The 115343-nt window shown below is 34.0% G+C and carries 91 protein-coding genes, 1 pseudogene and 1 other annotated feature (1 of these 93 running past the window's edge); of the genes and pseudogenes, 10 read left to right on the plus strand and 82 right to left on the minus strand.

Translation table 11 applies throughout. From position 1 onward, the window contains the following. Positions 1-283 precede the first annotated feature (283 nt). The 10 genes from BMY18_RS12835 to gpr form a co-directional block, all read right to left on the minus strand. Complete coding sequence (locus tag BMY18_RS12835; RefSeq protein WP_092454659.1) at positions 284-2050, minus strand: bifunctional homocysteine S-methyltransferase/methylenetetrahydrofolate reductase; 1767 nt, start codon at positions 2048-2050, stop codon at positions 284-286. 192 nt (positions 2051-2242) lie between these two features. Next, positions 2243-3403, minus strand: coding sequence for a pyridoxal phosphate-dependent aminotransferase (locus BMY18_RS12840; protein WP_092454661.1), 1161 nt, complete (start codon positions 3401-3403; stop codon positions 2243-2245). 19 nt (positions 3404-3422) lie between these two features. Beyond that, positions 3423-4799 carry an FAD-binding oxidoreductase gene (locus tag BMY18_RS12845; RefSeq protein ID WP_092454663.1) on the minus strand — a complete coding sequence of 459 codons (1377 nt, stop codon included), beginning with the start codon at positions 4797-4799 and terminating at the stop codon, positions 3423-3425. Between the two features lie 37 nt (positions 4800-4836). Continuing rightward, a complete protein-coding gene (locus BMY18_RS12850; RefSeq protein ID WP_092454665.1) occupies positions 4837-5697 on the minus strand; it encodes a MetQ/NlpA family ABC transporter substrate-binding protein in 861 nt (286 codons plus the stop codon). 281 nt (positions 5698-5978) lie between these two features. Next, positions 5979-6938 (minus strand): L-lactate dehydrogenase, encoded by a 960-nt coding sequence (locus BMY18_RS12855; protein ID WP_092454667.1) that lies wholly within the window; start codon positions 6936-6938, stop codon positions 5979-5981. Positions 6939-6950: 12 nt separating this feature from the next. Continuing rightward, the gene (locus BMY18_RS12860) at positions 6951-7631 is read right to left on the minus strand and encodes a methionine ABC transporter permease (protein WP_092454669.1); all 681 of its coding nucleotides are present in this window, start codon (positions 7629-7631) and stop codon (positions 6951-6953) included. Next, positions 7615-8658: a methionine ABC transporter ATP-binding protein gene (locus BMY18_RS12865; protein ID WP_092454671.1), complete on the minus strand. Its 1044-nt coding sequence runs from the start codon at positions 8656-8658 to the stop codon at positions 7615-7617. The genes BMY18_RS12860 and BMY18_RS12865 overlap by 17 nt, the downstream gene beginning before the upstream one ends. A gap of 124 nt (positions 8659-8782) precedes the next feature. Next, positions 8783-9691 carry a LysR family transcriptional regulator gene (locus BMY18_RS12870; protein WP_092454673.1) on the minus strand — a complete coding sequence of 303 codons (909 nt, stop codon included), beginning with the start codon at positions 9689-9691 and terminating at the stop codon, positions 8783-8785. Positions 9692-9826: 135 nt separating this feature from the next. Then, positions 9827-11146 (minus strand): stage II sporulation protein P, encoded by a 1320-nt coding sequence (locus tag BMY18_RS12875; RefSeq protein ID WP_242941032.1) that lies wholly within the window; start codon positions 11144-11146, stop codon positions 9827-9829. A 61-nt stretch (positions 11147-11207) separates the two neighbouring features. After that, on the minus strand, positions 11208-12152 hold the full coding sequence (gene gpr, locus BMY18_RS12880) for a GPR endopeptidase (protein WP_092454675.1): 945 nt from the start codon (positions 12150-12152) through the stop codon (positions 11208-11210). Between the two features lie 287 nt (positions 12153-12439). On the opposite strand from gpr, the gene rpsT reads away from it, so the two are divergent. Continuing rightward, complete coding sequence (gene rpsT, locus BMY18_RS12885) at positions 12440-12703, plus strand: 30S ribosomal protein S20 (protein ID WP_092454677.1); 264 nt, start codon at positions 12440-12442, stop codon at positions 12701-12703. Positions 12704-12858: 155 nt separating this feature from the next. Here rpsT and holA read toward each other — a convergent pair whose 3' ends face one another. The 18 genes and pseudogenes from holA to BMY18_RS12970 form a co-directional block, all read right to left on the minus strand. Beyond that, positions 12859-13851 (minus strand): DNA polymerase III subunit delta, encoded by a 993-nt coding sequence (holA, locus tag BMY18_RS12890; protein WP_092454679.1) that lies wholly within the window; start codon positions 13849-13851, stop codon positions 12859-12861. A gap of 168 nt (positions 13852-14019) precedes the next feature. Beyond that, on the minus strand, positions 14020-14775 hold the full coding sequence (locus BMY18_RS12895; protein WP_092454681.1) for a hypothetical protein: 756 nt from the start codon (positions 14773-14775) through the stop codon (positions 14020-14022). Between the two features lie 226 nt (positions 14776-15001). Then, positions 15002-15646, minus strand: a complete 645-nt coding sequence (locus tag BMY18_RS21085; RefSeq protein WP_092454683.1) for a hypothetical protein — start codon at positions 15644-15646, stop codon at positions 15002-15004. 199 nt (positions 15647-15845) lie between these two features. Then, positions 15846-16712, minus strand: coding sequence for a hypothetical protein (locus BMY18_RS12905; protein ID WP_092454685.1), 867 nt, complete (start codon positions 16710-16712; stop codon positions 15846-15848). A gap of 99 nt (positions 16713-16811) precedes the next feature. After that, positions 16812-17075 carry a hypothetical protein gene (locus BMY18_RS12910; protein WP_092454687.1) on the minus strand — a complete coding sequence of 88 codons (264 nt, stop codon included), beginning with the start codon at positions 17073-17075 and terminating at the stop codon, positions 16812-16814. 97 nt (positions 17076-17172) lie between these two features. Beyond that, positions 17173-18207 (minus strand): hypothetical protein, encoded by a 1035-nt coding sequence (locus tag BMY18_RS12915; protein ID WP_092454689.1) that lies wholly within the window; start codon positions 18205-18207, stop codon positions 17173-17175. Positions 18208-18380: 173 nt separating this feature from the next. Next, positions 18381-19280, minus strand: coding sequence for a hypothetical protein (locus BMY18_RS12920; RefSeq protein WP_092454691.1), 900 nt, complete (start codon positions 19278-19280; stop codon positions 18381-18383). Positions 19281-19647: 367 nt separating this feature from the next. Continuing rightward, the gene (locus BMY18_RS12925; protein ID WP_092454693.1) at positions 19648-20163 is read right to left on the minus strand and encodes a hypothetical protein; all 516 of its coding nucleotides are present in this window, start codon (positions 20161-20163) and stop codon (positions 19648-19650) included. Positions 20164-20387: 224 nt separating this feature from the next. After that, on the minus strand, positions 20388-20849 hold the full coding sequence (locus BMY18_RS12930; RefSeq protein ID WP_092454695.1) for a DUF2691 family protein: 462 nt from the start codon (positions 20847-20849) through the stop codon (positions 20388-20390). Positions 20850-20908: 59 nt separating this feature from the next. Then, entirely contained in the window at positions 20909-21622 is a 714-nt protein-coding gene (locus BMY18_RS12935; RefSeq protein WP_092454697.1) for a hypothetical protein, read from the minus strand. Between the two features lie 748 nt (positions 21623-22370). After that, a complete protein-coding gene (locus BMY18_RS12940; protein ID WP_092454699.1) occupies positions 22371-23105 on the minus strand; it encodes a hypothetical protein in 735 nt (244 codons plus the stop codon). A 15-nt stretch (positions 23106-23120) separates the two neighbouring features. Next, positions 23121-23567 carry a phage tail tip lysozyme gene (locus BMY18_RS21405; RefSeq protein WP_278281032.1) on the minus strand — a complete coding sequence of 149 codons (447 nt, stop codon included), beginning with the start codon at positions 23565-23567 and terminating at the stop codon, positions 23121-23123. Positions 23568-23735: 168 nt separating this feature from the next. Continuing rightward, positions 23736-23906 (minus strand): annotated as a pseudogene (locus BMY18_RS21530) (RHS repeat-associated core domain-containing protein); the annotation flags it as partial. Positions 23907-24214: 308 nt separating this feature from the next. Then, entirely contained in the window at positions 24215-26779 is a 2565-nt protein-coding gene (locus BMY18_RS12950; RefSeq protein ID WP_139197282.1) for a ComEC/Rec2 family competence protein, read from the minus strand. 7 nt (positions 26780-26786) lie between these two features. Beyond that, positions 26787-27716, minus strand: coding sequence for a GerMN domain-containing protein (locus BMY18_RS12955; protein WP_092454705.1), 930 nt, complete (start codon positions 27714-27716; stop codon positions 26787-26789). A gap of 25 nt (positions 27717-27741) precedes the next feature. Beyond that, positions 27742-29064, minus strand: a complete 1323-nt coding sequence (locus tag BMY18_RS12960; RefSeq protein WP_242941034.1) for a sensor histidine kinase — start codon at positions 29062-29064, stop codon at positions 27742-27744. 103 nt (positions 29065-29167) lie between these two features. Beyond that, positions 29168-29857: a response regulator transcription factor gene (locus BMY18_RS12965; protein WP_092454952.1), complete on the minus strand. Its 690-nt coding sequence runs from the start codon at positions 29855-29857 to the stop codon at positions 29168-29170. A gap of 38 nt (positions 29858-29895) precedes the next feature. Continuing rightward, on the minus strand, positions 29896-30546 hold the full coding sequence (locus BMY18_RS12970) for a helix-hairpin-helix domain-containing protein (RefSeq protein WP_092454709.1): 651 nt from the start codon (positions 30544-30546) through the stop codon (positions 29896-29898). A 273-nt stretch (positions 30547-30819) separates the two neighbouring features. Here BMY18_RS12970 and BMY18_RS12975 point away from each other — a divergent pair, with 273 nt between their 5' ends. From BMY18_RS12975 to argH, 3 genes are read left to right on the plus strand one after another with little or no spacing between them, the layout of a single operon-like run. After that, positions 30820-31251, plus strand: a complete 432-nt coding sequence (locus BMY18_RS12975; protein WP_092454711.1) for a GtrA family protein — start codon at positions 30820-30822, stop codon at positions 31249-31251. Between the two features lie 31 nt (positions 31252-31282). Next, positions 31283-34093: a YfhO family protein gene (locus tag BMY18_RS12980; protein ID WP_092454713.1), complete on the plus strand. Its 2811-nt coding sequence runs from the start codon at positions 31283-31285 to the stop codon at positions 34091-34093. Between the two features lie 17 nt (positions 34094-34110). Further along, entirely contained in the window at positions 34111-35481 is a 1371-nt protein-coding gene (gene argH, locus BMY18_RS12985; RefSeq protein WP_092454715.1) for an argininosuccinate lyase, read from the plus strand. Positions 35482-35639: 158 nt separating this feature from the next. Here argH and BMY18_RS21280 read toward each other — a convergent pair whose 3' ends face one another. After that, positions 35640-35816 carry a hypothetical protein gene (locus BMY18_RS21280; protein WP_207647447.1) on the minus strand — a complete coding sequence of 59 codons (177 nt, stop codon included), beginning with the start codon at positions 35814-35816 and terminating at the stop codon, positions 35640-35642. 306 nt (positions 35817-36122) lie between these two features. Between BMY18_RS21280 and BMY18_RS12995 the strand changes: the two genes are divergently transcribed. After that, entirely contained in the window at positions 36123-36704 is a 582-nt protein-coding gene (locus BMY18_RS12995) for an RNA polymerase sigma factor (protein ID WP_092454720.1), read from the plus strand. After that, a complete protein-coding gene (locus BMY18_RS13000; RefSeq protein WP_092454722.1) occupies positions 36649-38106 on the plus strand; it encodes a hypothetical protein in 1458 nt (485 codons plus the stop codon). Before BMY18_RS12995 ends, BMY18_RS13000 begins: the two co-directional genes overlap by 56 nt. Before the next feature lie 86 nt (positions 38107-38192). On the opposite strand, the gene BMY18_RS13005 is transcribed toward BMY18_RS13000, so the two are convergent. The 3 genes from BMY18_RS13005 to BMY18_RS13015 are packed head-to-tail and all read right to left on the minus strand — an operon-like array spanning position 38193 to position 42379. Beyond that, positions 38193-39077 (minus strand): mechanosensitive ion channel family protein, encoded by an 885-nt coding sequence (locus tag BMY18_RS13005; RefSeq protein ID WP_092454724.1) that lies wholly within the window; start codon positions 39075-39077, stop codon positions 38193-38195. Positions 39078-39123: 46 nt separating this feature from the next. Then, positions 39124-41490, minus strand: a complete 2367-nt coding sequence (gene glgB / locus BMY18_RS13010) for a 1,4-alpha-glucan branching protein GlgB (RefSeq protein ID WP_092454726.1) — start codon at positions 41488-41490, stop codon at positions 39124-39126. Positions 41491-41530: 40 nt separating this feature from the next. Beyond that, positions 41531-42379: an alpha/beta hydrolase gene (locus BMY18_RS13015; protein ID WP_092454728.1), complete on the minus strand. Its 849-nt coding sequence runs from the start codon at positions 42377-42379 to the stop codon at positions 41531-41533. A 183-nt stretch (positions 42380-42562) separates the two neighbouring features. Between BMY18_RS13015 and BMY18_RS13020 the strand changes: the two genes are divergently transcribed. Then, the gene (locus BMY18_RS13020; RefSeq protein WP_092454730.1) at positions 42563-43930 is read left to right on the plus strand and encodes a putative bifunctional diguanylate cyclase/phosphodiesterase; all 1368 of its coding nucleotides are present in this window, start codon (positions 42563-42565) and stop codon (positions 43928-43930) included. 264 nt (positions 43931-44194) lie between these two features. Here BMY18_RS13020 and BMY18_RS13025 read toward each other — a convergent pair whose 3' ends face one another. From BMY18_RS13025 to BMY18_RS13235, 42 genes are all read right to left on the minus strand, one after another. After that, a complete protein-coding gene (locus BMY18_RS13025; RefSeq protein WP_092454732.1) occupies positions 44195-45427 on the minus strand; it encodes a DUF1015 domain-containing protein in 1233 nt (410 codons plus the stop codon). A 157-nt stretch (positions 45428-45584) separates the two neighbouring features. After that, positions 45585-46385 carry a hypothetical protein gene (locus BMY18_RS13030; RefSeq protein WP_092454734.1) on the minus strand — a complete coding sequence of 267 codons (801 nt, stop codon included), beginning with the start codon at positions 46383-46385 and terminating at the stop codon, positions 45585-45587. Positions 46386-46453: 68 nt separating this feature from the next. Next, positions 46454-46621 (minus strand): hypothetical protein, encoded by a 168-nt coding sequence (locus BMY18_RS21095; RefSeq protein WP_170841400.1) that lies wholly within the window; start codon positions 46619-46621, stop codon positions 46454-46456. A gap of 287 nt (positions 46622-46908) precedes the next feature. Then, the gene (locus BMY18_RS13040; protein WP_092454738.1) at positions 46909-48072 is read right to left on the minus strand and encodes a phosphoglycerate dehydrogenase; all 1164 of its coding nucleotides are present in this window, start codon (positions 48070-48072) and stop codon (positions 46909-46911) included. Positions 48073-48074: 2 nt separating this feature from the next. Continuing rightward, on the minus strand, positions 48075-49157 hold the full coding sequence (gene serC, locus BMY18_RS13045) for a 3-phosphoserine/phosphohydroxythreonine transaminase (RefSeq protein WP_092454740.1): 1083 nt from the start codon (positions 49155-49157) through the stop codon (positions 48075-48077). Positions 49158-49248: 91 nt separating this feature from the next. After that, on the minus strand, positions 49249-50940 hold the full coding sequence (gene ilvB, locus BMY18_RS13050) for a biosynthetic-type acetolactate synthase large subunit (RefSeq protein WP_092454742.1): 1692 nt from the start codon (positions 50938-50940) through the stop codon (positions 49249-49251). 470 nt (positions 50941-51410) lie between these two features. Continuing rightward, positions 51411-53084 carry a dihydroxy-acid dehydratase gene (ilvD, locus tag BMY18_RS13055; RefSeq protein WP_092454744.1) on the minus strand — a complete coding sequence of 558 codons (1674 nt, stop codon included), beginning with the start codon at positions 53082-53084 and terminating at the stop codon, positions 51411-51413. 112 nt (positions 53085-53196) lie between these two features. Further along, a complete protein-coding gene (leuB, locus tag BMY18_RS13060) occupies positions 53197-54279 on the minus strand; it encodes a 3-isopropylmalate dehydrogenase (RefSeq protein WP_092454746.1) in 1083 nt (360 codons plus the stop codon). A 328-nt stretch (positions 54280-54607) separates the two neighbouring features. Continuing rightward, entirely contained in the window at positions 54608-54907 is a 300-nt protein-coding gene (gene yajC / locus BMY18_RS13065; protein WP_170841401.1) for a preprotein translocase subunit YajC, read from the minus strand. A 180-nt stretch (positions 54908-55087) separates the two neighbouring features. Then, a complete protein-coding gene (gene tgt, locus BMY18_RS13070) occupies positions 55088-56230 on the minus strand; it encodes a tRNA guanosine(34) transglycosylase Tgt (RefSeq protein WP_092454747.1) in 1143 nt (380 codons plus the stop codon). Between the two features lie 157 nt (positions 56231-56387). After that, positions 56388-57497: a chorismate synthase gene (gene aroC, locus BMY18_RS13075; protein ID WP_092454749.1), complete on the minus strand. Its 1110-nt coding sequence runs from the start codon at positions 57495-57497 to the stop codon at positions 56388-56390. Positions 57498-57643: 146 nt separating this feature from the next. Continuing rightward, the gene (locus tag BMY18_RS13080) at positions 57644-58606 is read right to left on the minus strand and encodes a D-isomer specific 2-hydroxyacid dehydrogenase family protein (protein WP_092454751.1); all 963 of its coding nucleotides are present in this window, start codon (positions 58604-58606) and stop codon (positions 57644-57646) included. A 28-nt stretch (positions 58607-58634) separates the two neighbouring features. Next, positions 58635-58892, minus strand: coding sequence for a hypothetical protein (locus BMY18_RS13085; RefSeq protein ID WP_092454753.1), 258 nt, complete (start codon positions 58890-58892; stop codon positions 58635-58637). Positions 58893-59159: 267 nt separating this feature from the next. Next, positions 59160-60410 carry a phosphopyruvate hydratase gene (eno, locus tag BMY18_RS13090; protein ID WP_092454754.1) on the minus strand — a complete coding sequence of 417 codons (1251 nt, stop codon included), beginning with the start codon at positions 60408-60410 and terminating at the stop codon, positions 59160-59162. Between the two features lie 350 nt (positions 60411-60760). Further along, positions 60761-64285 (minus strand): pyruvate:ferredoxin (flavodoxin) oxidoreductase, encoded by a 3525-nt coding sequence (gene nifJ / locus BMY18_RS13095; RefSeq protein ID WP_092454756.1) that lies wholly within the window; start codon positions 64283-64285, stop codon positions 60761-60763. A gap of 247 nt (positions 64286-64532) precedes the next feature. Further along, the gene (locus BMY18_RS13100) at positions 64533-67148 is read right to left on the minus strand and encodes an ABC transporter permease (RefSeq protein ID WP_092454758.1); all 2616 of its coding nucleotides are present in this window, start codon (positions 67146-67148) and stop codon (positions 64533-64535) included. After that, entirely contained in the window at positions 67148-67828 is a 681-nt protein-coding gene (locus tag BMY18_RS13105) for an ABC transporter ATP-binding protein (RefSeq protein ID WP_092454760.1), read from the minus strand. Before BMY18_RS13105 ends, BMY18_RS13100 begins: the two co-directional genes overlap by 1 nt. Before the next feature lie 92 nt (positions 67829-67920). Further along, positions 67921-68928 carry a sensor histidine kinase gene (locus BMY18_RS13110; protein WP_092454762.1) on the minus strand — a complete coding sequence of 336 codons (1008 nt, stop codon included), beginning with the start codon at positions 68926-68928 and terminating at the stop codon, positions 67921-67923. A gap of 21 nt (positions 68929-68949) precedes the next feature. Continuing rightward, a complete protein-coding gene (locus tag BMY18_RS13115; protein ID WP_092454764.1) occupies positions 68950-69621 on the minus strand; it encodes a response regulator transcription factor in 672 nt (223 codons plus the stop codon). A 132-nt stretch (positions 69622-69753) separates the two neighbouring features. Beyond that, a complete protein-coding gene (locus BMY18_RS13120; RefSeq protein WP_092454766.1) occupies positions 69754-70809 on the minus strand; it encodes a hypothetical protein in 1056 nt (351 codons plus the stop codon). A 111-nt stretch (positions 70810-70920) separates the two neighbouring features. Next, positions 70921-71445 carry a DNA-deoxyinosine glycosylase gene (locus tag BMY18_RS13125; protein ID WP_408645208.1) on the minus strand — a complete coding sequence of 175 codons (525 nt, stop codon included), beginning with the start codon at positions 71443-71445 and terminating at the stop codon, positions 70921-70923. 181 nt (positions 71446-71626) lie between these two features. Continuing rightward, the gene (gene hemW / locus BMY18_RS13130; RefSeq protein ID WP_242941035.1) at positions 71627-72778 is read right to left on the minus strand and encodes a radical SAM family heme chaperone HemW; all 1152 of its coding nucleotides are present in this window, start codon (positions 72776-72778) and stop codon (positions 71627-71629) included. Positions 72779-72821: 43 nt separating this feature from the next. Next, positions 72822-74636 carry a translation elongation factor 4 gene (gene lepA / locus BMY18_RS13135; protein ID WP_092454768.1) on the minus strand — a complete coding sequence of 605 codons (1815 nt, stop codon included), beginning with the start codon at positions 74634-74636 and terminating at the stop codon, positions 72822-72824. A gap of 2 nt (positions 74637-74638) precedes the next feature. Then, positions 74639-75544: an N-acetylmuramoyl-L-alanine amidase family protein gene (locus BMY18_RS13140; protein ID WP_092454770.1), complete on the minus strand. Its 906-nt coding sequence runs from the start codon at positions 75542-75544 to the stop codon at positions 74639-74641. 264 nt (positions 75545-75808) lie between these two features. Beyond that, positions 75809-76099, minus strand: a complete 291-nt coding sequence (locus tag BMY18_RS13145) for a DUF1538 family protein (RefSeq protein WP_330385986.1) — start codon at positions 76097-76099, stop codon at positions 75809-75811. Positions 76100-76144: 45 nt separating this feature from the next. Further along, a complete protein-coding gene (locus BMY18_RS13150) occupies positions 76145-77203 on the minus strand; it encodes an NAD(P)H-dependent flavin oxidoreductase (RefSeq protein WP_092454775.1) in 1059 nt (352 codons plus the stop codon). Continuing rightward, on the minus strand, positions 77203-78948 hold the full coding sequence (gene accA / locus BMY18_RS13155; protein WP_092454778.1) for an acetyl-CoA carboxylase carboxyl transferase subunit alpha: 1746 nt from the start codon (positions 78946-78948) through the stop codon (positions 77203-77205). Before accA ends, BMY18_RS13150 begins: the two co-directional genes overlap by 1 nt. A gap of 78 nt (positions 78949-79026) precedes the next feature. Further along, positions 79027-80370 carry an acetyl-CoA carboxylase biotin carboxylase subunit gene (locus BMY18_RS13160; protein WP_092454782.1) on the minus strand — a complete coding sequence of 448 codons (1344 nt, stop codon included), beginning with the start codon at positions 80368-80370 and terminating at the stop codon, positions 79027-79029. 185 nt (positions 80371-80555) lie between these two features. Further along, the gene (gene fabZ, locus BMY18_RS13165) at positions 80556-80978 is read right to left on the minus strand and encodes a 3-hydroxyacyl-ACP dehydratase FabZ (RefSeq protein WP_092454784.1); all 423 of its coding nucleotides are present in this window, start codon (positions 80976-80978) and stop codon (positions 80556-80558) included. A gap of 46 nt (positions 80979-81024) precedes the next feature. Next, positions 81025-81513: an acetyl-CoA carboxylase biotin carboxyl carrier protein gene (gene accB, locus BMY18_RS13170; RefSeq protein WP_092454786.1), complete on the minus strand. Its 489-nt coding sequence runs from the start codon at positions 81511-81513 to the stop codon at positions 81025-81027. Positions 81514-81602: 89 nt separating this feature from the next. Further along, complete coding sequence (gene fabF / locus BMY18_RS13175) at positions 81603-82841, minus strand: beta-ketoacyl-ACP synthase II (RefSeq protein ID WP_092454788.1); 1239 nt, start codon at positions 82839-82841, stop codon at positions 81603-81605. A gap of 455 nt (positions 82842-83296) precedes the next feature. Then, positions 83297-84037: a 3-oxoacyl-[acyl-carrier-protein] reductase gene (fabG, locus tag BMY18_RS13180; RefSeq protein ID WP_092454790.1), complete on the minus strand. Its 741-nt coding sequence runs from the start codon at positions 84035-84037 to the stop codon at positions 83297-83299. A 55-nt stretch (positions 84038-84092) separates the two neighbouring features. Further along, positions 84093-84221 (minus strand): hypothetical protein, encoded by a 129-nt coding sequence (locus BMY18_RS21535; RefSeq protein ID WP_278281023.1) that lies wholly within the window; start codon positions 84219-84221, stop codon positions 84093-84095. A 329-nt stretch (positions 84222-84550) separates the two neighbouring features. Then, positions 84551-85468 carry an ACP S-malonyltransferase gene (gene fabD / locus BMY18_RS13185; RefSeq protein ID WP_092454792.1) on the minus strand — a complete coding sequence of 306 codons (918 nt, stop codon included), beginning with the start codon at positions 85466-85468 and terminating at the stop codon, positions 84551-84553. After that, on the minus strand, positions 85469-86407 hold the full coding sequence (gene fabK / locus BMY18_RS13190) for an enoyl-[acyl-carrier-protein] reductase FabK (protein WP_092454794.1): 939 nt from the start codon (positions 86405-86407) through the stop codon (positions 85469-85471). Between the two features lie 2 nt (positions 86408-86409). Beyond that, positions 86410-86640, minus strand: coding sequence for an acyl carrier protein (gene acpP / locus BMY18_RS13195; protein WP_092454796.1), 231 nt, complete (start codon positions 86638-86640; stop codon positions 86410-86412). Between the two features lie 55 nt (positions 86641-86695). Further along, a complete protein-coding gene (locus tag BMY18_RS13200; protein WP_092454798.1) occupies positions 86696-87676 on the minus strand; it encodes a beta-ketoacyl-ACP synthase III in 981 nt (326 codons plus the stop codon). A gap of 546 nt (positions 87677-88222) precedes the next feature. Beyond that, on the minus strand, positions 88223-92326 hold the full coding sequence (locus BMY18_RS21100; protein WP_242941036.1) for a pectate lyase family protein: 4104 nt from the start codon (positions 92324-92326) through the stop codon (positions 88223-88225). A gap of 380 nt (positions 92327-92706) precedes the next feature. Continuing rightward, complete coding sequence (locus BMY18_RS21105) at positions 92707-97098, minus strand: pectate lyase family protein (RefSeq protein WP_170841402.1); 4392 nt, start codon at positions 97096-97098, stop codon at positions 92707-92709. Positions 97099-97366: 268 nt separating this feature from the next. After that, complete coding sequence (locus BMY18_RS13225) at positions 97367-100021, minus strand: valine--tRNA ligase (protein ID WP_092454801.1); 2655 nt, start codon at positions 100019-100021, stop codon at positions 97367-97369. Between the two features lie 91 nt (positions 100022-100112). Beyond that, positions 100113-100357 (minus strand) — a binding site (T-box leader). 54 nt (positions 100358-100411) lie between these two features. Further along, positions 100412-102154, minus strand: a complete 1743-nt coding sequence (locus tag BMY18_RS13230) for an ABC transporter ATP-binding protein (RefSeq protein ID WP_092454803.1) — start codon at positions 102152-102154, stop codon at positions 100412-100414. Continuing rightward, positions 102144-104117, minus strand: a complete 1974-nt coding sequence (locus BMY18_RS13235; protein ID WP_170841403.1) for an ABC transporter ATP-binding protein — start codon at positions 104115-104117, stop codon at positions 102144-102146. The genes BMY18_RS13230 and BMY18_RS13235 overlap by 11 nt, the downstream gene beginning before the upstream one ends. A 228-nt stretch (positions 104118-104345) precedes the next feature. Between BMY18_RS13235 and BMY18_RS13240 the strand changes: the two genes are divergently transcribed. Next, positions 104346-104573: a helix-turn-helix transcriptional regulator gene (locus BMY18_RS13240; RefSeq protein ID WP_092454808.1), complete on the plus strand. Its 228-nt coding sequence runs from the start codon at positions 104346-104348 to the stop codon at positions 104571-104573. Next, entirely contained in the window at positions 104563-104979 is a 417-nt protein-coding gene (locus BMY18_RS13245) for a DUF2178 domain-containing protein (RefSeq protein ID WP_092454810.1), read from the plus strand. The genes BMY18_RS13240 and BMY18_RS13245 overlap by 11 nt, the downstream gene beginning before the upstream one ends. Before the next feature lie 154 nt (positions 104980-105133). Here BMY18_RS13245 and BMY18_RS13250 read toward each other — a convergent pair whose 3' ends face one another. Further along, entirely contained in the window at positions 105134-106825 is a 1692-nt protein-coding gene (locus tag BMY18_RS13250; protein ID WP_092454812.1) for a methyl-accepting chemotaxis protein, read from the minus strand. Between the two features lie 2 nt (positions 106826-106827). After that, positions 106828-108177, minus strand: coding sequence for an HD-GYP domain-containing protein (locus tag BMY18_RS13255; protein ID WP_092454815.1), 1350 nt, complete (start codon positions 108175-108177; stop codon positions 106828-106830). Between the two features lie 219 nt (positions 108178-108396). Here BMY18_RS13255 and BMY18_RS13260 point away from each other — a divergent pair, with 219 nt between their 5' ends. Continuing rightward, positions 108397-108621 carry a helix-turn-helix domain-containing protein gene (locus BMY18_RS13260; protein WP_092454817.1) on the plus strand — a complete coding sequence of 75 codons (225 nt, stop codon included), beginning with the start codon at positions 108397-108399 and terminating at the stop codon, positions 108619-108621. A 360-nt stretch (positions 108622-108981) separates the two neighbouring features. Here the strand turns inward: BMY18_RS13260 and BMY18_RS13265 are convergent, their stop codons facing one another. The 6 genes from BMY18_RS13265 to iorA all read right to left on the minus strand — a co-directional run. Next, positions 108982-110505, minus strand: coding sequence for a sodium:solute symporter family transporter (locus BMY18_RS13265; RefSeq protein WP_092454819.1), 1524 nt, complete (start codon positions 110503-110505; stop codon positions 108982-108984). 183 nt (positions 110506-110688) lie between these two features. Continuing rightward, the gene (locus BMY18_RS13270) at positions 110689-111498 is read right to left on the minus strand and encodes an amidohydrolase family protein (RefSeq protein WP_092454821.1); all 810 of its coding nucleotides are present in this window, start codon (positions 111496-111498) and stop codon (positions 110689-110691) included. Positions 111499-111512: 14 nt separating this feature from the next. After that, positions 111513-111941, minus strand: a complete 429-nt coding sequence (locus BMY18_RS13275; protein WP_092454823.1) for an amino acid-binding protein — start codon at positions 111939-111941, stop codon at positions 111513-111515. A gap of 116 nt (positions 111942-112057) precedes the next feature. After that, a complete protein-coding gene (locus tag BMY18_RS13280; protein ID WP_092454825.1) occupies positions 112058-113356 on the minus strand; it encodes a phenylacetate--CoA ligase family protein in 1299 nt (432 codons plus the stop codon). Positions 113357-113485: 129 nt separating this feature from the next. After that, positions 113486-114058, minus strand: a complete 573-nt coding sequence (locus BMY18_RS13285; protein WP_092454827.1) for an indolepyruvate oxidoreductase subunit beta — start codon at positions 114056-114058, stop codon at positions 113486-113488. A 2-nt stretch (positions 114059-114060) separates the two neighbouring features. Beyond that, positions 114061-115343: the 3' portion of an indolepyruvate ferredoxin oxidoreductase subunit alpha gene (iorA, locus tag BMY18_RS13290; protein ID WP_092454829.1), read on the minus strand. The gene runs 466 nt beyond the window's last position; 1283 of the gene's 1749 nt are visible here — the last part of the coding sequence; the start codon falls outside the window, past its right edge; it ends in the stop codon at positions 114061-114063.

The raw sequence follows: 115343 nt of genomic DNA on the forward strand, positions 1-115343 counted from the left end.
TGGTACACAAAATCTCTTCTTTTTTTCCAAAACCACCAATATTCAATTGTCAATTTACATTTGCACCAGTAGATGCTAACTCCGAGAAGTTATTTATAATTTATTTTGTTTTAATAAGCATAAAGTTTAATGATTTTCAAATAATTCTATATACTATATGTAATTCAAAAAGCGCCAAACATTCATACTATTTTCTTTCGATATATTAACATGTTATCATAACTCAAATTTATACTCAATGGTTCATTTTCCCATTGAGATTAACATGATTCAATTTACTATACTACCCCAATATTTTCCCAATCAAACTCACCCTATTGAATGGAAGCATAAAATAGTACCCATCCACGATCGGATTCAGTTTTTCCATAAGTTCTCGCGCAATCTTGGCTCCTGTTTCTTCGCCTTCTTCTTTGCTCATCTCAGGCCGGTATCTTGCTACTATATTATCTGGAATATCAATCCCAATAAATTCATTTTTCATAAAGTTCGCATTTCTATAACTTACAAGTGGCATGATTCCACATAGTATCTTCGTGTCAACTCGTCTTTTAATTTCTGCCAACCGCTCAATCGCATCATCAGAATATACTGGTTGTGTCAAAAAATACTTGCATCCTGCATCGATTTTCTTTTGTATACGGTCGATAATATTATCGATTTTACCCATTGTAGGATTTAATGCGCCACCATAATAGAATGGCTCATCCGCAAAATGCTCCTGATTCATTTCTTTTACAAAATTCATCAGTTGTATTGAATTATAGTCAAATACGCCTGTTGTTAGCCTTCTGCTTTCACTAGGCACAGGATCGCCTGTAACTAATAATAAATCCCTTATATCATTGATATAAGCACCTAACAAAGTGGAGCGAATTGCAATCATATTCTTATCACGGCAACAAATATGTGGCATTACATTAATCCCAGTTTCGTTTGCAAGTTTTACACTCATTAAAATGGAATCCACCCGGCTTCTCCCCATTGGTGAATCTGCCATTGTTATAATATCAACGCCTTGTTTCTTAAGGGTATGTGCATACTCGACTAACTTCTCATAATCAGCATCAAAGGGGGGATCCAACTCAACTGCAATTACCTTTTTTCCAGTTTCAAACTTGCTATAAAATACATTTTTTCTAAGTTCTTTATGTACTTCAGCAATGTCACTACCTAAAAACGATACTTTTTTTACTGGTTTTAAATCTATCTTTTCAGCAAGCTTTTTTATATATGTTGGTCTAGTACCACAACAACCTCCGACTATATCGATTCCTAAATCAGCAATAGCTTTCATATTATTCGAAAAATAATCGACATTATCCATAAATATCATGCGGTTTTGCATCTGTTCCGGATAGCCTGCATTAGGAATACATGCAATATATTTGTTCGATGGATATTTTAATTTTTTCATAATATTGCTCATGTGACCCGAACCAATACCACAATTAAATCCACACGCGTCAATTTCATCAATTTGTGCCAATTCACTTAAAATCTTTGTTGCACTTAATCCATTCCTAGTAAAACCATTTTTATTCAGACAAAAATTTGTCATTATAAAAACATCTTTTTTGGAACGAATATATTTTACAAGTTGTTTAATATAGATCATATCAGAAAATGTTTCAAATAAAATAACATCCACATCAGCAGCTAAAAATATATCACACATTCTAATATATTCATCTAATATCTCACTCTCAGTGCTTTCTGCGTTCTCTTTAATCGGGCCGATGTCACCTGCTACATACGCTTTATCTTTTGCAGCTCTCTTCGCTATTTCGCAAGAGGCCTCAATGATTCTTTTCTGCTCAAAAACAGTGACACCAAGAGCTTCAATACTAGTTGCAAATGAATTCGTACGAATAAGCTTAGCGCCAGCATTAATATAATCACTATGGATTTTTTCGATTATTTCTGGTCTATTGATATTTCCAAACTCTGAAAATGCACTTTCATCACCCTCTAGGTCTGAATAATAGGTACCCATAGCACCGTCCATAATTAATCTGTTATTTTTTAAATATTCTCTTATATTTAACACTTTCAAGCTCCTTTATCACGTTTTAGGAATATGGTAATTATAACTGAACAGCTGATAATAAACAATACTGTAAAATCTGTTAACTTCAAAATAACAGTCAAACCAATAGTATCACAGGTCCTTCTCCCTATTCTTTTACATAAATAAAACAGCTGAACTAACATCCAGCTGCTCATATCCAATATGATTGACTCATTTTAATTTATTTCTAATTTCTGAAAGATTATCCAATGCTTTATATAAGGTTTCATCCTTTTTTGCAAAATGAAAACGAATCAAATGATTCACATCCTCATTGAAAAAGCTAGAGCCTGGAACTGCTCCAACCCCCACCTTACTCGCCAGATCCTCACAGAATTTCAAATCACTCTTATATCCAAATTCACTAATATCAACAAGCACATAATAAGCTCCCTGTGGCTCAGTAAATGTCAAGTTCAAATCCGTTAGTCCTGTAATAAATAGCTTCTTCATATGCGTATAGTGTTCTTGAAGCTGCTTATAATATTCATCTCCAAATTTCAATCCAACAATAGCAGTTTCCATTAATGGAGCTGCGGCTCCAACTGTCAGGAAATCATGCACTTTCTTTACCCTGTCAATCACTTCTGGTGGTGCAATTACATATCCCAATCTCCATCCGGTAATAGAATATGTCTTTGATAATGAACTACATTCAATCGTACGTTCGCGCATACCTGGCAATGTTGCCAAATATGTATGTTTATATGGTTCATATATAATATGCTCATACACCTCATCTGTAATTACATACGTATCATATTTAATTGCCAAATCTGCAATTATTTTTAATTCTTCTTTCGAGAAAACTTTTCCACATGGATTTGAAGGATTACATAAAATTAGTGCTTTTGCATTTTGTTTAAATGCATCTTCAAGCACATCCGCATCAAACGCAAAAGAAGGTGGATTTAAAGGTACATATATTGGTTGTGCTCCTGATAATATAGTATCAGCTACATAATTTTCATAGAAAGGAGAAAAAATTATAACCTTATCACCTGGGTTTGTCACTGACAACATCACTGCCATCATCGCCTCAGTACTTCCACATGTAATTACAATTTCTGAATTGGGATCTATTTGCATTCCAGAAAAATGCTCTTGCTTTTTTGCAAGTGCTTCTCTGAAATTCTGTGCTCCCCATGTAACTGCATACTGATGAGGTCCTTCTGCAGCTACCTGCACAAGTCTATCCGTAATCTCTTTTGGTGGTTCAAAATCCGGGAATCCCTGAGAAAGATTAATTGCTCCAAACTGATTTGAAATACGTGTCATTCGTCGAATTACAGAATCCGTAAATCCTGCTGTTCTTTTACTTAATTCTCTCATAGAAATATCTCCTTAATGCCTATAAATTATATGAAATATGGCTATTTAAAATATGCTTTTCGTCAAAGTCAGATTTTATCTTTCTCATAAGTTCCAGATTGATATTCTTAGTTTCATTTAAGAAATATTCTTTCTTCGTTAACCCAATTCCATGTTCCCCTGAAGTAATTCCTCCAAGTTCATAAGCTTTGCTATAAAGCTTTGCCATATTTTCATGTTTTTCTTTTATCCATTCACTCTCAACTCTATTTCCTCTGACTACGCACAAATGAACATTTCCATCACCCGCATGCCCAAAGCTTACCATCTGCATTTCTGTTTCTTTTTCCAATTTATTTACATATTTAATAAATTCTAATGTTTTGTTTATTGGAACTACAATGTCTACCGGTTCCTGCTCCGATACGGCTTCTACTGCCTTTACCAGTACACTTCTGATTTTCCACACATTTTCGCTCAGCTTTTTATCATCAAGTATAATAAAATTCAATGCGCTTTTATGTAATACAACTTCTTTAATTCTGGAAAGATTAGCTGAAACTTCATCTTTTTTTCCGTCAAACGTTAAGATAATATATGCTTGTGCATTGGGGTACGGAAAAGAAAGTTTTAAGAAGGCTTCTCCCAACTTAATTACCTTTCTTTCTACAAATTCAATTGCTGTCGGATTTGCATTTTCCTTTATGATTGTTAGTACGCTTTCAAGTCCGGATTCAAGACTGTCAAATGGTACTACTACACTGATTGAAATCTCAGGCTTAGGAATAAGTTTTAAGATACATTTTGTAATTATCGCTAAGGTTCCCTCTGAGCCTACTATAAGATTCTTAAGAGAAAGTCCGGAACTGTCTTTTATGTTCTTACTTCCTACATTCAATATCCTGCCATCCGCAAGGACAATCTCAAGTCCCATTACATAATCTCTTGTAACACCATACTTTACAGCTCTCATGCCACCTGCATTTGTACTGATATTCCCACCAATTGATGCGGTCTTTTCACCAGGATCTGGTGGGTAAAACAAACCTTTTTCCTCCACATATTGTTGGAAATCCTGTAATAACACTCCAGCTTCAATTGTAGCTGTAAGCGTTTCATAATCCAATTCCAAAATATGATTCATCAAAGATAGATCCAGTACAATTCCACCATGGTCAGGAACTGTGGAACCCACTAAGTTGGTTCCCGCTCCCCTTGGTGTAACAGGCACTTCTCTTTCATAAGCCCATTTCAATATTTTGCTTACTTCTTCCGTACTTGTAGGCTTAATTACTACATCGGCATATCCTCTTAACCTTTTTAATGTATCGGTTAAATATTCATCAGGAATATTATCTATCATTATCTGATTCTCATTCTTCACCAAATCTTTCAAATCATCATATTGAACACTCATATTCCCATTCACCTCGAACCTCTAAAATCATTTCTATTTACTTCAATAAATCTTGATCCCAACCTTCGCTGATAAAGTATCCGCCATATTTATCGTTAAATACTTTTTTTGTATCCTCTGTTTGAAATGCTTCAACAACCTTCTTATATACTTCAACTTTTGATTGATCTTTCAGATTTGATGATTTTGCAGCAATCAGATTCCAATACTTTTGTTGGTCAATACTTGTATCTTTAAAGATTGCTTCACTTGTTTTCAAACCAAAATCAAGTGCAAAGTTGCCATTTACAACTGCTGCAGTTACATCTTCCAATATCGATGGAATTGTGTTAGCTGCTAATCCTTTAATTGTAATTTTAACATTATAAGTCTCAATATCCTCTACTGTAGGATTAAATGCGGCAGTACTTTTGATTTTAATTAATCCCGCTGCTGCAAGAACTTTTAATGCGCGTCCACCGTTTGTAACATCATTTGGAATTGCAATGGTATCTCCGTCTTTAAGTTTACTAATTGATGTTACTTTTTTGGAATATACGTTTAATGGAATGATAAATGTATATCCAATTGGTTCTACTTCGTATCCATAATTTTTAACTTCCGTTTCCAGATATATCTGATGTTGAAATGCATTTAGATCTATTTCTCCACTATTCAATGCATTGTTAGGTGTTGTGTAATCTGAGAACTGAACAATCTGCAAATCAATTCCTTCTCCTGCAAGAAGTGCCTTTGCAGGGGTCCAAAGTTCTTCATATACAGACCCAACCACTCCAAGCTTAACTATAGTTGAACTGGATGTAGCTTTTGAAGTCTCACTTTTTCCACAAGCTGTAATACTTGCGGCTAACGTCGTTATAATAAGTAATCCTGTAATAATTTTTTTAATATTCTTCATATCATATTCCTCCATATTTTTTTACTAAGTGTCATTATGTATTCCTCATATTTTATATATTTAACAAATCAATATACTAGCAGCAACACATTCGTAATCCCTTTTTTATTTTTGTCTGATTGGCTTTCATTACTTTCATTACTATACTTCCTTTCTTTTTCCTATCTTTCATATCATTATACTATGAATTATATGTATTTTATATTACCACTTAAATCAATGTTTGTAAAATCAGAAAATTCAATTAATTGTTATAGGAAAAGTCTATAGCGTCACCATGTTTAGAAGGATAATGCCAACTTATAATTTTCAGCCATTGTCTTACAGGATTGATCAAACTGTTCTTTTTCGAGGTCTGTCATATTCAGTTCTATTATTTCCTCTACGCCATGAATACCTAATACAGTAGGCACACTGGCGTATACTTGCGTCTGTCCATATTCTCCATTTAATAATACAGATACAGGCAAGACTCTCTTTTCATCTCCAAGAATTGCTCTTGAAACTTCTGCTATTGCAGCACCAATTCCAAATTCAGTTGAACCTTTTCCTCTTAAAATTTGCCACCCGCCAGCCTTGGCTTTTGCTGCAATTCCTTCAAGGTCAAGTTTTCCGTATTTTTCCGGTTTTTCCAGGATTAATTCTAAGATAGGTTTTCCAGCAATAGTGGACGTAGACCAAGGAACCATCTGGCTTTCACCGTGCTCTCCTAACGCATATGCATATACCGATTTCTGATCCACTCCTGTTTCCTCAGCGATCGCTCTTCTAAGTCTTGCGGAATCTAAGGTAGTACTAGTAGATATTATTTTATTTGCTGGATAATCAAGCTTTTGCTGCACATAATGTGCAATTACATCTGCTGGATTAGAAATGCTCAGTATAATTCCGTTGAATCCTGAATTCTTAATGTTAACAATTATATCCTTCAAAATTTCAACTGTTTGTTTTAATGTATCCATTCTTGTCTGCCCTTTTGTCATATCTGGCAAGGGGCCTGCTGCAATAATAAGCAAGTCTGCATCTTTTGCATCAGCGTAGTTGCCTGCCTTTACAATCAAATGTCTTTGCAAATAAACTGTAGAATCAAAAATATCTAGTGCTTGCGCTTTTGCTTTTTTAACATCTATATCTATATACACAATTTCATCTACGATTCCCTGCGAAGCCAAAGCATATCCCGCATGAGAGCCTACATGCCCAGCACCTATAATAATCGCTTTTCTAATATTTAAACTCATGTCAATTCCTCCTTAATGAGTATTCTTTTTTGCTATAAAACTACCAATTATCTGTATTACACTAACCATAAGTACTAAAATAATAATCGTTGCATAAGTAACGTCGGTCTGATTTCTGTCATGTCCATATCTTATTGCAAAATCACCAAGTCCACCTGCACCTACAGCACCAGCCATTGCAGTTAATCCAATCAGACTAATTAACGTAATTGATATTGCTCTTGCAATCTGTGGAATACTTTCTCGCAAATAAACATTGAGAATTATTTGTATTTTGGTATTTCCCATGGACTCCGCCACTTCAATAAGTCCTGGTGAAATCTCTGCCAGTGCACTTTCTATCTGTCTTGAAAAGAATGGAACGGTTCCAAAAATCAACGGAATAATTGCTCCATCAACTCCGATTGCAGTACCCATAATTGATCTGGATAGTGGCATTACGAATGTAAGTAAAATAATGAATGGAATAGCCCGAAATAAATTCACTAATTTATCAACGATTTGAAAAATAACGATGTTATCAAAGACTCCATTTTTTTTCGTAACAACTAGTATAATACCAAAAAAAGTTCCAATAATTATTGCAATTAATCCTGAACGAATAACCATATCCAATGTTTGGTTAATACTTTCATGAAATTCAGGAAGTTTTTTTATGACATTGGGAAAATACTTACTAAATATTTCTTGCATCAAGAATCACCTCCACACCAACATTCTTATTTCTTAAATACTCTAATGCGCCTTCTATATCTTCTGATTTTCCACTGAGTATCGATACCAATCCACCCAGTGGCTCTGAACCAATCAATTCAACATTTCCAAAAATAATGTTTACGTCTATATGATATAGTTGGGATATAGTCGAAACCAAAGCTTCTGATGAACTACGGATAAGATATTTAAACTTAACGATGCACTCACCTGGCTGAATTTTGGTTATGGCGGCCTCTTCCTCTATCAACTGGTGTATCTTTGATAAATTGGATGTAGTATCTATAAATTCCTTTGTTATCGGTTGAATCGGGGATGCGAATATTGTAAATACATCTCCGCTTTCAACTACACTTCCATTTTCCATTACTGCAACGCGATCACAGATTTCTTTTATAACATTCATTTCATGCGTAATAAGAATAATCGTAATTCCAAGCTTTTTATTCAAGCTTTTAAGTAAATTCAAAATCGAATGTGTCGTCTGTGGATCAAGCGAGCTAGTAGCCTCATCGCAAAGTAGTATTTTAGGATTGCTTGCAAGCGCTCTTGCAATGGCTACTCTTTGCTTTTGTCCACCACTTAGCTGCGATGGATAAGCTTTCGTTTTATTATCAAGCTCTACCAACTTTAGCAAATCTTCTATCTTTGCTTTTTTATCCTTTTTACTTAATCCACTATGTTTCAGTGGATAAGCAACATTCTGATATACTGTTCTGGAAGGAAATAGATTAAACTGCTGAAAAATCATTCCTATATTTTCTCTTTCTTTTCTAAGTTGTGATGGCTTCAACGCCGTAAGTTCAATATCATCAAAGAAAACCTGACCAGAGGTTGGACGCTCAAGTAAATTTATGCAACGTACCAACGTACTTTTACCAGCCCCACTATAACCAATAATTCCAAATATTTCTCCATCTTCAATTTTTAAATTCACATCTTTTGCCGCTTCTATCAATTTGCTTCCTGAAGTAAATGACTTATTAATATTTCTTAATTCAATCATAAGCGTATCCTTTCTGAGTGATTTTATTGATTCTATTATTCCTATCTGTTTAATATGATTTAATATAACATTCTTTTCTGATTTTGTATAATAGGCAAAAAATATAGCTTGCTATAGTTATTATCTATAGCAAGCCATTTATATAATCTTTCAATTTTTCAATATATATTTCTCCAATGTTACTTATAATCATATGTTTTCGTTTAATATAACCAATATTCATAATTACATCTTCATCCAATGGAATAGCCCTGTAATCTCCGCCATTCAATTCTTCACATATAAAGCCTGAACATAATGTGTATCCATTCAATGCGACCATAAGATTCAATAACGTTGCCCTGTCACTTGCCTTTATTTTCTTCTTGTAATCATAAGTACTAAGGATTTCTTCAGCAAAATAGAATGAATTATTATCGCCTTGTTCAAAGGAAAGACATGGATATTCTACAAGCTCTGACATTAATATCTTTTTCTTTGTAGCCAGTGGATGTTCTTTCCATAAATATACATATCCTTTACATCGAAATAAATGTTCAAATTCCAACTGGTTCTCTCTGAATAATTTATTCAAGACTTTTTCATTAAAATCATTTGTATAAAGTATACCTAGTTCACTTTTTCCACTGCTGACATCCTTTATCACATCAAATGTTTTCGTCTCCCGTAAAGCAAATTCATATTCATTCATATCAAAGCCCTTGATCATTTCAGCAAATGCTTTAACTGCAAACGAATAATGCTGCGTAGATACACCAAACTTTTTCTTAAGATTATCACCATCTAAATATTTTTCTTCAAGTAGTTCTACTTGGTTAAGGATCTGACGGGCATATCCCAAAAATCCCTCTCCCTCATTGGTAAGACTAACACCTTTTGTATTTCGAGAAAATATTGTTATATTCACATCACTTTCCAATTCCTTTATTGCACCGGATAAACTAGGCTGTGAAATAAAAAGTTGTTTTGCAGCTTCATTCATAGAACCAGTTTCTGCTACTACCAGTGCATATCTTAATTGTTTCAAAGTCATCTGTCTGCCTCTTTTGTTTTTTTAATTTCAATAAGCTTCATCATATTACCATGTTTTTTATATGAAAAAACCATGTATTTTATATAATATTAGAATAATATCATTCATAAGTATTATTGTAAAGTAAGTAGTTTTTTATTGATAAGCCTTCTGACCACTGAGCAATTTATTTAAAACATCGGCCAACGGTTCCATTGCATTCATCTCTTCTTCAACGGAATTTGTCTGTGCACCTGCTTCTATCAGCATCGATTTCCCCCGCAAATGTAAACAATACCGATATGCATTTACATAAATACGCCTTAAATACCCTGGATAATATGCATTTCCAAGTAATTGCATCTGAAGGCTCATTGCCAAATTATCGTCTCTATAAGGATTATTAAGATATGAGATATTACCATTTATATTTGAGTAACTCAACCCGTTAAAGAACATTATTTTTGCTGTTTGCTTCCCATTTACATCTGTAACCAGATGTGTTGTATCTGGTACCCCATCCCTATGCAAATCGATTACGACTTCTATAGAAGGATTTTCCTCCAATATCTTCTTAATTCCCGCTTCCGAATAGTCATAGGCTTTGCTTCTATCTAGCACTCCATTTACATAATCATATACGGAAGAATCATGGATTACATTCAGTCCATATTTTTGTTTTAGTATCTGGGTCAGATATTCTCCAACCCCAACAATTGATGTACTAGGATCCCCTTCTACAGAATCTGTAAATGTTTCTTGAGAATGCGTGTGAAATATTAATATTTGTGGAGTGGAGGCATCATGCGTAACTGTCATATCCTTTGCCAAAAATTCTTTCGGACGAAGCATACTATCCTTTAGGGTTGTTATACTCGTAACTGTATAAAAATTGCTATAAAGAAAGTTGAAATTTTCCAGACTTAGTTTTGGATAAACACTTCCTGTAATAATATTGTTTGAAAATGCTTCAGCAACTTTAGCCGATATCTCGGTTGGACTTGCAGTTTGCGTAGTGGTTGTAGTAGTGGCAGCCTGTGTGCCACCATTTGTGTCAACATTGGCAGCAGTCGTATTTGTTTCATCCGCCGTTGTCTCATTATTAGCACTTGAAGCATTTTCTGGATTTGGATTTGAACTATTAGGACTAGTGGTTTCATTAAAATCACCCACATAAACTGCCGAATCTGATGTTCCAATATAATTATTGATTGGATAAATAAAACAAACAAATTTATTGATCCAATTTTCAGGCGTATACGAATCAAGTTCATCCATATATGAATTAATTGGCATTTCTGATGCATATATTTTTTCCCCAATCAATGAGATTACTTTATCGGAAATATCTTTATTATTACATCTATTTAATAAGAACATAATAAATAATATAGCGATTATCAATATAATTAGCGCTCTTACCATTTTATTTATGTTAATTCCCATTTGTCTCATTCGGTACTTGTACCTTTTCATGCTGCATCCCCCAACTTATATATCTACAAAAGTATATTCGAGGAATAGCTTGTCTTATTACCTATTTTTTACCCGCTGCAATATTAATTGCATCAGACAATGTATATCCTATTCTTTTAATTGTTGCATCAACATCCTTTGGTGTAACGTACATATCCGCCATTTCTGGGCTAATAATTTCTTTGATTAAATTATATTTTTCGGTAGGCGTAAAATCTGATAGGGTTTTTACAAGTCCTTGTAATTCTTTGGATGTTGAAAATGCTTTGATTAGATTTTCCATCGTATCATTCACAATCGTAGGGGCATCAATTACTGTGGGTACACCTATTGCAATTACTGGTACACCTATTGTTTCTTGTGTGATTCCCGTACGATGATTACCAACACCCGAGCCTGGATGAATCCCTTTATCAGATAATTGCACCGTTGTATTTAATCGACTACTATTTCTAGCCGCCAACGCATCAATTGCGATTACGATATCTGGTTTCGCTTCATTTACGATACCTTTTATTATCTCTGCAGTTTCCATACCGGTCTGCGCCATTACCCCTGGAACCATTCCGCTAAGAACAATATCTCCTTCCTCATTATAATGTCTATCAATAAATATATTGTCTACGACATCTGGTCCTAGTGAATCTGGTGTAACATCCCTATTTCCTAGTCCTACCACCAAGATCGATAATTTCTTTTTTGTTAAATGTTCCTTAATCAATTCTAAAATATTTTTTGCGATTATTTCTGATATTTGATTGTTATATTCTTCATCACCACTTGCTAATTTTTGAGACTCTATTGTGATATAATTGCCCATCGGCTTATTTATGGCTTTCTCTCCCATTTTATTTGTTACTGTTAAACGTGTAACCAGGACACCTAATTTTTTATTATGATCTTCTTTCACAATAATACCTTTCAGTTTTGTGTCAGACTTATTAACCTGTTCATTCGCCTCTAATGCTAAATCTGTTCTGATTTCAAATTTTTCTAATTTTTGCATATATCTCTCCATTCCTGTGCCTTGCTTTTGCAAAACACATCCTAAATTTGTACCATTGGCACGAATCTAACTTAAATCTACTTTTTAAAATTAATTCTATATCGCATAACTGTAATAAGTGTAGTTTTCACCTTTTAATCAAAATTATGTATTGACATCTTAAGTCCTATATAATATAATTCATTAGTATGTTTTCATTAATTCGTCCGTGTCCGGCAATAATGCAAAACAAATTACATTTTAGATTAATATTAATAATAATAATAAACATTTTGGAGGTGTACGGATTGGCTAACATAAAATCTGCTAAGAAAAGAGTTTTGATTGCTGAAGTTAGAGCAATTAGAAACAAAGCAATTAAATCAAAAGTAAAATCATTTGTTAAAAAAGTTGATGTTGCGGTAACTGCAGGCGATAAGGCTGTTGCTCAAACAATATTAATAGAAGCTATCAGCGAGATTTCAAAAGCAACATCAAAAGGGATTTTTCATAAAAATACTGCTGCTAGAAAAATGTCTCGTTTAACAAAAGCTGTTAATGAAATGGCATAATTCTCGTAGTAACGAGATAAACAATTGAAAAAGAAGATAGTACAAAATAAAGTAAGCTTTATTTTGTACTATCTTCTTTTTCTGTTGTTCAGCTAAATATATCTCAACACATTTATTTTGCACGTAATTCGCATTACACTTATTTCGCACTACACTTACTTCGCGGCACTTTTTTTCTCACTATATTTGATAATTACAAGTTCAACCCCAGTCTTATCATCAAGTCGTCCGGTTTTAACATCATGTTCTGTTGTAGCGAATTCTTCCAACGCACCTTTGATTTCTTTGAATGAAAAACTTTTTGATTGTGCAATATATTTTCCAACTAGGAAATTAGCAACACCAAGTTTTTTACTTATATTGGCATTATCATATCTTTCAATTATAAGCTCCTTTACTTGAAGCATCATATTAAACTGCCTTATAACAAGATACATAATTCTCATAGGCGGTTCTTTTAGTAAAAGTAAATCATAATATAGATCCAACGCTTGTTTTTGATTCTTCATTGCAATTGCTGTAATCATATCAAATATTTTGCTAGTTGTCTGTGTTGTACATACAGCATCGACATCCTCAATCGTTATCTGATCTCTACCCATCGTGTAACTAACCAATTTTTCCAGTTCGCACTTAATGTTGCCCATTTGAGTTCCTGCTTTTGTGATAAATAATTCTAGTGCAAATCGATCCATTGTCTTTTGTTCATCTCTTAGGAGCCCTGCAATCCATCTAGATAAAACAGAAACTTCTTGAAACTTCATTTCCGCAATATAACCATTTTCATTCACTGCCTTATATAACCGGTTTCGCTTGTCTACTTCTGATTCTATAAATATCACGTTTAGATAATCAGGTAGCTTCTTAATGAAATCCACGATATCATCAGACGCTGATTTGAAAAGCCCACTATTTTCTACAATTATCAATCTTCTCTCTGCAAAAAAAGGCATTGTATCCCCAGTGCTAATGAGGCCCTTGATATCAATCTTCTTACCTTCATAATAAGAATAATTCATTGTATCATCACCAATAATTGCCATCTTGAGTTTGTCTCTGCTCTGCTTTTTTAAATAGTCCTCTTCTCCATAAATAAGATAAACTGATTTGAATTCTTTGCTTTTAATATGTTCATTTATAAATTTCATATGATTATAATCCTTTATTTTTTCTTATTATATAGAAGCACTCAGTGTTTCAACAAGTGCTTTACTCTGTAATTGTATCACTATAATGGTAGTTTGTCTTTAAATCTTATAAGTAAATAAACTGCGTTACCTGTTTAATCTTTTTTATTTGAATTGTGCATATTGAAGTCAGTCAAACAACGAAACAAATCTAATCCCAGAATTTTCGGTTATTTCACTAGCATAAGTATCAGAGAGAATAGGATATTTTTTCTGAAATTCTTCTAATTCCAATTCACTTATATTATATTTTTCTCCATTAATTATCTTGTAAAGATCATCATCACTTCCATATTGCTCCACGGCAATAAGTTTACTACCATCTTGCGATATTTGATGTATTGCATACTCCCAATATGCTGAACCACCACTGCTTAGTGTATACAAAAGACCCGAATTATAAATAGCACATCTATGCTTTGGCCAATATGCATCCAACAGCTTTGGCTTTCCGTTTACCGTTGAAAAAACAGCAAGCACTGTGTAATCTTTCAAAAGTAAAACCAACTCGGGAGTACCATTTCCATTCAGATCTTCCAAAGCGTATCCAAAGGCTTCTCTGTTCTTTGGGAATTTCCGATATGACCAAATATTTGTTTCAGTCATCATACAGTTCCAATTGTAGCTAAGGTCAGTATCAGGTGTTGTAAATATTTCATTATCAAAGACACTTTCTATACCTTCATTAATTAATTGATCTACAAATTTTTGATATTCATCAATAATAGACGAATAATCTGGAAAACAATCTGTAATAATGAAAGATTCAGAAGTTGTTTCTGTATTTTTTTTAGGATTAATTTTGTTATCAAGTAAAAAGAAAATAATTACAATTAAGACTATACAAACCAACGTAAATATAATTGTTTTTTTAAAATACTTCATATAATTAACCCCTTATCATCTAAAACAATTTGACCAATATATAGAATTGTTCTGACGCCGGTCAGCATGTGACACGCCCGCTCTCTCATAACAAATAAATACCGAAGATAAATAACCAACATTTTTATTTGATGTAATAAAGTCAGAATACATCATGCCATGTCCTGCCGATACACTATAATACATATGGAAATAGAAACTGGAAAGATTTATTGACATTAGTTTTTTACAGAGATTCATAAATCTTATAATAGTAATAATGCATAATGATTTGTATAAAGCTAGCGCAAAACAAACCAAATATACATATGCATACTCCTAACACAAACAAAATACTATTTAATGACGTTTCATTATGAGATGAATATAGAATATTTGATAGACCAACTCCAAAACATGCTATTAAGGTAATATTAATAGCAGGATCCTTTTTATTAATATATTTACCTTTTTTAATATTATATTTTATACTAAAGTATGTATATATAATTATAACAATACTACCTACAAGTAAAAACAAAAATAAAATTAACGGATATTTAAATTTTATAATAAGTAAATGAAACGCCAAATAATTACAACTAATTGATAGCTCCCATAAATAAATCCCATAAACTAGTAGTATGTTTTTATAATCATGCTTGATTTTTTTAAAAAAATAAATATAAATATATACCATTCCTATATTAATTATAGAACACGTTATAATATTTATAATTTTATATTCACTAAAAAAACAACCAACATAAAAAAGAATAATATTTGTAATCATAGCATTAAAAATCCATTTTTCATCAATTGCTCTTTTATTATATTCCAAAAATGCTTTAATACTTTTCTTATTCGTAGCCTTAATATTTTCTTTATTCACAGCTGTCCTACTTTCTTATTTATATAGTAATTTGAGCAGTTTTCGTAATGGGCTAATGATTTTTGTGCAAAGTCAATGAATAAAATATTGTATTTTATATGTTTGTTTTAGTTTAATATGTATTATTGTATTCCTATGTAATGATGATATTATTTGTGGACATTTTATTAAAATGCTTATTTGTAATAATTTTAAAACATTATTTTACAAAAGATTTTAATTCATCGTAGGCAATCATTATTTCAAAGTGATCACCATATGCGTGAGCTATAGGAACGCTAATGCCTAAAGCATCATCAGTCATAAAGCAAAAATATCCAGAATTAATCTCTTTATTAGCTTGCTGCAAAATCTCTAATAATGCTTCATTACCAAGATCAAGTAAATATTCTTCGACTTTTTTAGGTATCTCATCAATTAAAACACCTAACTTGTTAGCTAAACCCGCTCTAATTTGTTCCTTAATTTTTTTTTGAACCAATTCCACAAAATCAGTATTAATATAATACAAATCAGACAATGAAACTACCTCACATTTTTTCAAGTCAATAATTAGCGAATTGAAATAATTAAGGGGATGCGCCGCTTTTATATGATTAAATCCTCCATCAAAAGTGACGCTGAGATAATCAAAATCGCTTCGTGTGATTTTATAGCTAATATTCATCGTTCGAACACTATTTTGCTTATTATTCCATTCCTCAGTAGAATCCTTGAGGCTTCCCTTGAATTCTCCAGCGCACGAATTTTGTACAGATAATTCCACAAATTCCATAATTAGTTCATTCACTTCATCGGTATTGGCTATCGTTTCTTTAAATTGCGGATAATTAAAAAATATGTGGTTTTCAGCAGATTTTTCCTTTGCACTATATGAAAAAAAATTAGAAGTGTTCGGAATGCTTTCACTATTGGAAGTGTTGGGTATGCTTTCACTATTGGAAGTGTTGGGTATGCTTTCACTCAAGTTGTTCGGTTGGTTTTCTTTGCAGCCAGAAAGCAACAAAACCGCCAACAAAATGATTGTTAAAGTCCTGCGATATGGGTGCTTTTTAAAACAATTCACCTTTTTTCCCTCCTATCTTAAAATTCCATATTATAGATACAGCGCATACATATGCACCATTAGCTATTTTCCAAGTTCATATTCTCATCTCATATATTCTCATTTCTTATTTCGCTTATTTACCAGCCACGTACCCATAAACGACCCCGTAACCATTCCATAACAAATCGTGTAAATATAAACATATATTGAAATATTGGTCATAATATCGAACACTACACCTATAGCAAATGACGTAACCAGAAACGTAAATACTATTATGTCATTAACTTTTTTGCTGATATTAAACTTCTTATTTAAAATCATTACAATAATAGCTCCGATTAAATTACTGATAGCAAAATTAATACTGTTCCTTATCATCCTCAATACCTTCTTTCGATATGATCCTGTTAAAATACCGTTGCTATCAAATACTTGTATTACTTCAATAGTGACGGTGGCTTCAGAATAACAAGATTTATTTAACTTTATATTCCATAGCTACGGCCGGGTCTAACCGTACCTTTTCCAAATAAATCTCGAATGATTTTTCGCTAGAACTTTCATTCAATGCTACCTTATTTAAGTCTGCAGGATGGCTAGTTGAAATGTCATGTACAAAATAATAATATCCTGTATAGATACTGCCATTTTCATTTTCAAAGATGATAATACTGTCTTTATCGGTCTTGAAAAACTTTTGCACATAAATGTGATAGTTGCCGGGCGCTAAATTATGACTTTCGTCCCCATAAAAATCATTCATATCCATATACAATCGAATGGCACTTTTGGCGTTCTCTTTCCATTCATCATCTATTGTTTCGTATACTGGTTTTTTAATCTCTTCTATGCGCATCCTGTAACTGCCAAGATGAATCAACTCATTACCACTAAAGCTGTATGTTTCTCTCTGTGGCCAATGCCCCTGATAGCTGAAATCAGATCGCAAGCCCCATTCTGTAATATCAATTCCATATTCATATAGTTGAGGGGTTCCCTCAGATGATAACGGGTATTGCATATTGGTTATTACAAGATAGATTTTAGGAGAAAAAACAAAGGCTTCCAAACCGCTTTTAGAATTGGGTTCATAATACAATTCATATTGCAAATCTTTTTTTAGGATGATGTTTTTATTGGATGTGAGATAACTGCTTGTATCATCATTTCCGTGATAATACAAAACGCTATTAAATGTATCCTTGATCCCTGCGTTGATTTCATCAATCGGAAATGAAATATCTTCTTTAAATCCTATTATTAGTAAAACACTCATTTCGCACACATAGATAATAACAAGACTAATAAAAAAATATATTATAATAGTGGTTATATTTGTAATTAAGTCTCGAAAGATATAATTATGTAAAATAGACGCTATAAGTGCCGAAGTACCAATCATAAAACCAGAATAAAACGGTATTTTATGAGTTAAGCGCTTTCCGCACTTCTTACATACTGGCGTTTCATCAAAAATATTTTCAGGTTTATGTTTACATTTGTTACTCATAATACTTCCTCCTTGTATTATTTAACGGCGCCACCATACTAAATATTCATGATAACTGCCATCTGGATCAATTGTTATGTTATATTCGCATCCGGCAGAAGGAGTCATATTTTCAAAATAGTATCTAGACACTACCGACAATCATTGCCGTTCCGCTTTGCTGTTTTATAATTTTATTTAACTGTATATACCATGGCTAGGGCCGAGTCTAACTTCACCTTTTCCAAATAAGTCTCGAATGATTTATCATATGAAATATCATACAATGCCACCTTGTTTAAGTCGGCAGGATGGCTGGCTGAAATGTCATGTACAAAATAATAAAATCCAGTATAGATACTGCCATTTTCATTTTCAAAGATGATGATACTGTCTTTATCGGTCTTGAAAAAATTTTGCACATAAATGTGATAGTTGCCCGGCGCTAAATTATAGCTTTTGTCTCCATAAAAATTATTCATATCCATATACAATCGGATTGCACTTTTGGCGTTCTCTTTCCATTCATCAATCATTGTTTCGTATGTTGGTTTTTTAATCTCTTCTATACGCATAGTGTAACTGCCAAGATAAACCAACTCTTTACCACTAAAGCTGTATGTTTCTTTCTGTGTCCCATACCCTTGATAGTAAAAATCAGATCTCAAGCCCCCTTCTGTAATATCAATTCCAAATTCATATAGTTGAGGGGAGCCCTCAGATGATAATGGATGTTGCATATTGGTTATTGCAAGATAGATTTTAGGGGGGGAAACAAAGCTTTTCAACCCACTATTTGAATTTGGTTCAAAATACAATTCATAATTCAAATCTTTATTTAGAATAATGTTTTTATTTGATGTGAGATAACTGCTTGTATCATCATTTCCGTGATAATACAAAACGCTGTTAAATGTATCCTTAATCCCTGCGTTGATTTCATCAATCGAAATTGATTTTCCATTTACGGTCACGGTTACGGGACTATCAGAGGAATTTAGTGTTTCATCCTTTGTTGTTCCGTTAAAATTTTGGCAACCGCATAGAAGGATTATTGTAAACACAAGCATTAATAAAATTTTTATATAGCGCATTTTTTCCTCCTCTCTAATTATATTCCAACCAGTTATTAAATTATTAATCAATCATATAACTGATTAGAGATTCACCATTAACGGTCTTTCGGCTCTAACTTGTGAAATTGTTAATGGTTTATTTTACTGAAATAACGAATAATAAAGTTGGTACATCGCTTAACATTAAGATGTATATATATTCAAAAGAAATGATGGAACAGGATTCAAAGAATCCCACCCCAACTTTTTGTACAGTATAAGAGTAGACGATTACATGCTTTATAACTTCTAACAGTTCTGCTCTTGCATCTTCAGCTGAATTTAACAACTGAGAAGTTGCCCTTATTAGATACATTTATCAGATGCGACTGGATAGGGTACTTGGTCAATCTTTATCTATTTTATATCGTGCACCATCAAATTCCAGTTTAAAGTACTTAATATCTCCTGGCTTTCTTATTTCAATATCATAAAAACCATTTGATCTAGCCTTAAGAATTGCCACACTTGTATCTTTTTCTGGAATGTTATCTTGTGTATATAATGGGATAACTGAAAATGGAGAAGCATTCATAAATGTTCCATTTGATTTTCTTATCAAAATATCAAATGTATCGCCTTGAGAACCACTATATAGTGACGATCTAATTATAACTATCTTATCTACAAGCCCATCATCATTTAAATCAATATCATAATACCATATCTTAATCGACTTTGAATTTGTTACATTGTTTACATCATCTATATCCTGCTTATAATAGATTAAGATATCACTATTTTCGAGTCCATCTTGCATTTTGGGTAAAATATTTTTATCAACACTTTCATTATTAGAAGCGCAACTTGTCAAAATCAAACAAACAATCACAACAAAACAAAACTTCCTTAATTTTTTCAAGTGAATAACCTCCATAACGTAACATATAATCATATGGTGGCGTACCATTGCCATCAATACACTAGTCAAGTCTCCATTTTTAAAAGCTTTTAAAGTGCCACCAATGTCCACCAAATGTGTTCTTAACAAAGAGTCCCTTTGATATCTGTTGGAAATTTGAGTTAACAAATGAATCTGGAACCATCTAATGATGACTCCGGGAGTGGAATTAGCTTAACAGATATTTAAAAATCAAATGTTTTGTATATATCATTTTCATCGGTTATATATTTTATATCACTGCAGCCCATCATAACTACACTTTTCTTAATAAGCTCTATATCATTTATACTTTTACAGTATATGTCAACAAATATACTATCACACACTAATACTACTATCTGACAATTTATATTACTTAAATACTCATTATAATTATTTATAACATGTGGTGAATATCCATCAGTAAAACCAATTAAATTCAAAAATATAATATAATGCGGTTCATTCATTATTTTAGTCAATAAACTTGCTCCATTCAAAATATGCTCAACAAAAAAATTACCAGTTATTTTAGTTTCAGTATTATATTGATAAACTTCATCTTCATCAATAAACCATTGTAAATCATTAAAATCTAAATTTGATAAAATTGGATACAAATAATTATCAAGACCGTTGTTTACTTTAAATGAAATCCCTCTCATTTTGACCTACTTTCTTATGGAACCACAGTATCTGTCTTAGTGAAGCTTTGATTCGAAAGTTATTTTACAATATTTTTTTTTTTAAATTCCTTAATAATACCAACAACAACTATTATGATAAATATTATTATACCAACTAATATTACTAAGATTTTTGCTCCGTAACTATCATTTACGTTATAGAGCATTGTTTTTATTCCATTCTCATCTGTCTTTATAAGTTGCGAGTATGACGGTAAGACAATATTTAATATTCCTAAATCATTCTTTATCTCGTATTCATTTTTTCCGACTATACGTTTTTTTTCAAAAACAGTATGGTTCCAATATGTGTTATTTTCAGTAGAATTGGAAATCATTTTTAATTCCAAGCAAGTAGCGCTGCTATTGAATAAAGCAGCAACATCACTTCTTACAAAATATATAAGGATATTTCCACCATCCCACTCAACACCAAAACTGCCACTGCTTTCGAAGGAATACCCGTATATAAATTCACCATCCGGATTATACACACATATTGTTTTATGAGAATCATCATCAAAGCCAAGCGCTATTAATCCATCATTATTAACATCAAAGCAAACAATTGGGTTCGTTTTTACATATGAATGTAATGAAATAATGTTAATATTTGACTTGAACAATTTCTGCTTTTCTGAATTCATACTCTCTGTTGTAAAACCTGTAGTCATAGCTGATGTTTTTAATCCACTACCTAAGGCAAATACGAAAAATAATAAAGTAATCGTCACTGTTTTTTTTACATTCATATCTACTCCTCCATATCTTTAATCTGGCAAGTTATATGTATATGTTGGATCAACTCCATATATATTATTACCAGAATAATATCCATAACCGCCACCTGTTAATTCTATCCCTTCCCAGTATAGCCCTATAATTATTGATAATATTTGGCATTAAAACCGAAATTCACTTTTCGCTCTATTACAATGGCCGAATATGTAAATTTTATAATGCAATAGTGCTGAATATATTAGATCTAATAATAGGATAATTATTTATTTTTTATTTTTTTTAAATAAGTTATCCTTATTCTTAAAACCAACCCAACAATAAGTAAGCATCATAGAATCTCCTGTTCATACTTAAGTTTTAAATAAAAATACATAATAGACGTAAATATAAAAATTAATATAAAATATATAATAAATATAATTTCTAGTTTTTTTATCATAATTCCTCTTTTCAATATGTTATTACATATGGATATGAACCAAATTGTGAACTAATAATACCTAGAATTAAGATAATACAGTCCACTCTCGAATGGATTTTACAAATTTACATATTAGGATGACTTCTAACCCAAAACATAATAACAGCATCCCAAACTGAAAAAATGAAGCTGCTTTTAAACCGATAATTTTTTGTAATATTGTTCTGATAAAATGTTTTATAGAGAGGTTTGACTCCCCCATAAATGGCTCAATTGAATCCTACCTCGCCACTTTCCAGGTTAAATTCTACCTACTAGAAATCATTCCTACATAAGCGCTAGTTATTTAGTGGTATAAATTCAATTCCAGAATTTTTGGTTATATCACAAGCAGTAGTATCAGAGAGAATAGGATATTTTATTAGAAATTCTTCCATTTCCAATTGACTGATGTTATACTTTTCTCTGTCAATTATTTTGTAAAAACCATCTTCACATCCAAATTGCAATAATGGCAAAAGTTCACTGCCATCTTGTGAAATCTGCAGTATTTCATACTCCCAGTAATCAACTCCACCAGTGCTTTCCGTATATAATAGATTCGAATTATTTAAAGCGCATCTATGCCTTGGCCAAAATGAATCCAATAACTTCGGTTTTCCGTCTACCGTTGAGAAAATAGCTAGCATTGTGTAATCTTTCATAAGCAAAATCAACTCAGGATTACTATCTCTATTTAAGTCTTTCAGTGCATATCCAAAGGATTCTTTGTTCATTGCAAAATTCCGATAAGAACCAATCTCACTCCTCATGCTGAACCAAATATGATTAAGATCATCATCATTTATTTCATTATTAAAATCACTCTTCATATTATTAGTCAAATCATCCGCAAACTTCTGGTATTCTTTTATTATAGACATGTATTGTATAGCCACATCAGAATTAACAGAGGCATCAGAAGATATTTCTGTACTGACTTTGGAGTTATTTCCACATCCCAATGAAGATGTAAGAATAACTATTAAAATCATATTAACTAACATAATCTTAATATTTTTTTTTGTAATCATATCATTTTCACCTCATTAATTAAAATAGTTTGACCAATAATTGGCTGAATTAATACGCCTATCAGTGTGCGGAGTTCCTGCTCTCTCATATGACCATAGAAATACTTGAGTTAAATAATCAATTGACTCATTAGAGGAAATAAAATTAGTATATGGCATATAATAATCCTTATAATTAGGATATGGAAACCAACACCCAGCACCTGGTTGCATAGTTATTAAGAGAAATTTTACTTGTCCCATTAAACTATCTGCCGAATAACCATTTTCCACAGCCCAATCGAGGTATTGAGACTCCGGGTCCCATTGAACTAAGCCATATCCACCTCCATCAGGTTGGTGCATTCCAGGATTTATCGTTCTAGATTCCACATTCATATTTCCAAGTACTGCGCAAATAGCATTTGTTGACCACCCTTCACCAGAGAGATGATTATACACTATTGTGGCATTTTCATGCATTTGTTCACCTGTGAGATCTCCACTACTGGAATTTCCTACTGAAGATGATGATTCCTCTATTGCTTGAGGATGGTCTGAATATGGTGGTTGTGTTTGTGTTATTGGGGCTGGTACACCCCATTGTTTATTTAAACTTCTTATATTTTCATATAGATTACCACTTGGATCTGCATTATTTACTGGATTATTCCCACAATATGCAAACATGTTATTACCTAAAAGCCCCTGTCCAGTAGAAACTAATCCATCCGCATTTATAAATCTTCCCCATTCAGGATTGTAATAACGGCTACCTACATAGAACAGTCCACTCTCATTATCGCAGTAATAACCTCTATATCTAAATTGACACGGTTTTTACAGCAAATAACCCCTCTCCCTTAAACTATTAAATCATCCAATTTGCCTACGCTATTATGGTATATATTACCATGTATTGAGAGTTTTAGTCAATCTACTGTATCTTATAATTAGACCTAATAATTCATCCTTTTTCACTACCTTTTTATGATTATGAACTTTATCTTACAAACAAATTTCTTACTAGTTTTATATATTCTGTTATCAGATTACTATAAACACTTCTAGCAACAACTATCTTAAATCATCCCTATTTACCACCACCATCAGTGTATTCAATATCATAACTAGTTTGTCTTTAAATATCTCTCCATTCCAACGCGATTACCATCCGTTTTTATCGTAATCTCGCCACATTCGGTTGTAATATAGATTTGACTATTATGACTTTGTAATCTGCTTATTAATTCTGGATGTGGGTGTCCATAACGATTCTTGATTCCGCAAGAAATAATGGCTATTTCCGGTTTGATTATATCTAAAAATGCTTGTTGGCTGGAGTACATAGAGCCGTGATGAGCCACTTTGAGGACATCATAATCCTTTAACAACTTCTTATCCATCATAGCATTCTCCCCGTCAGTTTCTAAATCTCCGGTAAATAGCATATCAAAATTCTTATAATTTAGACTGACCGTTGTAGAATACCCATTTTCGGAAGTATATGCAAAGTTTTGTGATGGATGTAGGCATTTCATTGTAACCGATTTATCGCCAAACTGATCACCTACATTTACATATATAATATTAATTCCTCTGTTTTTTATATTATCCTCGAAATCTACATATGCCTGATCTTTTTCCTTGATTTTGGGCAGAACAATATTTTTAATATGGATATAAAAGCAATCATCATCTACTATCATTTCAATAATTCCGTTAATATGATCAGAATCCATGTGGCTCACAACAATATAGTCTAATGTTCTCACTCCGCTTGCTTTCAGAAATGGCACAATTCTGTATTTGCCCACATTTTTAACATCAGAACTGCCTCCATCAAACAAATATGTTGTATTTTCTGGTGTTCTTACAAATATGGAGTCCCCCTGCCCTACATCTATCATATTGATTTCCAAGCCCTCATAGCTTTTATAGCAAATCATTAAAATCATGGCTGGGATCAATAACACCACCCACTTGCTTATCTTCTTTTCATGTTTTACATCTTGCGTCTTATTTACATCTTTTATCTTAGTTGCATCTTTTACCTTATTTGTATTTTGTACCTTCTGTTCTCTTTGTGCCTCATGTTTTCTTAGCACCTTATTTTCACTTAGCACCTCATCTTCACTAACCACCTTATCTTCACTTAGTACCTCATCTTCACTTAGTACCTCATTTTCACCTTGCACTTTCTTAACATAATTTATGTAAGCAATCAAACCAATCAAAATCATATAATACACTATAATTTGTACAATAGATGGCTGTCCGATAATAACAATAGAATAAGGTAGCTTCAAAAACCAAACACAAACTACCTCATAAAAATTTAAAATATAATGTGCCATTCCAACAACAAATACTCCTGCAAAATGATTCACCATTCCAAGTAATCCGCCACAGCAGGCACTAAGCATTATCAATGCCATTAATGGTATTAATATTATATTTATTAAAACTGAATATATAGGGATTTGAAAATAGAAATATAAGATGACCGGAAGCGTTGCAAGATTTATTGAGAAACTCATTGATGCAGCATATACTAATGCTTTTATGATGGCACTATTTTTCTTGTCTTTATTCGGTGTATATACGATTGAAGTTATTGCTGGAGCGATAACGATCATTCCCAGGATGGCACCAAACGATAGCAGAAATCCGCAATTTGTAAACATAGTTGGACTCTGGATCAAAATCACAACTGCTGCTAAACTGGTTGAAGATAACATGTCATAGGTTCTTCCACACACGCCGGCTCCAACGACTGCAACAAACATGATAATCGCTCGAATTGTTGACACGCCATTTCCTGTGATAATTCCATAACATATTACGATTGATAGGCTTACAATCGCACATGGTACAAATTGAATTCCTATTTTTCGAAGCAATTTATATAAAAGCATTCCAATCATAGAAATCTGCATCCCACTAATTGCAAGTAGATGCGCAATTCCATTATCCTTATATAAATCATTGATTTCTGGAAGCATCCCCTCGTTATCACCTAGAACGATTGAATCATATAATCCAGAATCTTTTTCATCTGCGATGGTGCTATAAGATATTTTAAGTTTATTTTTGAAGTTATATAAAATTGGTAATATCTCATTTTCATTTTTTTGAGTGATTTCTAAAATCTTTCCTGTACATTTATACTCCATATTAATTGATTTATAATACAATTTGGAATCAAATCCACCTGTATTTCTTAACGATGGAAATTCTTTTAATGTTCCAGTAACACGAACAGTATCTCCGATGTCACACGTATATTCATTTACAGTAAGAAGTACTCCACTTGAATAGGTGCTGACTTGTGGATTTTGTGCTAATGTAATTGTATTTTTCCTTAAATATATCTGTTTATAAGTTTCTTTTTCTTGGATTTTATCTACGATTCCGATTATATTAACGGATACTCCTGAAGTTTCATCTTTGATATAGGATGAGATTAGATTTGGCTCTAGCTGCTGCTTGGTTATGCCATATGCCATAAAGAATACGATTATGAAAGATAAATAGATTGGTTTATATTTTTTGAAATAAATATTGTTTATGAACCATACAAAAATTGCGAAACTAATTATGATTGTTATCATTCGGACATCAGCCATAGCACATATATCACCCAATATATACACTATGGCCATTCCAATTAAAGGTCTTTTTATTCTTTTCACCCTCCCATTATTGATTGTTTTGATAAATAATATCCGTATTCATTTCAAATGGTGCTTCTAAACTAATCGTTTCACGATATACTTTCTTAGAATCGCCATTTATCAAAAACTGTACCTTATCAATATTACTTAACTCACAAAGTGAGTCTACAATTGAATAAATTGGAATTGAACTTGAAACATTTACGATTTCAGTTAAGAACTCAGAATTTAAATTAACATAACAGATTCCGTCTTTTACTGAAATATTAAGTAACTTTAGGTTCGCTGGCAAAGTCATACCATCCGATGTAGTATCTGGTCCTTTAATCAACTGCTCAACGATTGCTCTCTCAATGGAAACATTTCTGCTATAGGCTACAGAAAAGTTTTCTTTTACAAGTTTATCGCCCTTCGCATTCGCAAAATACAAGCTCAAATCTGACCATTGTAAATCACTAACACTATTGCCATCAGCATCTATAAAATCAGAAGCTGACATCATTCCTATCGTTGCACCATCTAAATAGGTTACGGGTATATTATCAACGTAAAACATAACATAATCAATTCCAGCAATTTGAGTTAGCGTCTTGACTACCGCACCCCTAAAAAGTGCTTGTCTAGTTGAATTCATATTATAATATTCTTGATTAAAATATATATTTGCAATATTATCAATGATTTCATATTTGTCGATTGATACATATTCCTTTTTAATCACAACCACATCATTTGATTTTTGAACTGTATTCATCTGGTTCAACAATTCACCTATCGTGGAATAGGTATCCGTCTGATTGGTTCCATAGCTTACAGATACAAGCTTATTTATATCACTGTTCGTATAATAGACATTAAACGAATTGGTATAGGTCTCTTTCTTACAGCCTGCCAAGCACAATACAATAAATAAAGTGAATATCATTATAAATATTTTTTTTCTACTTTTCATCATATACTCTTATTCTCTTTCCTATATGCTACTCTACGTAGTTAAGTGGTATTCTAACCGTAAATGTTGTGCCGACATTTTCCTCACTATGGAGTTTGATTGCTCCATGATGCATCAAAATTGAATTTCTTACAATTGCAAGACCAAGCCCTGTTCCACCTGTTTCTCTTGATCTAGCCTTGTCTACCCTATAAAACCGTTCAAAAACCTTATCTTGATTTTCTTCTGGTATACCAATTCCGTTATCTTCTACTTTAATGTAAAAATACTGATGATCCGCATTCAGTGAAACGTGAACCCATCCATCAATTTGATTATATTTGATTGCATTTTCTACTAAATTGGATATTGCTAAAGAAAATTTCACTTCATCTATTTCAGCTACTACTGGTCGAAAGCTTTCAAATACTAGTTCAATATTTTTCTTTTGAGCAATAGGTTTTAATCTTTTCAAAATCAACTCCACGGACTCATTAATATTGGTTGAAGTAATATTAAGCTTTGCAACTGATTTGTCCATCTTAACTAGCGATAACAAATCATCAATAATTATGCTCTCTCTATCAATTTCATCAACAATATCTTGCATAAATTCCTTATATATTTCTATAGGTGCATCTGCTTGATTATTGAGTGAATCTGCCAAAACCTTCATAGATGTAATCGGTGTTTTCAATTCATGTGATACATTAGAAACAAACTCTTGTCTAGACTCATCTAGATTATGCATCTTGTCCATTATTTCATTAAAACTCTCCGCAAAATGCTCTAACTCTGAATATCCATTTCCCTCGATTCTCTTGTCATAATGGCCCATAGCAATTAAATCTACATCATCAAATGTCTTACGAAATGCTTTTGTTATCATCTTTGAAGAAACTCCGGCCAAAAATATTAAGAATGTAATTAATGCAATCTTAATTACATATGTTTTTTGGGATACTTCAACTGAAAATTTAATAATTCCTTCTGTAGATAAATCAATCACAATTACACCCATTATTGATTTTTCCGAGCCAAAAACAGGAGTTACAACTTCTATGCAACCTCTATCCTTGTCATATTCAGAAATACTTTTTTGTGAGTCAAATGCCTTAACAGTATTCTCTGATAAAAGTGTTTTGTTTTTTTCAACTGAGAAAGTATCAAGTACAATCATATAGTCTGGATTAACCAACAATATTCTTGCTTCATTTACAGATGAATATTGTTGAAGAACACCACTAAATGAATTCACATTCGCATTTGAGATGTCGGAATATTTTGAGATTTCATTTGCAATAATTGCAGATTGCGTCTGAATACTTGCAAGCTTATCATTTATTATTTCTGCTTTATAGTAATTATGCACTGCCTGCTCCATGATTGTTACTGGAAGAACTCCTAAAATTACGATTATAATAAATACTCTAAACTGAATACTCCGAATATAATTACTTATTTTTTTTAGGTATTTAACTCTGAAAATAATAGCCTACACCCCACTTTGTGTTAACATATTTGGGCTCGCTTGGATTAGCCTCTATTTTTTCACGTAATCTTCTAATATGAACATCAACCGTTCTTACATCACCAGGGTATTCATAACCCCAAACAATGTTAAGTAAGTTATCTCTGCTGTATACCTTGTTTGGATTAAAAGATAATAATTCTAACAAATCAAATTCCTTAGCCGTAAGATAGACCTCTTTATCGAATATAACTAATGTTCTGCTGTCGCAATCTATTTTTAAATCGCCAGCTTTTATCACTTTCGCTACATTCTCTTTGCTCTCTGCTTTTGCATTTCTTCTCATAATTGCCTTAATTCTAGCTTTCACTTCCAAAATGTTAAATGGTTTTGTTATATAATCATCAGCTCCATATTCAAGGCCTAATATTTTATCCATATCATCGCCTTTTGCAGTAAGCATAATAATGGGCACATTAGAAAATTCTCTAATATGCTGACATACTTCTATTCCATTCATCTTAGGAAGCATAATATCTAATAAAATCATATCATACATTGTGTTCTTAGCACGTTCGAGTGCTTCTTCTCCATCATATGCACAATCAACTTCCATATCATCTTGCTCAAGGCTAAATCTTATGCCTTTTACAATCAATTTCTCATCATCTACAACTAATACTTTTTTTCCCATCATATTTCCTTCCATTGCAATATTAATGGCCATTGCAATTATTTCACAACAATCAAATCTTTGATTTTGTTAAATGCTGCATCCTTAATTCCAGAAACTTTCTTAATATCTTCAATCGTCTCAAATTTATTATTAGTCGTTCTATAAGCGATAATATCAATTGCTCTTGATTCCCCTATTCCAGGTAAAGTCATTAATTGATCTTTGGTTGCACTATTAATATTAACTAAAGTGCTACTGGAATTGTCTAAAGCTTGCGGGCTAACTTGATTTGATAGATTTTCATCTATATCAGGAACGTATATCTTTTGTCCATCAGTCAAATAATCTGCTAGATTAAGATAATTATAATTAGCATATTCTGTCATACCGCCAGCCATTTCAATCGCTTGGTATACTCTCATATTCTCATATAATTCGTATATCCCCGGATTAATCACACATCCGCATACGTATACACACAATTTTGCTAATTCTGTTTTTGGTTCAATTGCTGTATTCTTAGAACTTGATGTTGCAGCAACTTCTCCTGTAGCATTTTCGACATTCGATTCAAGTGTTGCAAATTCTGCATTATCTGCATTGGTTTTAAAGTTACAACTGTACAAAATTCCTGCACAAACCAATAAGATAACAATCATTGCAATTTTCATTTTATTTGCATATTTCTTTAATTTTTCTATTTGCATATTTTCTCCTTATATCAACATCTTTCTCTGATATAAGATCCCCTTTATGCTCAATTACATTTTACTTAAAATTACAATACATTACAAGCGAAACTTTAATATTTTTAACATTTAATATGAAAGAACATAACTTTATTCTAAAATAGCCCAATTATAACTATAAAACGCAAAATCGCTAAGATTATTGTAAACATTTGCATATAATTATTTACACTTAATAATCAATATAGTACAATAACTAAGTATATTTTGAAGTGAGGAGAAAAGTCCAAAATGGAACGAAGTGAAAATACTTTAAAATTGTTATTCGCTAAATTATTAAATAGGGAAACCATTAGCTATTTAATTTTTGGAGTTTTAACAACTGTGATAAATATAGGTGTTTACAAATTATGTAGAACGGTTCATATCGAGTATCGGCTTTCCACCATTATCGCTTGGATAGTTGCAGTTATAGTTGCATTTGTCACCAATAAGATTTTTGTGTTTGAAAGTACGAATATGCAGCCTGGTATTATTTTAAAAGAAGCAGTTACATTTGTTACTTCGAGATTAGTATCCGGGTTATGTGATTTTGGTTTTATGGTTTTTGCTGTAGAAATTATTCATATGGATGATTTTATAGCCAAAATCATAACTAATGTTTTTGTAGTTGTAATTAACTACTTGTTCAGTAAGCTCGTTGTTTTCAAGAAAAAGGGTTAGGTGCCGCTAAAGCGGCGGATAGGAGTATATTGTGAATAAAATTAAATTTCCAAAGATTAAACTATTGGATACTGATTCATCTTCAGATAATGAAATCCCACACGGTAATATTACTTATATTATAGCATATGCGATTCCACTTATAATGTTTATCGCTTTATATTATGTAAGGGACATATTCCCTTTTGGTAATAATTGTTATCTACGCTCTGACATGTATCATCAATATGCTCCATTTTTTTCGGAGTTTTGGCACAAGCTAGCAACTGGCCAGAGTCTTACATATTCATGGGATATTGGTATGGGCACGAATTTCACTGCACTATATGGTTATTATCTTGCAAGCCCCGCGAACTGGCTAATTGTCCTTTTTCCACAAAAATATATTATTGAAATAATGAATGCGCTGATTATTTTGAAACTTGCAGGTGCTAGTACTTCTTTCACATATTATATTTCAAAACGCTTTCACACAAAATCTTGCTTGATCGCATTGTTTGGTACTTTTTATGCAATGTCTGGATTTGTTGCTGCTTATAGTTGGAATATTATGTGGCTAGACTGTATCATTCTTATTCCACTCATCATCCTTGGTTTAGAAAAACTTGTTAACGAAAACAAATGTTTCTTATACAGTATTTCTCTTGGCCTTTGTATTTTTTCAAACTATTATATATCAATTATGGTATGCCTAACTGTTGTTATATATTTTATTGTTTTAATGATCTCCTACAGTGGAAATAGACATTTTAAAATCTACTTGAAAAAGTTTATTAATTGGGTTTTTTATTCATTAATTGCTGGAGGACTTGCCGCATGTCTACTTTTACCGGAAATGTACGCACTATCGCTTTCTGCATCAAGTGAAATGTCATTTCCAAAAACACTTACAACTTACTTCCCAATTATGGAAATGCTTGTAAGACAGTTAATAAATGTCCCTGTTCATCTTGGACTTGAACATTATCCAAATATATATTGTGGCGTAGCCATTTTCTTTTTGATTCCGCTTTATATAATGAATTCAAAAATCAATACCAGGCAAAAAGTTGGAAAGGTTGTTATTCTACTAATCTTTTTAACTGCATTTAATATGAATATTCCTAACTTTGTATGGCATGGCTTTCACTTCCCTAATAGTTTGCCTTGTCGCCAATCATTTATATACATTTTTTTCGTACTTTCAATGAGTTATGAAGCCTTTCATGATATTGAAAGTTATTCAAAAAAACAATTAACCGGTGCGCTTTGGTGTGCGATTGGATTCCTCCTTCTTGCTGAACAACTCTATGCAGGAGACACTTATAATTTCAAGATAATGTATATCAGTGGTGCATTTATGCTTATATATATGTTATTCATATATCTTCATAGAAGTAATCGATTAAAGAAGCCACTTCTCATATTCTTGGTATTTACTGTTGCAATTATTGAATGCACAATCAACATGCAAGCTACAGGACTTAGTACTACTATCAGAACCTATTATGTGAATGATAATGAGGCGGTTGATACTGTAAATGATTTTGTAGACCAAAATGACACTTCATTTTATAGAATAGAAAAAACCTCTGGGCTCCGTACAAAAAATGATGCTGCTTGGCATAATTATAAGAGTATTTCCACCTTCTCTTCTACTGCGAATGCGGGGATGACAGATTTTCTAGGTTATTTAGGTTGTGAACATTCAACAAATGCTTATGCGTTTAAAGGATCCACTTTAGTTACTGATGCTATATTTGATGTAAAATATCTATTAGGTAATAAGTCGGTGACTGAAAGTAATTTATTGAAATTTTACTATGGTAACAATGGCGAATTTTTATATCAAAATCAATATACTTTGCCTATTGGTTTTATGGTAAATTCAAATATTAATGAAGATTGGAAACTTGATTCACCAGGATATGGGATTCAAAATCAAAATGCATTTATACAACTTAACACTGGAATTCCTGAAGTATTTAAGCAGATTTATGAATTTCATACAGAACCAGATGTAAATATCGTTCCGACAATGAATGGACATATGTATCTTCTTGCTAGGAATCAAAATATTAAGGCATTAAGTGTCTCAATCAATGGAACTATAACTAATTATACCGATCTAGAAAATTCTAACTACACTATAGATATCGGTTATGTAAATACTACTGATGTAATTGAAGCTTATGCTGATACTACAATGAACGTTTTAGTATATTCACTTGATACTAACAAATTTATCTCTGCAATTAATACGCTCAAACAAGGTGGACTTGATGTAACGTATCATAGTGACACCAAAATAGAAGGTACTGTCAATTCATTAAATGATGGTGTAATGATGTTCTCAATACCTTTTGATAAGGGATGGACTGTTAAAGTTGATGGCAAAAAAGTGAATACATTTGCAATCAAGGATGCATTGTTAGGAATTGATGTTGGTGTTGGACAACATACCATAAAGTTGTCTTATATACCTGTAGGATTAGTAAAAGGTTTGATTATTTCAATTTCTTGTATACTTATTTTGATAGCCCTGTTTATATTTAGAAGGCGTGAAAAGAATGGTCGGCTTTCCACCAAGAAACTTCCAAAGTTTTTACAAGAAATACTTTCTGAGGAAGATGTTATTCTATACAACACTCCAATCAAAGATAAACTTGCTAATATGATTGGACTTAATCATGCGGAGCCATTTACTAACAAATTAGCCACTGAAAAGGATATGGATATGGTGATTGATAATGATATCACCTCTGGTTTGGCTGCTGACGTCAATGCCTATCTAGATGATGACATTGACTCTGACGCTGATTCAGATTATAATGCAAAAGATAATAATGAAACAAACTTATAAAAATGGAGGATATACCTATGAAATTATGGGGTGGACGTTTCACGAAAGAAACAGACAAACTAGTAAACAATTTTAACGCATCAATTTCTTTTGATCAGAAATTTTATAAACAGGACATCACAGGTAGTCTTGCACATGTGGAAATGCTTGGAAAACAAGGCATAATTACGGAAGCTGAAAGCCTTGAAATTCAGAAAGGCCTAAAAGCGATTCTTTTTGATATTGAAACTGGTCTTCTTGAGATTTCTGACGAATATGAAGATATTCACAGCTTCGTAGAAGCTACTCTTATAGAACGTACTGGTGATGTTGGCAAAAAACTTCATACAGGAAGAAGCCGAAATGATCAAGTTGCTCTTGATATGAAGCTTTATACAAGAGATGAAGTCCTCGCTGTTGATGAAGAATTAAAAGAATTACTTCAGGTTATTCTTAGAATCATGAAGGAAAATACTGAAACTTATATGCCTGGTTTCACACATTTACAAAAAGCGCAGCCAGTTACGATTGCTCACCATTTTGGAGCATATTTTGAAATGTTTAAGCGTGACCGCTCTCGTCTTTTTGATATTCATGAAAGAATGAACTACTGCCCACTCGGAGCTGGTGCTCTTGCAGGAACTACCTATCCACTTGATAGAGAACTTACAGCGAAGCTTCTTGGATTTGCTGGACCAACGCTTAACAGCATGGATTCTGTATCTGACAGGGATTACCTAATTGAATTTTTAAGTGCTTTATCTACAATTATGATGCACCTAAGCCGTTTCTCTGAAGAAATCATTATTTGGAATTCAAATGAATATAGATTTATTGAGTTAGATGATGCTTATAGCACAGGTAGTAGCATTATGCCACAAAAGAAAAATCCAGATATTGCAGAACTTGTTCGTGGCAAGACTGGACGAGTATACGGAGCTCTTGTCTCTCTTCTTACTACAATGAAGGGAATCCCTCTCGCGTACAACAAAGACATGCAGGAGGACAAGGAATTTACATTTGATGCAATTGATACTGTAAAGGGCTGTGTATCCCTTTTTAAGGGCATGATAGACACAATGAAGTTCAACAATACCAATATGGAGGCAAGTGCCAAAAACGGCTTCACAAATGCCACAGACGCCGCTGACTACCTTGTCAAAAACGGAATCCCCTTCAGAGACGCTCACGGAATCGTTGGACAGCTGGTACTCTTCTGTATTGAAAAGAATATTTCTCTTGATGACATGACTCTTGCTGAATATAAAACAATCTGCCCAGTCTTCAAAGAGGATATCTACGAAGCCATTAGCTTAAAAACTTGCGTAGAAAAAAGGCTCACCATCGGCGCACCTAGTCCCACCGCAATGAACCAAGTAATTAAAATCTGTGAAGATTACCTAAAATAAAAGCAGAATAATAACAAACATCTATGGTTCCAGGAGTAACTTCCTGGAACCTTTTTTCTATTCTATATAAATATACTTGCAATTCATACATGCTGCATTTATGATTCTATTAATTGGAAATATATAACATGCGTTATGCCTCTAAATGGCCAATATATTTAATATGTAGCCTTTTTTATACCCGAGTGGACATTTTTTTTACTCAACATGAAGCCTTTCCCCCTTTCGAGTGGACAATTTTTTCCCGCTCCGCATGAAGCCTTTGCCTTTGCCTTTGCCTTTGCCTTTGCCTTTGCCTTTGCCTTTGCCTTTGCCTTTGCCTTTGCCTTTGCCACCAACATTAACCTTCTACCACCGTGTCGCCCGTGAATATAAATTTATAATGATTCATTTTGACTAGACCGGCTGAAAGCAACGCCAATGTTTTGTCAAGACTCAGATGAAAATCGAACGAAGTGAGACTTTTCATCATCCCTGAGGCTTGTAAAAAACATGTTGCTTGAAGGAAAGGCGTCAAAATAAATCATTATAAATTTATATTCACTCAACACCCTCCCGAATTTTATTCCATGTCACAAAAGCAACCGCTGATTTGTTATTATTAATAGAACGTTCAAAAATATAACAGGAAGGGACATCAGATGATAACCATTAAGAAAAGTAATCTTAAAAAGATGGAACAATTATATGAATTATATGAATCTAAGATGTATTCCGTGGCTTATGGAATATTAAAAAATGTTGCACAGGCCGAGGATGTTGTACAAGATTCATTTATGAAGCTAACTGATTATCTTGACAAAATTAAAACTGTAGATGATAGCAAAACAAAATGGTTAGCAATAACAATCGTTAAAACTACAGCAATCAATGTATATCGTAAAAACCAAAGGGAATCTTGGCTTTTCGAGTATATTGAAGAACAAGAAATGGAAGATCCCCACAATGTTATAGAAACCAAAATTATAAATATGCATAATCATGATATGCTTGAATCAGTAATGTTAGATATGCCTGAAATATATAAGCAAGTAATAAAGCTTAGATATTTCTATGAATTATCAACAATAGAGATATCTGCGCTAACTGGTGTTGATAACCGTACAATAAGGAAACGTATTGAACGGGCTAAAAAATTTATAATTGATAGAATTGGAGGATCTGAGAATGAAGAAAAAGCAGAACAATATGCAATGCTTAGGCAAAAAAATATCTATAGATGAATTTGATAAGGATGATTCAATTCACACTTTTTCAGACAGCTATGAAAATAATAAGAAGGATCTATTAAATAAAATCAAATTAAAGGATAACATAAAAAATACCACAAGAAGAAAAGCCCTTATTGCGGCGGCCTGTGTAGCTATACTTTGTATCCCAGCATCAGTATTTGCAGCAAATGCAGTTATAGAAGGTTTAAGGGTAAATAAGGAGCAGACTAATAAATATGCAGTCGAATATAATTTTGAAAATGATGCAACACAAGGAAATGTAAACTCAGAATTATATCACTCAAACGTTAAGTTTCAATATGGTTACTTACCAGATGGTTATAAAGAAGATCAACCTCCTAGTAATAAATTTTCATTCGATGGTAGTTGGTTTTCAAACCAAAATATATCCGTACTTTTAAATGGTGTGGATGACAAATCGAAATTCTCTTTTGCCAATGTTTTAGAAACAACGGATATAACCATAATTAATTATAATGCATCTTTGTTACATTTAAATGCTACTGATATAAAAGATTTCAGTAAGATACTTTTAGTATTTTATAATGATTATGGGTATACGCTTCAAATATATGCACAGGAGAGTGTACCGGATGATGAACTAATTAAAATTGCTGAAAATTTACAATTAGTTGCGTGTAGCAAAGAGGAAGCAATCTCAGTTTCTTACAAAACTTCAACGGTAGCTACTGTTTCAGCACCAACTGTTTCATCAACAGTAACAAATAATGTTGATGATAGTAATTTTTTAAACAAAGGTGATTCCTTTAAGGGTATTAACACTACTCAATATAATTCACCGGATTTAACATATACTGTTCAAAATGTTGAAGTCAGAGACTCCATTAAAGATTTAGATATTTCTGGATTTGGATATGATTATGAGAATGTAAAACAAAATGTCGATTCTGATGGGAATTTAGTACCATTTATTCAAAAAATAATCACTAAAGGTGATGGCCAAACCAGTGTAGATACAATCGTTGGGCAAACTTCAAGTGATTTAAAGCTAATATATGTAACAATGAAAGTTAAAAATACAAGTGATCATTTAGTCGATCAAGTGAAAATAACTCCACAGATTTGCTGCCTTTTGAATAATAACGGGACATTAAGTTTACCCGCTAGTAACAAATATTCAAGTAAAGCTGGATTCGGTGAAGGCTGGAGTGTATATTGTTCAAAATCTACAATGTATAATGATAATCCAAATTCAACAGAGTCAAAGCAATTGCTTATCCAAAGAACCTCAATTCAGGCGAATGAAGAATTTGAATATCATGTAGCTTATATCGTAAATGCAGAAAATATGAATAATATGGTGTTATTCTTCAATGCAAAAGGAAGAATAGTAGCAAACGACACACAACAAACGATTATTAAATTGTATTAATATCTTACTTGCCTATTTATTAGTCATCGTTAAGACAAAACATAAGAAACGGGATTGCTAGCGCAATCCCGTTCCTTATGTTTTACTTATATTATAACATCTGACTCTTTTTTTAGATTGATATCCATTTTATTAAACGGAATCTCAATTCCATTATCATTAAACACTTCAAGAAATCTCTCAAGAAGTTCACACTTCGTATCCCAATAATTCCCGGTATTAACCCAAGCTCTTGTTTCAAGAAGCACACGACTATCCTCAAGGCTCTTGACAATCACGGTAATTTCTTGATCCTTGAATATCTGTGGTTGATCTACTAAAATATCATGCAATAATCCTTTCGCTTTCTTAATATCAGAGGTGTACCCAATCGGAATCTCAATATCAATTCGCCTTGTATCTTGCGAACAGACATTTGTAACACTTGAATTAGCAAGCGTACCATTTGGTATCGTAATCGTCTTATTATCAAGTGTGAGTAGTTTTGTATATAATAAATCAATTACCTTTACGGTACCTTCATTTACTCCAGATACAATATAATCGTCAACTCTGAACGGCTTAAATATGAGTATCAGAACTCCACCTGCAAAATTTGACAGACTTCCTTGTAATGCAAGTCCAAATGCAAGTCCAGCCGTACCTAACAATGCAACAAATGTACTTGTTTCAAATCCTAATATTTTGATGATCTGAATTAATATTATTATATATGCAGCAAATCGCGTAAGAGAACATAAGAACTTAACAACGCCTGTATCTAATCCTGTTTTTCCCAATGCTTTGTTCATTATCTTTACGCCTAATTGTATTAATTTCTTACCGATAAACCATATAACAATTGCTAAGATAAGCTTCCACGCATATAGTTGCACCCCCGCTAGGAAGCCATTTCGTATATTCTTTAAATTTTCTACCGAAAAGAATTCAATTACTTCAGTTGGTGTTGTCGTCAAATAAAATATATTCATTTTTTATATCGCCTTTCAGATAGCTTTCATACTTGAAACTTTCATATTAATTAGGTAGTATTTTAATCTTCTTTTTCACATTTGTTTTTGATCCAGATTTTTCTCCACCAGTTTTTTTAATTTCATTATGGTTGTTGCCTGACTTCGTTGATTTTTGCTTGGGTTTTACAACCGTATCCTTTATAAGCTTAACTTCATCCTCTTGTGTAAATGGAATAAATCTTAAAACGGATATTCCAAGCGGTGGCACTGTAATTGTGATAGAATCTTTCTTGCCATCGCATGGTTCTTCTTTTGAATTCTTAATTCTAGCATTGACTTTTCCTTCTCCGCCATATTTTACTGCATCGCTGTTAAATATTTCTTTATATTTACCTCGCTTATTAACGCCAACTTGATACTTAACTCTAGTTACAGGTGTGAAATTTGCAATTATCAAAAGTTCTTCTCCATCAGAAGCCTTTCTCACAAATGAAAGTATTGTTTCCTCTACTGCACTATTGTTAATCCACTGAAATCCATTTGTGGTATAATCCTGCTCATATAAAGCTTGCTCACTAACATATAGTTTATTCAGATCTCTGACATATAGCTGCATGTTTGCGTTATTAATATCCTCTTCTAGAAGGCTCCATTGAACATTGTTTAATTGAGACCACTCGTCATATTGTCCAAAATCCTGTCCCATAAATAATAATTTCTTACCTGGATGCGTAAACATATAACCATAGGTAGCCCTTAAGTTTGCAAACTTCTGTTTTGATGAATTCCCAGGCATCTTTTCAATCATGGATTTCTTACCAACCATAACTTCTTCATGCGAAATACCAAGTAAAAAGTTCTCACTATAAGCATAAATCATGCTAAATGATAGCTCGTTATAATATCCCTTTCTATAAATAGGATCTAGTTTCATAAATTCTATAAAATCATGCATCCATCCATTATTCCATTTGTAATCGAACCCAAGTGATTCTTCTTCAACTTTGCCCGTAACCCTTGGCCAAGCTGTAGATTCCTCTGCAATCAAAATGATACTATGATTGCGCTTTTTAAAAATCGAATTCAGATGCTTCATAAGTTCAATTGCTTCAAGATTTTCTTTGCCACCATAGATATTGGCAATCCACTCTCCTGCATTCTTCCCATAATCACGATATAGCATCGGTGCAAATTCATCCATTTTAATTCCATCCACATGATAATGTTCAACCAGCATCAACGCACTTCCAATAAGAAAGTTACTAACCTCTGGCCTGCCATAATTAAATAAATATGTATTCTTGTCTGGATGTGAATTTAGCCTAGAATCCGCATACTCATAAAGACAACTGCCATCAAATTCAGATAGCCCATATGAATCTTTTGAAAAACGAGACATTACCCAATCAATAATAACACCAATTCCTGCCTGATGAAGCTGGTCAATCAAATACTTAAAGTCATCCGGATTTCCAAATCTACTTGTGGGCGCATAAAATCCCGTTACATGATATCCAAGTGATTGGTCAGATGAAAATTCATTGACTGGCATTAATTCAACATGTGTATATCCCATATCCTTCACATACGCAATTAACATAGGTGCTAATTCCCTATAGTTATAGTATTTTCTCTTATCATCAGGCTTTTTAAATGATCCTAAATGTATCTCATATATAGACATCGGCCTTTCAAATGAATTAATAGAAACGTTACTATCCATCCACTTTTTATCATTCCATTGATAATTTTCAATATCATATACAACGGATGCTGTGTTAGGTTTTACCTCTGAATAAAAACCATATGGATCAGCTTTGAGCATTACAAGCCCACCTTTGCATTTCACCTCATATTTGTATATGTCATTCACTCCAATTCCCGGAATAAAAATATCAAATACTCCACTTTGTCCAAGCCTTCGCATCTGATAATCTCTTCCATCCCACAAATCAAAATCTCCTACAACACTTATCCGTAAAGCATTCGGTGCCCAAGCCGCAAAATTCACTCCGCTGACTCCATCAATCGTCATGACATGCGCACCCAACATCTTGTAAACACTATAATTGACGCCCGCATTAAATGCTTTTAAATCAGCCTCTTTAATAACTGATTTAAAATTATATGCATCCATTATTTCAGTTTTTTTACCATTTTTATCTTCAATGATCAATGTATAATTCTGTGTCTTTTTACCGGGTAACAACAAGGCAAAAAATCCAGCCTCATCTACCTTTTCCATCTCATATAACTTATTCTTTTCTATTACTTTTACCCATACGCATACAGCCTTTGGCTTAAAGGTCTGTATTAAGAAACCGCTATCACACACATGACCACCTAGTAAATCATGTGGTTTATCACATTCTGAATATACTATACTTTCGATTTCTGGCCAATTCATAAGCCTATACAAATTTTTGTCCATCTAATCTCCCCCCCTATGCTAACAATTATCAAGCTTATATTTATATGTTCTTTTCCACCCATACTTTAAACATATCTACCCAGCATGCACATTCCGGCTGAAATTTACTTCCGTCCTTCATATCCGTTTCTCTAGTTGCTAATCCAAGTCCATGGCTTCCATTTGGAAATATGTGTAACTCAAAAGGAACCTTGTTTTTCCTCAATGCATTTGCAAATAGCAATGAATTTTCCATTGCCACTGAACCATCTTGAACTGTATGCCATAAAAATGTAATTGGAGTATCTGCATCTACCCTATTTTCCAAAGAAACCAATTCTAATTTTTTATCATAATCTTTCCCAAGAATTCTTACAAATGATGGGCGATGAGCATATTCACCAGAAGTAATTACTGGATATCCAAGAAGTATTCCATTCGGTCTAATATCTTTTTGTGTTAATTTGAGCGTGTTATTTACAAAATCTTTTAGTATATCTTTATTCCACATTGTTCCAAGACTTGCGGCAACATGTCCCCCCGAAGAGAACCCTGCAATAACGATTTTATTAGGATCAATGCTCCATTCATCTGCGTGTGCTCTTGCGTATGCAATTGTATATGCCGCTTCAAACAGTGCACATGGAAGTTCATTCGGAATAAGACTGTACTTTAAAATACATGCATTAAATCCAAAACTATTCATCTTAATTGCGATTGCCTCACCTTCACGAGGTGAATGATGCTCATAGCCACCACCTGGACAGATAATTACAAGTGGACGCTTCCGTTCTCCTTGATATTCGGGATAGCTATCTAAAATATAAGTTGTTATTATTGCTTTATTATCATTATGTTTGATTTCTAACGCCTCATAATCAATATCGATATTAATTGTCTCGTGTAACATATTATTTCTCCTTTTTTTAGATGAATATAATCAGTTAATAACAAAAATTATACAATGTTTTTATGAAATAGTAAAGGCAAAATCTAATTGTACTTTTGTTCATTTTGTGGTAATATCTTAATTAATCAATAGTTTTTTTGAGTATATTCAACAACTACTTGTACAGGAAGGGACTCTTCTTATATGGAAAATAATGATATCAAAAAAATAATAGCTCCTTCGCCGATGATGACTGAAGATGGCAAAAACGAATTATATTTATATTCTCTAAAAAAAATGGCAGATCGTAATGCAGAAGTTGACCGTTACTCTCTCACAGGATTATATGGTAATGTAGCATTTTTCTATAAAGCAAATGAATGTCTTCACACCCATCTAGGTAAACAATATGCACTTATACGAATGGATATATATCGATTCAAAACCATTAATGAATTCTGCGGGCGGACCGAGGGTGATAAGTTACTAGTTTATATTTCAGACTGCTTTAAAAAATATGAAGCTGAAGATGCAGTTGCAGGGCATTTGCGTGCTGATATTTTTGCATTGTGTACCCCTTATAAAACAGACCAAGATTTAATTAATATAGTACATGATATCGCCCAAAAAATTGAGAGCTTTCCGCTTCCTTGTAAGATTTTGCCAGCATTTGGAATATGTAAATCTGAATTTGGCATGGATATTAGTCTTTTAATCGATTACGCAAATCTTGCACTGCAGACAGTAAAGGGACGTGTTTTTTCATGCTATGCATTTTATGATGAAACATTACGTCAACAGTTATTATATGAAAAGAAAATCGAAAATGAAATCATACCAGCTTTAAACAATCATGATTTAGAAGTATACATACAGCCCAAAGTAAATATGCTTACCAAAGAAATCATTGGTGGAGAGGCCCTGCTTCGCTGGAATCACCCACAGGATGGATTTTTATTACCGATTCAGTTTATTCCTGTACTTGAAAAGAGTGGCTATATTGTAGATGTCGACAAATATGTTTGGGAAGAAGTATTTCATTCCCTCCGCCAATGGATAGACAAAGGCTATAAAGTTGTTCCTATCTCATTAAATGTTTCTAGGTTACATTCCTATCAAACTGATTTTGAACAAGTATTATATGGACTAGCTGAAAAATATAATATTTCTCGTGATCTGGTTCAATTAGAGTTAACCGAAAGTGCATTAACCGAAAATACTGAACTTGTATTGAAAACAATGAGTAATTTACAAAAAAATGGTTTTTACCTATCAATGGATGATTTTGGATCTGGTTATTCTTCTATGAATATGTTAAAAGATGAACCGATAGATGAGATTAAGATTGACCGTGTGTTTTTAAGTGATATTTCCACAATAAAAAGTCGTATTATTATCAAGCATATGATTTCCATGATGACTGATTTAAACATCAATATTATTGCCGAAGGAATTGAAACCCTTGAGCAAGCTGATTTTATGCTTGAATGCGGATGCTACAGAGCACAAGGCTTCCTATACTACCGCCCAATGCCAATGTCAGAATTCGAAAAATTACTACAACTAATTTAATTACTTTTATTTCTTTAACATCTTTTACTTCTTTTACGCTTTTTACGCTTTTTACGCCCTTATTCATTGGATTGTCACAACAGACCAGAAAAAGGCTTGTATAGTTCCTCAACTGTCCGCATTTGCCGTTACAGCCATGCGATATTGTCTTCAGGCGGTTGACACCATTTTCACGGTGTCTAACCGAATGCAGACAATATCGCATGGCTGTAGAGGCAATAGCGAACAAGAGGAACTATACAAGCCTTTTTCGTCCGTCCGTCCCTAAATCCTATGAATAAATATCCCACTTCTGAGCTTTGGTTCAAACCAAGTTGACTTTGGTGGCATTAATTTGTCTGCATCCGCTACAGCAAATAATTCTCCAATTGATGTAGGATACATTGAAAATGCAATTTTCATATCATTCCCGGTTCTTCTTTCAAGTTCTTCAAGCCCCCTAATACCACCAACGAAATCAATTCTCTTATCTGTTTTAGGGTCATTAATTCCAAGTATCGGTGCAAGTAGGTTATCTTGCAAAATTGCCACATCAAGTCCTTTTACTGGGTCGTCTGAAATAATTTCTTTAGAAGCTGTAAGAAGATACCATTCATGATCAAAATACATTCCAAATGTTGCTTTTCTTGAAGGTGAAACCTTTTCTGTCTTTTTCTCAATCGTAAAATATTTACTTACTTTTTCAAAAAATACTTCTTTTGAATCTCCATTCAAATCTTTAACAACTCTATTATAGGGCATAATCATAAGCTGTTCATCTGGAAAAAGAACTGAGAGGAAGAAATTATATTCTTCCTGACCTGTGAAAGCTGGATTAGCCTCTCTTCTGTGCATACCAACCTTAACCGCTGATGCAGCCCGATGATGTCCGTCTGCAATATAAATCTCATTAATAGTAGCAAATGCTTTTTGAATCTTATCAATAGAATCAATGGCTGATATCTTCCATACTGTATGTTTTATGTTATCATCTGAAGTAAAATTATATATTGGATCATTCTTTCTGGCTTTTTCTACTTCTTGATCAATAACTATATTATCCCTGTAAGCAAGGAATATAGGACCTGTCTGAGCATTGCAAGTATCAACATGTGTAATTCTATCAATTTCTTTGTCTGCTCTTGTATTCTCATGTTTCTTAATCACGTTATTATTATAATCATCAATTGAAGAACAAGCAACGATACCAGTTTGAATACGACTATTCATCGTGAGCTCATATATAAAATACGCTCTTTCCTCATCTAGAACAAATGTACCATCTGCAATCATACCTTCTAGTAACTCTTTTGCTTTCAAATACACTCTTGCATCATAAGTGTCAACACTATCATCAAATTGTGTCTCTGCTCTATCTATTTTTAGGAATGATAAAGGTTCTTTTTTAACTTCATCGCAGGCCTCTTGCCTGTTATACACGTCATAAGGTAACGCTGCTACCCTGCTTACGAATTCTTGTTTAGGTCTTACACATAAAAATGGTTTTACTACTGCCATGTGATATTTTCTCCTTGGGTTATCTTAATTAGGCTATTATACCATAAAAACCACTCATAAAGAATATGTAATTTATTACTATTGAGCATTGTTTTAGTATTTATTGAGCATTATTTAGTAGCTATTGAGCATTATTTAATAGCTATCGAGCATTAAATTAGCATTGAATAGATGAAAAAGAAGATTCAATATCGTTCGTTTTGCATATGAATGCTTCTTGATACTTGCCTAGCGAAATATCATACTGTACCGTTAGTCTATCCTCATCATCTGTATCATCTTCCTCTTGATCATTTTGTTTATCTTCATCTGTTTTTAATTTATTTACACTATTATTATGATGATTTGCTTCTTTATCTGTTGATGGAAGATGTTTGTAGCTGTCAGTTCTCTTAAATTCTTCTATTGTATAATTTACAGTATTTATTAACTTTTCTCTTATTGGATTATTTTTACCAATACTACTCATTGCAAATTCTTGAATTCTTTGAGCTTCTTCCTTTGATCTACAATTCTTTAATTGACTCTCTACTGATTTTCTTTTTATTTCAATTATTTTAGCGTAAAGATATAGCAATGGTTCATTCTTTTGCAAATAAGCAATCTGCTTAGGCGTCAGTGGTCTTCCAGATTGAAGCCTTGCATTAATTTTTCCTAAATACTTCTGCTTCCCCTTATCACTATCAATACCACTACCACCACTACCAACCACACCGTAATTTAAAAGTCCCTTTATTTGCATTGCAACATCCTGTAACATGAATCCACCCTCAGAAATACTATCCACATTAGCTTCATCCCCAATACTCTGCAGCATACCAGTCTCATAACTATTAACCTCATTAATATTAACCCGATTCCCATTAGCCACACCAGCGTCAGCCCGACTAATATTAACCTGATTTTTATCGAATATATTAACACTATTCCTCATCAAAAATGTATTCATTCCCATCATATATCTTCCCCCTACCCTTCCCTATCAACACACCTATTCCCCCGCTGTTGATTCATCTATTGATTCGCCTACTCATTCATCTGTTCATTCGTCAGTTCATTCATCTGTTCATTCATCAGTTCATTCATCTGTCCATTCATCTGTCCATTCATCTGTCCATTCAACTGTCCATTCAACTGTCCATTCAACTGTCCATTCATCTGTCCATTCATCTGTCCATTCATCTGTTCATTCATCTGTCCATTCATCTGTTCAATATATCGGCAGATACATATATTTCATTACCCTTACGCCCTTACGCCCTTATGTGGCGCCCGATTTACTGTGATTCCGGGATTACGTAGAAAAACCTTATGTAGGTCCCCTATTGTCCGCCTTTGCCGTTACAACCATACGGGATTGTCTGTAGGCGGTTGACACTTCAGTGTCAAACCGAATACAGACAATCCCGTATGGTTGTAGAGGCAAGAGCGAACAGGAGGACCTACATAAGGTTTTTCGTCCGTATTCCAACTCACATAAATTACTTAATAACTCTTACTTTTATTACACCCTCAATTGCTCTAATTTCCTTTACAATATCATCTGTAATTGCTTTATCTAGATCAAATAATGAGTAAGCATAATTGTTTTTACTCTTATTCATCATATCTGAAATATTGATCGCTGTTTGGCCAAAGATTGATGTAATCTTGCTAATAACTGCAGGAACATTCTTATGATTAACTGCGATACGTCCAGCTTTTTCACATATGCCCATATCACATGAAGGATAATTAACTGAATTATTGATATTACCATTTTCAATATAATCTCTAATTTCTTGAACTGCCATTATTGCACAATTATCTTCTGATTCCTCAGTTGAGGCTCCAAGATGAGGAACAACAATTGTACCAGGCATTCCTGCTGTAGTTGTGTTAGGGAAATCAGTTACATAACGTTTCACTTTTCCGGAAGCTAAAGCTTCTCCGATTTCTACTTCATTTACCAGTAGATCTCTTGCGAAGTTAAGTATTACAACACCATCTTTCATCATTGCAAATGCTTCTTTATTAATGTTTTCTTTTGTGCTGTCCATAAGAGGAACATGAACTGTAATAAAATCGCAATTTTTGTAGATATCTTCTACAGCACTAATATGTTTTACGCCTCTTGATAAACTCCATGCTGATTTTACTGAAATAAATGGATCATATCCATAAACTTCCATACCAAGTGAAACAGCTGCATTCGCAACGATAACACCAATTGCTCCAAGTCCGATTACACCTAGTTTTTTGCCTTTGATTTCAGTTCCACCAAATTTTGATTTTGTTTTTTCTGCAAGTGCTGCAATATTTTCATCATCTTTTACTGTTTGAACCCAGTTAATGCCTCCAACAATATCACGTGATGCGAGTAATAATCCAGCAATAACCATTTCTTTAACACCATTTGCATTTGCACCTGGAGTATTGAATACTACAATACCTTCTTCAGCACATTTATCAAGTGGAATGTTGTTAACACCAGCGCCTGCTCTTGCAATTGCCTTGAGGTTAGCTCCAAATTCCATATCATGCATTTTTGCACTTCTTACAAGAACTGCATCTGCTTCTTCAAATGAAGCTGCTTTGTTATAATCAGCTGTAAGTCCATCTAAGCCAATTGCTGCTATTTTATCTAAACAATTAATATTTATCATTATTATGCATTCTCCTTTTCGAAGTTTCTCATGAATTCAACAAGTTTTTCAACACCTTCTATTGGCATTGCATTGTAAATACTTGCTCTCATTCCGCCAACTGATCTGTGACCTTTCAGGCTTTCAAGTCCAGCTGCTTTTGCTTCTTTTACAAATTTTGCATCTATTTCTTCATTTCCTGTAACAAATGGTACGTTCATAAGTGAACGATCTTCTTTGACTACAGTACCTTTAAATAATTTGCTCTCATCAAGAAAATCGTAAAGGATCTTAGCTTTACGTTGATTGAGTTCTTGCATAACTGTAAGTCCACCCATCTTCTTTAACCATTTAAATACTTTACCGCAGATATAGATACCATATGCAGGTGGAGTATTATATAATGAGCCATTGTCTGCATGAATCTTATATTTTAACATAGTAGGAGTTCCTGGAAGTGTATCCTCCGTGATTAAATCTTCACGAATAATTACAATAACAACACCTGCTGGTCCAACATTCTTTTGAACGCCACCATAAATAACGCCATACTTGCTAACATCTACTGGCTCTGATAAGAAACAAGAAGAAACATCTGCAACCAAAGTCTTACCCTTTGTATTCGGTAACGTTTTATATTTTGTACCATATATTGTATTGTTTTCACATATATATACGTAATCCATATCATCTGTAATAGCAAGATCTGAACAATCTGGAATATATGAAAATGTTTTGTCTGCTGAAGATGCAAGTTCCACAGCTTCACCAAATATTTTAGCTTCTTGATAAGCTTTCTTAGCCCATTGTCCAGTAACAACAAAACCAGCTTTTTTGTTTTTCATAAGATTCATAGGAATCATAGCAAACTGCTGTGATGCACCACCTTGTAAAAATAGGACTTTATAATTATCTGGAATATTCATAAGTTCTCTTATATCAGCTTCTGCCTCATCGATAATTTGTTGATAAGGTTTCGATCTATGACTCATCTCCATAACTGACATTCCTGTACCTTTATAATCCAGCATTTCTGCTGCGGCTTCTTGTAATACTTCTTCAGGCAAAACGGCTGGCCCTGCTGCAAAATTAAAAATTCTTCCCACTTCTTTTTCCTCCTAAAATTCATATATTTTTTATTGTATGGTAATATCAACTGAGTGTCAACACTAATTTGATAAAAAATTAACAACATAACTAAATTTCTTTATTTTTTTTATCTAGATCTTCTTTATTAAATGCTTCTGAAATAGCAGCACCTGGTGCAACCATAGGAAACACTTTTTCTTCTCTATCAATAATACAATCAATTAAAACAGGTATATTAAGTCTAATTGCTTCCCTAATTACTGGTTCCAGTTCTTCTTTCTTAGTAACTCTATATGCTTTTGCTCCCATTGCTTCAGCCAGTTTAACGAAGTCGACTTGATCATCTAATACTGTAGACGAATATCTTTTATTGTAAAAAAGATCCTGCCATTGTCTGACCATACCAAGAACATGATTATTAAACACAACCTGAATAATCGGGATATTATATCTTGTAGCTGTAATCAATTCATTCATATTCATTCTAAAACAGCCATCTCCAGCAATATTAATAACCAGCTTATCTTTACAACCAACTTTTGCTCCAATACATGCGCCAAGTCCATAACCCATTGTTCCAAGTCCACCTGAAGTAAGAAATGTTCTTGGTTTTTTAAACTTATAAAACTGTGCTGCCCACATCTGATGTTGTCCTACATCCGTTGTAATTATAGCATCACCATTTGTCACTTCATAAATTTTTTCGATAATATATGGGCCTGTAAGTTCCTTTTGATTGTAAGTCAGCGGAAATTTGTCTTTATATTCTGAAATATGACTAGTCCATTCAGCTCTATCCGTTTGTGTTGTTTTCGCATTTAATATTTTAAGTATTTCTTTTGCATCTCCAATTACGCTTGCATAGGTTTTAATATTTTTGTCAATTTCTGCTGCATCAACATCAATTTGTAAGATTTTTGCTTTACTTGCAAATTTTTTAACATTACCAGTAACGCGATCAGAAAAGCGTGCGCCAATCGTAATCAGCAAGTCACATTCTGATACGCCAAAATTAGATGCTTTCGTTCCGTGCATACCAAGCATTCCTGTATATAATGGATCTGAGCCATCAAAGGCACCTTTACCCATTAAAGAATCAGTTACAGGTGAATCAATTTTTTTCGCGAACTCTCTCAATTCATCTGACGCTTCTGAAATGATAGCACCACCGCCAACAAATATAAATGGTCGCTTTGATTCATTGATTAGTTTTACTGCGATATCAATATCATCCGCTTTAATTGTATCAGTCTGTCTAAGAATCGCCTCAGGAATCACTTTGAAATAGTCACAAATATCTGCCGTAACATCCTTTGTAACATCAACCAAAACCGGTCCTGGTCTTCCTTCCATTGCAATTGTAAAAGCTCTTCTAATTACATCTGCAAGCTTAGTAACATCTTTTACTATAAAGTTATGTTTCGTTATAGGCATTGTAACACCTGTTATGTCAATTTCCTGAAAACTGTCTTTGCCCAGAAGTGATACGGTAACATTAGCAGTAATCGCTACAACTGGAATTGAATCCATATAAGCTGTTGCAATACCAGTTACAAGATTAGTAGCACCAGGACCTGATGTAGCCAGACACACGCCCACCTTACCAGTTGCTCTAGCATAACCATCGGCCGCATGCGCCGCACCTTGTTCGTGTGATGTCAAAATGTGTAATATTTCATCAGAGTGCTTATATAACGCATCATAAACATTAAGTATAGCTCCACCCGGATAACCAAACACAGTATCCACACCTTGTTCCTTCAGACACTCCACAATTATTTCTGACCCATTTAACTTCATACTCCAATTCCTTTCATCTCAGTATCTTGACCTTAATCTCTTGACCTTAATCTCTTTGACCTCAATCTCTTGACCTCAATCTCTTGACCTTAATCTCTTGACCTTAATCCCTTGACCTTAATCTCTTTGACCTTAATCTCTTGACCTTAATCTCTTGACCTTAATCCCTTATTCCTAAATCAATCGCAAGCCTTCGTCTCTTGCTTTCAATCTCCTGCCCTTAATCTCTTGATCTTAGTGTCAAACTTAATAAAAACGTAGCCATGAATATTGCTTTATCATTATACATTTCCCCGTAGACCGGCTGAAAGCAGTGCTAATGTTATGTCAAGACTCAGATGAAAATCGAACGAAGTGAGACTTTTCATCATCTCTGAGGCTTGTAAAGAACATACTGCTTGAAGGAAAGGCAGGGGCAATGCATAATGATAAATCAATATTCATTCGATACCTTTTATTTACTTTGCCACTCAGATCTTCCCAGGCACAACCAGAACGGCTCCGCGATTACCCGAAGTAACCATCGCTGCATATCTTGCCAAGTACCCAGTTGTAATATTAGGTTCTTTCGGTGTCCATGCTGCTCTTCTTATTGCAAGTTCTTCATCGGACACATCCATATTAAGTGTATTTTCTGGAATGTTAATCTTAATGATGTCGCCTTCTTTCACTAAGGCAATTGGTCCACCTACTGCTGCTTCTGGAGAAATATGTCCAATAGATGCACCTCTTGACGCACCACTAAATCGACCATCCGTAATAAGTGCAACGCTTGATCCAAGTCCCATTCCAGCAATTGCTGATGTTGGATTAAGCATCTCTCTCATACCAGGTCCACCTTTTGGTCCTTCATAACGAATTACCACAACATCGCCTGCTACTATTTGATTGGACTTTATTGCAGCAATTGCATCTTCTTCACAGTCATATACTCTTGCTGGCCCTTCATGGACCATCATTTCAGGTGCTACAGCAGAACGTTTCACGACACCTGAATCAGGTGCTAAATTACCTTTCAAGACTGCAATTCCACCTGTTGCACTATATGGGTTATCAATTGGTCTAATAACTTCGTGATTTTTGTTAATACATCCTTTGATATTTTCTCCAACTGTTTTTCCTGTAACTGTAATAAGGTCAGTATAGAGCAAACCTTTCTTATTAAGTTCATTCATAACAGCATAAACACCACCGGCATCATTGAGCTCTTCCATATAAGTATGACCAGCTGGCGCAAGGTGACAAAGGTTAGGCGTTTTTGCACTAATGTCATTCGCCATTTCTAGGTTGATATCAATCCCAGCTGCATAAGCAATTGCTGGAAGGTGAAGCATACTATTCGTACTGCAGCCCAAAGCCATATCGACTGTTAATGCATTGATAAATGCTTCATTCGTCATAATATCCCTAGGTCTGATGTTCTTTTCTAACATTTCCATAACTTTCATGCCTGCATGTTTTGCAAGTTTGATTCTCTCTGAATATACGGCTGGTATTGTTCCATTTCCTTTGAGTCCCATACCAAGGACTTCAGTTAAACAGTTCATACTGTTAGCTGTATACATACCAGAACATGAGCCACATGTAGGACATGCTTTATTCTCATACTCTGACAAATCTTCTTCTGTAATCTTGCCAGCTGCAAATTCTCCAACCGCTTCAAACATACTTGAAAGACTTGTCTTGTGTCCTTTTACTTTACCTGCAAGCATTGGTCCTCCACTTACAAATACGGTAGGAATATTAAGTCTAGCTGCTGCAATAAGGAGTCCAGGAACATTTTTGTCACAGTTTGCAACCATAACAAGTGCGTCAAACTGATGTGCCATTGCCATACATTCTGTTGAATCTGCAATCAAATCTCTTGTTGCAAGTGAGTACTTCATACCGACATGTCCCATTGCAATCCCATCACATACTGCAATTGCAGGAAATACTCTAGGATTACCGCCTGCCATAGCAACTCCTAATCTAACTGCTTCAACGATTTTATCCAAATTCATATGTCCAGGTACAATCTCATTATATGAGCTAACAATACCAATTAATGGTTTATTCATTTCTTCTTCAGTCAATCCCAACGCATTAAACAATGATCTGTGTGGTGCCTGTTGTGTTCCTTTTAATACTGAATCACTCTTCATAATTATAATTCTCCTTTTTGTTTTTTCATTAATAATTTTATTTCTACTATAAGTTTAATTTATAATTTTATTAAAGTCTATTTCAAAACTTTATTTTATATACTTTAGAATATCAAACACGTTCAGCAACTAGGTCACCCATCTGTGTTGTTGAAACTTTTTTCATACCCTCTGACATAATATCACCAGTTCTATAATCTTCTTTCAGTACTTGTTTAACTGCCGCTTCCACTGCATCAGCTTCCTTATCAAGATCAAATGAATATCTTAGCATCATAGCTGCTGAAAGGATTGTTGCAATAGGATTCGCAATATTTTTCCCAGCAATATCTGGTGCTGAACCGTGACTTGGTTCATAAAGACCTAACTTCGTTTTTCCAAGACTAGCTGATGATAACATTCCAATGGAGCCCGTAACCATACTTGCTTCATCTGACAAGATATCTCCAAACATATTCTCCGTTAAAATGACATCAAACTGGCCTGGATTCATTACAAGTTGCATCGCACAATTATCCACTAACATATCTGCAAGCGTCACTTCTGGATAATCTATGGATACTTCTTTCACAACTTTTCTCCAAAGTCTTGACGAATCAAGTACATTAGCCTTATCCACACTAATTACTCTCTTATTTCTCTTCATTGCTATTTCAAATGCTTTGATTGCAATTCTTCTAATCTCATTCTCATCATATGTAAGAATATCTGTTGCTTTCCAAACACCGTCTACCTTTTCAGTATGTCTTTCACCAAAATAGAGGCCTCCTGTCAACTCTCTCATGATTACCATGTCAAAGCCTTCACCGATAATTTCATTTTTAAGTGGACATGCATCTTTGAGTTCATCATATAAATATGCAGGTCTAATATTGGCAAATAATTCAAGCTCCTTACGAATTTTTAATAGTCCAGCTTCTGGTCGAAGATTTGGCGCTACATCATACCATTTTGAATTACCTACATTACCGCCAACAGCGCCTAGAAGGACTGAGTCACTAGCCTTTGCAATCGCTAGTGCTTCATCAGAAAGTGGCACTCCATAAGCATCAATTGAACAACCACCCATAAGTATATCTGTGTAATTAAATGTATGTCCAAATTTGATTCCAATCGTTTCTAAAACTTTTCTTGCCTCTCTAACGATTTCAGGTCCAATACCATCGCCAGCAATTACTGCTATGTTAAAATTCATAAATACACCTGTTTACCTTTCTCATATATAATAAATATATCATTTTTACGCTTAGCTATAAAAGCCTATTGTCTTATATGATATCGCAAAATCACATTATTTTCAATATATAATTTCTTGATTTTCTATTCTTATATCTGCAACCGATAGCTATGATAATATTTTTATAATGATTAATATATAATTCTATTATTGAATAGCAATATTTTTTAACCATTTGACATGAAAGAGCATAACAAAAAAAGCTCCATAAAGAAGAATGCTCATTTTCCCACGAAGGTATATGAGTTCCAATATTATGAAACCTTTTGTTAAAAATATTATAAAATTACAGCGCTTGTTTTTCAACTTCAACAATTGCTTTTTTCTGCATTGGAATTCTACAGTTCTTATTATTGCCAAATTCAACAATTACTGTATCATCTGTTATATCAATAATTGTTCCGTAAAAACCACTTGTCGTAAGTACAAAATCTCCAATTTCCATTGAAGAAACAAGATCGTTTAACTTCTTTTGTTGTTTCTTCTGTGGTCTAATAGCCATGAAGTACATTAAACCTCCCAAAAATATTACATAAAAAATGATTAATCCAATCATATTTGTGGGACTGCTTGTAAGTAATGCCATAATAAAATTCCTCCTGATTGATTTCTTATTTTATATAAAATCTATTTTACATAGACTTTAAATCACATTTAACTAACGCTTATAATATCCACTTACTATTATAATTTTTACTAACGATTATAGTTTTTACTAACCATTATAGTTTTACTAACCATTATAGTTTTACTAACCATTATAATTTTAACTATCATAAGTTTTTAAACATTCTAACTTATCCTTCTTATACTGTGCATAATTGCCTGCATCAATTGCATCTCTGATTTCACCCATAAGATGATTGTAAAAATACAAATTGTGTAAGACGCAGAGTCTCATTCCTAACATTTCCTTTGCCTTCATTAGATGTCTGATATATCCTCTGCTGTAATTCTTGCAGGCAGGGCACTGACAACCTTCTTCGATTGGCTCAGAGTCTGTTTCAAACTTGGCATTAAATATGTTAATCTTGCCAAATCTAGTATATAAATGTCCATGACGACCATTCCTTGATGGGTATACACAATCAAAAAAATCGACACCTCTATCAACTGACTCTAGTATATTAGCTGCTGTTCCAACCCCCATAAGATATGTTGGCTTATTTTGTGGCAAATATGGGACCGTCTGCTCAATGATTCTATACATCTCCTCATGAGATTCTCCAACTGCAAGTCCACCTAATGCGTATCCCGGTAAATTAAGATCAGCAATAACCTTTGCATGTTCTATTCTAATATCCTCATATGTACCGCCTTGATTAATTCCAAATAGCATCTGATTCTTATTGAGTGTATCTGGAAGTGAATTGAGTCTGTCCATTTCTATGACGCATCTATTTAACCATCTTGTCGTTCTGTCTACGGAATCTTGCATATACTCCCTAGTTGCTGGATGTGGTGGGCACTCATCAAATGCCATTGCGATTGTTGAAGCCAAATTAGATTGAATCTGCATACTTTCCTCTGGGCCCATAAATATCTTACGTCCATCTATATGTGAATGAAAAGTTACGCCTTCTTCTTTGATCTTTCTCATACCTGCTAATGAAAACACCTGAAATCCACCTGAATCAGTAAGGATTGGTTTGTCCCAATTCATGAACTTATGGAGTCCACCCATTTTTCTAATTACATCATCACCTGGTCTTACGTGCAAATGATAAGTATTAGATAATTGAACCTGAGTTCCAATTTCTCGTAAATCAGTTGTTGCCACAGCTCCCTTAATAGCGGCTACAGTTCCAACATTCATAAATACAGGAGTCTGAATCACACCATGTACGGTATGAAGTTCTCCTCTTTTGGCCAAGCCATCCGTTTTTAAAAGTTTATACGTATTTTCCACAATTTCTCCTATAAAGCAAATCACTAATCATGTTTAGAAATACGCTATATTTTGTACATCTCTTTGCACAAATCATAGTATACAAAATATGGTTACTATTATCAACCAAAATTTTATTAAATTTCTATATGATTTATAATGATTATGACTATTTCTACTATTCTTTTCTATTAAAAAAATCCACAATATCATCAATTTTTGATGTCATTCCAATAAATATCATATCTACTAATGAAATTGCTGCCATAGCCTCAACCACAACCACGGCTCTAGGCACTATGATTGGGTCATGACGGCCTTTAATTGATACTTCTATATTATCGCCCTGTCTATCGATTGTACTTTGTATAGCGGCAATTGAAGGTGTAGGTTTTACTGCTGCTCTAAATATAATATCAGTGCCATCGGAAATTCCACCTAGCACTCCACCTGCATGATTACTCTCTTTAGAAACATTACCATCAGTGTCACATCTAAAGTGATCATTATTAATTAAACCTGTAACTTTAGCTGCCTCAAATCCATCTCCAATTTCAAATCCTTTGACAGCGCCAATTGACATAATTGCTTTTGCAAGATTCGCATCCAGTTTTTCAAAAACAGGTTCACCAATTCCAGGTATCATATTCTTCACTACACACTCTATGATGCCACCTATTGAATCTTTGTCACTCATTTTCTGCTTAGCATATTCAGCAACCTTTTCCGCAGCCTCCTTGTCAGGCATCGAAAAGGGATTACTTCTTGCATCTACCATGGAAAAATTTTCATAATCAATCTCGATATTGCCAATTGATTTTGCATAGGCTGTGACAGTAATATTAAGACTTTCAAGAATCTTAATCGCAATTGCTCCTGCCGCAACTCTACCAATGGTTTCTCGTCCTGATGAACGACCACCACCTCTATAATCTCTAAATCCATACTTCTTATCAAATGTATAATCAGCATGTCCAGGCCTATAATAATTAGAAATTTCGGAATAGTCAGATGAACGTTGCGTTTTATTATATACAATCATTGAAATTGGTGTACCAGTTGTTTTGCCTTCAAAAATACCGGACATAATTTCAACAGCATCGTCTTCGCTTCTTTGTGTTGCAAATTGTGACTGTCCAGGTTTTCTTCTATCCAAAAACTTCTGGATATCTTCTTCACAAAGTTCAATTCCAGCAGGACAACCATCAACTACTACTCCAAGTCCTTTTCCATGAGATTCCCCCCATGTACTTATCCTAAATATTTCTCCAAATGTAGAACCTGCCATACAATTCATTTCCTTTCACTACAACGCTTTTGATGTTTTTATCTTTATATTATACTTCAAGTTGCAATTGAAGTAAATTATTATTTAACGCTTATGTAATTATGTATTTAACACTTACGTCAATTATTAGCTCGTAGCAAACTATATTATTTATTTTTTTCGGAATTCTCGATGCAGCTAAGTATTGAATTTTCAACCATATCGCTTACGGCCTGATCTGTATAAAAAGCAGTATGTGGCATTACAGTAACATTAGGGAAGGACTTCAGAATTGCCAATTCCCTATTTTTGATAGGTGTATATTTAAAATCATTGTAAAACACATCCGTTTCATTTTCTATCACGTCAAGTGCTGCTGCACCAATTTTCCCATTTTCAATTGCATCTATAAATGTAGCTGTATCAATAAGAGCTCCTCGCGCTGTATTTATAATTACTACTCCTGTTTTCATCTTTGCAATGTTTTCTTCATTAATTAGATGATGATTTTGTGGAGTAAGTGGAGTATGCATTGTGATTACATCTGAATCTCTAAAAAGAGTATCCATACTCACATAAGTCGCCAGCTCTTTTACACTTTCTTTTTCGTGAAAATCATAAGCGATTATCTTAGCTCCAAATCCGCTTAGATTCTTGATTACTGTCTCTCCAATTCTTCCAGTCCCAATAACACCCACGGTCTGATTTCTGAGTTCTTTCCCCTGTATCCCTTTTAAGGAATAGTCTTGTCCGATAGAACGTTCCAAAATATGCTTTGCTTTTCGATTGGCCATTAAAATAAGCATCACGGTATATTCTGCTACACTATTTGGTGAATATGAAACATTACCAACTCCTATCCCTATTTTATGTGCATAGTCGATATCAATATGATCATATCCAATTGTTCTTGTTGAAATGAATCTCACTCCAAGCTCTTTTAACTTTTCTAAAAGTTCTACATCTACTTTTGTAGTTATTATGCTAATGCAATCACAATCTTTTGCAAACTTTGCTGTTTCAAGCGTTGGTGGTTCACTAGTATATATTACATCTACATTATATTGCTTTTCAAATCTATTAAAATACTCTATTTCATCAGTTCTATAGCTAAATACTGCTAACTTCATATTTGTCGCCATTCCTTATTAAATTATTTTAGTATAATTTGATATCTGCTTGTTCTATATCTACTTCTATTCCTAATTCAGCCGAAGACATATTCTTACTGCAAATCGCCACATGATCCATATATGCAACAAATAAATCAACCATATCGACATTGTATTCATTTGAACATCGTTCAAGTTCTGGTTTTATCACTTCTGCAATTTTAACATTTGAATTACTCATTTGTTTTTCAAGTACATATTTATCTATTTCTGCCAATATTTTTCTTCTTAGTTCACCATCCATTTTAGTCGTTCCTTCCTTACATAAATTATGGTAATGCTAACACAATCTCACTCTATTGTAAAGTCAGTCCAGCTGTATTTGCGTTTGTTTCTGTCCAGCTGTATTTGCGTTTGTTTAAAAGGTCAACCGCTGTCTTTAAAATTTTCAAAAAAATGGCTCATGGTTTTCGTCTGAAAACTATGAGCCGTTTTGTTCACTTGTTTTAACAATAAATATAACTTATTTGTTTGATGTTTTATTGCACTGAATATTTATCACCTTAATCATTTATATTTTCAAAGTAAACTCTTCTTCAATCCTTAACAGTCTATTATACTTTGCCGTTCTTTCACCTCTACAAGGAGCTCCAGTTTTGATGAACCCTGTATTTAGAGCAACTGCAAGATCTGCAATTGTTGTGTCTTCTGTTTCTCCAGATCGATGTGAAACAATTGATTTGAACCCAAATTGCTTTGCAAGTCTTATTGCGGATATTGTTTCAGACAATGAACCGATCTGATTTGGCTTGATTAGAATTGCATTTGCACATTTATTTTCAATTCCTTTCATGAGTCGCTTGTTATTCGTTACAAACAAATCATCACCTACCAACAAAACCTTATTGCCAACCCTTTTCGTGATTGCCTTCCAGCCATCCCAATCTTCCTCATCAAGTGGGTCTTCTAACGAAAATATAGGATATTTTTCTACTATTTTCTCCCAATAGTCAACTAACTCTAATGTCGTATATCGTTGCCCCTTCTTAGGCAATAAATAGCCATTTTCACTTTTCCATTCACTTGAAGCTGCATCTATTGCAATCATAAAATCCGACTTGATTTTATAACCTGCTTCTTTAATTGCTTCAATAATTAATTCAATTGCTTCTTCCTCATTATTTAAATCTGGTGCAAACCCGCCTTCATCACCTACCGCTGTTGAAAGTTTTTTTGACTTTAGAATTTTTGCTAGCTTATGATAGACCTCGCTACACCAACGAAGTCCTTCTTTAAAACTACTCGCCCCAACTGGCATTATCATAAATTCCTGAATATCTATATTATTGCTCGCATGCGCACCACCATTTAAAATATTCATCATTGGAATGGGCATTGTATTTCCGGAAATGCCACCCAAATATCGATACAGCGGTATTTTGATAATGTTAGCTGCTGCATTTGCACATGCGATTGAAACTGCAAGGATTGCATTGGCGCCTAATCTTTTTTTATCATCTGTTCCATCTAAATCAATCATCATTCTATCGATTATTTGCAAATCACAGACATTTACATTTGCAAGGAGATTTGCTATCTCTTTGTTAATATTCTCAACGGCCTTTAGTACTCCCTTGCCGTCATATCTGCTTTTATCATTATCTCTTAATTCCAAGCTTTCAAAATACCCTGTTGACGCACCACTTGGTACCGCACCAATTCCCACAGTGCCATCATATAATGTAACTTGCGCCTCTACTGTTGGATTTCCTCTTGAATCCATAATCTCTCTACCTTTTAATTCTTTAATAAATGCTTCCATTTTTACGAATTTCCTCCTATTTTTATTTCAATAGACATATATAAGTCCCTAACCCACCGCTTAAGCTTTTCTAAGAAGCGGGAAACTTTTCAGTGTAGTTAAATTAGATATTAATATTTTTGGAAAAAATACTCGAATTTATTCAGAATTATGCTTATTTTTGTTATTTCATTATTATTTATAAGGATTTCTTAATATGGAACCGTTAATTTATATAGGTACTAATATAATTATGAATAGGTTGAATAAACTGCAAAAAAGTCCCGTGCTTCTTAACGAAGCATGGGACTTTCATATGCAATCAATTTACATCATATAACTTATATCTTATTCGTGTATCTTAATAATTATTATAAACTTCTCTTTGTAAGTGCTTCGAATTTTTTCTTAGCATCAGCTGCAGCTTTATCAAATAATTCTTCTGCTCTTTCTGGATTTTGTCTCTTTAAGTTGATATAACGATTTTCATTCATAATGAAATCTTTATATGCAACTGTAGGTTCAGCTTTGCTATCAAGAACGAATGGATTTTGTCCTTCTTCTTCTCTTCTAGGATCAAATCTGAATGTATTCCAGTAACCTGACTGAACTGCTTTCTTTTCTTCAGCTTGAGCACTTTGCATACCTGTTCTGATACCATGATTAATACATGGAGCATAAGCTATGATAAGTGAAGGTCCGTTGTAACTTTCAGCTTCTTTAATTGCTTTGAGACACTGATTCATATCTGCTCCCATTGATATCTGAGCAACATATACATAACCATAAGTCATTGCAATAGCAGCTAAATCTTTCTTCTTAACATCTTTACCAGCAGCTGCAAATTGTGCAATTGCACCCATTGGAGTTGCCTTTGATGATTGTCCACCAGTATTAGAATATACTTCTGTATCAAATACAAATACATTAATATCTTTCCCACTAGCAAGAACATGATCTAATCCACCGAAACCGATATCATAAGCCCATCCGTCACCACCGAATATCCATTGTGATTTCTTTGAAAGGAAGTCTTTTTGTGCAAGAACTTCTTTCCCTTTATCACAACCGCAAGCTTCAATTGCTGCTACTAACTTGTCAGAAGCTTTACCATTTTCAGAACCATCTTCATATGTTGCAAAATATTCTGCAATTGCAGCTTTAACATCAGCTTTATCTGTAGAAGCATCGATAGCTTCTAATTTTGTCTTTAATGAAATTCTCATTGCATCCTGAGCAAGTTTCATACCATAACCAAATTCTGCATTATCTTCAAATAATGAGTTAGCCCAAGCTGGACCTTTGCCTGCTTTATTTACTGTATAAGGTGTTGAAGGTGATGATCCTGCCCAAATTGATGTACAACCTGTAGCATTTGCAATATACATTCTATCACCAAATAACTGTGTAACAAGTTTTGCATAAGGTGTTTCTCCACAACCTGCACAAGCTCCTGAGAACTCAAGTAATGGTTGTTTGAATTGGCTTCCTTTTACTGTTGTATCTTTGAACTTTTCAAATACTTCTGGTTTTTCAGCAAGTGTTTTACCATAATTAAAGAAGTCTTGTTCTATCAACTGTGATTCTAAAGATTTCATAGCAAGTGCTTTTGCACCCTTCATACCTGGGCATGTAGCCTGACATGAACCACAACCTGTACAATCAAGTGCTGATATTGTAATTGCGAAGAAGAATCCTGGCAAACCATTTAATGGTTTGAATACCATTCCTTCAGGTGCGTTGTTCTTTTCTTCTTCAGAAGCTACGACTGGTCTAATAACTCCATGAGGACATACATATGAACAGAAGTTACATTGAATACAGTTTTCTGGAATCCAATTTGGAATATCTACAGCAATTCCACGTTTTTCGTAAGCTGCTGTTCCTTGTGGAACTGTACCATCAGCGTTCTCAAGAAATGTTGAAACTGGAAGAGAATCACCCATACAAGCATTGATTGGTTTTTGAATCTTATTAACGAAGTCAAGAACTTCCTTAGTTCCTTCTGTAGCAAAAGATGTGATATCCATATCTGGAGCATCTTTCCATTCAGCTGGAACTTTGATTTCAACTACTTCGCCAGCACCTCTTTCAATAGCATCATGATTCATCTTAACGATATCATCACCCTTTTTGCTATATGACTTAGTTGCTGCATCTTTCATATACTTAACTGCTTCTGCTTCAGGAATAATGTTAGCAAGTTTAAAGAATGCTGCTTGAAGGATAGTATTAATACGTCCGCCAAGTCCAATTTCTTTACCAAGCTTAAAACCATCAATAGTATAGAACTTAATATTATGTTCTACCATGTATCTTTTAGCTTGTCCTGGGATATGCTCAGCAACTTCTTCTGGGCTCCATGAACAGTTAAGAAGGAATGTTCCACCATCTTTAATATCCTGAATCATATTGTATCTAGTCATATATGATGGAGTATGGCAAGCAACAAAATCAGCTTTATCGATTAAGTAAGTAGCCTTGATTGGCGCTTTACCAAAACGAAGATGAGATATTGTAATACCACCTGATTTTTTTGAATCATAATCAAAATAAGCCTGAGCGTACATATCTGTATGATCACCAATAATCTTAATTGAGTTCTTATTAGCACCAACTGTACCATCAGCACCAAGTCCCCAGAATTTACAGCTTTTTGTGCTTGCTGGAGTTGTGTTAGGATTTTCTTTTCTTTCAAGTGAAAGATGTGTAACATCATCATTAATAGAAATTGTATAGTTTTTCTTGTCTTCATTTCTAAATATTGCAATTACATCAGCAGGAATTGTATTCTTAGATCCAAGACCATAACGTCCGTTAAGAACTTTTACTGCCGCGAATTCTGTATCTCTGATTGATGCTATAACATCCAAGAATAATGGTTCACCAATTGAACCAGGTTCTTTTGTTCTATCAATTACATTGATTGTCTTAACTGTCTTAGGCATTGCAGCAAGTAAATGCTTTGCTGAGAATGGGCGGTAAAGATGAACTTTGATAACACCAACTTTTTCTCCAGCTGCAATTAAATAATCAATTGTTTCATCAATTGTCTCACAGATAGAACCCATAGCGATAATAACTTTATCTGCATCAGGTGCACCATAGTAATTAAATAACTTGTAATCTGTACCAATTTTGGCATTAACCTGATTCATGTAGTCTTCAACGATATCAGGAACGGCATCATAGTATACGTTACAAGCTTCTCTAGCCTGGAAAAAGATATCAGGATTCTGAGCTGTTCCTCTAAGAACTGGATGCTCAGGATTAAGTGCACGAGCTCTAAATGCTGCTATTGCATCAAAATCGGTCATATCCTTAAGATCTTCATAATCCCAAGTTTCTATTTTTTGGATTTCGTGTGAAGTACGGAAACCATCAAAGAAATGTAAAAATGGAATTCTACCTTTAATTGCAGCTAAATGTGCAACTGCTCCTAAATCCATAACTTCCTGTACACTATTGCTACAAAGCATAGCGAAACCTGTCTGACGACAAGCGTAAACATCTTGATGATCTCCAAAAATTGATAATGCATGACTAGCCAAAGCTCTAGCTGATACATGCATAACACCTGGTAATAATTCACCAGCAATTTTGTACATATTAGGAATCATAAGTAAAAGTCCCTGTGAAGCTGTATAAGTTGTCGAAAGTGCACCAGCTGTAAGCGTGCCGTGGAATGAACCTGAAGCTCCACCTTCTGATTCAAGCTCTACTAATTTTACTGTGTCTCCGAAAATATTCTTTCTTCCTTCGGTTGCCCATTGATCTGTATAATCTGCCATAGGTGATGAAGGTGTTATAGGATAGATAGATGCTACTTCTGTAAATGCATATGATACATGTGCTGCTGCAGTATTACCATCCATAGTTTTCATTTTTCTTGCCATTAATGTATGCCTCTCTTTTCTATATATATTATTTTAGAAAATTAACATTTCCAATACAACCTATTTTAGTAGTTTTTTACCAAAATGTAAAGTCATTATTAAATAAAATACATAATAGTTTGTAAATTTATGGTAATATTTTCTACATTTTTCACAAAATATATTTGTATTATTTATAATATTAACGAAATAATACAATATAATTCTTTTTCTTAAGAAGAAGTTCAAAATAATGATTTAAAATGATTTATAAATTTTCATTTTTAAGTGCATCAATTGGATTATCCTTCTTGATTTTCCTCATTGAATATATCATTGTAGCAAATACTACTGCAAATACGCTGAAAATTGCAATTCCAATTGCACTCCAAGGAAGTGTAAATGGCATTTCATAGCCACTATTTATACTTTTATATATATAGTAAGTAATTGCAATCGAAACTGGCAATCCAAGCAATAATGACTTCACGCCATATAATATGCACTCAAAATTCATCATTTTGTTAAATCCTCTTTTTGTCATTCCAACAGACTTAAGCATCGCAAATTCCCGTCTTCTAAGAAGTATATTCGTAGAAATTGTATTGAACACGTTAGCAACTGATATTAGAGAAATCAATGTAATAAATCCATATGCAAATACTTGAATAATAAAAATCATATTTTTGCTATATTCATCTTCCTTTGCAAGATCATATAATCTATTTACTGGCAAATTGTTATCTTTTAATATTGTCTTTATTTTCTCAGCTACACTATCATGAGTATTTGTAGCGACATAAATAGCTGGTGGATTATTGAATAGATCACTTTTATAAACCGTACCAATCATACATTGAGGGATCATAACAGAAATTGTATTTCCATTATTTGAATATACTCCCATTACCAATTTATCTTTTGATAGACCGATATTAAGTTCAATATCTTCATAACTGATATTTTTTCCTTGATCATCAAATTTAGATAACTTTGCTATAATTTTAACTTTATCTTGCTTAAGCATACTAATATTGCTTGTTTTTCCTGTTTCACTGTCTTTTATTTTCATATTAGATGACGCAATCAAAACTGACTTTTCAGGGTTCATATATTTGTCTTTACTAAGATTATTATCCTTTAAATATTTTTCAAAGCTAATATCATCTATGCAATTTATATCAACCGAGACAGTATTCAACACTCCATCTTTATTCACACTCTTATATTGTCTCATATATTCGTCTGAAAATATTTCATTGGATACTGAAAGCTCTCCATATATCTGCTTTACTGAAGATACATTTTTAACACCGTCAAGCTCAGATATTTTTTTAGTAAATTGCTCAATTGACAAGTCATTACCCTTGATTTCTGATTGTACGTTGTAATAGCATATTTCGTATCCATTTGTACTCAATGTACCTGAAGATGCCTCTAGCACATACATGCACAGTGAACTTGCAGTGATAAATAATACTACACTCATAAATAATGATATTACAGTCGCTCTGTATTTTTTCTTATTTCTTCTAAAATTCTTTTGCGCAAGCGCACCCTCAAATCCAAATACTTTATAAATCCATTTATGTGTTTTTAGCTTTTTACTATTCATTTTAATATCATTAGACTGCTGAATCGCTTGTATCGCAGTAACCTTCATAGCCCGCTTTGATGGTATCCATGCTGAAATCAGCACTGTAACAATGGCAGTAACAACTGCAGCTATTATTGCCCAAAAAGATACTTTTAATGTCAGCGGAACTGATCCTGCAAACATTCCTGTCACCATAAGTGCTAATCGATCTTTAATCAATAATAGTGTGATTCCAATACCAACAATACCAAGTATAATTCCTAATGGAATTCCTATTATACTTACAAATAATGCTTCAAACAAAACACTTCTAGAAATCTGTCTTTTGGTTGCTCCTATCGAAGATAATAAGCCGAACTGTTTGGTTCTTTCACTCACAGAGATTGCAAATGCATTATAAATCAGTAATACCGAACCTCCCATTATTAATAATATGACGATTAATAGGATACTTCCGATTGCTATATTATAAGCGCTCGATTGTGTAACACCGAGGAATACAAGCACTCTAGAATTATATTCTGTATTTATATTTTTTAATTTATACTGCGAAAGAAATTCACTCGTATCTTTTGGGTTTTTCAATTTGAAATATGAATTATAAAGATAGGAATCAGTTACCGTTTTATCCATTACTGTAATGGCAGTATATCCCGGTGCTGAATATTGTTCGAAAGTAGGACGTTCATAGAAACCAACTACTGTATAAGTTCTTTCTTCCTTTACAATGAATTCCTCATTATTAGAAGTACCGTCCTTTGTATTATAGGTTCCATTATCTTGATCAAGATTCTTACCATCTAAAACCCTTTGTCCAATTTCTAATTCAAGGATATCTTCTAATTTGTTCTTAATTCCACCATTTTCAAACAGATGATTTGGAAGCATGATTTCACTAGAATTCTGAGGAAGTCTTCCGCTTGTAATATGAACAGCTACTGATTTTTCAAATGCATTATCAATTCCAATCACATAAAGATATGGCTTATTTTTATTTGTAGAATCCTTTAAAATTGAATATCCAATGTTTTGAGTGGAAGTCACTTGTGATATCTTATCATTCGCGTTCAATTTATCGACTTCTTTTTTTTCTACAGAATGAATTGCCCCATACCAATCACCACTTTGTGCGATTGCATTTTGAAGCAAGCAATTTTGCATGCTTGATGTAAATGTAGTGACCGCTGTGATTAAAGAGGTTGAAAGCATAATTCCTACTATTGTAACGATAGTCCTGGTTCTGTTTTTTGCTAATGTCTTTAGGGTTACTTTATTAAAGATATTCATTAACGAACCACCTCATCTCTGGTGATCTTTCCATCTTCAATTGCAATAATTCTATCCGCTTGAAGTGCAATATTTTCATCATGCGTGATTATAATTAATGTCTGGTTATACATTTTATTAGAATTTTTAAGTAGCTCTATAATATCTTGGCTATTCTTGGAGTCAAGATTTCCAGTTGGTTCATCTGCAAGCATTACTGCTGGTGAATTCATCAACGCTCTTCCGATTGAGACTCTTTGCTGTTGTCCGCCTGAAAGTTGATTTGGCAAATGATTTTCTCTCCCCTTAATCTGTAATACTTGAAGCAATTCTTCTAATCTTTCTTGATTTACTTTTCTGCCGTCCATTAAAACGGGAAGTGTAATATTCTCAGAAACATTTAATACAGGAATCAAGTTGTAGAACTGATAGATCAGGCCGACTTCTCTTCTTCTAAATATTGCAAGTTGCGTATCATTTTGCGCATATACATCTTTTCCATCCATAAATACTTTACCACTCGTTGGGTTATCAACTCCACCTAATATATGTAAAAGGGTTGATTTTCCAGATCCTGAGGGGCCAATAATCGCAATAAATTCGCCTTTTTGAACCGTAAATGAAACATTGTCAAGTGCCTTTACTTGGTTGTCACCTTTTCCATATATCTTTGATAAATTCTCTACTTTTAAAATCTCCATTTTTGATTCCTCTCATATTGTTATGTCATACTGCTATTATATCTTTTCAGAGTGACACCTCAGTGACTCAAAAATAACAAAAACGTCACTTTCTAAACAATTCCCTTATAGAATCGAATTGTAAATTTTGCTCCTATCGCTTGATTATTCTCAACTTTAATTGTACCATTCTGTCTAGCCACAATCATTTTCGCGAGCGCCAATCCTATGCCAACACTTTGACTACTAGAATTTTTCCCTTTATAAAACCGTTCAAACACATGTGGCAAATCTTCTTTTGCTATACCAACTCCATTATCTATAATCATAATTTCTGAATATATTGCATTTTCCTCTGCACTCACTAATATTTGTCCACCCTTTGGTGTATGTTCCATACAATTTTTTAAAATATTTCCGATAGCCTCCACAGACCATGCCAAATCCCCTTTAAAGGTAATCTTAGGTAGGATTTTTGACACAAATATCTGATCCCTTAGATCCATAGGAATTGCTATTATACTTGATGCTTCTCTTATCAATTCGTCTACTTTTACTACTTCATTTTGAAATTCCACTGTCCCTGCATCAAACTTTGACATCTTTAGTAGCGTTGTAATTAACCATTCTACATGCGATAGCATTCTCATCAGTTCACTCGTCAGTTGCATTCTGCGTTCATCTTCAATATCTAGTTCAGACAACAATGATGCAATTAAATTAATCGATGTTAATGGCGTTTTTATCTGATGGGAAATATCTGCAATTGAATCTGTCAGATATACCTTATCCTTCTTTAATGTAGTTGCCTGTTCCCTTAACTGAATCGTCATTTTAAATATCTGACTTTGTAAAATTGCCAATTCGCCTTCTGCATAAGAGCTCAAATCATACTTATCCTGTCCATGTAAAATTTCATTTATTTGATCACTTAAATCAGAAAGTTTTTTATATCGAAAAAAATCTGCCATTAAATGCACAGACGAAAATATAACGCTTAATGCTACCGCAAATATTGCACATCTCATATCTATCCAAAATCCAATACCAAAAGCAACAAACGTTATTAATATATATATAAATGTTGTTTTTTTTATCTCTGGATTTCTAAAAAATTTCATTTCTTATTTTCCCTCTCATTTCTAATCACCCATCTTATATCCAAGTCCACGAATTGTTCTTATAATCGTTGGACTTTGAGGATCATCTTCAACCTTTTCACGTAGACGTTTTATGTAAACCGTTAAAGTATTGTCGTTTACAAATTCCCCTGCGATATCCCAGATTTCCTGTAATAGCATATTACGAGATAGGACGGCACCTTTATTATTAAAAAATACAAGTAGTAATCGATATTCAAGTGCTGAGAGAAAAATTTCATTTCCTTTTTTTAATACAATGCCCTTCACTGTATCTACACTGACATCTTCGACTCTAAGAATTAACTGACTATTTCCTTTTCTTCTAAGTACGTTCTTAATCCTTGAAATCAGTTCTCTTGGGCGAAATGGCTTATTGATATAGTCGTCTGCACCCATATCTAATCCTGTAACTACACTAAACTCATCTCCGGAAGCCGTGAGAAAGATTATAGCTACATTTGAATAAGTTTTTGCTGCGGCGCATACTGCGAATCCATTGCCATCCGCCAAAGATATATCTAATAAAACAAGGTCATAACTGCCTTCTTCTAATCTAGTTATTGCAGATTGCTGTCCTGAAACGGACTCTACTAAAAAGCCTTCTTTCTGCAAAAATTCAGTTAGATTGGCAACTATATTTTTATCATCTTCCACTAGTAATATCTTTGTCATTTTTTTTCATCTCTTCTTCCCGTGCCTTAATCTCAAATCAAATACATACAACTCATTAAAGCCAATGCAATCTTCTTTATTTAATTAAATTATTATACCCTATTCATAATTAGAATAGGGTATTTTTATATTTTAAAGTTGTTTATCAACTACGATTCCTTTTGAATCATCAACCGTTAACCTTTGATTATCTACGAGATTTTTTAATTCCACTTGAAACTTTTGCTGCTCACTTGCAGCATTTTGGATCTGGCTCATATTATCTATACTGTTTGAACTACTTGGTCCACTGGTTTTATCTGAATTACTATTATTGGAATTACTATCTGCTTTATTGTTATTTAAAGTTGTATTATTCTGTGCTGCTTTTTCTTTAATTGCCTCTTCTTTAGCCTTTTTCTCAGCTTCTTTCGTAGCCTTTTCTTCTTCCTTATCATGTTCTTCGTCTACATGATCTTTTGCTTCCACAATAAGCATTCCAATAACTTCCCCATTAGCCGTATCTAAAATATCTTTCGCCTCTATATTTGCATCAACCATTGGATGTATCTGTAGAAGTGTATCCGTTATCCCTTTAATTATGCCATTCTCACCCTGCTGTTCATTAGTCGCTACTTTTATTTTTTCTTTCCATACATCTTGAATCTTATCATAATCAAGAATTGCCAGTTGATATTCTGTTTTTGGACCCATTGTCTTAAGTTTTAGTTTTTCCTGATCTGTGAGTTTAACTAATGAGCCTTTTTTTAATGATTCATTTTGTTTTTCAAGCAGTTTAAGATTGCCTTGCTCTTCACTATCATCAGTTACTGCGAAAGATTCTTTCACTTGATGTTTTAAATCCTCAATCTTGTTTACTTCCTTTTGAGACTCCTCTTTTTCAATATTCAATGCACTTATATGCTCACGTCTTAATTTTAAATTATCATCTATTTTTTTATCACTTGTAAATTGGTCTATAATTGTTTTCATTGCCTCTTTATGTGCCTTAACTTTCTTCATTGTAACACTGTCTTGCTGATTCATATTCAGTTCTGTAGCTAATATACTGTCTCTATTTTTGTTATTATCAGTTTTTGATGTATAGTTATTATTAGTAGTATTATTGGCCTGATCACTTCTATTTGTAACACCACTTGTAATACTCCCCTTATAATCAGTTGTTGATTTATTATTTTGAATATTCATTTTTCCCCTCTTTTCCGTACTGCTTTTAAAAAAACATCAACAAACTTATTGATATATTTTTAGTAGTCAAAGAGAGTATCGGAATATTTTTCCAATTAATTAACCTTTGTATTACAAATTGTTTGATTTTTTAATATCTATTAATCCCCATGTATCCACTAGTTGTTCTAACCTGTATGCTGCATTCGCAGGGCTTGTTGAAGGCAATGTTATGATTGGTTTTTTTGTGACTGATTCCGTATATTTTTCATATAATTTTGCTGCAGTCTTTCCATTTGCATATATTTTTTTTATATTGGAATTATTTAAAATCATGCCTAAATCATTTGCGATTACATTTTGAATACTGCTGTCACTCGACCCAACAATATCACAGCTCTCAATTACATCCCATAATGCAATATTATTATCAAAAAGCATTTGTTTCTTTTCCTCATTTGTTTGTGGAATTTCACATTGAAATACCCCTGCAATTACTTTCCAAAAGCGATTTTGAGGATGTCCGTAATAGAATTGCGTTTCTCTTGATTTTACGGATGGGAAAGTACCAAGGATCAGGATTGTTGAATTCATATTATAAATCGGTTGAAATGTATGACTAACACGGTTGTTTGTTGTCTCATTGATAGGTTTTATTTTCAAGTTTATAAATCCTCCTCTATATTTATCAATATAAGTAATACTACAATTCACGTTACACCAAATTCTGATTATATTATATACAAAAAGGACCTTCGCAACAAGCAAATGGTCCTTTTTATTCTAAATATTTATACAATTTTGAACTATCCAAGATTTCAAACCAATAATATCAATATCAAAATAAGAACTCGCACATAACCGAATTACTAACATCAATACCTCTTTGACTTAAGTATATTCTATCATCTGAATGTACCAATAGTTCTTGTTCCAAGAATTTTTTTGTCTGTTTCCCATATATCGAATCATATCTCACGCCAAATCTTTTATAAAAATCTTTAATTGAAATACCATCGATTCTTCTTAATCCTAAGAACATAAATTCTTCCATTTTATTTTCTATTGTAAGATGATTCACTTCAACTTGTATTTTCGATAAATCTATCTTTTCTGCTTGAGATAGATACTTGATATATTCGTTAATATCCTCAATATTCTTATATCTAACGTCGTTGACATATGATGCTGCACCAATTCCAAACCCAATATAATGATTCGGAGCCCAATATGATAAATTGTGACGGCACTCATATCCTGGTTTTGAATAATTTGAAATTTCGTAATGCATATATCCTGCTTTTCCAAGCATTTCATTGGTTAGATAGTACATTTCACGTTCGTTATCTTCGCATGGAATTCTATCCATACCATTCTTTCTTTCCATTTCAATGACTGTATATAATTTTGTTCCTTCTTCAAGAATAAGACTATAGGCCGAAATATGCTCCGGTTCCAAATCGATTACTTTTCTGACAGTATTTTCCCAGGAAGCAGTTGTTTGATTCGGAAGTGCAGCTATTAAATCTATATTAATATTGTCAAATCCTGCTCGTCTAGCCATCTCGTAGCTGTCTTGAAATTGTTCATATGTATGAATGCGCCCTATTGATCTTAATTCTATATTATCAGCCGATTGCAATCCAAAACTAATTCTATTAATCCCTGCAGACTTATAAGCCAAAAGCTTCTTAAGCGATACAGTTCCAGGATTACATTCAATCGTAATCTCTGCTTCAGATTCAACTTCATATTGTTCACGTACAGCTTCCATGATTTGCGAAATATATGTGGGGTCAATTATGGAAGGTGTTCCACCTCCAAAAAACATTGTAGGCACTGGAACAACCGTCTCTGTATGTGATGCCTTAATTTCTAAAATTATAGCTTCAACATATGATTTTATAGTTTCATCATCTGCTGGTGCTGATAAGAAATCACAATAGAAACACTTTTTTGCGCAAAAAGGGATATGTATATATATCCCCATCTGCCTCTTTGAAATGCTAATACTTTTATTGCTAATTGTTGTTTTATTCATCATCTAATTTAAGAACGCTCATAAACGCCTTTTGTGGAATTTCAACATTACCAACTTGTCGCATTCTCTTTTTACCTTCTTTCTGTTTTTCAAGTAGCTTATGTTTTCTTGAAATATCACCGCCATAGCACTTAGCAAGTACATCTTTACGCATCGCTTTAATCGTCTCGCGAGCAATAACTTTGCTTCCAATCGCAGCCTGAATTGGTATTTCAAACATCTGTCTTGGAATCTCATCTTTCAGTTTTTCACACATTTTTCTTCCACGTTCTGCTGCTGTTCCACTATGAATAATGAAAGAAAGTGCATCAACTTCCTCTTTGTTAATTAATATATCAAGCTTGCATAGAGCCGATTTTTCATAGCCCTTAAGTTCATAATCAAATGATGCATAACCTCTTGAACGAGACTTCAAGGCATCAAAAAAGTCATATATAATTTCATTCAATGGAAGTTCATAGCGAAGTAAAGCTCTCGTAGTTTCAATGTATTCCATTCCAAGATATACACCTCTGCGGTCTTGGCAAAGTTTCATGATAGGCCCAACAAATTCGGTTGTCACAATTATTTCCGCCTTTACAATTGGTTCTTCCATAAAGTCGATTTCTGAAGGATCTGGTAGATTAGATGGATTCGTAAGTTCGATAATATCGCCATTTGTTTTATGGACCTTATATATAACACCTGGTGCAGTCGTTACCAAATCCAAATCGTATTCTCTTTCAAGTCTTTCTTGAATTATCTCTAAATGTAACAAGCCAAGAAACCCACATCGAAAACCAAATCCTAATGCAACAGATGATTCTGGTTCAAACTGAAGTGATGCATCATTTAACTGGAGCTTCTCAAGTGCATCCCGCAAATCTTGATATTTTGCGCCATCCGCAGGATATAATCCACAATAAACCATTGGGTTCACTTTTTTATATCCAATCAGAGGCTCCTTGCATGGATTATTGAACTCTGTAACCGTATCACCTACTGCGGTTTCTTTTAGATTTTTGATGCTGGCTGTAATATATCCAACGGTGCCTGCTTCCAGTACATCACAGGGAATGAACTGTCCTGGTCCAAAATATCCAACTTCAACAACATCTTCTACCGCTCCTGTTGCCATCATTTTGATTTTTGTTCCTCTTCTTACGCTACCATGTTTGATTCTACAAAAGATAATAACACCTTTGTATGAATCATAGACACTGTCAAATACAAGTGCCTGAAGGGGTGCATTGATATCACCATCGGGCGCTGGAATTTTTTTAACTATCTGCTCTAAAACCTGATCTATATTAATTCCATTTTTGGCTGAGATAAGTGGTGCATCCTGTGCTTCTATTCCAATGACATCTTCAATTTCTTCAATAACACGATGTGGGTCAGCACTTGGCAAATCTATTTTATTAATTACAGGAATGATATCCAAATTATGTTCTAGCGCTAAATAAACATTTGCTAATGTCTGTGCTTCAACGCCTTGTGCTGCATCTACTACGAGTATCGCTCCATCACAAGCTGCGAGACTTCTTGAAACCTCATAATTAAAATCAACGTGTCCAGGAGTATCAATCAAGTTAAATATATATTCCTCACCATCTTGTGCCTTATAGACAATTCGAACGCACTGCGCTTTAATTGTAATTCCTCTCTCTCGTTCGAGGTCCATATTATCTAGTACCTGCGCCTGCATTTCCCTACTTGTTAATAATCCCGTTTTCTCAATAATTCTATCTGCAAGTGTAGATTTACCATGATCAATATGCGCTATAATACAAAAATTCCTAATATTCTTCTGATTAACCTGTGACATTATTATTTCTCCAATTCATTTATATAATTAATAATACCTTGTGCAATTGATTTTGCGCACTGGTTTTTGTTTGTTGTAACTAATACATTATCCGTAGTATTGGTGATAAACCCCAATTCTATGATACAGCTTGTACATGGACTATCTGAGTTTAAATAGTAGTTCGTATTTCCATTTGTCATAGTTCCTGACTTCACTCCACGGTTGTTTACTGCGGTTATTTTCTTTAGCTGCGATAAAATATTATTTGCAAGTGATTTTGCATCCGTTGGTGTAGAACTGTGAATCCAAGCCTCCACTCCATTTACAGAAGGACTGGTGTCATAATAATTTCTATGAATCGAAATAAATATTGCTGCATTAGCTGTTTTAGCAGTTTCCAATCGTTTTTCTAAAGAGACTGTGTCATCTGAAGTTCTAGTCATTATTACGGTGATTCCTTTTGATTCTAATTCTTTTTGCACTAATTTAGAAATTTCTAAGGTCTGTTCCTTTTCAGAAAAACCATAATATTGGGCACCACCATCAGTACCTCCATGGCCTGCATCAATACATACTATTTTACCATTACTTATTTTTGAAACTGTTGCATTTGTAGTAGTATTTCCGATTTCGTCGTCTTTTACTGCTAATATTTCTTTTGCATTACTTGCTTTTGTTGTATCTGCTTTTGTATTACCTTTGATATCACTATAAATAATTGTTGCAAATATAATAATTGTAACAATCGTAATAAAACCAATTATTTTATCTATCCTTAATTTCCTCTTTTTCTTATGCAATTGATTACTACTAGCTCTACTACTTACTGATATATTATCTCCTGGTATATTTATCTGTGCATTCTGCTGCATCTTTCGATTGACTGTTGTATTAGTTTTTCTCTTCTTATATTCATTAATATTCATAAATAAACCTTTAACTCCGCCTTATTCTACTTTGATATTGCTCATTGCTTACGCGCAAAAATGCTACAATACTATCGCAAGTTGTACTTACTATAGTATTGTAGCATAGAATGGAATCGCTCGCAATCACACTTTTAAGTGGGTTAATTTAATATTAACTATGTTGCTAATATTAAATATTTTTATACATATAACAAACAAAATCAAAGATTATTGACATTTGTAAAAGTTGCTATTAATCATTTATAAATACCATAAGTTTTATTAACATCTTGAACATAAATAATACCATTTCCAGGTTGTGAGTGTAATCATTACGACTTTTCTCTTTACGTATCCGCTTGTAACCTCTTCTATTTGATGTGTTAATACATAAACAGCGGGTTCTGCTAGTATAATAACAACGCCTAGTATAAAACCAACAATAACAACATAAGCTTTATTATCTAAAGAAGCGATGCTAAATCCTAGCGCACTTCCTGCATTCATAAATCCAGCATTAACACCTACTAAAAACAATACGAGTCCCCCAAAAGTAAATAGAATGCCAACCAAAATTCTTATTATAATTCATATATTTTCGAAAAATCAAAAAGTAAATTAGTAATCACTCAAATCATCAAAGATTTCTTGAACTGTTTCCATTTTCTCGCATTTGTAGGCATTTGCTCCACAAAATACCAATCCATTATCAACATTCCCTTTTACTGCACTAATAAGTGCATTCGATATACAATACGGAATATTTGTCTTTTTACATCCCTTAATGCAGTTATAACATCTTTCAATCTTTGTATTTCCTAATAAACTCTTTTTAATAAAATCATTATTAATTGCTCTACCCGGCATACCTACTGGGCTTTTAACAATAATAATATCTTCTTTTTTCGCATTGATATATGCTTGTTTAAATGCATCACTTGCATCGCATTCCTTTGTCGTCACAAATCTTGAAGCAACTTGTATCCCGTCAGCTCCCAGATCCATACACTTTTTAACATCAGCTTTATTAAAAATACCACCAGCAACTATGATTGGAATTTTCTTCGCATATTTTACTGCATATTCTTTCACTGTTTCAATAATACCTTTTATTTCATTATCGTACTCTTCATCAGTTATTGTTTCGAGCTGCTCATTTGTAAATCCAAGGTGTCCTCCCGCTTTCGGTCCCTCAATTACGACCAAGTCAGGCGCTTTTTGGTATTTTCTATCCCACATTTTGCATATTACAAATGCTGATTTTATCGAAGATACAATTGGTGCAATTTTAGTTTTTGATCCTTCGACTAATTTCGGAAGTTCAATCGGTAGGCCTGCTCCACATACAATCAAATCTGCACCCGCTTCAACCGATGCCTTTACGTATTCCTCATAGGATTGTGTAGCAACCATTATATTAACTCCAACAACTCCACCATTGGCTATTTCTCTTGCTTTTCTAATATGTTTCCCAATTGCCCTTAAGTTAGCTTCTAGTGGGTTTTTCTCATAATCATCTTCATCATAACCAATCTGTGCTGTAGAGATAATTCCAACCCCACCAGCAAGTGCAACATGACCAGCTAGATTATATCGACTGATTCCAACTCCCATACCACCTTGAATGATTGGGACTTTGACCTCTAAATCTCCAATTTTAATAGGTTGCAACTTCATTACATTACCCTAAACCTTTCATATCTTTTATCAACGATTTCTTCTTCTGACATACTGCCATAATGAATCATAAACTCTGCTATTTTTCTCTTCATATATAACGTTATTCTCTTAATATTATCAGAGGATACTACTGGATGTTCTAAGATAACTCGATCAATAATTCCAAGCCTCTTAATATCTTCGGCCGTTATTTTCATTACTTCTGCAGCTTCTGCTGCTCTCTTAGCATCTTTCCATAAAATCGAAGCAAAACCCTCTGGTGAGAGAACTGAGTAGATTGCATTTTCAAGCATCCACACTTCATTCGCTACAGCTAGAGCAAGGGCTCCTCCGCTACCGCCTTCTCCAATCACAATAGAAAGTATTGGAACTCGAAGACCCGCCATTTCAAATAGATTTCTAGCGATTGCTTCACCTTGGCCTCTTTCTTCTGCACCAATTCCACAATATGCTCCTGGCGTATCAATGAAACAAATGATAGGTCTGCCAAACTTTTCCGCTTGCTTCATAAGCCTAAGTGCTTTCCTATATCCTTCTGGATATGGCATAGCAAAGTTACGCTTAATATTTTCTTTCGTATTCGTTCCTTTTTGCTGTCCTATCACGGTTACTGGCATCTTGCCAAACATTGCGATCCCACCGACAATTGCTCCATCATCTTTAAAGGCTCTATCGCCGTGAAGTTCATAGAAATCCTTTGTTATATTTGCAATATAATCAAGAGCAGTGGGTCTTTTGTTGTCTCTAGCTAATTGAACTTTGCTCCAAGCATCCAGTTCATTCCTATCTTCACTTATTTCGTCGCTTGTGATGTCTATTTTTTTAGAATAAATATTATCTAAATATTCTTTATATTCTTCCATTTTACTATCTGATTTTTTTAAATGCATTTTTACAATTGAAGAAAGTGTTTGTTTTAAGCTATCTCTTTCTACGATGTTGTCAATAAGACCATGCTCTAATAAAAATTCCGCTCTTTGGAAACCTTCTGGTAAATCCTGACCTATTGTTTGCTTAATCACTCTTGGCCCAGCAAATCCTATCAACGCACCGGGTTCTGCAAGTATAATATCACCTAGCATAGCAAAGCTTGCGGTTACACCGCCTGTTGTTGGGTCTGTAAGAACAGTAACATAAAGGTTACCTGATTCATCATGTCTTTTAAGTGCCGCTGAGGTTTTTGCCATTTGCATTAAAGAAACAATCCCTTCTTGCATTCTGGCTCCGCCTGAACAGGTAAAAATAATCAAAGGTAGATTTTCCTGTGTAGCCTTCGTTACAGCTCTGGTTATCTTTTCTCCAACGATACTACCCATACTTCCCATAAGAAATCTTGTATCACATACACCAATCACTACTGGTCTTCCATCAATCTTTCCCTTTCCAGTAACAATAGCATCATCAAGCCCTGTCTTGTCTTTTAGAAATTCAAGTTTTTCAATGTATCCAGGATATTCCATAGGATTGCTTGGTGTAATATTCGTATCCCACTCTTCAAATGTTCCATCATCAATGACCATCCCAATTCTGCTTCTTGAGTCAAGCCTAAAATAATATCCACACTTTGTACATACCATATTCAGTTTTAACAAATCTTGTGTAAGAATCATTTCCCCACATTTTTCGCATTTTGTAAAAAGGCCATCTGGTACACTAGGAGCATTTTCTTTTTTAATAGCATCCTCACTCTTTCCATCTAGGGAGATATATGTGGTTTTCTTAAACATATCCTTTAATAACATATATAATATCCTTTCACATTCAAACTATTTGAGTTTCAAACTAATTAGGTAAAAATACAAAACAAGTTTTGCATAGAACTACATATCATAATGTTCTTGTATGAAATGTGTATCAACTTTTCCACTTTGAAAATCTTCGTTATTGAGTATCTTATACTGAAAGTCCAAATTAGTGCTTACGCCTTCAATTACAACTTCTCCAAGTACGCTAATCATCTTTTTAATCGCTGACGGCCTATCTCTGTCATAAACCATTACTTTCAGAATCATAGAATCATAAAATGGTGGAATCTCATATCCTGTATAAATTGCTGTATCAATCCTTACACCATTTCCACCTGGAATATGCATATTTGTAATTTTGCCGGGACATGGCATAAAGTTCTTATCTGGATTTTCCGCATTAATTCTACATTCAATCGCATGACCTCTAATCAGTATATCTTCTTGCTTATAGGAAAGTGGTAAATTGGCAGCGATTGAAATCTGCTCTCTAATCAAATCGGTACCAGTAACGAGTTCCGTAACGCCATGCTCTACCTGAATTCTTGTATTCATTTCCATAAAATAGAATTTGTTGTTTTTATCTAAAAGGAATTCAATTGTTCCTACACTTTGATATTTTACTGCCTTAGCCGCACGAATTGCTACTTCACCCATCTGTGTTCTTAATTCATCCGTAATCGCGATTGATGGAGACTCCTCAATCATCTTTTGATGACGCCTTTGAATGGAGCAGTCGCGTTCGCCAAGATGAATCACATTACCAAAATTATCAGCCATTATCTGAAATTCTATATGTCTAGGATTCGCAATATATTTTTCAATATACATTGTATTGTCTCCAAATGAATTAATGGATTCCCTCTGCGCATTGCTAAAGTTATGATCAAATTCTACTGCAGAATTAATGATTCTCATACCTTTTCCACCACCTCCAGAAGAAGCCTTCACAATCACTGGATATCCCATTTCATCAGCAATTTTCTTGCCTAATACGACATCATAGACAGGTTCCTTCGTTCCTGGTACAACTGGCACATTCGCTTTAATCATTGTATTTCTTGCTTCTAATTTGTTACCCATCTTATCGATAATTTTAGCAGATGGTCCAATAAATTTTATATTACAGGTTTCACAAAGTAGTGCAAATTTACTATTTTCTGAAAGGAAACCAAAGCCAGGATGAATTGCATCTGCTTTCGTTGCGATTGTCGCACATATAATACGTTCCATATTCAAATAACTATCCGTTGACGACGCTTTACCTATGCAAATACTTTCATCTGCAAGTTGTGTATGTAATGCTTCTCTATCAGCTTCTGAATATACTGCAACTGTTTTAATGCCCATCTCTCTACATGCTCTAATTATTCTTACGGCAATTTCGCCTCTATTTGCAATTAATATTTTATTAAACATTTTTCCTCATTCCTGTGACATGCTTTAGCAAGGCACAATCTCAAGATTTCTTTCAACTTTATATCCATTCAATATTTCAATTTTATTTATTCGCATTTTGATTGTATTTGGATCTTATATTTAGGTCTTATATTTAGGTCTTATATTTAGGTCTTATATTTAGGTCTTATATTTAGGTCTTATATTTAGCCAATCATAAAAGTAAGTTCAGCATTCATAACAACTTTACCATCAACCGATGCCGTCGCCTTGCCAATACCAAGTGGTCCTTTTTGCTTTACAATTTCACATTCTAGCTTTAAAGTATCACCCGGAACCACTTTTTGTCTGAAACGTGCTGAATTAATTCCACCAAAATACGCAGTTTTACCCTTATTTGCTTCTATCGACAAAATCGCAACTGCGCCAACCTGCGCACATGCTTCAATCTGGAGAACTCCCGGCATAACAGGTTCCTGTGGAAAATGCCCTGCGAAATATGGTTCATTATAAGTAACGCATTTATAACCGACAGCCTTTACGCCTGGTACCAATTCTTCAATTTTATCCACCAATAAAAACGGATGTCTATGTGGAATAATATCCATAATTTCTTTCGTTGTAAGCATATATCCCTACCATTTCCGCCACCACTCGCAGCTCTAATATATTTAATTAACTAATCACAAACAATGCTTGCCCATATTCAACAATATCTTCGTTATTAATCAGTATTTGTTTAACAATTCCATCATAATCACATTCTATTTCGTTCATAAGTTTCATTGCTTCGACAATACCAAGCGTCTGACCAACGGTAACTCTGTCACCTACTTTAACGAATGCGTCCATTTCTGGTGTAGACGAACTATAGAACACACCTACAAGTGGTGATTTTACTATATTTCCCTGAAATTCTATGTTTGATACAACTGCTGTGTTGCCTTTTACTTCATGATTGTTTTGTCCTGATAATCCACTAAAGGTTGGTAACCCACTACCAGATGGCTTGTTATCTTCAACACAAGTAGTTATAGTTACTGGAGCATTGTTTCCTCGGTTAGCCTCCAAGGTTATTTTTGTATCTCCTTCTTCTAAAGTAAAACTACTAAGTGAAGATTCTGACACACTTTTTATTAATTTAAGAATATTTTCAAATTCCATTATATAGCCTGCCTTTCTGCATATTTGTATATTTATACAAACAGCACTTAAAATTTATCGAGTTGTATTTCACAAAACATATTAGCAATTTATTCAACGAATTTTTTTACCAAAATACTTGCATTATGACCGCCAAACCCAAGTGAATTACTAATTGCATAATTTACACTCATTTCAATACCAGTTCCCTTTACATAATCAAGATCAAGCTCTTCCTCTGTCTCTTGCAATCCAACATTAGGGTGAACATATCCGTCAGTAATTGATTTTACACATGTAATAAATTCAACTGCTCCTGCAGCCCCAAGCAAATGTCCCACCATTGATTTTGTTGAGCTAATCTTAACATCCTTCGCACAATCACCAAATGCAAGTTTAATCGCTCTTGTTTCAAATAAATCATTATGATGTGTACTTGTTCCATGCGCATTAATATAATCTATATCTGATGGATTAATGCCAGCTTCTTTGATTGCATTTGTCATTGCTCTGGCTGCTCCGCTTCCATCCTCTGCTGGTGAAGTTATATGGTAAGCATCACTTGAACAACCATATCCAACTACCTCTGCATAAATTTTAGCGCCTCTTGCTTTTGCATGCTCGAGTTCCTCTAATACAACAATACCTGCGCCTTCGCCCAGTACAAAGCCATCTCTTTCCTTATCAAAAGGAATAGATGCACGTTTTGGATCCACGGATGAGGATAATGCAGTAAGTGCAGCAAATCCACCGATACCAATTGGTGTAACACAAGCTTCTGTACCGCCAGTTATCATAACATCTGCATCGCAACACTGAATGCTTCTAAACGCTTCACCAATAGAATTTGTACCAGTTGCACAAGCGGTAACAACATTGATGCTCTTTCCCTTTAGACCAAATAATATAGAAACATTTCCAGCTGCCATATTGCTAATCATCAATGGTACCAATAATGGATTAATTCTTGATGGACCCTTGGTAAGTAACTTATCATGTTCTCTTTCCATCGCTTGAAGGCTTCCAATTCCAGAACCTACTGATGTCCCTACCATGTATGGATCTTCATTTTCCATATTAAGACCTGAATCTTCAATTGCTTCTTTTGCAGCAGCTGCTGCATATTGGCAAAACAATTCCATTCTTTTTGCTGATTTAAAATCCATAAACTGCTTTGCATCAAAGCCTTTTACTTCAGCAGCTAATTTTGCCTTATATTCTGTTGCATCAAACTTTGTAATAAAATCAATTCCTACTTCTTGTCTCTTAACTCCTGACCAAAATTCCTCGACACTTAAACCGATAGGAGTAATTGCTCCCATTCCTGTAACTACAACTCGTCTACTCATATTATAAATCTCTCCTGTTTAATTTTCAATTTATTATTGTGTTTTCATTGCATTTTTCTACTATTTCCTAATATTTCCTTGCATTTCCCGCGTAAATCTTCTCTTTGTCTTTACACCCTTTACATAGCGAATATTTAAATGTAAAACTTTTCAAGATATAACCAGTAAATACTAATTTAGGTTTCAAGATTTCTCAACGAAGTAAATCGTGAATATTAATTTATAATTATGCTTTTCCGCAGACCGGCTGAAAGCAGCGCTTATATTTTTTCCAAGACTCAGATGAAAATTCGAACGAAGTGAGACTTTTCATCATCCCTGAGGCTTGCAAAAAAATATGCTGCTTGAAGGAAAGGCAAGAAAAGTATAATTATAAATTAATATTCACCCACTACCTCCCGTAAAATCTTACCTCTAAATAATTATTCACCCACAACCTACCGTCAGTTTTCCACTTAAATATTCATCCCACCATCTATAGAGATGATTTGCCCTGTTATATATGAACCCTTATCTGAAGCAAGGAACACAACCATTTGCGCAATATCTTGCGTCGTTCCCATTTTTCTCAAAGGAATTTGTTCCAAAACTTTTTCTTTCACAGTATCTGAAAGACCTTGTGTCATATCCGTATCAATATAACCTGGAGCAATTGCATTCACTGTAATGCCTCTTGATCCTAACTCTTTTGCCGCCGACTTTGTAATCCCTATTATTCCCGCTTTACTTGCGGAGTAATTTACCTGACCTGCATTACCTGCGATTCCTACTACAGAAGACATATTAATAATTCTTCCTGATTTTTGTTTTAACATCTGTCTTGATACATGTTTTACACAGTTAAATGTTCCCTTTAAATTAGTGTCAATCACATCATCATAATCTGCCTCTGACATTTTCATTAACAATCCGTCTTTTGTAATGCCGGCATTATTAACTAAAATATCGAGAGCACCGTAAGTTTTAATTATGTACTGTATCATCTCTTCAGTTTTTGCAAAATCAGCGACACTACAGCCAAAACTTTCCGCTACTCCGCCACTGCCTTTGATTGTTTCCACAACCTCTTCAGCTTTACCTTTGCTTCCGTTATAATTAACTATAACCGTAGCGCCTTCTGCTGCAAGTTCAAGTGCGATTTCTCTCCCTATCCCCCTGCTAGCTCCTGTAACCAACGCGATTTTACCTTTCAACATAACCAAAACCCACCTTCCATCTAAACTCGTCAATTTCAACTCTTTGTACATCCGTCTACCATGTTTTTAAATCTTTACCTTTATTCTTTGCTTTTGACTCTTTGCTTTTGACGCTTTGCGTAGCGTATGCCATTCTTTTCAAACTCTCTGATTTTGACCTTGCTTTTGACGCATTGCGTAGCATGTGCCATTCTTCTCAAGTTCTCTAATTTTGACTTTGCTTTTGACGCATTTCGTAGCATGTGCCATTCTTTTCAAACTCTATGATTTTGACTTTTTGCGTAACGTATATCATTCATATTGATTTGTGATTATTTATTTTGCCGCTGACCGGCTGAAAGTAGCGTTTATATTTTTTCCTAGACTCAGATGAAAATCGAACGAAGTGAGACTTTTCATCATCTCTGAGGCTAGCAAAAAAATATGCTGCTTGAAGGAAAGGCAAGGCAAAACAAATACTCACAAATCAATATGAATTCACACCTTACCAAATAATCACAAACCAATATGAATTCACACCTTACCGAAAAGTCCCAAATCTTCAACCTTCTCAACATTAAAGACCTTAACATCGCGAGCAATCTTTTTAACAAATCCAGATAATGTTTTACCAGGTCCTATTTCAATAAATGTATCAACGCCATCTTCAATTAACATCTTAATGGATTGTTCAAATTTCACTGATGAATATACCTGTTTTTTTAATAGTTCTTTTACATCATTTTTGTCTTTTACATATTGTGCAGTGTAGTTTGCCACATAAGGAAGTCTTATATCATTTATTGTTACAGTATCAAGAACTGTACCAAGTTTGTCACCAGCACCCTTTAATAACTGTGAGTGAAATGGTCCACTTACATTAAGCGGTATAACTCGTCTAGCTCCTGCTTGAGTTAAAACTTTACCAGCATCGGTGACAGCCATTAAATCACCTGATATTACGATCTGACCTGGACAATTATAATTTGCTATCTGAACATTTCCTTCCACGTTTGCAAGGCAATCTTCGATCATATTTGCATCAAGCCCAAGCACTGCTGACATTGCACCTTGACCTGCTGGGACTTCTTTTTCCATATAAATCCCACGCTGTCTTACAACTTTGCAGGCATCCTCAAATGAAAGCACACCAGATGCAACTAATGCGCTGTATTCTCCAAGGCTAAGTCCGATATTTATATCTGATTTAACCCCTATTTCTTCAAGTGCATAAAGTAATGCAATTTCTACAGTTAATATTGCAATCTGCGTATACTCTGTTATATTTAATTCTTCATTTTCTTCAAAACAAAGTTTTTCTAAATCTAATCCCACAACTTTTGAAGCTGTTTGGAATGCATTTTTACTAACAGCAATCTGCTCATAAAAATCCTTGCCCATACCAATATATTGTGCTCCTTGTCCTGGAAACATAAATGCTATTTTACCCATTTAGAATACCATAGCCTTTCCCTCATATACAGATTTTGCTTCTGATATCAGTTCATCTATTATTTCCTTACAGGTCTGCTCTTTATGTACTAAACCAGCAATTTGGCCAGCCATAACAGTACCATTTTTTATATCGCCTTCAACGACAGCTTTTCTTAATGCACCGAGCGTAAGAAGTTCTAACTCTTCAAATGCAACGCCCTCTTTTTCCATTAAATGATACTGTCTTGTCATCTGGTTTCTAAGTTGACGAACAGGATGCCCTGTTGTTCTTCCAGTTACTTCAGAGTCAATATCTTTTGCTGATATTAATCTATCTTTGTAATTTTGATGTACCGTAGATTCTTTTGCAACAACGAAACGAGTGCCTAACTGTACAGCCTCTGCTCCAAGCATAAATGCTGCTGCAACGCCTCTTCCATCACCAATACCACCTGCAGCGATAACCGGAATAGATATAGCATCAACTACTTGTGGAAGTAAAGTCATTGTAGTTTGTTCACCAATATGACCACCAGACTCCATTCCTTCTGCTACTATGGCATCAGCTCCATATCTTTCCATTCTTCTTGCAAGTGCAACTGAAGCAACAACGGGAATAACTTTAATACCGGCAGCTTTCCACATTGCCATATACTTTTCTGGATTACCAGCTCCTGTTGTAACAACCTTTACGCCTTCTTCAACTACTACTTTAGCGATTTCGTCAGCATACTGGCTAAGTAACATTATATTAACGCCGATTGGATTACTTGTAATTGCTTTTGCTTTTCTAATCTCTTCTCTAACCCATTCAGCTGGTGCATTGGCTGCTCCGATAAATCCAATTCCTCCGGCTTTAGAAACATTTCCAGCAAGATTTGCATTGGCAACCCACGCCATACCACCTTGGATTATAGGATATTCAATTCCTAATAATTCAGTAATTCTTGTTTTCATAATTAATTAACACCTTTATCTGATAGATAATTCATTACATCCTGTACCGTTAATAATTTTTCGAGATCTTCAGCTGGAATTTCAACGGAATACTCATCTTCAAGAGCCATAACAAGCTCAAACAAATCAAGTGAGTCTGCTCCTAGATCTTCTTTGAATTTTGATTCAGCTTTAATTTCTGATTCCTCTACATTTAATTGTCCTGCAATAATTTCTTTGATTTTTTCTAACATTTTAATTTTCTCCTTTTAGATAAAGTTATTATTATTTTTATAGCTTTCGCTAAAACTACCAAGTTAAAAGAGTTGCGCCCCAAGAAAGCCCAGCTCCAAATCCAGATATCACTATCTTATCTCCAGATTTCAGCATTCCTTTTTTATTCATTTCATCTAACAGAATCGGTATACTTGCGGCCGATGTATTCCCATAAAGTTCCAAATTAGTAGGAAACTTTTCTATATCAACATTTAATCGTTTTGCAACAGATTGTAAAATCCTTATGTTCGCCTGATGAAGTACAAAATATTTAATATCATCAATGTTTGTATTACTTTTTTCTAAAACCTTACTTATACATTGTGGAACCTGTTTTACCGCAAATCGAAAGACCTCTTGACCCTCCATCTTAACAAAGCCATAGGAAGAATCAACTTCTTCATTTTTCACTGCTGCTGTCAAGAAATTTCCTACTTTTCTATCTTCACATAATAACACATTTCCTTTGGTACCATCACTATACATTACCATATCTTCAATTCCAATTTCATCAGCTGCAACTACAACTGCTCCAGCACCATCTCCGAAAAGTACGCAGGTTCCACGGTCTTTCCAATCTATCGTCTTAGACATAACTTCTGAGCCTATAACCAATGCTTTTTTATAAATTCCAGATTTTATAAATGCATGTGCTGTATTGAGTGCAAATAAAAACCCAGAGCAAGCTGCGCTAAGGTCATAGCAAACTGCATTTTCCGCCTCAATTCCAAATTGAACCAACGATGCAGTATTTGGAAATACATTATCAGCACTCGAAGTTGCAACAATAATTAGTTCAATCTCTTTCACGTCTATATTTGCACTAGCAATCGCTTCCTTCGCAGCTTCAATTGCTAATTCTGATGTGTCTTGACCTTCTGAAATTCTTCGTTCTTTGATTCCAGTTCTCGAACGAATCCATTCATCATTCGTGTCAACTACTTTTGATAAATCATCGTTACTCACTATCATTTGAGGGAAGAAACTTCCTGTTCCTATTATTCTTGTTGTCATAATAACCTTCCAAATGTTATTTTAATATTTTGATATACTTATATTTTGATTATCAAAGTATTTTTTTATTATATTATTTTTGCTCTAATTTGTCAATATATTAATTTGATTATCAAACTAATATTGAGATATTACATTGCTTACATAATATTACCTTTCATAACCATTTGCTATTTCATCCTACTTACAAATTTCATTTTCATTATACTTCAGTCTTTTATGTCTATTATTATCTCGATTATTCCCAATAATTATACTAAATATATTATCACCCTATTAGAGCAAATAAATAGACCAATCAGAAAATCTTTAGCCATGTTTCAATACATTGACTAAATTTTTATTGATTGGTCCAATATTTTGCTTATAATTTTTCGGATTATTCAAATTCAAATAATATCCTACTACATTATTTATTACTAATTTTGCATTTCACGTTAATTCGCAAATGAATATATAAAGTGCTGCCGAATTTTTGAGTAGTAATTTCAGTTGAATTACTACTAAGTTGCACTTCTACTTAGGTAACTTCTACTTAGGTAACTTCTACTTTGTAGAAATGTTTATCTTTAATGTACTTGTGCTAATACCAAATTCTGCTCCCAATGTTCCAAAAGTTCCACTGTTTTTTGCAATCAAATATCCGTTTGAAGAAACTGAACCATCCGAATTTCTATACAGTAGATCAATATCTGATTTCACATTTGGTGTAGTCATGCTAACGAGGTCTGAAGACGAAGGTGCAGCAATAACTGTTCCGATCTTCAATCCACTTGTTACTGAAGTTTTTGTTGAAACTAGATAATAACTTCCTCCATTATAGTAAAGTGCATTCTGAATTGTTCCAACAAATTTATCTGTACTTTTTCCTGCTATTGTTAAAAGGTTTGTATAAACACCTCCACTTGTACGATAAAAATTAAAATTAGATCCAGTATTATTAGATGATGTACAATTTGAAATGGTAAGAGCTGCACCATTTCCATTATCCGTAAATCCATCTTTACCATTACTAAAAGATAAGCAGTTGAATACCTTATGAGCCGTAGGAACCGCCCCATTACTGCCTCCCAATTTGAATCCATTTCTATCGCCTGAACTTGATGTAGTACCATTTGTCAATGTACCATTATTAAATGAAATACAGTTTCTAATTGTTACAACACCAATGGAACCTGTTTCTGATTTCGCATATAAATCCCATCCATCATCAATATTACAATATGAAATACATCCATCAAATACATTTCCTTGTCCACATGTTAGTTTTGCTGCAAATCCATCTGCATTTTCTTGGGTTGCTGGATCCATATTATCAAATGCTGTACAGTTGATAATATAGTTATTTGCAGGCCAATCAGCCATATTAGATAAAGTTGAATTTCTACGGCTTATCTGTAAACCTGAATCTCTATTTGCTTTGATTATGCATCTTTCAATTACATTATTACTGCCTGCTACAAAAATACCATTGTCAGCAGCGCCAGTAACTATAATTCCGTAAACATACCAATAATTTCCTTCCATTTGAAGACCTCTGGCATTCGTTGCAGTATCACCATATGTCTGTGAAGAGAAATCAAGTGTTACCTTTGCCCCATCAGCTGCTTTAAGAACTTTATAAGCACTTGATGTACCATTGTTTCCATAAGGAATTGTTAACTGGTAATTATATGAATATGTACCAGCTTGCAATATAATTGCAATTCCATTTGTAGTATTCGATAGAGTGATTGCTGCTTCCAAACTCATAGGTGAACTTGATGTCCCTGAGCCAGATGCATTAGGTGCACAATATACTGCTGTCTTAAATTGTGAATCTGTAACGCTTCTAATATTTGTTACAACGCCCGTACTATTTAAATCATAACCATCTTGCTGTGGTGGAGCTGTTGTCGTTGCAGCTTGGGTGGTTGTCTGGGTTGCAGCTTGGGTTGTTGCTTGGGTTGCAGCTTGTGTTGTTGCCTGGGTCGCTGCTTGGGTTGTTGCTTGTGTTGCTGCTTGTGTTGTTGCTGTTGTTGTGCCTGTAGTTGTATAGTAAATATAAAACAGATTGGCTGTATCTGCTTTTGTAATTGCTACTGCTCCTGCTTTTACAGAAACTGTAACGATTCCTTTTGTTGCAGTATACTGCGTTCCATTTACATTTACAGTTGCAGCTGGCTCAACAAATACAAGTATAAGTTTTCCTGCTGTGCTAGCCGTAAATTTAACGCTTGTTGCTGATTCCATTTTCAGACACTGAGTCAGTTTAAGTCCATTATATGTAACAGTTCCTTTACTTGTTGAAAGGTTTCCACTTATGGTGAAAAATGTACTCGTCTTACCACTTGTCGTGAAATTATGAATCTTTGTGACTGTAGCTGTCTGTGTTGCTGCTTGTGTTGTTGCAGGTGTTGTTGCCTGCGTTGCTGCTTGTGTTGTTGCAGGTGTTGTTGCCTGCGTTGCTGCTTGTGTTGTTGCAGGTGTTGTTGCCTGTGTTGCTGCTTGTGTTGTTGCCGTTGTAGTACTCGTTGTTGTAAAGTCAATGTAAAACAAATTGGCTGTATCTGCTTTTGTAATTGAAACTGCTCCAGCTTTTACAGAAACCGTAACGATTCCTTTTGTTGCAGTATATTGTGTTCCATTTACTTTTACAGTTGCAGCTGCCTCTACAAATACAAGGGTCAATTTTCCTGCACTGGCAGCTGTAAATTTTACGCTTGTTGCTGATTCCATTTTCAGACATTGTGTCAGGGTAAGTCCGTTATATGTAACTGTTCCTTTACTTGTTGAAAGGTTACCACTTATGGTAAAGAAAGAACTTGTCTTACCACTTGTAGTGAAATTATGTACCTTTGTAACTGTCTGTGCCTGTGTTGCTGCTTGTGTTGTTGCCTGCGTTGTTGCAGGTGTTGTTGCCTGCGTTGCAGCTTGAGTCGTAGCTTGGGTTGCTGCCTGGGTTGTTGCCTGCGTTGCTGCCTGCGTTGTGGAGCTTAATTCACCACCAGCTGAATTACCGCCAATTGAAACTAGCTTGCTTGTATAACTTGTAATTGCAGATTTTAATGCGGTATTAACATCATATGATACATCGTCAACTGCATCATTAAAATCCCATTTGAAATCGCCACCATTGATGCGTCCTGCATATTTTTCAACTTTAACTTTTGCAGCCTCTGGGGTGTCAACTGTGTATTTATACATTGTTGAAGCTGTATCAAAGTTATTATATGTAGTTCCACCTGAAACTGTTTTGTAAGAACTTGCAACAGTTGCGCTTCTACTTGATGTAGTTATTGCATCAAAATCTGTTGCGCTATAAGTCTGGTCTACAAAACGAGTTGCACCAATTATTGTATTCCCATAAGACTTAATCATTCCTCCAGCTTCACTTGAAAATGTTCCTTCTGCACCACCAAATACATCACTTCCTTGTAATGATGAAAGCATTGGATATTTACAATTTCTAAAATAGTTGTTCTCTACAAATGCAGAGGAGCCCTTTGTTACGCCCACACCGTATTTTGAATTTCCGTCAAACAAATTATTATATACATGAATTGTTCCAACTCTAATACGTGGTTGACGTGAATCTGAATGATCGAACCAATTGTGATCATATGTCACAAAAAATTCTTTTGTATCACTCATTCCACATAATGAACACTTTCCTGAATCCCAAAAATGATTATATGAAACTGAAATATAGTTAGAAAATGCTTTTACGTCGCATGATCCATCTCCCTTTACCTGATCCGCATCACTTCCTGGTGCTCCATAAAAAATATCATTATTGTGAATCCAAATATTATTATTATCTGTGTCTAGTGAAATTCCATCATCTGGAAACATCATAACACCGAGGTTTCTAACTTCTATATTCGTACAATCCCTAATTAAAATCCCCAATCCATAAAGTGTTGCATCTTCGCCAATGCCCTCCACTGTAAGTTTTTGAGTACCTTTCAGCTGCAAAAAGTTAGTGTTTGCGCTATTACTAAACATTGTAACTTTTCCAATCACTCTTATGATAAGAGCTCTTGTGTCATAACCTTTTGATCTTGCTGTTAAAATTGCACCAATGCCTGTACATGCGGTGGTAGATCCACTACTACTTGTAATAACAGATGCTACAACTGTATTTTTGTTTGACTCTGTCACGTAGACAATCTGTGCATTTGTTGCCACCATTCCATTGTCATTATATCCACCTGATCCAGTTTTAGCTGTTGATTGCGCTGAAAAAGCAAACCCTTCACGCGTATATGCAGTTACTGCAAGTGTTGACGTAACTGCCTGTTTACTAGTATTCTCAGTTCCACTAATAATTGGAACAACTTTCATTATATAGTTTCCAGCACTTAAGCCAACTGCATCAGCTCTAATATTTGTACTATATTTTCTAACTAACATATCATCAAGCTTAGTGTATGTACTATCCGCAGCCGTTGCTGACTTATAGTACACACTATAACCGGTTGCATTTGTTACTGCTGACCATTCAACATATGCTGATTCTTGCCACCCTGTGCTTTTCGTAATCACTATACTTGAGTCACCAGCGATAGCGTTAATACATGTTGGGATTGCCAATGTAACTACCATTATAGTTACCATTAGCCAAGCCCATGTTTCCCTTACAGTTTTTTTCGCCATAAGTTTTTTCATTAATAACTCCCTCCTATACATAACGTTGTGCACTTTACACACTTTTCATACATTTGCACTTATAATTATAGCATTTTTTGCTAAATCACATATAGTTTCTTCGTACATAAGTTACTGCTTTCAAGTACTTTATACCTATCATTATATATAATTAAAGTAACTTAATACTTTGTCTATGACTAAAGATATATTAGGAAAGTTATTTATAGTCCTCATAATCATATAAGCTAAATTGAAACATTATTTAATTTGCATAAATAAAAAGAAGAAGACCAGCCTTATACATGGCTAATCCTCTTCTTGAAATATTTGTAATCAAGAATTCATACTCTCATATTCGACAAATATTTAATCGATTTCACTAAGATATAAATCTATCTTTATTCCTTTACTGTACGTTTCTTAGATTGATATGCAATGAACAACATAGATGCTGCTAACATTAATGAAATTACATATATAATCATTATATTGTTATCACTTGTTGCTACAATTGGAGCAACCTCTGGTGCATTTTCAGGTTGTTGAATACTTACTCCAATACCATATACTGCCGGTGTATTCTGTGATAGAAAATATACAGAACAATGAGTAATTGTATATTCCACATAACCATCTTTTACGGTTAAGCCTGAACCACTTATAAGTTCAATACTATGTGTCTCTTCATTGTAGTAGTATAAATATAAAATATCTCCATTTTTATACGAGTTTCCTACATATGTAGTGATCTTAGCGGGACCTGGCAATGCTCCATGCTGTGCAAATGAAAGATATAGAGCATTTGTTTGTCCTGTAAGTGTTTCAATTGCCTGCTGTTTATCTGTATTAAATGTAATTGTTAAATCGATTGCTAAATTTGTATTCGTTATTGTGTTACCCTGAAATGACCATGAATATAGAAGTTCATTTTTTGAGTTAACAACATCCAATGTTACTGTCTTATCTTTTTCTACAATACTGTTGAATACAGTACTGTCTAACTTTGGAGCCGAATTCGTGATGACATTTACGACAGTACCTGTTGAATTCACTATATTTGATACAACTTTATCTGAGGTTACAACTAATGCACTATCTGCCACCTGCACTGGTGAATTAACGCCAATGTTACTTGGTGCCGCTGTTGGTGCTGTTGTTGGTGCCGCTGTTGGTGCTGTTGTTTGTGCCGTTGTTGGTGCTGTTGTTGGTGCTGTTGTTGGTGCTGTTGTTGGTGCTGTTGTTGGTGCTGTTGTTGGTGCTGTTGTTGGATTTTCAACTGAACCACTGTTAGTAGATACATTTAAGCTCAAGGTACTTGTGCTAACGCCAAACGCTGCTCCAATTGTTGCAAAGCGACTACTACTATTACTCATTAAAAATCCTTTTGATGTAACTGATCCATCTAAATTTCTATAAAGAGAATCAATGTCTGATGTTAAACTTGGTGCAGTCATGTTAACAAAATCTGCAGATGTAGGAGCAGTAATTATTGTTCCGATCTTTAAACCACTTGAAACTAATGTCTTTGCCTGAACTTGATAATATTTGTCACTATTGCAGTAAATTGCATCCTGTATTGTTCCAACAAATTTATCCGTATTATTTCCTGTTATAGTCAAAAGGTTAGCAAATATGCCTCCATTTGTACGGTAGAAGTTAAAATTAGTTCCTGCATTATTATATGAAGTGCAGTCTAAAATAGAAAGGGCTGCACCATTACCATTATCAGTAAAGCCATCTTTTCCATTGTTAAATGACAAACAGTTGATTACAATATGTGCTGTTGGAACAACACCATTGCTACCACCTAATTTAAATCCATTTCTATCTCCTGATGCTGATGATGTACCATTTGTTAAAGTACCATTGTTAAATGATATACAATTTCTAATTGTTACTGCACCAATTGAACCGGTTTCTTCTTTCGCATATAAATCCCATCCATCATCTATGTTGCAATAAGAAATACAACCATCAAATACATTTCCAGGTCCACATGTAAGTTTAGAAGCAAATCCATCAGCATTTTCATGCGTCGCTGGATCCATATTGTCAAACGCTGTACAGTTGATAATATAATTGTTTGATGGCCAGTCTGCTATGCTTGACAAAGTAGAATTTCTACGACTTATCTGTAAGCCTGAATCTCTGTTTGCTTGAACAATGCATCTTTCCACTACATTGTTGCTACCAGCTACAAAAACACCATTGTCCGCAGCCCCTTTAAATGTAATGCCTTTTACATACCAATAATTTCCTTCCATCTGAAGTCCTCTGGCATTCGTTGCAGTATCTCCATATGTCTGTGAAGAAAAATCAAGTATTACTTTTGCGCCATCAGCTGCTTTAAGTACTTTATAAGCACTTGCAGAACCATTGTCGCCAAATGGAACTGTTATCTGAGAATTATATGAATATGTTCCCTCTTTCAAAATAATTGCTATTCCGTTTGTTGTTTTAGACAATTCAATTGCTGCCACCAAAGTCATTGGAGCATTTGATGTACCTGATCCAGTTGCTAATGCATCAGGTGAACAATATATAACAGTCTTAAATTCTGAATCTTTAACACTGCTGATACTGGTTAAAAGGCCAGTACTAATTGTGTCACCTGGAACAGAAGGTTGAGTTGAAGTTTCTGGTTGAGTTGGTGCCGTTGTTGGTGCTGTTGTTGGTGCTTGTGTAGTAGCTTCGCTTCCTTCCGGTGCAAATATCATATAATACAAATTATTTGAATCTGCCTTTGTAATTGTATTACTGCCTGCTGGTACATCAACTGTAATTGTACCAGTAGTTGCTGTTGATTTTGCTCCATTAACATAAATATTCGCTGTTGCTGATAGAAAAACCAATGTTAATTTGCCTTTTGTAGCTGCAGTGAATTTAACATTTGTATCTTTTTCCAGTTTTAAACACTGTGTTAATGATAGTCCATTATATGTAACAGTTCCTTTACTTGTAGAAAGATTACCAGATATTGTAAAGAATGAACTTACAAGTCCATCTGTAGTAAAATTGTGAATTTGTGAAGCTGCTGAAATAGGCTGAGTTGCTGCCTGTGTGGTTGCCTGTGAAGTTGCTTGTGTTGCTACCTGTGTTGTTGCCTGCGTAGTCGGTGTTTCTACAGTTCCTACTGCATTACCACCTATTGAAACCAAATTGCTTGTATAACTTGTAATCGCAGTTTTTAATTCTATATTTATAGTATATGAAGGATCATCAACAGCATCATTGAATTCCCATTTAAAATCTCCACCATTGATACGACCTGCGTATTTTTCGACTTTGTCTTTTGCAACTGCTGCTGTATCAACAGTATATGTATACATTGTTGAAAGTGTATCAAAGTTATTGTATACTGTACCACCTGAAGCAGTTTTATAATTGCTAGAAACAGTTTCATTTCTAGTTGTAGTAGTTATTGCATCAAATTGTGTTGCGCTTCCTGTATTTTGATCAACAAAATGAGTTGCTCCAATAATTGTATTGCCGTATGACTTAATCATACCACCGGCTTCACCTGAAAATATTCCATTCGCAACGCCATCAATAATATCACTTCCCTGTAACGAAGAAAGCATTGGATCTTTACAGTTTCTAAAATAATTATTCTCTACAAATGCCGATGAACCTTTAGTTACACCAACACCATATTTTGAATTTCCATCAAAATAATTATTGTAAACATGAATTGTACCCACTCTTATTCGTGGATGACGTGAATCTGAATGATCATACCAGTTGTGATCATATGATACGAAGAATTCTGCTGAATCACTCATACCACATAATGAACATTTTCCTGAATCCCAAAAATGGTTATATGATATTGTTACAAAGGTTGATAAGGCTTTCACATCTGCAGAGCCATCTCCCTTTACTTGATCAGCATCACTACCTGGAGCACCATAAAATATATCATTATTATGAAGCCAAATATTACTATTATCAGTGTCAAGTGATAGACCATCATCAGGGAACATCATAATTCCAAGATTTCTAACTTCTACATTTGTACATCCTCTAATCAAAATTCCCCATCCATAAGCTGTCGCATCTTCTCCAACACCCTCAACAGTAATCTTTCCATTGGCCTTTACCTGCATAAAATTAACATTTTCTCCTGTAAATGAAGTTACTTTTCCAATTACACGAATGATAAGTGGTCGTGTATCTTTATTTTTTTCTCTAGCTGACAAAATTGCACCAATGCCTACACAAACTGTTGAAGAACTACCTGTAACTACTGAAGCTGTTACTGTATTCTTGTTTGCTTCTGTAAGATATACAATCTGCGCATTCGCAGGCACTGTGCCATCTTCATTATATCCGCCAGATCCAGTCTTTGCGGTTGATTGTTGAGAAAAAGCAAATCCCTCACGTTTATAGGAAGCTACTGTAAGTTTTGACGTTACCGCTGCCTTATCAACACTTTCAGCTCCACCAATAACTGGTACCACCTTTAAAATATAATCACCTGCGCTCAAACCAAGTGCATCCGCTCTGAAATATGTACTATATTCTCTTATTAACATACTATCCAATTTTGTGTATGTTGAATCAGCTGCTGTTGCTGATTTGCAATACACATTATATCCTGTTGCATTTGTAACTGGTGACCACTCAACATTAGCTGATTCTAACCACCCCGAGCTTCCAGTGATTACTACATTAGTGTTTCCCGCTATAGCACTAATGCTGGTTGGAATTGCAATTGAAACTACCATTATAGCTACCAATAACCAAGCCCATGTTTTTCTTACAGTCTTATTCACTATAAGTTTCCTCATATTATTTTTCCTCCACGAAAAAGTTTTTGTGCTATTTATATACTTTGTGCACAATATTAAGCATAATTATAGCAAATATTAACAATTATTCATATAGCTTGATTTGGGCTATTAGAACTATTTGTATAGTACTTTAGATATATAAAATATAGTTATTTAATTAGTAGTATTATATATATAAAACAGGACTTCCTAGAATTCAAAAAGAAGCCTATACAATTATCAAATTAAAATTGCATAGGCTTCTTCTATTTAAATTCAACTATTATTATTTACTGTTTACACGAAGTTGTTCAAGTCTCGCATTTACCTGCTCTAACATCTGCATATATTTTGCAAGTTTATCTTTTTCTTCATCGATCTTAGATTGTGGCGCTTTGCTGGTGAATTTCTCATTGTTAAGCATTCCTTCACATCTTATAATCTCACCTTGAAGATTTGCTTGTTCTTTTGATAAACGTTCGATTTCCTTTTCAATATCCACCAATTCTGCAAATGGAATATAGATTACTGCATCTGGTATTACCGTTGAAACAGCATCTTCTGGGATTCCTGCCTTATCAGCCTGAACAGCAACTTCACTCGCGTATCCGAGTGCTCCAAAGAATACTTTCCCATTTTCAAAAATATCTCTTATACCAGCATTTTGTGATACTACATATACTTTTGCTTTTCTACTTGGTGCTACATTCATCTCCGTACGTAAGTTTCTGATATTTCTAACACCCGTTTTAATTGTTTCAATTGCAATTTCATCTGCTTCAAAATTCCATTCTGGCTTGTATACAGGCCATGTTGAAATCATAATCGATGCTTCTTGATCCTGGAGATTACAAAAAATTTCTTCTGTTATAAACGGCATATATGGATGTAATAACTTCAGTGAATCAATAAGCACTGTCTTTAATGTCCATATTGCTGCCTCTTTTGTGGTATCTTCGTCATTATACAGACGAGGTTTCACCATTTCAATATACCAATCGCAGAACTCTTCCCATATAAAGTCATTTAACTTGGAAACTGCAATACCAAGATCGTATTTTTCCATATTTTCAGTAACTTCTTTAGTAAGATTATTCATCTTTGAAAGAATCCATTTATCTGCTGCTGTTAGCTCGCTTAATTTCACATTTTTTCCAATATTGCCATCTGGGTCATTCATCATAATGAATCTGGATGCATTCCAAACTTTATTCGCGAAGTTTCTGCTTGCTTCTACTCTTTCCCAATAAAAACGCATATCGTTACCTGGTGCATTCCCAGTCACTAGTGTGAATCGAAGTGCATCTGCTCCATATTTTGCAATTACCTCAAGAGGATCAATCCCATTTCCAAGAGATTTACTCATCTTACGGCCTTGGTCATCTCTGATCAAGCCGTGAAATAATACTTTACTAAATGGTTTTTCACCCATTTGTTCATAACCTGAGAAAATCATTCTAATTACCCAAAAGAATATGATATCATAGCCGGTTACCAGTACGTCCGTTGGATAGAAATATTCAAGTTCTGGTGTTTTTTCTGGCCAACCCAGTGTAGAAAATGGCCATAATGCAGATGAAAACCAAGTGTCAAGAGTATCTTCATCTTGCGTTAAATGTGTGCTTCCACATTTTGGGCATTTATCTGGAGTCTTATCAGAAACTACGATTTCCCCACATTTGTCGCAGTAATATGCTGGTATTCTATGTCCCCACCATAACTGTCTTGAAATACACCAGTCTCTAATATTATCTGTCCAGTTAAAATACGTCTTTTCCATACGTTCAGGCAAAAGCTGGATATCGCCATTTTTAACGCCTTCAACTGCTGGTTTGATTAGTTCATCCATTTTAACGAACCACTGCTGTTTTACCATTGGCTCAACAGTCGTCTTACATCTATCATGTGTTCCTACATTATGTGTATGCTCTTCCACTTTTACAAGAAGTCCTAGTGCATCAAGGTCAGCAACCATAGCTTTTCTCGCTTCGTAGCGATCCATTCCTGCATACTTGCCACCTTTTTCATTAATGGTTGCATCATCATTTAAAATGTTAATTTCAGGAAGGTTGTGTCTCTTACCAACTTCAAAATCGTTAGGATCATGTGCTGGAGTGATTTTAACAACGCCTGTACCGAATTCCTTGTCAACATAAGAATCAGCAATAATTGGGATTTCTCTATCTGTAAGTGGTAATTTCACCATTTTCCCAATCAGATGTTGATATCTTTCATCCTCTGGATGAACTGCAACTGCACTATCACCAAGTAATGTTTCTGGTCTTGTTGTAGCAAGTTCTAACATTTCATCTGAGCCAACGATTGGATAATTAATGTGCCAGAAATGTCCGGCCTGTTCTTCGTGCTCAACCTCAGCATCTGAAATAGAAGTTTTACATAATGGACACCAATTTATAATTCTAGATCCTTTATAAATAAGCTTTTTATTATATAATTTGATAAATACTTTCTGAACAGCTTCTGAACAGCCTTCATCCATTGTGAATCGTTCTCTTTCCCAATCACATGAAGAACCAATCTTTTTCAATTGACTCGTAATCACTCCGCCGTATTCTTTTTTCCATTCCCAAGTTCTTTTCAGGAACCCTTCTCGACCAATATCCTTTTTTTCGATACCTTCTTCTCTAAGCGCATTGATCACTTTCACTTCAGTGGAAATACTTGCGTGGTCCGTTCCTGGTACCCAAAGTGCCTCAAATCCCTGCATTCTCTTAAATCTTATCAGAATATCTTGCATTGTATTATCAAGTGCATGTCCCATGTGTAACTTCCCTGTGATGTTTGGTGGTGGCATTACAATTGTAAATGGTTTCTTATCTTTATTCACTTCTGCATGAAAATAGTTCTTATCAAGCCATTTTTGATACAATCTATCCTCAATGTCGGCTGGGTTGTAGTTTTTCTCTAATTCTTTACTCATATTATTATCCTCTTTTCTGACATACTAGCAAAACAAGTTTCGTAAAATAAAAAAGCCCTTAATATTCTCAAAGTATTCTAACTTTGAAAATATTAAGGGCGTATTATCGCGTTACCACCTTAGTTCAATAAACAGCACAACTTCGTGATGTCTATCCTCTCAATTCTGTAACGGGAATCACTCCGTCATAACCTATCCAACCTACAATATCTTGGTCTTTCAGCTACACTGTTCCAAAGCTACCTTCAGCACCCATCTGTCAAAACCGTCTTCCAGCCCATGAACGGTTATCTCTTGCGACGTGCAATGCTTACTCTTCTTTTTCAACACATTTTTCATATGTAAATAATGATAATATAAATTTCGAAAAAAATCAACTGTTTCTTTCAACTACATCATTTTAATTTCCACATCCGCCGCCGCAATGGTTGCTGGCTTATGGGCAATAGTGATTGTTGTTCTATTTTTCAGTAAATTATCAAGTGCTGCCTGAACCAATTGTTCTGACTCATTGTCTAATGCTGAGGTTGCCTCATCAAGGAGAAGAATTGGTGCATTTTTAAGAATTGCCCTTGCGACCGCAATACGTTGGCGCTCACCGCCAGAAAGACGACCACCTCTCTCACCTGTAATCGTATCATATCCGTCTGGTTGTTTCATAATGAACTCATCGGCATTCGCTGCCTTTGCGGCCATTTTAATTTCTTCTTCTGTTGCATCCAATTTCCCAAATCTAATATTATCTCTAATGCTAACATTAAATAAATATGGAGTTTGAGGAACATATGCAATCATTTCGCGTAATTTTTTCAAGCCTATGGAACTGATTTCTTCGCCACCAATTAGAATTTCACCAGCTTCAATTGGATAGAATCCGAGTAATAATTTTGCGAGAGTACTCTTTCCACGTCCAGATTGTCCCGTCACTGCAACGTTAGTTCCTTTTTTAACATTCATCGTAAAGTCTTCTAAGATTCTTCGATCCTTGCTGTATCCAAATGAAACATTATTTATTTCTATATAGGATTGCTCCTCCACACTTTCGCGTTCCAGATTCCCTTTGAATCCATTATCACTTTCAAAACCATTAAGGTCTTTCGAATCACTTTGACCTTTCGATTCACTAAGGTCTTTTGATTTACTTACGCTTTCGGCGCTTATCAAACTTTCCTCATCCTCGTCCAAAAAGTCAAATATAATCTGTGCTCTAGCGATACAATTGATAAGTTCTGGGAAATAATGTCCCACCCTTAAAAAGCTCATACTAAACAAACCATATAATGTATAAATTGCTGCAAGGGATCCAACTGAAGTCGTTCCATTTTCAATAAACAAGATACCAACGCATAAAAATGCAAGAGAACAAACCAGATCAAAAAATGTATTTAAAGCACTGAGCCATGAGGAATTCATATTATATTCCGTAACAACATCTGTGTACTCTGCATTTGCACGTTTGTAGTCACCTGCCATTTTATCACTACCATCAAATATTTTAGCAGTTTCCATTCCTTGAAGAATCGTTGATAAGCGTTCTGTCATGGACGAATTCTTCACCGACATTTCCTTACCAATTCTTTTCATGGGCTTTACAAATCTGCTATTAATCCCAAGGGTAATAATATTAACCCCCAGCAAACATGCAGTCACCTGTGGGCAAAGCAAAAACATTGGTACCAAAAATATGATGACCGAAATAATAGGAGCGGTCACTCTCCTAAGTCGAGATGTATAGATTTGACTTGCAATATCCACATCATAAATCAATTTGGATACGATATCACCGCTATGATGATTTTCATAATAGGACATCGGTAAACGCAGTGCTTTATCAAACACTAATTTTTGAACACTGGCATTTCCTCTTTTTGCCTCAATATTGTAGGTCAGTCCAAATACAAAAAAAATAACAAGACAAACAAGTCCAATCAAAATATTCGTAATTATAATTTGTGGAAGTCTGCTGGCTTCCCCAGTTTCTGCCAGATTAAAGATGTCTTTGATAAACATTGACAATACTACTTCAAATGAGCTACTCCCCACTGTTGTAAGTAACATTCCACACAAAAACAAGGGGAGTCGCTTTCCTAAAAGTCGCAGGTATCTAAAAAACACTTTGTTTTTATTTTTCATCTTTTAGAGCCTCCTTACTTAGACAAGCATCCGATTCAAAGCAATCTATTTCCTCATCTACTATTTTCTCATCATCCATTTTAGTCGAAAGCTCATTGTTGTAAAGATCAGCATACTTACCATTTTGCTTTAGTAAGTCATCATGTGAGCCAGTCTCCGCAAGCTTTCCCTTGTGAAAAACTAAGATTCTATCTGCGTTTTGTATCGTAGAAAGTCTATGGGCTATGATGACGACGGTTCTTTCCTTGGAAACATTATTAATAGCCTCTTGAATTAATCGTTCCGTTCCAACATCTACTGAAGATGTCGGTTCATCCATTAGAAGAATCGGTGCATTTTTAAGAATTGCTCTTGCAATGGAAACTCGCTGGCATTCTCCACCAGACAGCTTAACGCCTCTTTCTCCTGTCGTTGTCTCATATCCCAGCGGAAGTTTTTCAATGAATTCATGGATATTTGCCATTTTGCATGCATTTACAATTTCTTCAAATGTGGCACCCTTCTTACCGTATGCCACATTTTCTGCAATCGTTCCAGGGAAAAGAAATACACTTTGTGAAACAAGCGCAAATTGGCCTCTTGCCTCATGAATATCCCATTGTTCAAAATCAACGCCGTACAGGCGATACTTCCCAGCCTGCTGACTATAAAAGCCGCAAAGTATTTTAAATATTGTGGTCTTTCCTTCTCCTGAACCTCCAACAATCGCTGTGGTCTTTCCCTTTTCGATGGAAAAACTCATGTCCTCAAAGATGTTTCTATCTCCATTTCCATCATATGAAAATGTAATGTCCTCCACTTCGATTATGTTGTTAATTCTATCTTTATCGGTTCTGGTCGATCCCGTTTTCGTTAAGTCATTTTCTATGTAATCGTTTTCTTTGTAATCGTTTTGTGTGTAATTATTTTCTGTGTAATCGTTTTCTTTATAATTGCTATCTGAGGAAATATCTTTTACCGTAAATGTCCCACTGGATTCTTCTGTTGAATTAATAATATCTTCCAATCTTTCAATGGAAACTAGCACTTCCCTGCCTTCATTCAATATGTATGGCATTTCTCGCATATTGCCAATGATTCTATTCATAAGCACCACATAGGAAGTCATTTCGCCGATGGTTAATTCGCCCTTATAAATCATGAAAAGTGCAACTGTTGGACAAATAATATTAGGAATCCAAAAGATTACATTTTGGAATATGTAGGATATCTGGTTAATTCGAGCTCTGGAATATTCATTTGTCATAATCGCATCAATTGATTTATTGAGTCTATTCCTCATCTCTTCAAATAAATTATAGCTTCTGACTACAACAATTCCTGCCATACTATCATTTGCAATTTCTGTCATAACGTCCACTTTACCACGGCGACTTTTTGCCATTTTTTCAAGAATCTTCCCTATATAATCAGAAAATATAAATACGACCGGATAACAAAGTAAAATTGCAGCCGCCAGCTTAAAATTAAGTAAGATAATATAAACGAGAACTGTCACGATTGTAATTACTGAAGTGAAAAATTCTGGAATCGTAAATGCAAAAAATGTTTGTGCCTGTTGAATATCGGAAATTAGCTTTGTAATAATTCCGCCAGAGCCTTCTTCATCAAAATACCGGTACTCTAACTTCACAAGTTTATCAATTGCCTTTACCTTAAAGTCCTTTTGAATACAAATGCTAAATTTCCCAGTAAAATAGGTTCTTACAAAAGATGCAATCGTACCAATTACAATAATCAGTCCCAGTGCTGGAAGTAGCTTTAAAATATCAACCCTTGTGCCCCCTATCATCTGATCAATTGCCTTAGAAATCATATCCGTTCCCTTAACGGTTACTCCGATTAGAACGTAGGCCGCAACCATTCCAAAAACAAACCAATACCAATATTTTAGTGAAATATTCAAAAATATTCTCTCTCGCTTTTTTACTTTTTTTTCATTCTCACTCTGTTTTCTTTCCATAACTAATTCCCCTTTTGTTCCGTTTTCCATAAATTGTATTTTTCGATTATACTATTCGACCATTGGTGTGTCAATCCAGATTTGCGATTAATTATGCTATATGATTTGCGATAAATAATATATTTTATATTTATACTACTTGACAATTACTTAAAAACGTTATAATATGAAGTCTGCTTCACGTGAAGTGCACTTCACATTATATTATTATACTAGGAGGGTGATATATTGAAAAACAGAGTAAAAGAATTTCGCACAAGTGCTAATATGACGCAACAACAATTAGCCGATATAGTAAAAGTATCTTCTCGTACTATTATTTCATTGGAACGTGGTCAATATAATCCATCCATTATGTTGGCGTATCGTATAGCACTAATATTTAATACAAACATCGAGGAATTGTATTGTCTAGCGTCAAATAAAAATCAGGAGGATAATGAAAATGAAAATTAAAAGTATAAGACATTTTATTACAGGAATTTTATGTGTAGTTTTATCATTAATTTGTTTAGGTGTGTTAATTGTTAATGGATTTAGCATTAGGTATCTTATATCTGCTATTTTGCTAATCATATTTAGTTTGATTAGTTTTGTTTATAGTTTCTCAGTAAAAGGGCTTGAAGAAGAAATCAACGAAAGCGTTGATGAAAGAGACAGTTTTGTGACTATGAAAAGTGGTCATAAAACTTTGCAGATAGCAAATTGGCTTTTTTTCTCTATCGTAATGATTTTGATTTTACTTTATGGATTTACGAAGTTTTTTGTTTTTCTAATATCTGCAATGACCTTATGCGCAGTAATTGTAATATTATTGATTTTAATGATCATTATGAATTGTTATTATGAAAAACACGAATAATAATCCTTCGTAAATATGTTTTTTTATTTAATGTTATTATAGAAAAATACAAAAAATATGTGGAGTTATTTTTCCACATCTTTTTTGCAAGTTTTCTCTTTTGCAATAATTGATCTATATTTTTACTAGCTCAATTTCTTACTAATGTATCTGATTACACAGTAAACTTATTCACTGCTTTTTTTAATAATTTTGAGTTTTTCAAACTAATATCTGTTTCATTTTTCACCTGTTCTACCATTGTGACAATTTCGGATATTTTTTCAGCAATTTCCTGTGTTCCCATTGCGCCTTCATTTACAGTTGTTGCAACTTCACTCATTGCCTTCATAATACCTTCGATTGTTGCAGTTAATTCTTCGGCTGTTGAACTAAAATCATTTACCAGATCATCAACAAATTTACCATCATTCCCATAAGCTTCCCCTGTATTTACCATTTCATCATAATCTTTTAATACTGTGGTATCAAAAAATTCCATAATTGTTCTAGAGCTACTAGACAAGTCATTTACCGAAGTTAAAACTTCTGCCGTAACCTTCTGGATTTCACTAACTGTATTTTTTGAACTTTCTGCAAGATTTCTAATTTCATCTGCAACAACTGCAAATCCTTTACCTGCCTCACCTGCTCTTGCTGCTTCTATTGCTGCATTTAACGCCAAAAGATTTGTCTGTGTAGAAATCCCCAATATTGTATCTGAAAGTACACTTATCTTTTCAATAGCCTTTGATTTTTCTAAAGCCGTTTCAAGATTAGTCTTTGTATTTTCGTAAACCTTTTTTGATACTTTTTGTGAATTGATTGCACTTTGCATTAATTCATCGGCTCTGTTACTAATCTCATTTGCAGAAATAGCTCCCTTTTGTGCTCTATCTGCCATAGACACTGTTGCATTCTCGATTTCTACTGATGATGAATTCACCTCTTCTGCTGCTGCGGCAGTCTCTTCCATACCAGCAGATAGTTCTTGTATTGTAGCTGATGATTGTTCAACATTTGAACTGAGATCTTTCATATAATCCACTACGCTCAAGACTGCATTCTCTACACCCTCTGTACATTGGTTAACCTCAATAATAATAGTTCTTATATTTGCTATAAATTGGTTCACTGCCGCTGCTAGTTCTCCAATTTCATCCTTGGATTTAATATCAATTTTATGTGTTAAATCCCCACCCTTTTGAACGAGATCAAGCAATCGTAATTTCATCTTTCTTATTGGGGTAGTTATACTGTGAATAATGTACAATTCCAATATTGTTCCAGTTATTATTCCTATTATTATAATTAAAACGATTATATTTCTCACTGAAGAATAGGTACTATCACCTTTTGCGCTAACTGCTGCTGAATCACTTTTGCTTGCATCAACAAGAACTGTTATTGCATTAGTAATTTTGTCATATGCCACTTTACTGTCTCCTTTTACAAGAGTCAAAGCACCTTGTGTATCCATCTGCCTACTTGCTTGGATTATTTTCTTGTGTTCAGTCATATATATACTCCAATTAGTATCTATGATTTTTATGTACTCATTATTATCATATTCTTGGTATTCTTTTATGAGAGTCTCTATACTAGACTGTAAATCATTAATTCTTTTTTCAAGATCATCCATACTTGCCGCATCGGTAAGTATTATATGTTGAAATTCATGTGATCTTATCCTCGCCACTTCAAAATTCAAAGTTTGAACGCGGTTAATTTGTGGTATTATTTCACTATCGATAACTGTAGACGTATTATCGACAGTCTTTAATGAAATAATCGATGTAATCCCTAATCCTGCTAGTAATAATAATAAAAATGTAAATGATAAAATCAGTTTTTTCTTAATCGTCATGTTTAATTCTCCTTTGTATTTGTTGTTTTGAATATATTTATTGTGGCATCTATGTAAGCATCGTTTTCCATTACATCCCAGTTATCCTTTGAACAAACTCTAACAAATGCTTCTACTACCTTTGGTTCGTAATACACACCCGAGTAATTTGTAATTTCCTTTAACGCATATGCCATTCCTAAAGACGGTCTATAAGGCCTATGAGAAGTAATCGCGTCTACCACATCGGCAACAGATAATATCTTTGCTTCTAATAATATTTCCTCATCCTTTAATCCATTAGGATAACCCATTCCATTCAATTTTTCGTGATGTTGCAAAACGATCTTAGACACGGGCCATGGAAACTCTATTTTAGACAAAATATCATATGCAATATTTACATGTGATTTAATAATTTCGAATTCTAAATCTGATAATTTATCTGGCTTTGTTAAAATTTCTGACGGTATTCCCATTTTACCAATATCATGTAGGAGGCCCGATATATAAATACTTTCAACTTGTTCTTTAGACAATCCAATCTCTTTAGCAATTTCAGAAGCCAAATATGCTACTTTCTTTTGATGTCTTGATGTGTATAAGTCCCTTTTTTCAACTATATTTCCAATTGCTATAACGGTTTCCATAATATGTTTATAATTTAAATGCAATTTATCTTCATATTTTTTTGTTACATCTGATATTATAATAGCAACCTCATCTTCACTTATATTGCATATCTGAAAATCTAATAATTTATTATTTCCTTTGCAATAATATTCGAAAGTTTTCTTTACTCCACAATTAATTATCATTTTAATGGAATTGCTAGATTTATTTAATTTGCTTTCAACATTTGATAGTTTTTCACCAAGTAATACCTCTTTTTTAACACTTGTCAATATTTCGAAAGCGTCATTTACTTCAACAATATAATAATCCGTATCAATATGTATACGATCACCCAATGCTTTTAAAATGATAATCCCTTGTGTTATAAAAGATATAAATTCTGTGTATTTATTAACTTGATTTGTCATCTTTATTTGTACTTTGTAGTTTTTAATAAATCCATTTATTAAGTTGACAAGATTGTTAATTATATAATTTATATCTTCATCGTTTAATTCATTTTCCATGAATTTCTTATATACAATATTTGCGACAGTGATATTATTAATATACAGCGGTATTTTAGTTGATGTATTACTTGTAATAATTATATCCGAATTAGTATATTCATCTGCTAAAGCAATCACTTCTCCATTTATATCTTCAATTAATATTGAAATTTTAAAACTTCCATAAAAATCATTTAACAATTGCGTTAATGTCTTAACATTAAGCATTTCTTTTAAAGCTATTTTCAACTTTACTTCCTCCTTTGTTAAAATACTTTTTACTAACAAGTTCGTGTTTCCGCTAATATAAATAGATTTAGAATTTTATTGTAATATTAACTAAATCACTAATAATATCGCGCCCAAAACTTGCTCGTGGAGCAAATTATAACACTATACTTGTCATATAATCAAGTAGTATTAACAAAAAGATATAAATAAAAATAATATAGTAAGGTGGTGACTTGTATGAAAAATCTAATAGGTGAAAAAGTTCGTGAAGCACGCCGAAAATGTAACCCTAAAATTTCTCAGATTGATTTAATAGCTAGGTTAGCAATCCGAGGAATCTACATGGATAGTACCTCAATTTCAAAAATCGAATCATTTAGACGCCCTGTTTCAGATATTGAATTAGTGGCTATTGCCGATGCATTAAATGTCAATATTTTATGGTTACTTGGACGGAAGTAATGCTCAATTAGAAAGAACTATTATTATACATATTGTAATACATGTGTTAATGAAAAATATTATTTCAGAATGATAAGTCCTATTACCATAAGTAAATTTTTCGCTCACGCTCCATATTTAATTGAATTTAATAAAATCGTCTCAAAAAAAGCAAAAAACACATGAATATGTCCTCTACTGTCCGCATTTGCCATTACAACCATATGAGATTATCTGAAGGCGGTTGACACATCTTTTAGTGTCAAACCGAATGCAGATAATCTCATATGGTTGTAGAGGCAATAGCGAATACGAGGACATATTCATGTGTTTTTGTACGTCTTAGCCAATCCAATTCAATTTAATTTAATTTACTTCTATTTAATTAAGCTCTTCATCCGCCAAAGATTCCTTAAGCTCCACAACCACTTTTTCTTCATAGCATTCAAATATTTCTTCAACATCTTGCTGTTTCATCTTAGGAGTAAGTAAGCTTACAACTGGAACAATAACCAAACCGGCAACCATTACCATTGCCCCAGCATTGATTGGAGATGCAATGAATTTCAAGTATATATTTGATACAGTTACACCTACACCACAGGCAAAGCATGCCCAGACAGAATATTTTGTAACACCTTTCCAATATAATCCATAGATAAATGGCGCCAGGAACGAGCCAGCTAAAGCCCCCCATGATATACCCATTAACTGTGCAATAAATGTTGGTGGATCTAATGCTATTACAACTGATACTACAATGAAAAATATCAATAATATTCTCATATAGAGCAACTGTTTTTTCTCACTCATATTCTTAATAAAATTATCTTTTAGGAAATCAAGCGTCAATGTTGAACTAGAAGTAAGCACGAGTGCTGACAAAGTTGACATTGATGCTGATAAAACAAGTACTATAACGATACCGACAATAATATCTGGAAGTGTTGATAACATTGATGGAATAATTGCATCAAATATAACGGTTCCATTAGCATTATGAATTGCTGGACTGTCAAATAGTCTTCCAAAGCCTCCGAGGAAATAACAACCCCCAGAAATAATCAATGCAAATACAGTAGAAATAATTGTACCAGTTTTAATTGATTTCTCATCTTTAATCGTATAGAACTTATGAATCATCTGTGGTAGTCCCCATGTTCCAAGCGAAGTAAGAACGATGACACCAAACAGATTAACAGGATCAGGTCCAAAAAATGATGCATATGCACCGTTTTGTACAGTACTTGGCACATCTGCCAATTGATGTATTGCGCTCATAAATCCGCCTTTACCAATCAAAACAGCTGCAATAACAGCTACGATGCCAAAAAGCATTACAATTCCTTGAATAAAATCATTAATTGCAGTAGCCATATAACCACCAAGTACTATGTATATGCCAGTAAGTACAGCCATCGCAATTACACAATATTTAAAAGGTATGTCAAATGCCATTCCAAATAATCTTGAAAGTCCATTATATACTGATGCTGTATATGGAATTAAAAATACAAATGCTATCATTGACGCCGCAATTCGAAGTTTATTGCTTTTATATCTCTTGCCAAAGTAATCCGGCATTGTCTTTGAATCAAAATACTTACTCATAATTCGTGTTCTTCGTCCAAGAATCACCCATGCAAGAAGAGAGCCAATCATTGCATTTCCAATACCTATCCAAGTTGCTGCAATTCCATATTTAAAGCCAAATTGTCCTGCATATCCAACAAATACGACTGCCGAAAAATAAGTCGTTCCATAAGCAAATGCCGTAAGCCAAGGGCCAACGCCTCTTCCACCTAATACAAAATCATTTACACTTGTGGTATGTTTTCTTGAATACCAACCAACACCAATCATTATAACAAAAAAGATAATTACCAATAAAATTTTTACCGCCACTTTTAAATCCTCCCAAAATTAATTTTTAATTTCATATATATTTTATCACTTTAAAGCTTTAGCTTTTAAAACTTTAAAGTGCTAAAGCGTCAAGGCACAATCTTTCCTGAATTATTAACTATATAACGATATTCTTAAGATATTATTGTCTGCACTTATTAATATCTTAAGATACTATTATCTTTATATCTTTAATAACTCTAAAGCATTCTTATATAATATTTTGTCTAGTGTCTCATTTGAAAGTTTCATATTATCAAACCACTCAATTGATTCTTTATGTCCACTCCAGGGACTGTCTGTTGCATATAGGACTTTACTTTCCCCGTGATTCTTAAGTATTCTTAAAAACTGTTCCCTTGTAATTGCATTGTAAATAAATGCGGTATCAAGATATACATTTTGGCCTACTAGATATTCTTCAACATCATCCCAACGCTTGTATCCGCCCAAATGCGCCAATACTAATTTTTCTGGAGCAACTTCATCAATCACTTTACGCGCTGCTTGTGGTGTGCAATGAACATGATTTGGATAACCAATATCTAGACCTGCATGAGCAATTATTATAAGCCCTAATTCCGATGCATAGTCTATTATGTGCATATACTTAATATCATCAAACATTGTTTCCTGATAATCAGGATGTAACTTTATCCCTTTTAAACCCATATTCGCTATTTCTCTTAATTCATATTTGTAGTTAGAGGAATCCGGATGGATTCCTCCAAATGAAATTAATTTAACATCGTTAATGCCATCATATTTTTCATTTAATTTGACTGCAAATTCATTAATTGTCTTAAACTGTTCGGGCTTAGTCAAAACTGGAAGTATAATAGAACAATCTATACAGGCATCCTTCATTGAATTTACCAATTCAAGTCTAGTACCACTGGTAAATGCTTTTGATCCGCCTTTTGCTTCCAGTATTTTAATGGTTTTCTCTGCTAACTTATCAGGGAAAATATGTGTATGAAAATCAATTATCATTAACGTATCCTACCTTACAACATTGCGATATCCGCAGATCTAATTATTTCAACACCTTCAGCTTCTAATAACTCTACTGCCTTATCTACATCTGAGGTCTTAAGAATGATAGATGCATCATCCTTACCTGTAGATAGCGCATACATATATTCAATATTAATAGATGCTTTGCAAATTACAACAAGTAATTCTTGAAGCTTCCCTACTCGATGTGACAATTTGATTGCCATTACGTCTGTGAGCATTGCAGAAAAACCATTTTTTCTTAAAGTTTCTTTTCCTAGTTCTGGATTGGATACGATAAGTCTTAATAGCCCATAATCTGCAGTATCTGCAAGACTTAGAGATATAATATTAATGTCACTCTTTTTTAATGTGTCTAATACTTTTTCCAGACGGCCTTCTCTGTTTTCAATAAATACTGACAATTGTTTAATTAACATACTCTTTTTCCTCCTAATAATATTGTTCTAGATAATAAGAACCTACTAGCTCCATTATCCAATTTACAAAGCAAAATAGTTCAAAACAGTTGTTTCTGAATACATAGCTTTATTACTTATACAAGTTTCCGATTATCAATAACATGTACTGCTTTTCCCATACTTCTTTCCAAAGTTTTAGGTTCAACAAGCTTGATCTTTGCGGCTAATCCTATCGCATTTTGAATAACATGAGCTATCTTTTTAGTGAGGTTTTCTAGCTCACGAATCTCATCTGAGAAGAAACGTTCCTCTACCTCAACTTGTATTTCTAACGTATCCAGATTATTATGACGATCTACAATCATCATATAATGTGGAGTCGTTTCACTCAAATCTAATAATGCAGACTCAACTTGTGATGGGAATACATTCACTCCACGAATAATAAGCATATCATCTGAACGTCCTTTGAATCTACTAATTCTTGCGATTGTTCTTCCACATTCACATTTGCTGTAGTCAATGCTTGTAAGGTCCTTCGTTCTGTATCTAAGTAATGGAAGTCCCTCTTTTGTTAATGTTGTAAATACTAATTCACCAGTCTCGCCTTCCGGAATTGGCTGCAAAGTATTAGGATCAATGATTTCTGGAAGAAAATGATCTTCATATACATGAAGTCCTTTATGAAATTGGCAATCACATGCAACTCCCGGTCCCATTATCTCTGATAAACCATAGATATCAAATGCATTGATATGAAGTTTATTTTCAATCTGAATACGCATATTCTCTGTCCAAGGCTCCGCACCACATATTGCAGCTTTTAATTTGATATTTGGAATATCTCCACTTTCTTCTAAAACTTCTGCTATATGTAATAAATAAGAAGGAGTACAAGCAATTGCTGTAACATCAAAATCCTTCATCATTGTAACCAATTTGTTTGTGTTACCAGTTGACATTGGGACTACTGTTGCACCAAGGTTTTCAGCTCCATAATGAGCTCCAAGTCCACCAGTAAACAATCCATATCCGTATGCGATTTGAATGATGTCATCTTTTGTAATTCCCGCCTGTGTCAGTGCTCTTGTAACACATTCACTCCAGATTTCGATATCTCTTCTTGTATACCCTACAACCGTAGCTTTCCCAGTGGTTCCACTCGATGCATGTGTTCTTACAATATCAGACATTGGAGATGCAAATAATCCAAATGGATAGGTATCTCTCAAATCATTCTTAGTGGTATATGGAAGTTTGTAAAGATCTTCAATTCCATTAATATCACCAGGTTCAACACCAGCTTCTTGCATCTTTTTGCGATAATATTCAACATTATGATAAACTCTGTTAACAGTTTTTACCAAGCGTTTGCTTTGCAAATTAGCAAGTTCGTCACGGCTCATGCATTCTTTTGCTTCATTCCAGATCATCAGTAAATCCTCCTATTTATAATTAAAATCCAAAAATTTTCTCTTACTAGTCAAATATTCTTAATGATATTTCTCCTATTTATTAAATGTTAAATATTAAGTGTACTTAAAATATCATTAATTATAACACTATCTGCTATTATATCCTAGCAAGAACGCTTTTTTATTAATATCAACCGTCTTAGGAGGGACCGTTTTACCAATCACATCTAACCAAGCTTCTTGACTAAAATCCATATGCTGAGCTGCAATTCCAAGTACAATGATATTAAATGTCTTTGAATTACCAAGTTTCTTCGCTTCCGACATTGCATCAACAGAATAAACCTTATATTTTTCTTTTAATTGTTCGATAATATTTTTAGGATACTCAAATGCTCCAGTAACAACAGTAATAGGCTCAATACATAGGTCATTCACAACGATTACACCGTGTTTTTTAAGAAAATGGCTATAACGCAGTGCTTCTAATCTTTCAAATGCAATCAACACATCTGCTTGTCCTGCTTCTACAATTGGCTCCGAAACAGAATCACCATAACGCACGAAAGTAACTACACTACCGCCTCTTTGCGCCATTCCATGAACTTCTGATAACTTAACATCATATCCTGCATCTTGCGTAATACCACCTAAAATTCTGCTTGTGAGCAATGTTCCTTGTCCGCCTACGCCGACTATCATAATATTCTTCGTTTTCATATTTAATTCTTGCCCCTTTCTATACAATCAATTGCATCGAACTTGCATAATTGTTTACAAAGTCCACAACCATTACACATCATCTCATCAATTGCAATTGTACCATCTTCATTCTTTGTAAGTGCTGGGCAGCCAGGTTTTAAGCACATACCACACTTCTTACATTTTCCTGAAATTGGTTTGCATACGTTAGGGAACTTGATTCCTTTTATAAGCACACAAGGGGATTTCGTAATAATTACTGAAATCTCATCTTTTGCTACTTCTTCTTTCAAGATTCTTTCTAATCCAACTAAGTCAAATGCATCTATCTCTATTACATTTTTGATATTGATTGCCTTACACAATGTTGCAATGTCAATTGCATTTGCTACTTCTCCTTGAAGAGTCTTGCCCGTTGATGCATTATCTTGATGGCCTGTCATCGCAGTGATTGAATTATCCAAAATTACAACTGTTCCTGTACCATTATTATATACCATATTCATTAAAGAGTTAATACCTGTATGCATAAATGTTGAGTCACCAATTACTGCGACCCAATTCTTAATATACTCTTTTCCTTTTGCTTTTTCCATACCATGAAGTGTAGAGATACTCGCTCCCATACACACTGTCGTATCAATTACATCTAGAGGTGCAACTGCTCCTAATGTATAACATCCAATATCACCAGCTGCATGAATTTTCAGCTTTTTCAGCACTGAAAATACACTTCTGTGAGGACATCCAGGGCAAAGAATTGGTGGACGCGCTGGAACCTGAGCTTGTGGTGTTAAATCTAAGTCTTGTTTTAATACAGCCTTACGAAGCAAGTTCGCACTATATTCTCCCTGACGAGTAAATATTTCTTTGCCAATCGCCTTGATTCCCCAAGATTTTACCTGTTCTTCAATGACTGGCTCCAATTCTTCAAATATGTAAAGAGTATCTACTTTAGATGCAAATTCTTCAATAAGCTTTCTTGGTAATGGATTTACAATTCCAAGTTTTAATACGGAAGCATCTGGACAGACTTCTTTGATATAATGATATTCAATACCTGCTGTAATAAATCCGATTTTTGTATCGTTGTATTCCACTTTGTTAATTGGAAATGTACAGCCATCAACTTCTAGCTGATTCATACGATTTTCAACATGGATATGACGCCCTATTGCATTACCTGGCATCATAACATTTTTTCTTATATTTCTTTCATATGGTTTGTCTTCCACTTCTATTCTTTCTTCTAATATTACTGGACTTTGTGAATGTGAAAGACGTGTCGTTGTTCTTACGATTA

Source organism: [Clostridium] fimetarium, assembly GCF_900111235.1.
GTDB classification, from domain to species: Bacteria; Bacillota; Clostridia; order Lachnospirales; family Lachnospiraceae; genus Clostridium_N; species Clostridium_N fimetarium.

Bases quoted from the DNA above. Each gene is read 5' to 3' on its own strand.
- BMY18_RS21535 (WP_278281023.1), bottom strand. From the start codon at position 84,221: ATGCTACGCAATGCGTCAAAAGCAAGGTCAAAATCAGAGAGTTTGAAA.
- BMY18_RS13110 (WP_092454762.1), bottom strand. From the start codon at position 68,928: ATGAAATTTTTTAGAAATCCAGAGATAAAAAAAACAACATTTATATAT.
- BMY18_RS12845 (WP_092454663.1), bottom strand. From the start codon at position 4,799: ATGAGTGTTCAATATGATGATTTGAAAGATTTGGTGAAGAATGAGAAT.
- BMY18_RS13235 (WP_170841403.1), bottom strand. From the start codon at position 104,117: ATGGAAAGAAAACAGAGTGAGAATGAAAAAAAAGTAAAAAAGCGAGAG.
- fabZ (WP_092454784.1), bottom strand. From the start codon at position 80,978: ATGCTTACAACGAAAGAAATTATGGATATTATTCCACATAGACATCCG.
- BMY18_RS13020 (WP_092454730.1), top strand. From the start codon at position 42,563: ATGGAAAATAATGATATCAAAAAAATAATAGCTCCTTCGCCGATGATG.
- BMY18_RS21405 (WP_278281032.1), bottom strand. From the start codon at position 23,567: ATGCATGAAAATGCCACAATAGTGTATAATCATCTCTCTGGTGAAGGG.
- holA (WP_092454679.1), bottom strand. From the start codon at position 13,851: ATGAAATTTATAAATGAACATATTAAAAGCAAAGAATTCAAATCAGTT.
- BMY18_RS12915 (WP_092454689.1), bottom strand. From the start codon at position 18,207: ATGAGTAACAAATGTAAACATAAACCTGAAAATATTTTTGATGAAACG.
- eno (WP_092454754.1), bottom strand. From the start codon at position 60,410: ATGGAAGCATTTATTAAAGAATTAAAAGGTAGAGAGATTATGGATTCA.
- BMY18_RS13270 (WP_092454821.1), bottom strand. From the start codon at position 111,498: ATGATAATTGATTTTCATACACATATTTTCCCTGATAAGTTAGCAGAG.
- BMY18_RS13120 (WP_092454766.1), bottom strand. From the start codon at position 70,809: ATGAATATTCAAAATAATAAATCAACAACTGATTATAAGGGGAGTATT.
- BMY18_RS12930 (WP_092454695.1), bottom strand. From the start codon at position 20,849: ATGAGAGGGATTTCATTTAAAGTAAACAACGGTCTTGATAATTATTTG.
- BMY18_RS12995 (WP_092454720.1), top strand. From the start codon at position 36,123: ATGATAACCATTAAGAAAAGTAATCTTAAAAAGATGGAACAATTATAT.
- BMY18_RS12895 (WP_092454681.1), bottom strand. From the start codon at position 14,775: ATGAAGTATTTTAAAAAAACAATTATATTTACGTTGGTTTGTATAGTC.
- nifJ (WP_092454756.1), bottom strand. From the start codon at position 64,285: ATGGCAAGAAAAATGAAAACTATGGATGGTAATACTGCAGCAGCACAT.
- BMY18_RS12840 (WP_092454661.1), bottom strand. From the start codon at position 3,403: ATGAGAGAATTAAGTAAAAGAACAGCAGGATTTACGGATTCTGTAATT.
- BMY18_RS21105 (WP_170841402.1), bottom strand. From the start codon at position 97,098: ATGAGGAAACTTATAGTGAATAAGACTGTAAGAAAAACATGGGCTTGG.
- BMY18_RS12970 (WP_092454709.1), bottom strand. From the start codon at position 30,546: ATGCAAATAGAAAAATTAAAGAAATATGCAAATAAAATGAAAATTGCA.
- argH (WP_092454715.1), top strand. From the start codon at position 34,111: ATGAAATTATGGGGTGGACGTTTCACGAAAGAAACAGACAAACTAGTA.
- fabG (WP_092454790.1), bottom strand. From the start codon at position 84,037: ATGTTGAAAGGTAAAATCGCGTTGGTTACAGGAGCTAGCAGGGGGATA.
- BMY18_RS12850 (WP_092454665.1), bottom strand. From the start codon at position 5,697: ATGAAGAATATTAAAAAAATTATTACAGGATTACTTATTATAACGACG.
- BMY18_RS12920 (WP_092454691.1), bottom strand. From the start codon at position 19,280: ATGCGCTATATAAAAATTTTATTAATGCTTGTGTTTACAATAATCCTT.
- BMY18_RS13200 (WP_092454798.1), bottom strand. From the start codon at position 87,676: ATGACAACAAGAATAATAGGAACAGGAAGTTTCTTCCCTCAAATGATA.
- BMY18_RS12865 (WP_092454671.1), bottom strand. From the start codon at position 8,658: ATGATTGAATTAAGAAATATTAATAAGTCATTTACTTCAGGAAGCAAA.
- yajC (WP_170841401.1), bottom strand. From the start codon at position 54,907: ATGGCATTACTTACAAGCAGTCCCACAAATATGATTGGATTAATCATT.
- accA (WP_092454778.1), bottom strand. From the start codon at position 78,948: ATGTTATTAAAGGATATGTTTAAGAAAACCACATATATCTCCCTAGAT.
- BMY18_RS13150 (WP_092454775.1), bottom strand. From the start codon at position 77,203: ATGAAGTTGCAACCTATTAAAATTGGAGATTTAGAGGTCAAAGTCCCA.
- BMY18_RS12855 (WP_092454667.1), bottom strand. From the start codon at position 6,938: ATGAGTTTAAATATTAGAAAAGCGATTATTATAGGTGCTGGGCATGTA.
- BMY18_RS21100 (WP_242941036.1), bottom strand. From the start codon at position 92,326: ATGAAAAAACTTATGGCGAAAAAAACTGTAAGGGAAACATGGGCTTGG.
- BMY18_RS13260 (WP_092454817.1), top strand. From the start codon at position 108,397: ATGAAAAATCTAATAGGTGAAAAAGTTCGTGAAGCACGCCGAAAATGT.
- BMY18_RS13275 (WP_092454823.1), bottom strand. From the start codon at position 111,941: ATGTTAATTAAACAATTGTCAGTATTTATTGAAAACAGAGAAGGCCGT.
- lepA (WP_092454768.1), bottom strand. From the start codon at position 74,636: ATGTCACAGGTTAATCAGAAGAATATTAGGAATTTTTGTATTATAGCG.
- fabF (WP_092454788.1), bottom strand. From the start codon at position 82,841: ATGAGTAGACGAGTTGTAGTTACAGGAATGGGAGCAATTACTCCTATC.
- accB (WP_092454786.1), bottom strand. From the start codon at position 81,513: ATGGAATTTGAAAATATTCTTAAATTAATAAAAAGTGTGTCAGAATCT.
- BMY18_RS12935 (WP_092454697.1), bottom strand. From the start codon at position 21,622: ATGAATGTAAAAAAAACAGTGACGATTACTTTATTATTTTTCGTATTT.
- BMY18_RS13040 (WP_092454738.1), bottom strand. From the start codon at position 48,072: ATGATAAATATTAATTGTTTAGATAAAATAGCAGCAATTGGCTTAGAT.
- BMY18_RS13005 (WP_092454724.1), bottom strand. From the start codon at position 39,077: ATGAATATATTTTATTTGACGACAACACCAACTGAAGTAATTGAATTC.
- BMY18_RS13085 (WP_092454753.1), bottom strand. From the start codon at position 58,892: ATGGATGGTGAACTAAGAAGAAAAATATTGGCAGAAATAGATAAATAT.
- BMY18_RS13025 (WP_092454732.1), bottom strand. From the start codon at position 45,427: ATGGCAGTAGTAAAACCATTTTTATGTGTAAGACCTAAACAAGAATTC.
- BMY18_RS12955 (WP_092454705.1), bottom strand. From the start codon at position 27,716: ATGATGAAAAGTAGAAAAAAAATATTTATAATGATATTCACTTTATTT.
- BMY18_RS12975 (WP_092454711.1), top strand. From the start codon at position 30,820: ATGGAACGAAGTGAAAATACTTTAAAATTGTTATTCGCTAAATTATTA.
- ilvD (WP_092454744.1), bottom strand. From the start codon at position 53,084: ATGAAGAGTGATTCAGTATTAAAAGGAACACAACAGGCACCACACAGA.
- BMY18_RS21095 (WP_170841400.1), bottom strand. From the start codon at position 46,621: ATGAATGAACAGATGAATGGACAGATGAATGGACAGATGAATGGACAG.
- BMY18_RS12875 (WP_242941032.1), bottom strand. From the start codon at position 11,146: ATGAAAAGGTACAAGTACCGAATGAGACAAATGGGAATTAACATAAAT.
- gpr (WP_092454675.1), bottom strand. From the start codon at position 12,152: ATGCAAAAATTAGAAAAATTTGAAATCAGAACAGATTTAGCATTAGAG.
- BMY18_RS13225 (WP_092454801.1), bottom strand. From the start codon at position 100,021: ATGAGTAAAGAATTAGAGAAAAACTACAACCCAGCCGACATTGAGGAT.
- fabK (WP_092454794.1), bottom strand. From the start codon at position 86,407: ATGAAAACAAGAATTACTGAATTATTAGGAATTGAATATCCTATAATC.
- BMY18_RS12870 (WP_092454673.1), bottom strand. From the start codon at position 9,691: ATGACTTTGAAACAATTAAGATATGCACTGGTAGTAGCAGAAACTGGT.
- BMY18_RS13105 (WP_092454760.1), bottom strand. From the start codon at position 67,828: ATGGAGATTTTAAAAGTAGAGAATTTATCAAAGATATATGGAAAAGGT.
- BMY18_RS13280 (WP_092454825.1), bottom strand. From the start codon at position 113,356: ATGATCTGGAATGAAGCAAAAGAATGCATGAGCCGTGACGAACTTGCT.
- BMY18_RS13140 (WP_092454770.1), bottom strand. From the start codon at position 75,544: ATGAATATTAATGAATATAAGAAGAGAAAAACTAATACAACAGTCAAT.
- BMY18_RS13080 (WP_092454751.1), bottom strand. From the start codon at position 58,606: ATGAAGTTAGCAGTATTTAGCTATAGAACTGATGAAATAGAGTATTTT.
- aroC (WP_092454749.1), bottom strand. From the start codon at position 57,497: ATGGCAGGTTCTACATTTGGAGAAATATTTAGGATAAGTACATGGGGG.
- BMY18_RS13030 (WP_092454734.1), bottom strand. From the start codon at position 46,385: ATGATGGGAATGAATACATTTTTGATGAGGAATAGTGTTAATATATTC.
- BMY18_RS13015 (WP_092454728.1), bottom strand. From the start codon at position 42,379: ATGTTACACGAGACAATTAATATCGATATTGATTATGAGGCGTTAGAA.
- leuB (WP_092454746.1), bottom strand. From the start codon at position 54,279: ATGAATTTTAACATAGCAGTAATTGCTGGCGATGGTATTGGACCTGAA.
- BMY18_RS12965 (WP_092454952.1), bottom strand. From the start codon at position 29,857: ATGGGAAAAAAAGTATTAGTTGTAGATGATGAGAAATTGATTGTAAAA.
- BMY18_RS13230 (WP_092454803.1), bottom strand. From the start codon at position 102,154: ATGAAAAATAAAAACAAAGTGTTTTTTAGATACCTGCGACTTTTAGGA.
- BMY18_RS13245 (WP_092454810.1), top strand. From the start codon at position 104,563: ATGAAAATTAAAAGTATAAGACATTTTATTACAGGAATTTTATGTGTA.
- BMY18_RS12940 (WP_092454699.1), bottom strand. From the start codon at position 23,105: ATGATTACAAAAAAAAATATTAAGATTATGTTAGTTAATATGATTTTA.
- BMY18_RS13000 (WP_092454722.1), top strand. From the start codon at position 36,649: ATGAAGAAAAAGCAGAACAATATGCAATGCTTAGGCAAAAAAATATCT.
- hemW (WP_242941035.1), bottom strand. From the start codon at position 72,778: ATGGGGATATATATACATATCCCTTTTTGCGCAAAAAAGTGTTTCTAT.
- glgB (WP_092454726.1), bottom strand. From the start codon at position 41,490: ATGGACAAAAATTTGTATAGGCTTATGAATTGGCCAGAAATCGAAAGT.
- BMY18_RS13115 (WP_092454764.1), bottom strand. From the start codon at position 69,621: ATGACAAAGATATTACTAGTGGAAGATGATAAAAATATAGTTGCCAAT.
- BMY18_RS13100 (WP_092454758.1), bottom strand. From the start codon at position 67,148: ATGAATATCTTTAATAAAGTAACCCTAAAGACATTAGCAAAAAACAGA.
- BMY18_RS12910 (WP_092454687.1), bottom strand. From the start codon at position 17,075: ATGATAAGGAACAGTATTAATTTTGCTATCAGTAATTTAATCGGAGCT.
- BMY18_RS13285 (WP_092454827.1), bottom strand. From the start codon at position 114,058: ATGAAAACGAAGAATATTATGATAGTCGGCGTAGGCGGACAAGGAACA.
- BMY18_RS13250 (WP_092454812.1), bottom strand. From the start codon at position 106,825: ATGACGATTAAGAAAAAACTGATTTTATCATTTACATTTTTATTATTA.
- acpP (WP_092454796.1), bottom strand. From the start codon at position 86,640: ATGTTAGAAAAAATCAAAGAAATTATTGCAGGACAATTAAATGTAGAG.
- fabD (WP_092454792.1), bottom strand. From the start codon at position 85,468: ATGGGTAAAATAGCATTTATGTTTCCAGGACAAGGAGCACAATATATT.
- BMY18_RS12860 (WP_092454669.1), bottom strand. From the start codon at position 7,631: ATGCAAGAAATATTTAGTAAGTATTTTCCCAATGTCATAAAAAAACTT.
- BMY18_RS13160 (WP_092454782.1), bottom strand. From the start codon at position 80,370: ATGTTTAATAAAATATTAATTGCAAATAGAGGCGAAATTGCCGTAAGA.
- ilvB (WP_092454742.1), bottom strand. From the start codon at position 50,940: ATGAAGTTAAATGGGTCAGAAATAATTGTGGAGTGTCTGAAGGAACAA.